Genomic DNA, 95,183 nt, shown 5'->3' with positions numbered 1-95,183 from the left:
CAACTCATCCCAAACCAATAGAAAGGAAACAAACTTACCAGTTGACCTCTCTTCACATAAAAGCCCACCGGCGGGGATGCGCGGGTGGGCTAGTAGAAAAAAAGGAAGTAGCGATGGATTAGCGTCTACGTCGGAGGATGAGGGTGATGGCTCCTAGGCCGATAAGGCTGAGTGAGGAAGGCTCTGGTATGGCAGTGACGATGGCGAGGTTTAGGTTTTGGTTTGCGACGTCATCGATAATTTTGAATTCGAGCCCTCCGGAGAGTGAAGGGAGAGCATTGAAGGTGTAACTGGAGTCGAGGTCTGCACCGGCAAAGCTGAGGCTACCACCTGAGTAATCGAAGAGGGTCCATTCTTGGCCAGCTGTGGCACCGGCAAAGCTTCCAATATCGATGATATTGATTTGGCCGCCGAAGGTCAGCGCTCCACCGACCGCGATGTGGTCACTGAAGGATGGTGTGCTTGGTTGGGTGCCATCGAGTTCAAAGTTGATGAAGGCATTGAGGGCGAGGGTGAGGTCCCCATTGAAGGTGAGGAGTCCTGGGCTATTTCCTGGGTCGAGGGTTGCGCCATCAAGGATAGCTGTGGCACCTGTGATGACTCCAGAGCCACCGAGGGTGGCGCCATTATTCACCGTGATGTCGCTATTGCCCATAGAACCGTTGAGGTAGAGTGAGCCTGCGTTGACGACTGTATTCCCCGTGTAGTAGTTCGTGCCAGTCAGGGTAAGTTTGCCCGCGCCTTCTTTGACGAGTGAGCCATTGCCTGAGATGTCGTTCGCTACAGAAAAGTCGTCGGATCTGTTGAAGCGCAGCGTGGATGCGTTTTGGATATTAATGGCTCCTGAGCCAAGTGAGCCAGAGGTGCCGCCGTTACCGACTTGGAGGGTACCATTTTCGATACGTGTCCCGCCGGTGTGGGTGTTATTGGAGGTGAGGATAAGGGTCGAGCCACTTTGTTTATTGAAGAGTCCGGCACCGCTGATCAGGCCTGTACCTGTGTAGGTGCTGCCTGTGCTACCATTCCAGCTGAGTGTGGCATTGGAGCCAATTTCTAGGTTGGCATCTGAGGTGACACCATTGGTGCTGAAGAAGAAGCTTCCTGAGCCATTGTCTTGGACGGTGATTTTGGAGCCAGAGGCCCCGAGTGCTTCAGCATTATTGAAGCCAATATCTCCATTGCCAGTTCCTGAGAAGTTCCAGATACGAGAGGTGGCGGAATTATCACCTGTGATGAGCATGCGGCCGGTGCCCTTCTTATTAATGGTTCCGAGGCCTGCGAATGTGTTGGCGACGGTGAATGTGTTACTGCGATTGAAGGTGAGTTGCGCTCCAGAGTCGATGGTGACAATGCCAGAACCGAGGGCGCCAGTTGTTCCACCATTACCGACTTGGAGGGTTCCTGTGCCGCCAACAAAGGTATCCTTGTAGTTATGGTTATTGGTGAGAGTGAGGGTGCCGGATCCGAGTTTTTCTAAGTTAATGCTACGTGCTCCATTATTATTTTGGTTGATACGGCCGTGGTACTCGGTGTCTATATCTTGATTGACTGAGATGGTGCGATTTCCGGCGCCTGATCCCCAGTCACTGCGGAAGTTGCCGTATCCGCTGAGTGAAGCGACTGAGAATTTAGGGAGGGTGGTGCCATCTCCCCAAATGTCGTGGAACACGATATCGCCTCGATCTGAGCTCGAAGCCCCCATGTCGAGGTGAAAGCCACCAGAGGTATTGTCGAGAAAGCGGAGCCAAGAGCCGTTGCCGCCGCGGAATCGCAAGGTGCCTGATCCTGTGATTGCTGCATCGATGCCGTTGTAGTTGCTATTACGGTTGATGATGAGTTCTGCACCATCTGCGATGGTGACGTCACCGGTTCCGAGGAGACCAGAGGATCCACCGTTACCAATCTGGAGAATGCCGCCATTGATGGTGGTGGTTCCCGCGTAGGTGTTATTGGCGGTCATGGTGAGGGTGCCGGAATTGCCCTTGATGAGGTTACCGTCTCCTGACATGACGCCTGAGAAAGTTTGGTCGGCGGAAGAGTTGACATGCAGTGTGTCACCGGATCCAACAGAGATAGCACCCGCATAGCTACCTGCACCGAGCGAGCCGGCACCGGCGATTTCAAGTATGCCTTGGTTGATGGTGGTGTTGCCGGTGTAGGTATTGATGCCGGTAAGGCGAGCGACACCTCCTGAGCTGTGATCACGGATGATGCCACCAGAGCCACTGATGATGCCTGAAATTTCGGTTGTGCCGCCAGCTGACCAGAGAGTGAGGTCATTGGCTGCTAGATTCACATTACCAGTGACTGTAAGATTGCGTGAGGAGACCCAACGTTGGGTGTTGGCGAGGGTGATGTCGGCATGGATGGTGAGGGAGCCACCAGCAGAGGAATTGAGAACGATGCCTTGAGCAAGCCCACCGGTATAGTCGTTGTTGCCGGTGAGGGTGAGAGTATTGCCGGCATTGATTGTACTATTGTAATTTTGGGAGCCACCGTTGTTGTCGAGTCGGAGGGCTCCAATGGTGAGGTCTGAGCCGAGGTCTAGGATTCTATCTGCACCTTGGCCGCTGCTTCCGAGCCAGAGAGTGTCAGAGGTTCCAATGGAAGTCGGGTTGGTGGGACCTGCAACGCTAGTCCACCAGCTGGTGGTTTGCGCAATTGGGTCGTTATTATTTGCTTTGTAGAAAGTTGCTGCAGTGGAGTGGGCTATGGGGAGTCCAGCTGCGAGGAGGCTAGCTACGAATGGGGTGTACTTCGATTGCATTGTGTTGGTCTGGTTCGGTTGGGAATGAACGTGATCAACTGGCAATCATAGTGGTGTAGTGGCGGCTGCGTAGTAAGAAATGGTGGTTTGCTTGGAAAACCACTGGTGTGAGGGGGGGGTGAGATAATTATTTGATAATCACAGTAGCTCCGGGGCGGATGATCTTGGGGAGTTTGACAACATCCCAATTAGCCATGCGAATGCATCCTGCGCTCCGGCCTCGGCCGATACGTTCAGGTTTATCGGTACCATGGATGCCGATACCTCTGCGGCTGAGTCCCATCCAGTGGACGCCGACGGGGTTATTGGGGCCAGCGGGGATGGTCAGGCTGGTGGTGCTACGCTGACCAGTCTTTAGGAGCGAGTCATCGAAGCGCCAGGTTGGAAATTCGATGGAGTTGTTCATTTTCCAGGTCCCTCTGCGAATGAACTGGGGTTTGCCTGGGGTGATTGGGTAGGCTGCGACGATTTCGGCGCGGTGTTCATCGTGGATGGTCAGTTGTTGATCTGGTTGTGGGTCGTCTTCGACGATCATCGCTCTGGGAAGGCCGGCAGCGGAATCTGGGACGATTTCGATGCGAGTGGGCGCTTCGACGAGGTCGGAGGTTTGTTCAGAAGCTGGCTCTGTGGTGGGGGGATCGATGGGGGCGAGTGGCTCGTAGATGCGGATTTGGTGTTTGGTGGTATCGATGACTGCCCAGCGTTGGCTGAGGACTGGGTCGGACTTGTAGGTTCTGCCGTGCGCCATATTTTCGATTCTGAATGGTTCGATGTTGGGAACGCGCATGGCGGTACGAACGGTGGCATTGTCGATGAGGGTTTTGCCATTGATGAGTTTAAGAAAGTCGACGGTGGTATGGTAGCGCTCTGCCATGAATTCGGCGATAGAGCGGTATGGCATATCTTTACGAGTTGCTTGGTAACCGCGGTTGTCACCCCAGCGGAAGCCTGTATCGACATACTTGGTAGCGATTTCGGGGACGATGGCGGTGGCGTAGAGGGTGGGAACTGACTGGCGGGCGTCTTCTTTGACTTTGTCCCACTCGCTATCTTTTCGGCCGAACTTAAAATTGTAAGCTTCTATCGCCATTTTTGTGTAGGTGCCCATTTTTCCATCGAGGACACCTGGGCCGAAATTTTGTTGGTCTAGGAAAATTTGGAGGCGTGCGATTTCTTCGCGATCTTTGGGGATTTTGATATCTTGGCCTGAGCCTTCATCGATGGGTTGGGCTTTTGGGGGGCTGGCGTATGGGAGTTGACTGGCTTCAGCGGGGTTGGGAACAGGAGGCACGGGATCTGTGGACAGCGCAGTGGGCTGGGTAGTTTGTGCCAGAAGAGCGAGTGGGCTGAGCCAGATGAAAACGAGCGAACGCATAGGTGTCTGATGATTACGCCGCTACCATTCCACTCTTTCGTGGAAGAATCAAGTTTGAGCCAGTGGAGGTAGGACTTATTCGCTGAGGAAAGGGTCGAGTCTTCCAGCGATGATGCTTGGAACGATCGCGTTTACGATGATGTCGTTACCTTCGTAGTCGGTGGAGATGACTTTAGCTTCCGAGTGGAGGAGAGCTGTGAGGTCACCTCGGCTTTGAGGAATCTTGTAGGTGCGGCGTCGCACTCTATCGCCGAGCATTTCAGAACATTTATGCTGGAGTTCATCGATGCCGATTCCTTGTTTAGCCGATACGAGAATGGTGTTAGGGAAGCGGTCTTGGAGTGATGCGAGGATGCTATCGTCCTCGATGGTGTCTACCTTATTGAGGACAGTGATCATGGGTTTGTCTTCCGCTCCAAGTTCTCCGAGCACGTGCATGGTAGTTTCGAAAAATTCGATGGCGCGTGGGTCACTGGCATCGAGCACGTGGATGAGAAACTGGGCTAGGACAGCTTCTTCGAGGGTGGCCTTGAAGGCTTCGACGAGTCGGTGAGGAAGGTTGCGCACGAATCCAACCGTGTCAGTCAAGAGGAGGGTTTGACCGTCGGGGAGTTCGATAGAACGGGTGGTGGTGTCAAGAGTCGCAAAGAGCATGTCTTTGGCGAGGATGTCAGCACCAGAGAGTTTGTTGAGGAGGGTGGATTTGCCCGCATTGGTGTATCCGACGATGGCGGCGTGGGCTGTGTCATTCTTTTCTCGGTCCTTGCGGCGGGTAGCACGCTGGGTGCGCACGGCTTCGAGTTCACGTTTGGTACGATCGATTCGTTTCCGGGCGAGTCGTCTATCGACTTCGATTTGTTGTTCCCCCATTCCGCGTGCGGCGCCACTTCCGCCGGAGCCGCCGCCCCCTTCGCGGTCGAGGTGCCCCCACATTCGCGCCATGCGTGGGAGGGCGTATTGCATGCGGGCGAGGTCGACTTGGAGGCGTGCTTCTTTGGTTTGAGCGCGTTGGGCAAAGATATCGAGGATGACTTCTTCGCGGTCGATGACGCAGATCTGGCTTAATTCTTCCCATTCACGTTGTTGTGAGGGGGCGAGTTGGTTATCGAAGACGATGCAATCGCATTCATGGGCGCGGGCGTACTCGGCTATTTCTGCGGCTTTTCCGGTACCGCATAGGTACTTTTTATGCATTGACCGGGAGTGGGCGAGATGGAGTTCAGCGATGCCGATACCTAGAGTGGTGACGAGCTCTTCGAGTTCTTCGAGGAGGCTGATATCATCATCTTGGGCGCGGCGGTCGAATGAAATACGCACGAGCAATGCGCGCTCGACCATTTCTGGTTTTTCCCTGACTTCGAACATGTGTCAGGTCATAGAAAGGGGATTTGTCAGTGAGGACAACACTTTTTCGAGCAATCTGGTGTCGGTGTGCAGAACGGGAGCGATCCCCTAGCTTCACGACATCAAAGCGAGGGGATCTGGAGCTTCCTTGAGGTTGAAGCAAAAGTGGGGTTATTCGGCTTGGAAGATAGGAATATCGTTGAGGTCAAATTGCCAGCCGGGGAACTCGCGCAGTGCTTTATAATCTTCGTTTGCAAGATGGCCGAAGACGAGTGGGGGGAGTATGTTACGGCCATCGGAGCCTTTTGTGTATTCTTTTCCTTTCTCTTCGATCATGAGCACGAATCCGACTTTACCGCCTGGGTTTTCACCGATGCCGATATCGAGTTGGATGGTCTCTCCTTCGCGGAGGGTGAACCAATCACCGTAGACGAGGTTGGGGCCAAAGGGGCTCTTGTGTGACGGCTGGTCACGGGAGTTGGCTCCACGTTTTTCGAGTGCGGGTCTGATGTTTGGCCAAGGTGCGATAAGTTTAGCGTTATTGTTGATGGCAGCACCGAGGTAGTCGTCGCCGAAGCCCACGAGGCGAAAGGTCCCGGATTTCGGAGCTTTGACTTTACCGCTGTAGTGGACCATCCAGCCACTGGGTTTGACGATGTCTTGGACATTGAAGAAGGTGGGGGCTGCATTGGCATTTGAGAATGGAATGGCAATGTAGCGCACGAAGAGCTCGTCAGGGGCTTTAAAGTGGTCGCGCAGACCGGAAGCCTTGAAGCGAGAGCTCTGGAATTTTTTAGCAAACTTGATGAAGTCCGCATTGTTGCCAACGGTATAGTCTTTGCGGGTATTACCACGTTTGTCTTGTTTGAAATCGTAGAGGAATCCACCGAGGGTGCCACTGAGCTTCGTGGGGGTGCCGAAGCCAGATGCGGCTCCGCCAGCTCCTGTACCGAAGTCGGTTCCATCGCCGAGACCGAAGTCATCACCAATGCCGAAATCGAGGTTCAATTCAGTGGCTTCCACATCCAGTGTTGGGATCGAGATTGCTGAGGCCATGTTGGCGACGATTGTGGGTGTCATGGCTGAGGTGGGGGAAGTGGGTTTACGCTCCACTTCGGTGCGCGTCTGAGGTTTTTCAATTGGAGGGTCGTCGGTGAGGGAGGTCTTGAAAGGGATCATCTCGAGGTTTGTCTTTTGCTCAATGCTCATCGTGATGATGAAGAGGATGAGGCCCACGAGAAAGGTTCCAAGGATGGCAATCAGGAGGGAGGAGATCGTCGAGTTACGTCTCTGAGCAGCTAAGGCAGCACGAGCATGTGGGGAGGTCATAGCGTGAATACTCATACCCTCATAACTCATGAGCTGGAGATTTTCTTAGATGGAGCTGCTTAAAATGATGAAAAAAGAGCCGCTGTGGCAGCCAATCCACAACGGCTCTTTAATACTATCACTACTCAGAAAGTGAACTTATGGGGGGAAATTTGTCTAGAAGGTCCAGACGATATCAAGGGTGATGCGTGAATCGGTGAGTCCGTCTTCATCATTAGTGAGGGGGATCTCATAGGCGGCACCCACATTGACGCAATCGGTGAATTTATAGCGTGCACCTGCAGCCAGGGTCACTGTGTCTTTGTTGACGCGTCCATCTTTAGAACCAAAGTTGATGAGGTCGAGGCCGTCGAATTCGAGGAGTTGGCCGAGATTTGCTCCTTGACCCTCGCCTTCGCTGAGCACGCGGAACCAATTGAGTTCGAGGAGTGGAACGAATTTTTCGGTGACATGATAGCTCACGTGGCCACTGAGGAAGGCAGTAGTGGATTCTTCACGGCCGTCGAAGGGAAGTCGAGTGCCTAGGGCTCCAGAGAACTGCCAACCATCGTGAAGTTTCAGGGCTGACATGATGAGATTCGCTGCTCCATCTCCATAGCCTTGGTAGACATCGCGGTTACCAGTGGGCACTTCGATGACACCAGATCCGGAGAGGACGAACTCATTGGTAGGGTCGTAGATGAATGCGTATTTGAGGCCAGCTGCGAGGTTGGCAAAGCCAGTGGCTTGGGGAACTGACTTGTCTGGGTTAAAGTCGACATAGCCATCCTTTGTGGCAATCAGTGAGATGCGTTCGTTAAAGGCGTACTCTAACTGAACGGCGAAGATATTTACATCCCCTCCAACAGGAACCTTGGTGCCGGCTGCGGAAATTTGGTCGGGCAGCTTGTGGTACATGTAGATACCGTGGATGTTAGTCTTAGGGAGAGCGTTGCCATGGAAAGTTGGGTTGGAAATAGGTGTGATGGCATTGGCAAAGGCGTCGGGAGTGGCCGCGACAGGAGCCATGGGGGGACCTGCTTGTGCAGTGATAGAAAGGCCAGCTAGAAGGCCTGTAGCAATAAGGTAGTTTTTCATAATGATTGAATCCTGATATTGGTGGAACCGAGGGGTGCTCGGCTGATGTGGTTACGCTAGCTTGTGGCGGGGGATTCTGCTGTGCAGCGATTGCTCCAAAGCTGCGCATATTTTGCCTAACAGATCAAATTGTGAGGTGGGGGAACAAAAAAAGCGCCCGATGTGGGCGCTCGAGAGAGGGGGGGAGGGTTAAAAAATTAGTTTTGGGAGGCAGCCTCTTTTTTCACTTTGCTAGCGGCGATGACGTACTCGGTAACGAGGCGTTCTTCTTCTTCTGAGAGCCCGGCATTCCAAGCCATCCCGGGAACGATCTTGTGCCACTCTTTAGTGGGGATTTCATTTGGGATCCATCGTTCATGGCATTGTGTGCATTGGCGCATGAAGATGGCGTGGCCTTTACCGAGGTCTTCGAGCGGGGTGCCTGTGGATGCGGCCATGGCCTTTGAGGGGGCGAATGGGTCATCATTTTTTGGTTGGGTACAGGCCGCGATGCAGGCGAGGAGGGTGGCAGCGGCAGGTATGATGAGGGTTTTCATGAGTAGATGTTAGTTTGAGAGTTCCGCTTTATATTCGGTGGGTGATTGTCCGGTGTAGCGGTGGAAGCTACGGTTGAACTGTGAGAGTGATTGGAAGCCAGTTTCGTAGGCGATTTCGATAATGCGCACGTTTTTGCTGGTGAGCAACTCTTTGGCCATTTCGATTCGGTGTCGGTTGATATATTCTACGACGGTGAGGCCGGTAGCTTTCTTGAATTGTTTACAGAGGTAGCTATTGGTTACATTGGCATTTTCGGCGAGGGCGTCGAGGCTGATTTTTTCTGAGAGTTTTTCGTGTATATAGCGTTTGGTAATATCGACGATGCCACCGGACTTGGGGTTAGGTTTGATCAGGAGGTTGTTGGCGAGATCCGAGAGTTGGAGGGCGAAGGCGCCGAGCAAGGTGAGTCGGGATTTGTACTCGTCTTTAGTATAGACTTTGGCTTCGTCGAAGAGGTAGACGACATCACGGGCAACGTGTGGTGGCATGGCCTCGGAGACTTTTAGAAAGAAGTCAGGGTCGATTTCTTTATTGTCGGTACGGACTTGTCCTGAGCGGAGGTAGGCGACGATACCGAGTTTGGTGTTTACGGGGATGAGGGTGGTGGTGATATTGGCATCGCAGGTAGCAGTGAATGCTTGTTGGTCGATGCGTTTTGAGAGGTCGAGAGTGTGTTCAGTGCAACGATTTTTACAGACTTCAGTATCGAGCATGAGGGAGCAGAAGTCATTCTTGCAGCGAGAGGATTCATCTTCAGGGGTACTGATGATATCGGGATGAATGAGAGCCAAGGTTTGACCTGTGACTTGTTCGAAGGCTGTTCGGTAGATCGAGAAGAGGTCGGTGGCGAGAAGTTCGGTATAGATGGTATCGGCTTCTTTAGGAATGCTGTTGTGCGTTGTTTTGGTCATCCAGTAGGGGAGGCTGCTTGCTCCGCGTGGGGAAACTAGCATAAGCGGTTGGCCATCGCAACTGTGGAGAGTGAGGGAGCTCATGAGCGATTACGTTGGTAGGGTTGGCTGACAATAGCGATGCTCAGCAGGGAACTAAGTGGCATCACGATCGCAGCGATCAAGGGGGACATGAGACCCAGTACGGCAACGATTAGCACCGTGGCATTGTAGAGGAGGGTGTAGGCAATTAAATTGAGCTTACGTCTCCGTCTTTGGGCGCCGATGCGGATCATTTCTGGGAGGAAAGCCATGGTTTCATCGGTGAAGAGGAAGTCGACATCAGCGGTGAGCATGTTGATGTTGGCAAAGGGGGCGCCGCTGAGTGAGGCCGCTTGGAGAGCGGGGAGGTCATTGACTCCGTCGCCAAGGTAGAGAACTGGCTGTTGCTTTTCTAACAACTCAATTGCTTCGAGTTTATCGTGAGGGAGGAGGTCACCTTGGAACTCTTGGATGCCGAGATGTTTGGCGAGTTCGTGGACGCGTTTTTGGGCATCGCCAGAGAGTATTCTGCAGGGGCTTGTCAAGGTGTTATTAATAGCGGTGATAGCTTGGGTGGCTTCACTACGTGCTGACTCAGAGAAGTAGAAGTCGCGGATTGTGTGTGTGTCAGAGGTAAACGCGCAGTGGAGTGATTCTGCATCATGGCCAGAAGAGTTGCGGCCTAATTGGAAGTTGCGACCATCATCTAGGGTCATGGAGGTACCGCGGCCAGGAGTTTCGACAACTTCGTTAGTGAAGGAGCTATTGGTGGTTCCGATTTGGATGAGTTGTGAGAAAAGGGATCTGCTGAGTGGGTGGAGTGAGCGTCTGGTGAGGGTGAAAAGAATTTCTTTATGTTCAGTGGATAGGGATTCCAGAGGTGTGGTCTCAGTGAGTTGAGGTTTATCGAGTGTGAGGGTGCCTGTTTTGTCGAAAACGACTTTACCAATGCGCGTGAGGTGCTCCCAGAAGCGTGAAGTGAGTGGGAAGATACCAAAGTAATGGGCGTATTTTGAGCTTCTGGTGTCGAGTAGGGGGAGGGCCAAACCGATGCCGCAGGGGCAGGAGACGACATAAATGGAGATGAGAACCTGAAATGACTTTACCCAATCGCCGGTCACTAGCAGCCAAGCGGCTCCTGCGACCAGACCTAAGACGATGATGACCGCGAGGTAGACTTGGATTGCTTTTTGCTGCGCTTGCTTGTTTGTATTGTTAGATTGTCGCGTATCGGTACTGAGGAGTTTTGCGATCGAGTTATCTTCGGTGGTGGAGGTGTTCGTTTGTACGGATATTGGGGTGGCGCTTTGGTTGACTGCACCTGCTGGGATGATGGCAGCGTGCTTAAAGAGTTGGGAACTGGGCTCCCCTGTGAGCCAAGCGAGTGAGAGATCGGCCTTTTCTGCAAGGAGGCTTGATTCGACTGGGACGACTGTACCTGGGGGGACGATGATGACGCTATCTGACGGAATATTTTCAGTATCTAACTGCTCGCCTTCTGGGGTGCGATAAAACTCAGGAATGGTAGTGTCAGTTTGGAATCTCTTATTGGCACGATTGAGTGAGGAGATTTGCAGTTGTTTCCCGAGCAGCATGAGGAAGGTAAAGATCGCCACAAAGTCGAAGTAGAAGAGAGCTTCGTGGCCAGTATACCAACCGATGAGTGAGCCGACATAGGAGAGAATGAGTCCCAGAGAGATGGGGAGATCCATATGGATGCCACCGAGTCGCAGTGCTGTCCATGCACGCTTAAAGAAGTAAGACCCTCCGACGAGCAAGGTGAGGGTGGAGGACGCCACGACAATGATGGTAAGGAGGCTTGAGAGGTCCTCACTGGTTTCCATGCCATTATAGCGTGGGAGGGTGAAGGCCATGGTGTTCATGGCGAGACCACCACAAATTCCGAGTCGCATCACTAGCGAGTCGGTAGTGCCTTTGTGTTTGCCTAATTTTTTGGGAAGGATTTCGTATCCGAGTTTAAAGAGGTCATCGGCGACCTCGGCAAGATCACATTGGTTTATGTCGATAGTGAGGTCGATGGAGCCTTGGGTGTTGTCGGCACAGGTTTCTAGGACTCCCTTGTGTTTTTTTGCTGCGGTTTCCACAAGCCATACACAAGCCATACAGGACATGCCGCTGAGACCAAGCTCTAGGCTTACAATGGATTCTTGGGTGTCTGCGTTGGCACTTTCTTGGAGCCAGCTCCAGTCTTTTTCTTGGAAGGGGCGTTCTCGGAGGGGGGAGAGGGTATCGTTAGACTTAAGCTTGTAAAATAAGTCGAGACCTTCGTCGTGAATGAGGTTGTAGACGCTTTCGCAACCGCGGCAGCAGAATTCCACTGAGGTACTCTTGAGAATAGGGGTGGAGCAATGTTTGCAGGCAGACAAGGTGATAGAAGGATATGAATGATGGTAGAACTCTAGTGGCAACAGCTGGGGAGATCCTTTGTAGTTGCCTCCGCCGGTGTTTCAGCTGCCTCTTGATTCGGGTTTTGTTCTTCAGCAGCCTGAGCGTTGTTCGTGAAGGGTAAGGTGCCTTGGAGTCGGATTGCTAGGATGACGGTTACGGCAACAAGAAAAGTGCTGCGTAGTCGGTTCTTCCATGGCCCTGGGATCCATTTTGTTAGGAGTCGAGTTGAGGACTGTGCCGCCCAGAGCAGGGGGATGGTTCCAAGGCTGAAGCAAAGCGCGATTTTAGCGCCTGTTAGAGTAGATCCTGAGAGTAAAGAAACACCGAATATGAGGTAGAGTGGGGTACAGGGAAGGCAGGGTGAGATGACACCTAAGAGCCCCCCTGCAACACCTGGAGGTTTATTCTGAGCCCAAGCCTTGGCCTTGTAGTATGGGAGGGTGAGAAACTTGAGTTTTGGGACTTGGATGAGATTAGGGAAGGCTGTGACGAGGAGAAATGGAATCATCAGCCACGGTAGGATGACCGCTGGTGAGTCGAAGAAGAAGCTGAGTGGTTGCTTTCCTATGAGACCAGCGAGTCCACCGATAATGGTGTAGGAGACGACTCTGCCGAGGTGGTAGGCTGTAGTTTCTAACAGCGCATGATCTCGACTTTTTGATTTACTGGTAACCGAGCATGCGAGTGGGCCGCACATGCCGACGCAGTGGATACTGGTAGCGAGTCCTGCACTGAGTGCAGCGATGGTACTCATTTCAGTCATTGGTACTGAGAGTGAGGTTATTGTTTAGAGATGGAGATGATGGTAAACCAGGCACAGACGAGGATGATGTGCATGAGAATGACCCAGAACCATAGGCTTTTATAGAATTGGAGTATCTTCATTTGAGATCTTCTTTGTAGAGTCTTGGGTTAGGGCCCAGGAAGCGTGAGGAAAGTTGTTGTTGGGAGTCGTCATCAGCGGTGACGGTGAACTGGATATTGATTGGGCCATTGTAGTCATCGACGGGGGATAGAACCGAGAGGGTGATTGTAGAGCTACCGAGGGGAGAGACGGTCATGGATCTGTCATCGACTACAAGTTTGTTAGTCGCTTTATCATCGAGGGCGATGGTATAAGTCGCTTCTCTGTTGCGTTTATTAGTAATGTTGACGACGAAGGTATTGCGGACTCCTTCTTTGCTTGCGTTATAGGTGGTTTGGCGCATGCGAGTGAGGTCGGCGTAGAAGGGTTTTGCCTTACTGATGAAAGTGGCGGTGAGTGCGCTGAGCCCCATCAGGGTAAAGAGGAGGTAGAGGAGGATACGCGGGCGAATGATTTTACGCTTTCCAGTTTCAATTCCAGCAGTGGAATCGTAGCGGATGAGGCCAGTGGGTCGGTTGACCTTTTTCATGATGTCATTACAGGCATCGATACAGGCGGAGCAAGCGACGCACTCGAGTTGGAGGCCATTGCGGATATCGATACCTGTTGGGCAGACATTGATACAGCGTTTGCAGTCGATACAGTCACCTTTTGGGGTCGTGTCACCTTTGCGCATTTTGCCGCGAGGTTCACCGCGTTTATGGTCGTAGAAGACGGTGACAGTTTGGTCATCGGTGAGGGCTGATTGGAATCTCCCGTAGGGGCAGAGGATGATACAGAATTGTTCACGGAACCAGCCAAAGCAGAAGGTGAAGATGGCCGTAAATGAGAGGATGAAGAGGAACTGGCTAATATTTTCTGTGGGAGCCGAAGTCATTTTTTCCCAGACGCCTGGGATGGAGACAAAGTAGGCGAGAAAGATATGTGCGAGGATGAAGGAGGCTAGGATATAGAGTCCCCATTTGATGGTGCGCTTGAGGGCTTTTGATCCTGACATGGGCGCGGCATCGAGCTTTTTACGTTTTGGGCCGTCACCATCTACGAAGCGTTCGATTCGGCGATAGAGGTGTTCGAGGAAGACGGTGTATGGGCAGAACCAGCCACACCAGACACGGCCGACGAGTGAGGCGAGAACGAAGAGGCTGAAAGCGAGTCCAGAGACGAGGAAGAAGAAAACCCAGAAGTCTTGAGTCAGGAGGGTGAGGCCAAAAAAGTGGAAGCGTCTTTCAGCGAGGTCGATGAAGACGGCTGGGTAGCCATTGATTTGTATCCATGGCAAGAGGATGTAGATAAGGATGAGGACCCATGCCGTGATGCGGCGGCGAATGGTGAAGGACCCTTTGACATCCGCTGGGTGGATATTGAACTTAGACCCATCTTGATTGATGGTGGAGAGGGTGTCTAAGTTCGGTGATTTTTGGTGTTGGTCCACAGTGCCTTATTTACTTGGGGTCTTGTTGGGGAGTGGCTGTGGGTTTGCTGAGCTGAGACGCAAGTTTAGCACGTTCTTGGCAATTCTTGCATGCGGTGCATTTGTCTTTGCAGGGCTCTTTTTTACGGTTGGGATCTGGGTGTTGCATCGATTGATAGGTTACTTTGTTAGGTGTTGCCATGAGGCGCAAGCGTAGGGACGGAGCCCACGCCTCATGGCGCATTGGGAGGAATTATTTTTTGTATTCTTTGAAGTCATCAGGGTTGAGGCTGATGAGGTAGGCTGTGACTTGAGCGACTTGTTCGGCTGAGAGGCCGGATTTCCCCCATGCAACCATCTTGAGGCCATTGTATCCGTTACTGCCTTCAGGTGTGCCTTCATTGATAATTTTGAAGACGTCCATGGGTTTGGCGCCGTAGTGCCATTCTCCGTCATTGAGGGCACGGCCTGTGGTGCCTCCATTTGCGGCGAGGTCAGCACCATGGCAAGCAGCGCACATAGAAGTATAGATACCTTCACCCGCGGAGACGACCGCGGTATCGGTTGCCCAGTCATTGACGAGTGAGCTGTCATCCATGTTATCGAGGAGTGCTTTGAGCGCCTGAGCTCGCTGTTCCTCAATTTTTGCGACTCGCTGGTCCATCACCTGTGTGGATGAGGGAAGTAGGTCGAGTGTGTAGTAGAGGGTGTAGTAGATGAAGAATGCAGCGATTGCCCCCCAGAGGGTGAAGAGCCACCAGTTAGGGAGTTTCTGGTCGTATTCTTGGATACCATCGTATTCGTGTTCGCGCAGGACGATTTCTCCCTTTTCGCGTGCGTAATCGGCACGTTTGATAGCTTCGTTAGAAGTGATAGGATCTTGTTCCATTTTATCCATGGGTCAAATTGGTTGGGGGTTAGTCGTCGAGGTCGATCGCATTTTTAGCGATTTGCTGAGCTTTCTCCTTATCCATTTTCATGGCGTAGACCATGTTGAAGACGAAGAGTCCGAGGGTAATGATGAAGAAGGTAATTTGAGCCAGCTGCTCCGGATTTTCTAAGACGTATTTTTTGATCATCGTGTTATCGGGTTAGCGTTTGGCGGTATCTTTTTTAATTTTACGGTCCGGGTCCTCGAATGGAGCGGGAGCGGGTTCTTTTGGATTTCCATCTTCATCGAGAGGGACTTCCCAAGCTCCGAGTTTTTGCATGTATGCGATGAGGGCGATGATTTCTTTTTCGGCGAGTTTCGCTTCAATTTCTTCGCGGCTCATGTCATTGCCGGCCCATGGGATGGATGGGTTTTTGTCGACGATGGACTTAGAGATTTCGAGTGCTTGCTCGTAGGCATGCTGTTGGATCTCGTCGTCAGACATGATTGGGAATGGCACTTTAAACATGTCTTTTTGGATTTTGATTTTCTTTGGCAGTGCCTTGAAATCAGTTTCTGTTGAGACGAGTGACGAGTAGGAAGGCATATTAGACTTCACTTCGATATCGCGCGGGTTCATGAAATGGCGGTAGTGCCAGAAGTTATCACGGATACCTGAGCGCATGACTTTGGAGCCATCGACGATGTCCCCCCCTTCGCGGGCGAGGTCTGGTCCTGTACGTTTGGAGCCCCACTGGAATGGGTGGTCGTAGAGTGATTCACCGAGGCGCGAGTAGTCGCCGTAACGGACGTAGTCGGTTTCGAGCAAGCGAATCATCTGTGAGTGGCAGTTATAGCAGCCTTCTGCGATGTAGACATCACGGCCTGCGAGTTCGAGAGGTGTGTAGACGACCTGGAGGCGGTCATCGATAATCTCAGCTTTGGCAGTGAGTGTGTTAGGAATTATCTGGACGGCACCACCGATGGCAGCCGTGAAGAAGGTTACGATGGTGAAGGGGAGGTAGTTGGCAGTGATTGTGTCATGCCAGTCAGCCCAAGTTTTCGCATTTCTCTTGAATCGGATGAAGGAGAGGACTCCAAAGAAGACCATGCCGGCGAGGGCAAACCAGTTACCTGGATTGGTCACCCAGAATACGAGGGCGAGGATGAAACCGAGTACGGCAGCGAAGGGGTCTTGTTTGACAACGGTGCCGACGGTGACTCGGTCGACTTCCTTACGGTCGCGTACTACGACTTCGACGGTGGTGTCGATGGCATTGCCTCGCTTACAGGTCATGAAGAGGTTGTAGGCGAGAAGGAAGAAGCCGATGAGGTAGAGGCCTCCACCGAGTGAGCGCATGACGAGCATGAGCTGTGCTTCATCGAGGGTCTGAACGAACTGCTTCACGACGTAGCCATTTTGCGTTTCGTTGAGGGCGAGTGATTGACCGATACCGGCAACCCACATGGAAGCGACATAGAGGAGGATGCCGATGAAGCCGACCCAGAAGTGGGCATTGGCGAGTGATTTTGAGTAGAGTTCGGTTTTCCAGAGGCGTGGGGCGAGCCAGTAGAACATGCCTGCAGCCATGAAACCGTTCCAGCCGAGCGTGCCTGAGTGAACGTGACCGATGGTCCAGTCAGTGTAGTGGGAAAGGGCGTTTACGGACTTGATAGAGAGTAGTGGGCCTTCGAATGTGGCCATACCGTAGAAGGTTACGGCGGCAGCGAAGAACTTAATCACCGGGTCGGTGTGAAGTTTGCTCCATGCACCGCGGAGGGTGAGCAAGCCGTTAAGCATGCCTCCCCATGAGGGAGCCCATAAGATCACTGAGAAGAGCATACCGAGGATTTGTAACCACTCGGGAAGTGCTGTATTCAAGAGGTGGTGAGGGCCCGCCCAGATGTAGATAAAGACGAGTGCCCAGAAGTGGATGATGGAGAGTCGGTAGGAGTAGACGGGGCGGTTCGCTGCTTTTGGCAGGAAGTAATACATGATACCCAGAATGGGGGTCGTCAGGAAGAAGGCGACCGCATTGTGTCCATACCACCATTGAACGAGAGCGTCTTGGACGCCACCAAAGATTGGGTAGGAATGGGTGAGTGAGGTCGGTATTTGGAGGTTATTGACTACATAGAGCATAGTGATCGTGATGATCGTAGCGATGTAGAACCAGAGTGAAACGTAGAGCGACTGTTCGTTACGCTTGATGAGAGTCCAGAAGAAGTTCCATCCAAAGATGAGCCAAGTGACCGCGACCAACAAATCGATTGGCCAGATGAGCTCTGCGTATTCTTTACCTTGAGTGAGGCCGAGTGGGAGGGTGACAGCTGCAGCGACGATAATGAGCTGCCAGAGCCAGAAATGAAGCCATGTGAGCTTATCGGATGCGACGCGACAGCGGCAGAGGCGCTGAGTCGAGTAGTAGATACCAGCGAACATCATATTGCCTACAAAGGCGAAGATGGCGGCATTGGTATGAACTGGACGAAGGCGTCCGAAGGTGATGTATGGGATACCTTCACTTTCGGCTGTACCACCCGAGAAGAATTGGATGATAGGTCCCAGTGCTGCTGAGTCACGGACTGCGCCCCATGAGATGTTAAGTTGGAGTGAGGCGAGAACCCCAGCAGCCATTCCGACAAGCCCCCAAATGATGGCAGCCCAAAGGAAATAGCGAACGCATTTATCGTTGTAGGTAATGGTTGTTTGATTCATAGGGAATCATTTTTTGTTTGGTCTTTGGTAGATGGCTCAAATTCGTCATCCTCTAACAAAGGAAGCAGCGCTGATCGGTCAGTGCTGCTTCCTTTTTTACGCCATGATTCAGCGGCAAAACACACGATGAATATCACAGCTAAGAGGAGTGATATAAAGATGGTGAGATGGAGGACTGGCATGGCGTTGGATGCTCAATTTGAGTTGAGGGAATCTGGCAAAATCAGAAAAGATGCTCTCAGCCGATTTTGTCCAAGATAGAACAATATACGCAAACTCACTTGTTAGGGTCAAGTCAAAGAGTCAGTCGAAAATGTTAGTGTGTTTGTCTTTGTGTCTTACAGTGAGTGAGTCACGTTTGGGGTGGGAGAGGGGGCGAGAGGTGAGGGAGCCAGGGGTGTGCAAATTTTGCACAGTCACAGTGGAGGAGAAGATGGTGTGAGGGGGGCTGAGGTGAGAGTTGGAGAGGCGGGGAGGTAGAAGAGGGGCTTTTTTTAGCATTCTCAAGTGAGGGTTGAATTGGTAGCAGTCGCGTATGCGAATCATTGCAGGTAGTGCTAAGAGAAGAGAGATCCGAGTTCCGAAGGCTTTAGTGAGGCCGACGACGGACCGTGCACGTGAAGCCTTATTTTCCATTTTACAGGCATATGTTGATGGTGCGCGGGTATTGGATTTATTTGCGGGAGCGGGGTCATTGGGGTTGGAGGCATTGAGTCGTGGTGCGCATTCCTGTACTTTTGTGGAGCAGAATAAGGGATGTGTGAAGGTTGTGGGGGAGAATTTGGCAAGCTTGGGCTTAGCTGGTGGCACTGTGGTTCAGAGTGATGCTCTGGCCTATGTAAAGAGGGGGAGGGAAAGTTTTGATCTTATTTTTGCGGACCCTCCTTATTATAAGGTTCCTGGGGATACTGACTTTGCTTCTCAATTGTTAAGCGAAGCGGGGCTGCTCGGGATGTTAGCCGATGATGGCTTGTTAGTTGTAGAGGTAGATTCTCAGCACAAGCCAGAATTGGGAATGGGTTGGAGGCTTGTGGACAAGCGGACTTATGGTGGATGTACGATGTTATTTATCAAGAAAGTAGGGTCTTAGATGAAAGTGAGTGGATTATTTTGGGTGCGATTAGTGTACAATCTGATCTTACCTATTTTATTGGTTATTGGGGTGGGTCCGTGGGTCATTAAGATGTTGAAGCGGGGAGGTTTTGGCACAGGTTTATTAGAGCGCATTGGAATCTATGACGAATCTGTGGATTTTGAGCCGAGTGGGGTGGTGTATATCCATGCTGTGAGTGTGGGTGAGGTTTTGATTGCCTTGAAGTTGATAGCATCGTGGCAGAATATGTATTCGGAGGATTCTATTGTATTAGCGCCGACGACGGCGACTGGGCATGCAGTGGCGGTGGAGCAGGCACCGAGTAATGTTAGGGTGATTTATAGCCCAGTGGATTTACCATGGGTGGTGGGAGGCATGTTGAAGCGTTTTGAGCCGAAGCAATTGGTTTTGATAGAATCGGAGGTTTGGCCAAATTTATTAGCGATGGCACATGAGCGTAGGATACCGATTACGGTTGGCAACGCACGTCTTTCGCCACGGTCTGAGAGGCGTTACCAAAAGGTTCGTGGCTTGGTGGCTCCTATTTTTGGCTTGTTTGATAAGGTTGGGGTTCCCGATGCGGCGGATAGTGAGAGGTGGCAATCTATTGGAGTCTCAAGAAAAGCGATCGAGGTAACAGGGAGTATTAAGTTTGATCAGGCAGGAGCAGTTGCACCGCGTTGTCGGCCTGAGTTTCAGGAGATGCTCGATGCCTTTGGACGTGGTCGCAAGGTGGTTATGGCATTGAGTACTCATGCTGGGGAAGAGGCAATGGTAGCCGAAGCTATGTTAGAAGAAGAGGGGTTATGTGTGATTGTGCCTCGTCATGCTGAACGCCGTGATGAGGTGAGGGGGGATTTGGAGAGGTTAGGTTATGAGGTGATTCTCCGAAGCCAATTTCGGGTTCCGCGTAATCCTGAGAGTGCGTGTTTTGTGATTGATAGCACGGGTGAGTTACGTGATTGGACAGCTCATGCGGATGTGGCTATCATTGGTAAAAGTTTTCTTGGAATCGGGGGACAGAACCCGACTGAAGCGGTGGCGGCAGGTGTACCCGTCATCACGGGGCCTGACATGAGTAATTTTGAACCGTTAGTTTCGATGTTGAGAGAGGTGGGGGGCATTGAGTGTTTAGGGAGCGGGGCTGAGATCGGGGAGGCTGTGCGTCGCGCATTGAGTGGTGCTTGTAGCCAAGGTGTTGCAGCTGCGCAGCAAGTGTTAGAGCTACATCAAGGTGCAACGAGACGTACTGTAGAGGCACTGCGCGTCACCTAGCCGGTAGGAAAATCGGTTTCTTGCTTTTACTATCTCTCGACTAGGAATAGATGAATCGAGTGTGGTTCAGTCTGGTGAAGTTTGCGCTTCGCGATTTTAGAGTTAATCGGAATGAGCTTTCGTCCATTCCGTTTCTATCAATGGTCTTAGAAGAAGCCTAGGGCGTCCATATCGAAGATAATTGTGACGTCTTCAGGTGGTGGGGTAGCCGCTAGAGTGCGTTGGACATGTTGGTGGAGGGCGCGCGCCGAGGTGGATTTCAGCATGAGTTGGTAGCGGAACTGGCCGTGGGCGCGAGTGAGTGGGGAGGGCATCGGTTCTCCGATTTCAATTTGTGGAGGGAGATCTTTTTGGAGACGCTTGTGGAGGTTTTCTAGGGTGAATTCTGCGCGCCGCTCATGGGTGGATCGGGTGCCAAGCAGGGCGCAGTGTGAGAATGGGGGGTAGACGAACTGGTTGCGGAATTGGAGTTCTTGTTCTGCATATCCATCGAAGTCGTGATGGCGGGCGAACTGGATGCTAGGACTGTGAGGGGTGAATGTTTGGACAATGACTTCACCTTCTAACTCGCCGCGGCCGGCTCTGCCAGCAACCTGGGTGAGAAGCTGGAAGGTGCGTTCACCTGCTCTGAAATCGGGGACGTGGAGTCCGAGGTCGGCATTGAGGATCCCCACGAGTGTGACATTGGGGAAGTGCAGGCCTTTCGCGATCATTTGCGTACCAATGATGATGTCAATTTTGTGAGCTTTGAATTTATTTAGGGTATCGCGCAGGGCATTTTTGCGGCGCATGGTATCGGCATCGATACGTGCCATGCGTGCTTGGGGGAAGACTTTCTGGATGACCTCTTCTACTTTTTGGGTTCCGAAGCCTTGGAGGCGGATGGCCTCGTCGCCGCAGCTCGGGCATTTTTTTGGTGGGAGTGCCTGGTAGCCACACATGTGGCAGATGAGCCGTTCTTCAGTGCGGTGGTATGTTAGGGGGATGGCACAATGCTGGCACTCGCACACGTGGCCACAGGGGGGGCATTGGAGTGAGCGGGCGAATCCTCGGCGGTTGAGAAAGAGGATAATTTGTTCCCCTTGTTTGAGTTTTTTTTCCATCGAGACGCGAAGTCGATCGGAGAGGATGGCGACACGGCCTTTTTGTTTTTGGGCTTCGATGCGCATATCGAGGACGCGCATGATGGGCATTGCTTGGGAATCGGCCCTTTGGGTGAGCCGGATGAGTTCATACTTTCCCGATTGGGTATTCTGGAAGGATTCGAGTGAGGGGGTGGCAGAGCCGAGGACGACGGTCGCTTTTTCGAAGTGTGCTCGCAGGACAGCGATATCGCGGCCATGGTAGCGGGGGGCAGTTTCTTGTTTGTAGGTGTTCTCGTGTTCTTCGTCGACAATGATGATGCCGAGGTTGGTGAGTGGGGCGAAGATGGCGGAGCGTGCGCCGATGACGATGCGGGCTTCTCCGTTTCGAATGCGGTGCCATTCATCGAAGCGTTCCCCCTGAGAGAGGTGGGAGTGAAGGACGGCCACTTGGTCTTGGAGAGATGCGAAGCGGGATTTAAAGCGTTGGACTGTTTGGGGGGTGAGTGAAATTTCAGGAATCAGGACGAGGGCGCTTTTGCCTTGGTCCAGAGTATGTTGGACGGCTTGGAGGTAAACCTCAGTTTTGCCGGAGCCAGTGACGCCGTGGAGGAGGATAGGTTTAGGGGTGCCAGATTGGTTAGTCTTAGGTGTGGTGATCTGGTCGAGAGCTTGTTTTTGTTCGGGGTTGAGATTAAGTGGTGTGGTTTCGAGGAATTCTTGGTCTTCGTCTGGGTTGCGGCGGACAGCCTCTTCAATGAGCTGGAGGTGGCCTTTTTTCTCAAGTGATTTGACTGCGGCACTGACGGATCCCCCCCCGAGTTCTTTGAGGCTCATCGTTCCACCATTGGCTTGGAGAAGCTTGAGGATGATGTGTTGTTTGGGAGCGCGTTTTGCCATTTTTTCGAGCTCGTCAGCTTCAGGCATGGCGGTGAGTGAGGCAACTTTCCTAGTTTTCTCACTATGCGCGTCTTGTCTAACTGACTCGGGGAGGAGGGCTCGCATGACTTGCTCGAGAGGTGCGACGTAGTAATTGGCGATCCATTTTCCCAGCTGCATCAGCTTGGGGGTGATGAGTGGCTCTGGGTCAATCAGGGCACTGATTTGGCGTAGAGCGAAGTTCGTTTGTGGTGGAGGGCCAATGTCGATAACGGTGCCCGTAGAATCTCTGCTTCGGAGAGGCACGCGCACACGGCAGCCAGGGAGGATCTGCATAGTCTCGGGGACGAGGTAATCGAACATAAGTTCTGAGGGACCATCGATGAGGACTTTTGCGGATTGTTGCACGTGGGCGAGTGTGGTGTGAAGTTCTTTGGGTGTGAAGTGAGAAAAGGTAAAAATCGTTTACTTAAGTTTTATCGGCTGAATGCTTGTTCGTGCTGGAGCTATTGCTTGTCGATAGACATTCCTCCAGAGTGTTCTGCAGGTTTCTGATAGCATCATTATTGGGAGGGAAGTTAGGAGAGTGGTGTCCTAAATTGGGAGATGAGTACGTTATTAGGAGTATGATGAAGTTGATTGTGAGTTTATGGGCTGCGCTGAGCTGTTTAGGTTTTGCGCAGGGAGGTTATGTTCCTGAGGAGGGATCTGATGAACTCAGAAAGAAACGGGGCAAGAAGGAGATGAAAGTGGACCCCTCCTTACCGATGGTTTTGATATTGGGGGATTCGATCTCTATTGGCTATACCTCTGGGGTGCGCAAATTGCTGAAGGGGAAAGCAAATGTCATTCACAACCCAGGGAACAGCCAAGGAACGACCCACACATTGAAGCATTTGGACGATTGGTTGAAATTGCAGAAATGGGATGTGATTCATTTCAACCTTGGCTTGCACGACCTGAAGCGTGTGAAAGTGGCGGGCAGCTCTCAGAATAGCGATGACCCCAAGGATCCATATCAGGCGGATTTGAAGACTTACACGGAAAATTTAGAGAGGGTAGTGGCAAAGCTGAAAGGGTCTGGGGCTCAGTTAATTTTTGCGACGACGACACCTTTTCCAGCTGGCGTGTCTCCCTACAGAGACCCTGCTGACGCAAAGCGATACAATGAGGCAGCTTTGAAAGTAGTTGGTTCAGAAGGCATAGAGGTGAATGACTTATACGCCTTGATGTTACCGAGGCTGGGGGAAGTTCAGAGAGCAAAGAATGTGCATTTTAAGCCTCAGGGTTCGGCCTTGATGGCAGAGCAGGTGGCGAAGAAAATTTCTGCTCAATTGGCGGAGAAATAGAACTGATTGCTACTGGCGGGGAGAGTTGCTAGAGAGTGGGCATGGAGCGGCTTCATGTCCTTTTTGTTTGTGGGAAAAACCAATGGCGCAGTCCGACTGGAGAGACGATTTACCAGAATGACCAGCGGCTGGCGGTACGATCCGCTGGGGTGAGTGAGAAGGCGCGGCGCTGCGTCCGCAGGGCTGATTTGGAATGGGCTGATTTGGTATTTGTGATGGAGGGGGATCAAGGGGCGAAATTGGTTCAACGGTTTCGTGGGGAGTTGGTTGAGATGCCAGAAATTGTCAACTTGGAGATTCCTGACCTATACACATATATGGACCCAGAGTTGGTCGATTTGATAGAAGGTGGGGTAGAGACTGAGCTTGAGGGTTGGTTGGGATGAAGCGGATGGATGCAAAAGAAAAGCCCTGACTCCGAGGCAATTGCTCAAGAAGTCAGGGCTGGAGAATTAGGAAACAGCAGATGATAGGAATTCTATTTGAGGCTGTCTTGAATTTCTTTAGGGAGAGGCTTCATCGCTGTTTGGGGTACGGTGTTCGTCTCCATCCCTTGCCAGAGTTTGGTCGTTGTCTGGGTGGTTTCTCCACCGGTTTGAAGGAAGAAGCCTTGCTTGACCGGGCCGGCGTCGACATTTTCTGAGGGAGTATTGTCGGCGGTGAAGCGTGCGTTGGTCATGGGTTTCCAAGTTTTACCGTCTGCTGATGCATAGGCATTGAGGTATTGCGCCCTGCGAGAGATTTTCGCTGACTCGTAGTTTCGGCGGAAGTCTTCCACAAATGAGTAGATGCCATTTCCGAGTTGTTTACCTTTTGCGAGGGTTTGGAATTCGGTCATCAACTGCCATTGCTGGCTTTGGTTGTTGAAGAAGTAGCCGGTGTAGCGAGTGGCTGCGTCGTTGATGCGCTGGGACTTGACGAGGAAGCTGACGGATTCACCGACTTTCCAGTCGTAGTTATAGAAGCTTTGTCCGCCGGTGCCTTCGTTGCCGAAGCGGCCGGTGCGAACGCCCTCGCCTTTACGGATGAGTTTGGTGCGTCGGTCTTCTGGCACTGCTTTTGGGTTTTGGCCATGATTGGGTTCCCAGATGGAGAAGATCACGACCTTTTTTCCATTTGGGAGCTCTTGCATACCGAGGTAGCCCATGTGGAAGCCTAGAGCGCAGAAGTAGGTGCCGGGAGCTGATTTATCGACTTTGAGGTCGATGTAGGCATAGCTTGGGTCATTGACAGATTTTTTGTAGCCGAGGTGGACTGAGCGGCACTGGCGTTTTGCAAGTTCAGGTCCACTGATAGCTTGTGCCTGCGAGATAATGCAGAGGCTCAGGATGGCTGTGGTGATTGTTTTGAGCATAGTAAAGGTACTAGCGTCACGCTTCGAATCTTCCATCTAGAATTCTCTGTGGTTTGAATCTGGTACCAACTGGTAGATCAGATGGCGCCGTAGGCGACCATGGCATCGGCGACTTTGACGAAGCCAGCGAGGTTGGCGCCTTTCACGTAGTCGATATCTCCGTGGACTTCTTGGCTATGCGTGAGGCACTTGTGGTGGATGTCTGCCATGATCGTTTTGAGTCGGGTGTCGACTTCTTCACGGGACCAAGCGATGCGCAGGGCATTTTGGCTTTGTTCTAATCCAGAGACTGCCACGCCACCAGCATTGGCTGCTTTTGCGGGGCCGAAAATGACACCTCCATTTTGCAGTGTGAGTACACCCTCTGCGGTGGTTGGCATATTAGCGCCTTCCACAAGTGCATGGATACCATTTTTGACGAGATGTTGGGCGTCTGACTCGTTGATTTCATTTTGGGTAGCGCAGGGGAGAGCGAAGTCAGCTTTGACGGCCCATGGACGTTTCTTGGCGTGAAACTCGCAGCCGAAGGCGTCAGCGTATTCATGGATGCGGCCGCGGCGCACTTCTTTGAGGTCTTTCAGGAATTCGAGTTTTTCTCCGGAGATACCATCTCGGTCGTAGATGAATCCTGAAGAATCGGAGGCGGTCAGAGCTTTACAGCCGAGTTCGTCGAGTTTTTCGATGGCGTAGAGGGCCACGTTTCCGGAGCCAGAGACGAGAGCGGTTTTGTTCTCTAGGCTTTCACCTCGGTGTTGGAGGATTTCTCGGAGAAAGTAGACGGCACCGTGACCAGTAGCTTCTTTACGTCCTGCACTCCCACCGAAGGAGAGGCCCTTCCCGGTCATGACACCGGCGAAGCGGTTATTGAGTCTTTTGTATTGTCCGAAGAGGTAGCCAAGTTCTCTGCCTCCGACTCCGATATCGCCGGCTGGCACGTCAGTGTCTTCACCAATATGGCGTTGGAGTTCGGTCATCATGGCGTGGCAGAAGCGCATGACTTCGGCGTCACTTTTACCTTTTGGGTTGAAGTTTGAGCCTCCTTTAGCGCCGCCCATGGGGAGTCCAGTGAGAGAGTTTTTAAAAGTTTGTTCGAAGCCAAGGAATTTGAGGGTGTCGAGGTCGACGTCTTTATGGAAGCGGAGTCCGCCTTTGTAGGGGCCGATGCTATTGTTGAATTGGACGCGCCAGGCTCGGTTAGCTCTGACATTGCCGGCATCATCCATCCAAGTTACTCGGAAGGTGATAATGCGGTCGGGTTCCGTCATGCGTTCTAAGACGCTGGCATCACGGTATCGTTGGGTTGAGGCTATGAGGGGCATGACACTCTCCACGACTTCATGAACGGCTTGGTGAAAATTTGGCTCTGCTGGGTTGCGGCGCACGAGGCCCTGCATGAAGTTGTCGATGTCACAGAAGGATTTTTTAGTCATGTTAGTAGGAGGTGGAAGTTGTGGAACTTATTCACGAAAAACCAATGAGAGCGCAGAAGCGACAATTTGTATTCTAGCAATGGTATACGAACTCGTCGTTAGAACCAAGGTTAGAATTCCTCGTGAAGAGGGATGGACACTGTGACCGGGGGGCTGAGTTATTTGAGGAAGCTATGGGAGAACATGGCTGCACCGATCACCCATAGGAAGGTGGCGATGACTAAACCGGTAATACCGTAGAAGGAGGAAACGAATCCAGCTAGGATCATGGAGAGTCCGATGAGTCTTCTGATGGGCATGAAGGAGAGGTTAGCATGCCAGATGGGATAGCTCAAGTGAGCTCCGTATTAGCGGCGACATTTGTCAATGAGGTCCTCGAGATATTTTGTAATTTCTAACAACCCAGTAGTGTAGTCGTTAGGTTGCAAGCAATCGAGGTTAGAACGTGCCTCTTGGAGCATTTGGGCTGCAGTATTGAGGGAGTCGTCAACAGCTTCTGCGTATGCTTCTTTACCGACTAGGCCTTCGAAGTCGAGCGGCTCCTTATCTTTAATAGATTTTTGGAGTTGCTTCTTAGTACTGTTAGGTGCGGTTTCGAGGAGATTGAGAAGTGGGAGGGTGAGTTTCCCTTTTTCGAGATCTGTTCTGAGTGTTTTACCGACGGTATCTTCGGATCCTACGAGGTCGAGGCAATCGTCATAGATTTGGAATGCGGTACCGAGTTTGAGGCCGTAGTCGTAGATTTTTTGTTCGGTATCGGAGTTGGCGCCTGAGAGTGAGGCTGAGATACCAGCGGATGCAGCGAAGAGCGCACCCGTTTTCATGGCGATGACCTGAAAGTATTCTTCTTTGGTCAGGCTGAGGTCGAAGCGGCGTTGGGTTTGGATGACTTCACCTTGGCAGACTTCGCGCGAGGCGGTACCGACTTTTCGGCAGATATCGATGCAGCCGAATTCGGTAGCGAGGAGGAGAGCGTGAGAGAAGAGGGCGTCGCCGAGGAGTACGGCCATGCCATTGCCCCATTTTGCATTTGGGGTGGGGGTTTTACGGCGGGTATCGGCCTCATCGATAATATCGTCGTGGACGAGGGTTGCCATGTGGATGAGTTCAAAGATGACGCCAATTTTGAGGTTATCATCTGAGATTTTTCCGAGTGCGCCACCGGCGAGGACAGCGAGAGCTGGGCGGATACGTTTGCCGCTGGTGTTACAGATATAATCGATGTAGGGGGCAACCTCTGGGTCAAAGGCATTGACCTGCTGGGAAATTTGTTTTTCAACCTGCTTAATTTCCTTGCGGACGAGATCGAAAGCGATGCGTCCTTTTGAGTCAGAAAATGGTTTGAGGAGTGCCATGTGGTCTACGTGTATGCGAGTGCTGAGGGCTGGGGGCGAGGATTCTTCACAGTCGGCGGCTAGATGCAACCGTAATCGTGTCGGTTACGAGTGGCCGAAGAAGTATCTTGCGCTTTCGAGGATGCCGTGGGCAGTTTCTGCGATATTGAGTCCTGTGGTTTGGAGGTGGAGGTGCGCAACTTCTTGGTAGATTGCATTACGCTGAGCTAGCATTTTTTCGATGGTTGCACGAGGGTTCTCGGTTTGCAGGAGCGGTCGGTTAGAGTTACGGGAGGTGCGTTCGAGGATGGTGTCAGTATTTGCGTCGAGCCAGACGACGTAGCCGAGTTCACGGAGGAGTGGGCGGTTTTCTGGACGAACGGGGAGGCCACCACCAGTGGCTATGATATGATGGGTGAGGCCGTCGGAGATGAGTTGTTGGACGGTGAGGGTTTCTGATTCTCGGAAGTAATCTTCGCCTTTGAGTGAGAAGATATCGGCGACGGAGAGTTTTTCGTTTTCTTCGATTTTACTATCGGTATCGATGAGTGGGTAGCTGAGGAGTTGGCCGAGTTCTCTGCCGATGGTGGATTTTCCCGAACCCATAAAACCAACTAAGATGATATTCTTAGCGGGAAGAGGTTCTGAGCATTCATGATTCATGGGGCTGAGTGTAGGTGAGAATAAGGGCATGACCAGAACGGAGATGCCAAAATGTGGATGCCTAGGATAGGCGAATCATGTCTTTGATAAATTGTCTCCAGAGGAAGCAAAGTCCTCTGAAGGAATAGCGGAATTTGCCATTTTCACTGAGAGTGATGATCCCGGAGTCGAGGTTATGTTGAATTTGGGTGGCCATATCATTTTCGACTTCTTCATTGAGGGCGTCGGGGTCAGGCATCATGAGGGCATCGAAGTCCGTGCCTTTTTTCTGGATAAATCGTCGGTGGTTATTGAGGGAGTCTTCGAGTGTGCAGTGCCTGCAGGTGAGTTGGTTCCAGGAGACGTGCGGGGCGTTTTTGAGGGTCGGAGAGAAGGGGAAGTTGCTGGTGCGGTAGACCTTACCGTCTTTACAGCGTGATGAGATAGTGAGGTAGGAGAAGGCGATATTGGATTGTTTACAGAGGCAGATGGTGACGACGGCACGTTCCTCTGGGTGCCAGTAGAAGCTGTAATGTTGGGAGGAACCGGCCCAGTCCCAGCTATAGTCTGAGCTATGTTCGAAATCGAGGGCTTCGAGTTCATCGATATTGTGTGCAGCTTCGGGGAAATGCTGGAGTCTTGGGCGGCCCTCTTCATGGAGGTGGTTTTTGAGTGGGAGTCTCAGTTTTCGGACGCGCGAGCCCAGTTCGATCCAGGGGAGTAAGAACCATAGGAAGATGGATGCGATGGAAAGCAGGAGGTTTGCGGTGAGGAAGTAGACGATCACGCCGCTAGCGAGGAGGTAGACAAGGGCTCCGAGTTTGCGGAATAGGCGTTTGCGACAGGAGCGCAAAGCCATGCCGATGAGGATAATGCCGATAACTGTGAGGGATTCTTGCATGTGAGATGTCTAGGTCATCTGGACAAAGAGTTTCGTCCGCTGACCGCAGTTTTGATTATTTCTAGGAATGGTGCCTATCAGGCTATTCGGGTATAGGCATGGGGCATTTATGGGGGGCTGCCGGTATTGTCATTTGTATGGTGGATCTAAATTTTCGCTGTATCGGGAGGAGACAGCGGAAAGGGATATAGAATCGCTCAGGAATACGTCAAGAGCAAGGGAAGGCTAAAAAAACCATTGAGGCGATGGGATTGGGCGTTACTTTGCAGGCATGGCGATTGAAACATATGAATCTTACCGTCCAGAGATCCACCCTTCGGCATTTATCGCGGGTAGTGCTGACGTCATTGGGCGTGTCAGAGTGGGTGAGGAGGCGAGTATTTGGTACAACGCGACATTGCGTGGGGACATCAACGAGATTGTGATTGGGCCGAAGTCCAATGTGCAGGACAATGCGGTGATTCATTTGGCAGACGATTATGGAAGTTACTTGGGAGAGTTAGTGACAGTGGGGCATGGGGCGATCGTCCATGCTGCGACAGTGAAGGATGAGGTTTTGGTAGGCATGGGGGCATGTATCTTGGATGGAGCAGTGATTGGGGAGCGTTCTATCATTGGGGCAAATGCTCTTGTGACAGGGGGCACAGTGATACCACCTGGGTCATTGGTGATGGGCTCACCGGCAAAGGTGGTCAAAACGCTCGATTTGGAAGATCAACGCAATGTGAAGCATTGGGCTGAAAAGTATGTGCTACAGTCACGCAAGTATATGGCTCGTGATGGCCAATAAAGTGAGGGAGATCGATTATGTCAGCAGAAGTAGTGAGAGTGGAGCCTGTGGCCTTGATGCCAACCCAAGCGGGGTGTGCGGTGTTTTTAGGGGATGGTGAAAAGGTGACGGTGTTTTATGTGGACCCATCGATTGGGGCGGCGATCAATATTGCTTTGGCAAATGAGGAAGTGGTGCGTCCGCTGACCCATGATTTATTTAACAGCACATTGCAGGCGCTGGGTGGGCGGATGATGCGTGCATTGATTGTGCGTGTGGAAGATGAGGTTTATTATGCGCGGCTTTTCATTGAAGCTCAGAATGAAATCATGGAGCGCAAAATTGTGGAGATGGATGCTCGGCCGAGTGATTGTATTGCGCTGGCTGTGCGTTGTGGTGCGCCGGTGTATTTCCTAAAAGAGGTATGGGATGGCTTGGAAGATATGCAGCCACTTTTGGAGAAAATGAAACTGGAAGGTGGCTTGTGAGCGATCGATCGTTTTAAAAATAGAGGTAGAAAAAGTTGGGGCTAACAGTTATAGGGTGCAGTGATGAATACAATGATCGCAGCATTTGATACGGCATACTTATTAGCTCAGGGAGCGGATTGGGGTATGAGAGTACTTTTGGCATTAGTGACGCTCTTTGTGGGGTGGAAAGTGGCGGGTTGGCTTGGCATTTTGGTAGGCAAGCAGCTCGACAAGAAGGGGGTGGATGCGACGATTAAGCCATTTATTTGCACCTTGGTAGCGACCTTGGTGAAGGTCGGGGTGGTGGTTTCAGCGATTGAGACGGTAGGAGTGCAGGCGACATCTTTTGCGGCAATCTTTGCAGCAATGGGTTTGGCGATTGGTATGGCACTGAGTGGTACTTTGCAGAATTTTGCTGGCGGGGTGATGTTGTTATTATTCCGTCCATTCAAGGTGGGTGATGTTATCGAGACTCAGGGGTTCACGGGGTGTGTGAAGGAGATTCAGATTTTTCAGACGATTTTGCTGACACCAGATAACAAGATGATTCATCTTCCGAATGGGAAGGTTTCTAACGACTCGCTGGTGAATTACTCAACGATGCCTGAGCGTCGTGTGGATTTCAGTTTTGGTATTGGTTACGGCGACGACATTGACAAAGCGCGCGAGGTGCTGCAATCGGTTCTCGGAGCTCAATCGGCCATTATCACCGATCAAGAAGGGAGAGAACCCTTCATCAAGGTAGGTGAGTTGGCTGATAGCAGTGTCAATTTCACGGTACGTGTATGGGTAAAAGCTGCTGATTTTTGGGATGTCCACTTCACGACAATTGAGGCTGTGAAGAAGGCATTTGATGCAGAGGGTATTTCTATTCCATTCCCGCAGCAAGACGTGCATATGCACCAAGTTCAGTAAACAGAGATCATTTTCAAAAATACAAAGAGCCGTAGTGTGGAAATTCACTACGGCTCTTTTATTATGAGTCTAGGCAGCTTCTGGTTGAAGCGATGGGCTGGCCCGTGGTTAGGGTTTAGTTTGCTGCCAGGCTTTGTAGTTCTGGTAGGCGAAGAGGCCAGCTAGGAGGATGCCGAATGGGGCTCTGAAGTAGACGGCCACAGCGCCGATCGCAATGGCGGTGATGACACTGATGAGGTAGACAGTGCGGGTCTTTTTGGGGCCAAGGATGGATGCGAGCATTTGGCCTCCATCGAGCGGCACGATGGGGAGGCAGTTGAGCAGTCCCCAAAAGATGCTGATAGCCACAAAAATGAGGCAGAAGTGGGTGAGCATGTTGTCGCCCATTTCAACTTGTTTGATGGTGAACCAGAATAGGACAGCTGTAAGGATTTGGAGTGCGGGGCCAGCGGCAGTGACGAGAAAGGCTTGGAGGCGATTGAGTACACCTGCAGGGAACATGGCGTAGCCCCCAAAGCTGGAGAGTACGATTTGAGTTGGAAGGCGGTACTTTTTGATCATCAGTGCATGCCCGAGTTCGTGGATGAGGATTGAGAGGAATCCTGCAAGAACGAAGAGGGCTAGCTCTAACAATGCGTTAGAGCTTTGAACATTGGATCCGATGAGGCCAATAAGTCCGAGAGTGAACCAGAAGCTCATTTCTACTCGGACTGGGATGCCAAAGATTTTGAATTCAACCATGCTTAGGCGTTGGCGAGAAGGTTGTAGGCACAGACAAGCGCTTTGAGGCCAGCCATTTCAATGGAGGGGTCGACTCCGCAGCCCCAGAGGGTGAGGTTAGAGTCGTTAGAGCGTAGCTGGATGTATGCTGCTGAATCTGAGTCTGAGCCACCACGGATGGCGTGCGAGCGATAGTCGGTGAGGGTGAAATTCTTCAGGCCTGCGACTTCGAGGGCATGGACGAACGAATTAATGGGGCCATTACCTGAGCCGGAGATTTTCTGAGTTTCTCCATTGATAGCGATGGTGGCGTGGCACTTGACTTCGCCGGCGCCGAGGTGGTCGAGTTCGTAGTCGAGCAATTCCAGAGGTGACTGGAGGTTGACGAAACAATCGAAGAAGGCGTCACGGATTTCGTTGGCATCGAGTTCTTTACTTTGTGAGTCAGCGAGGTCGTAGATTGTTTTTCCGACTTGTGGGTGCATGGTTTTGGGGAGGTCAAAGCCATGTTCGCGGTCGAGGATGTAGGCGACACCGCCTTTACCAGATTGTGAGTTAATCCGGATAATCGCTTCATAGGATCTACCAATATCCTCAGGGTCGATGGTGAGGTATGGGACGCCCCATGCGAGGTCGGGTTGATCAGCGACTTCTTTTTTGCGTCGGTCGAGTCCTTTCTTGATGGCGTCTTGGTGTGAACCTGAGAAGGCTGTGAAGACGAGTTCTCCGGCGTAGGGGGCGCGTTCGGAGACGGTCATGCGGGTGACGCGCTCGTAGACGGCGCGGATGTCAGCCAGGTTGCTGAAGTCGAGGCCGGTTGGGACTCCGTGAGAGTTCATGTTGAGGGCGACATTAATGATGTCGAGGTTCCCTGTGCGCTCGCCATTACCGAAGAGGGTGCCTTCAACTCGGTCGGCTCCAGCCATGAGGCCAAGTTCGGTGGCAGCCGTGCCGGTGCCACGGTCATTGTGTGTATGGAGTGAGACATCGAGTGCTTCGCGACGGTGGAGGTTGCGGCACATCCACTCGATTTGGTCGGCATGGATATTGGGGGTTGCCCATTGGACCGTATCGGGGAGGTTGATGATCATCTTTTTCTCGGGAGTTGGTTCCCAGACATCGATGACGGCGTTACAGCATTCGACAGCAAAATCGAGTTCGGTATCGGAGAATGACTCTGGAGAATATTGGAGGACGACCTCAGTCTCTGGAATTGTGGGGGTGAGTTGTTTGACGAGTTCGGCGCCGGCGACGGCGATATCGCGGATTTGTTCACGCGATGCATCGCTGAAGGTCACGCGGCGTTGGAGTGGAGAGGTGGAGTTATAGATGTGCACGATGGCACGTTTCGCTCCTTTGATTGCCTCGAAGGACCGACGGATGAGGTGTTCACGGGTTTGAACCAGGATTTGGATCGTGACATCTTCAGGGATGCGGTTTTCTTCGATGAGGCGGCGACAGAAGTTAAACTCAGTGTCCGCTGCTGAGGGAAAGCCGATTTCAATTTGTTTGAAGCCAATGCGGCAGAGGAGGTCGAAGAACTCGAGCTTTTCTTCTACAGTCATTGGTTGGGGGAGTGCTTGGTTACCATCTCTTAGGTCCACTGAGCACCAGATGGGAGCAGAGGTAATCTGCTGGTCAGGCCAGGTGCGGTCAGTCAATTTGACTGGAGGAAAAGGGCGGTATTTGCGGATGTTATCGGATTTCATGGCATCAGCTCAGCTTAGCAGAGCGGTGTTTCGTTTATGGTTTACGCGTATGGTAAAAAGGTCAAATAGAGTTTATTCGGGTTTGCGGAAGCGCGCGCGCTCGACGACTTTGCCCTCGGCTTCCCATTGGATTTGGAAGTCGGTTTTTGGGTAGAAGAAGGCGTCTTCTGGCCAGTCGAGTTGTTCAAATTTTTTAAATTTCTGCATTTGTTCAGCGACCCACTCGAAATATTCTGGGTGGTCGGTTTTGAAGCAAAATTCACCGCCGGGCTTGAGGGCTTTGTAGAGGGCCTGGAGGAAGCCTTGTTGGACGAGGCGGTTTTTGTGGTGGCGGGCCTTTGGCCATGGGTCTGGGCAGAGGAGGTGGAGGCGGTCGATGGAGTTTTCAGGGAAGAGCCATTCGATCACGTATTTGGACTCGAGCCTGAGGACTTTACAATTGCTGAGGCCTTCATTGTGGGCCTTTCTGCAGACTTTTTTGACACGACCAAGGAGTCGTTCGACGCCGAGAAAATTGCGATCAGGGAATTGTTTGGCCATAGCGATGAGGAATGACCCGTCCCCGCAGCCGAGGTCGATCTCGAGTGGTTGGTCATTTTCAAAGAGGCATGTTGGGTCAAGCCGGCTGAAATAATCATCTGGCATGAATTCGCATTCTACTGGCTGGCGTCGCTCAGGTGTCATGCGCGGGAGTCTGCTAAGGGATTATTTAATATGCAAGACTAGTAAAATGGAAATTTCAGTGAGTGTTATGGCTGGAGTTGAGGCGCGATGGGGAGCTGAGGGATTGGCTTTTGTGGGGCAAATTGATGAGGGGGTGAAAAAGATCTTGGCAGTCGAGATCTAAAAGTTAATCTGCTAGATAGATGAAAAATGAACCCCTCCCATTGATCTGTTTAGTGCTCTTGGTTTTGACGTATTGTGCTGCGATTGTATACGGTTAGGTTGATCAGACAGTTGGTGGCTGGTTGTGAGGCTCTTGGTGGGTGAAATGTCTCTTCCTTCTTGGATAGAGTCAAAAATGATGTTAGAAAGTGGATTAATCATGATCCGACATCGTTTATTATCTACGTTATTTTTGAGTGGTTTTTGTATTGCGCCGCCGAGTATGGCTGAGGAAGTGGAGACAGCCAATGAGGTCATCACCATGGGGGAGGTTGAGGCCATTGGGATTGTGGAGGCTCGCTGGCATTATCCTGCACGTATAGATACTGGGGCGACGACGAGTTCGATTCATGCGGAGAAGGTGGAAGCGTTTGAGAGGGATGGTGAGGACTGGGTGCGTTTTGAGTTAGTGAATCCGCAGGAGAAGGGTAAGGCGAAGGTTTTAGAGAAGCGCGTGGTGCGAGTGGCGGAGATTAAGCGGCATGGGGCTGAATCCCAGAAGAGGTATGTGGTCAAGCTGAAGGCTCGGTTTGCAGGGCGTGAGCCAGTGTTAGAGTTTTCCTTGGCGGATCGTTCGGGGTATACCTATCCATTACTGGTTGGGCGCAATTTGTTGCGAGGCGCGGTGGTAGTGGATGTGAGTCAGAAAGAGGTGTTGAAGGTGAAACCCTTTAAGAAGGGAGGGAAGAAGTGAAGGCAGGTGTTCAGTTGAGGGTGGTGATTATCTGTCTGAGTCTTATTGGGGTGGGCTTGGCATTGTTCAAGCACCTGAGTGTGGGTTATCCGTTTTTTCCGAGGGAGAAGTCGGCGGTATGGACGATAGAGGCGAAAATCAATTTTGAGGCGAAGGGTGAGGCGGTGAAGGTTCGATTTGCGGTGCCTGGGGAACAGAGGTTGTATGGGGTGTTGGAGGAAAGCGGGGCTTCGAGCGACTATGGTTTCATCCCAGCAGTACCGCCGGAGGATGGTAATTCTGTGTATCGCACCGTAACTTGGGCAAAAGAGAAGGCTGAGGGGCCGCAGGAGTTATATTACCGGGTCAATATTTTCAGCAGGACAGTAGAAGAAAGGATGCGGGGGGAGTTTGAGGTTGTGGAGTTAGATCCAGCATACACGGATGGTCCGGTAGCAGTAGCGGCTGATGAGGTGATAGCGACTGCGCGGAAGTACTCGGCTGATATGCCCAGTTTTACAAGCAAGTTGAATGAGACATTGGCGAGTGATACGAACCAGAATGTTCAGACATTGATGGCGGGCAAGGGGAGTGATTTAGCAAGAACTCGGGTTTTGTTGAATCTTTTACTCAAGGCGGGATATGAGGCTCATTTGGTGCGCTACATCGAGTTAGGAGAGAGTGCGAGTCGGGTTCCATTGAAGTCAGCGGTGTTTGTGCGTCATGAGGGGGATCGTTTACTCTCTGAAGTAGGAGAGATTCGGCCAGTGGACACGGAGAGAGTCTTGGCGTGGCAGCGTGGAGGGCCTGCATTGGTTGAATTACAGGGGGGGAAGAATGCGAAGGTGTCCTTTTCGGTGATGGAGCAGCAGCTGCCCTCGGAGTTCGTACAGCAACAGTCAGCGATGCGTTCCGACAAGGGCTTAGTAGATTTTTCATTGTTGTCGCTTTCAATCGAACAGCAGAACGCCTACCGGCTGTTACTGATGATTCCCTTTGGAGCATTGGTTGTTGTGGTGATGCGTAACATCATAGGAGTGAAAACCTCAGGGACATTCATGCCGATTTTGTTGGCGATGGCATTTTTGAAAACCGATTTGCTACCTGGAATCTGTCTTTTTGTGGTGGTTGTGAGTTCGGGATTAGTGGTGCGGAGTTACTTATCGAAGTTGGATTTGTTGTTGGTGCCGAGAATTTCGGCAGTGGTTGTGGTGGTGATTGGGATCATGGTGAGTTTTGGGATCTTGGGGTCGAAGTTTGAGGTGGGTTTGGTCCAGTCGGTGACTTTGTTTCCGACAATTATTTTGGCATGGACGGTAGAGCGGTTATCGATTTTATGGGAAGAAGATGGGGCTAGGGAAGTTGCAGTTCAGACTGGGGGTAGCTTGATTGTGGCGTTGATGGCTTATGCCGTTATGGGCAATGGGATGTTGCGGTATCAGGTATTTATTTTTCCTGAGATTTTGTTGGTGGTGCTAGCGGTGATTTTGGCCTTGGGTCAGTATGCTGGGTATCGGGTGTCAGAGTTGATTCGGTTTGCCCCGTTTTTTGACAGGCAGAAGGGAGGTGAGGCGTGAAAAGCTTCTTAGGGGTACAGTGGTGTAGTCCTTCACAGCTGCGTAAGGCTGGGATTGTTGGAATGAACCAGCGCAATGCGCGCTACATTGCACGCTATAACCGCAGGGAGCTTTACCCTAGAGTGGATGATAAGTTAGAAACGAAGTTGTTGGCGAAGGAGTTTGGTCTCAATGTGCCAGAGCTTTACGGGGTGATTGAGAGGCAGTCTCAGGTGAGAGAGTTGCCTGCGATCTTGGAAGGGCATGATCAATTTGTGATCAAGCCTGCTCAGGGCAGTGCGGGCAAGGGGATCATGGTCATTTTAGACCGCGAGGGTGAGACATTCTACAAACCGAGTGGTGAGGTTCAGCAGCATGCTGATATGAGAAGGCATGTGAACAATACCTTGAGTGGTCTTTACAGTCTTGGTGGGAGGAATGACAAGGCGATGGTCGAGTATGCGATTAAATTCAGTGATGCCTTTGAGGGGTTTTCTTATCAGGGGGTGCCCGACATACGGGTGGTGACTTTTCTTGGGTATCCAGTGATGGCGATGATGCGTCTGTCGACCGAGGCATCTGATGGGAAAGCGAACTTACACCAAGGTGCTGTGGGGGTAGGGATTGATTTGGTGACAGGCAGAGCTCGGAGTGCAGTGCAGTTTGGTCGGCCAGTCCAGCGTCATCCAGATACTGGGAGGGATCTTCATGAGTTAGTCGTGCCTGAATGGCAAAGCTTGGTGCATCTTGCTGCTCAGACCTATGAGATGACAGAGTTAGGGTACTTGGGAGCGGACATTGTATTGGATAAGGAATTGGGGCCGATGATATTGGAGCTCAATGCGCGTCCTGGTTTAGCGATTCAGGTGGCCAACAATATTGGTTTGTTGCCGAGGTTACAGCGCGTTGAGGGCTTGAGTCGCCGAGACAGAGTGCTGGCGAGGTCAGAGGAGAGGGTGGCATTTTCTCAGAAGTATTTTAAGTGATCGGTAGTTGCTCTTCTGTTTTGAGCCGTGCTAGCCTTGTCCTCCTATGAACGTGGATCGATGCCTGCAGGCTGCGGAAGGATACCTACAACTTGAGATGCCAGGTGAGGCGATGCATGAATTGGTGCAGTTGCCGAGAGGTGTGCGTGAGAAATTTCATGCGAAGGAATTGGAATTGGCGGCGGAAATGATGCAAAAGCACTGGAATCGGGGGGCTGACTTGGCTAGAGAGCTCTGCCAGCTTAAACCTCACAAGCGTGCGTATTTTTTGCATGCGGCCTTTTGTTTGCACGAAACGGGAGACACTCTCGCGGCGAAAAGTTTTTTGATGAGCGGTCCGAAAAGTCTGATGAAAGATGCGTTATTTCACTATAACATGGCTTGTTATTCGGCGGTATTGGAGGACCCAGTGGAAGCTCAGAGGTACTTGCGTCAAGCATTTGAGTTGGACCCTAGTTTACGAGAGACGGCTAAAACTGATAAAGATCTCGTAAGTATTGCGTGGGTGTGATGTGAGCGGCGAGGGGGAGAATTGTTGGCAAAAGGGGATGGGTGAGTGGTCAGGAAACATCTTTTTTTGCCAAATCCGCATAGAGTGATTGCCAAATGGTTGGTGGCGATGTAAGCAGCGCTGCAAGTATCTCAGCATCCAGTCTTAACAGAGGGTGCATGAGCAACAACTTTCTAATACTGAAAGGACCATTGATATGGCAACAGACCTAAGCAAATACAGAAACATCGGTATCTTCGCGCACGTTGATGCGGGTAAGACGACTACTACGGAGCGTATCCTCTCCCTTACAGGTAAAATCCACAAGATCGGTGAGGTTCACGATGGTGAGTCCACAACTGACTTCATGGAACAGGAAGCTGAGCGCGGCATCACAATTCAGTCTGCTGCTACAACATGTTTCTGGAATGACCACCGTTTCAACATCATCGATACTCCTGGTCACGTTGACTTCACTGTAGAAGTTTACCGTTCTCTTAAGGTTCTTGATGGTGGTGTGGGTGTATTCTGTGCTTCTGGTGGTGTTGAGCCTCAGTCCGAAACTAACTGGCGTTACGCTGATGAGTCTGAAGTTTCTCGTGTTATCTACGTAAACAAGCTCGACCGTGTCGGTGGTGACTTCTACCGCGTGGTTGACCAAGTGAAGAACATTCTCGGTGCTACCCCACTCGTCATGGTTCTTCCTATCGGTATCGAATCTGATTTCATTGGTGTTGTTGACCTTCTTACACGTAAGGCGTGGGTATGGGATGACTCTGGTCAGCCAGAAAACTACGAGATCCAGGACGTGCCAGCTGACATGGTCGACAAGGTAGAAGAATACCGTGAGCAACTTATCGAAACTGCTCTCGAGCAAGACGATGAGCTCATGGAAGCTTACCTTGAAACAATGGAAGAGCCAGCAATGGAAGACATCAAGCGTTGTATTCGTAAGGGAACAATCGCTCTCGACTTCTTCCCGACATACTGTGGTTCATCCTTCAAGAACAAGGGTGTTCAGCTCGTTCTCGACGCTGTTGTTGACTACCTTCCTAACCCAACAGAAGTAGACCCACAGCCAGAAGTTGACCCAGAAGGTAACGAAACTGGTGTTTTCGCTGAAGTGAAGACTGATGCTCCTCTTCGAGCTCTTGCATTCAAGATCATGGATGACAAGTTCGGTGCACTTACATTCACACGTATTTACTCAGGTGTTCTTAACAAGGGTGACGTGGTTCTTAACAGCTTCACAGGTAAGACTGAGCGTGTTGGCCGTATCGTAGAAATGCACGCTGATGAGCGTACAGAGCTCGATTCTGCGCAAGCAGGTGACATCATCGCTCTCGTAGGTCTCAAGAACACACAGACAGGTCACACACTTTGTGATCAGAAGTCCCCAGCGACTCTCGAACCAATGGTATTCCCTGAGCCAGTTATCTCCATCGCAGTTGCTCCTAAGGACAAGGCGAACGCAGAGAAGCTCGGTGTTGCGATCGGTAAAATGGTTGCAGAAGATCCATCATTCTACGTTGAGTCTGATGAAGAGACTGGTGAGACAATTCTTAAGGGCATGGGTGAGCTTCACCTCGACATTAAGGTAGACATCCTCAAGCGTACCCACGGTGTTGAAGTGTCTGTAGGTGCTCCACAGGTTGCTTACCGTGAGTCCATCACTAAGACTATCTCTGATTCCTACACTCACAAGAAGCAGTCCGGTGGTTCTGGTCAGTTTGGTAAGATCGACTACACTATCGAGCCAGGTGAAGCAGGTACAGGCTTCCTCTTCGAGTCCACCGTTGTTGGTGGTAACGTTCCTAAGGAATACTGGCCAGCTGTTGAGAAGGGCTTCAAGCTTTCCATGGACCAAGGTGTTCTTGCAGGATACCCAATGGAAGACGTGAAAGTTACTCTTACTGACGGTGGCTTCCACGCAGTTGACTCCTCTGCAGTAGCATTCGAAATCGCAGCTAAGGCAGCGTACCGTGCATCCATTCCTAAGGCTGGTCCACAGATCCTTGAGCCAATCATGAAGCTCGACGTCTTCACTCCAGAAGAAAAAGTGGGTGACGTGATCGGTGACCTTAACCGTCGTCGTGGCATGATTCAGTCCCAGGAAACAACACCATCTGGTGTGATCCGCATTAAGGCTGAGGCTGCACTTTCTGAAATGTTCGGTTACATCGGTGACCTTCGTACAATGACATCTGGTCGTGGTCAGTTCTCCATGGAGTTCTCCCACTACGCACCATGTCCGAAGAACATCTCTGAGAAGGTGATTGCAGAAGCTGCTGAGCGCAACGCGAAGTAAGCTTTCTTGAACTCTTTGTTTAAGCGGCCTGTAAGCAATGCTTACAGGCCGCTTTTTTGTGGAGTAAGGGGGGATTATGGGTAAAGAATGCCGTCGAAAAAACCGCGCAATGGTTCCTTCTTGCTTTTCCCGTTTCTGACAGTTCTCAGGTAGTGGCCATGGTTAAAGTGGACAACCTCGTAGTGGTACGTTTTGCTGTGTTCACTGTAGATCCAATATTGGGCTTTTCCGTGTCTACGGTTGTTTACGTAGTTTTCTTGGCTGGCTTTTCGGCCATTGGAGTGCCAAGTTTCTTTGAGGCCTTGGAGTTGCCCAGTTTGGTAGTGGCTCATGGAAGCTTTTCGTCCATTTGGGTTCCATGTTTTAGCGATTCCGTGTTTCTTGTTGTGTTGGTACCTGGTTTCACTGACTATGTTGTTCTCTGAAAATTCGATTGCTCGTGTTTTCTGACCTCTAAAGTAATTAACTTCTGATTTTTTTGTGTTCCCGTGGTTCCAGCTAGTGACTGTGCCGTGGAGTTTGTTATCTGCGTAGTAGCCAGTCTGAATTCTTTTCTGATCGAACCATCTGGTAAATTTGCCATGACGTTTTCCGTTGGAATAGGTGATCTCGTAAGTTTTTTGCCCTTCACTATTCCAATGTGAAAAGAGGCCATGTTTTTTCCCTTTTAAGAATGAACCTGAGCGCTTGATTTGACCATTTGGGTGGAATTCTATGGATTTATCGGTCTTGTTTTTATCTATTGATTTTTCGGGAGTCTTTTTTGTGGTCTGTGGTTTGTGTTGTCGGTCTTTGATTATGCCTATTGGATGGCCTCGTAGGTATTGGGTTTGGGTTATAATGTTGCCGTCTTTGTCGAAGCTTGTGTGTACGCCATGTTTTTTATTTTTCTTTAGGAAGTATTTTTCGCGGAGTTGCCCCGATGGATAGTGGAGGAGGACTTCTTGAATAGAGTTTTTGGCTCGATCTGTATTGATTGGGGGCTCTTCAGCCCAGAGGGTGGAGAGTATGCCTGTAATTATGAGGGAAAGGCCGAGTGGTGTTTTCATAAGCAATGAATGTGTACTTGAATTGATTCTAGCTTGGTTGGGGGGGCTTTTAGGTTTTGAAAATGGCGATGAAAGGATCGACTGAATCGATGATCAAATCAGGGGAATCGATTATGAGCTACAAGGGTAGGGCTGTTAGTACTATGTGCATCAGCGACAGCTGACCGTGTGTGTGATAGGTATGCGACGGCCTTCTATTGTTCGAAATGGGAGGCCGTCACTTTTTTCTGTGTGGAAGAGGGGGCGCTTTTATGAGGAATTGAGCAGGAGGGGGGGTGATTGGAGGTGGGTAGAAGAAAAAAGTTAAAATCCGCGCTTTCCGCTTGCTGATCTGGGGATTGTGATGTAAAGCCCCCGTCCGCCTTCTTATTTGCAGAGCAAGTAGGAGGGATTCCGGTAGCGCTTAAGCTAAGCATTCAGAACTAAAAAGCTGACCCGCAAATTATGAAACCAACAATGCAAACATACTATCAGGAGAAGGTAGTGCCAGCTCTCACTAAAGAGCTTGAGTGCACTAACCCTCACCAGGTGCCTCGTTTGGAGAAGATCGTTGTGACCACTCACTGTGGTGGAGCCAATGACCGCAAGCAGGCTGTAGAAGACGCCGTCGAAGAGATCTCTAAGATCACTGGCCAAAAGCCAAGTGTTTCTTACGCTCGTAAGTCCGTCGCTAACTTTAAGGTCCGTGCTGGTGAAGCAGTAGGTGCCCGTGTCACTCTTCGTGGTGCACACATGTGGGAATTCCTCGATCGCTTCATCCACATCACTGCGCCAAACATCCGTGACTTCCGTGGTATTTCACCGAAGAGTTTTGACGGTCAAGGCAACTACGCAGTAGGTATCGCAGATCAATCTATTTTCCCAGAAGTTGAGCTTGATCAGATCAAGCGTCAGATCGGTTTCGACCTTATTTTCGTAACGACTGCGACAACTGACGATGCAGGACGTGCACTTCTTCGTGCACTCGGTATGCCGTTCCGCGAGAACGCCAAGAAAGAAGAGGCTACTGCCTAATTCAATTAACTCATTATTTATAGATAGGAAAATATCATGGCAGTTCTTAGCGACCCAATTTCCGATTTCCTTACTCGCCTGAAGAATGCTTCAGCAGCAGGTAACGAAACATTCACAGCACCTTACAGCAAGATGAAGGAAGCGATTGCAGGCATCCTTGCTGATGAAGGTTACGTCTGGAAGTATGAAGTATCAGGTGAAGGTGTAGAAAAGACCCTCACTGTTACAGTAAAATACACACCAGAAGGTAAGGCAGTACTCACCAACGTGAAGCGCGTTTCCAAGCCAGGTCTTCGTCAGTACGTCGGAGCAGGTGAAGTACCACGCGTTCTCAATGGTCTTGGCATTTCTATCCTTTCAACGTCTAAAGGATTGTTGACTGGAGCAGCTGCGAAGAAGCAAAACGTAGGTGGCGAGCATCTCGCTAACATTTGGTAACCCTAACTTAAGGAGATAATACAATGTCACGAGTAGGACTTAAACCAATCACGCTTCCTGAGAAGGTCACTGTTACTGAGGCAAATGGTCTCGTTGCAGTTGAAGGCCCGAAGGGTAAGCTTGACTTCCAACTTCCACAAGGCATCGGCTTTGAGCAGGAAGAAGGAACAGTAACAATCACACGTGCGAACGAGAGCCGTCAGCTTCGCGCACTTCACGGGACAGCACGTTCCCTCGTTAACAACATGATCATCGGTGTGTCTGCTGGATACACTAAGGATCTTGAAATCATTGGTGTTGGTTTCCGTGCTAAGGTTGCAGGCAAGGCCCTCGACCTCAGCATCGGTAAGTCACACCCAGTACTTCACCCAATTCCGGAAGGTCTCACAGTCACAGTGACTGAGAACACGAAGGTTAAGGTTGAAGGTATCGATAAGCAGGAAGTAGGACAGTTTGCCGCTGAGGTACGCGCCTACTATAAGCCAGAGCCATACAAGGGTAAGGGTATTCGCTACGTTGGTGAATACGTACGTCGTAAGGCTGGTAAGAGCGTTGGTAAGTAATCATTGACGCACATTATTAACACAAACTGAATTCACAAAATGAGCAAACTCAATCGTAAATCAGTACGCCAGCGCATTCACAACCGTATCCGTAAGAAGGTATCCGGCACTGCTGAGCGTCCACGTCTTGCAGTCAACTACTCTAACCAGCACATCTACGTGCAGGTGATTGATGACGTAGCAGGTAACACACTCACAGCAGCATCATCACTCGACAAGTCAGTGGAGAATGCAGCTTCTAATGTTGCAACAGCAGCACAGGTCGGTACTCTCATCGCAGAGCGCGCTAAGGAAAAGAACATTGAATCCGTGGTTTTCGACCGCGGTGGTCACCTTTTCCACGGTAAAGTCAAAGCACTTGCTGAAGCAGCACGTGAAGCTGGTCTTAAATTCTAATCATCCACGAAACCATGTCTGAAAATAAAGAAAACGCAGAAGCAAAACCTGCAGAAGCCAAAGCTGACGCAGCTGCTGCAACTACTGAAGCTCCTAAGCAAGAGCGCGGTGGCCGTGGTGGTCGTGGTGGCAAAGGTGGTCGCCGTGAGCGTCCACAGCGCCAGGCTCCAGCTAAACCAACTACAGAAGACGGTGTTGAGCTCGTAGAGAAAGTCGTATTCATCAACCGCTGTGCTAAGGTGGTTAAAGGTGGTCGTCGTTTCTCATTCTCCGCACTGATGGTCTCCGGCACCCTCGAAGGTCGTGTTGGTGTAGGTTTCGGTAAGGCGAACGAGGTAACTGACTGTATCCGCAAGGCATCTGAAGATGCGAAGCGCGACATCAAGCGTTACGCAATCGTAGATGGTACTATCCCGCATGAAACATACGCTGAATTTGGCGGTGGTAAGGTACTTCTCAAGCCGGCATGTCCAGGTACTGGTGTGATTGCTGGTGGTGGTGTACGTGCAGTCTGCGAAGCAGTCGGTATCCACAACGTTCTCGGTAAGTCACTCGGTTCCAACAACCACGCAAACGTAGTGAAAGCTACAGTAGCAGCACTTGCACAGCTTCGTACTCGCGAAGACGTACTCGGCTCACGTGGTAAGCTCAAAGCTGAGTCTCTCTAAGTTAATCAGATGGGGTCGCTGGAAAACAGACGGCTCCATTCTCAACCATTAGAAATTTAAGATAATGAATCTTCACAATCTCAAAACTAACCCAGGATCTAAGCACCGCATCAAGCGTCTTGGTAAGGGTGAAAGCTCTGGCCTTGGTAAGACAGCAGGTAAGGGTCACAAGGGTCAGAAGGCTCGCTCAGGATCAGGCGTACGCGTCGGTTTCGAAGGTGGTCAGATGCCTATCCACCGTCGTCTTCCTAAGCGTGGTTTCAACAACGTTCGCTTTGCAGACAAAGTGGTAGTTGTGAACACAGCGCACCTTCAGAAGTTCTTCGAAGAAGGTGACACAGTGAACGAAGAAACACTTCGTGCTAAGGGACTTGTTAAGGGTGCTTTTGATCAGATCAAGGTGCTCGGTAACGGTGAACTCAGCAAGAAACTCACAGTTTCAGTTGACGCACTTAGCGCCTCCGCCAAGGAGAAAATCGAGAAAGCTGGCGGCTCCGTAGCTTAATGCTCTCTCGCTAAACTAGGTGCTTGAGCATCTAATTTACACTTTTAGTGAGGAAGCGCTTGCGCGCTTCCTCACTTCTTTATACAAGCCGCCGCACAATCTAACTAAATTATGATTTCCGCATTTGCGAATACATGGAAAGTAGCCGAGCTACGTGAACGCATCATCTACGTCTTGGTGATGATCGTTATTGTCCGTTTGGGTGTTCACATATCACTACCAGGCATTGACGCTGGGGTGATTGACCAACACATGAAGAACATCGCTGAGAAGGGTGGCGAAGGTGGTGGAATGCTTGAAACCATGGCTACGATCTTTTCGGGCGGTGGTTTGCAGAAGCTAGGACTTTTTGCTTTGGGGATTATGCCCTACATTTCGGCGTCGATTTTGATGCAGCTGATGACAGCGGTGATGCCGAAGCTTGCGAAGCTTTCGCGTGAGGATGGAGGTCGTCAGAAGATCAACCAGTACACGCGTTTTATTACAATTTTGATAGCCTTGGTGCAGGGGGGATTACTTGCGAATCAAATTTCCAGCAACCCAGGGTCTTTACCATTTTTCACGGGTATTGAAGAAGTGGGCAAGGTGGTACCGAATCCAGGGATTGCATTCATCATCATCTTCACACTGTCAGTAGTAACTGGGACACTTCTCTTGATGTGGATTGGTGACCAAATGACTGAGAAGGGGATTGGTAATGGAACCTCGATCATCATTACGGTGAACATCATTTCCGCGTTGCCAGCGTCCTTGGCTTTGCTTTGGAAGTCACTTATCAGCAATGGCACACCAGCAGGTGCAGCCTTTGTTGTTTTCCTCTTTGCTTTCTTGATCTTCGTGATTGCAGCTACCATTGCGATTACGCAGGCACAGCGCCGCATAGCAATTCAGTATGCTAAACGTGTGGTTGGTCGTAAGCAATACGGTGGACAGACTCAGTATTTGCCGTTGAAGCTGAACTACGCGAACGTGATGCCCATTATTTTTGCGACAGCCATTTTAGGGATTCCTACAGTGATTGTGAGCCAGCTTTTCCCGACTGCGAGCTGGGGAATGACTTTGAATGAGATTCTTGGAGGTAACAGCCCGTGGTTCTACGTGATCGCAGGTGTGATGATCTTCTTCTTCTCTTACTTCTGGGTAGCCACGATGTTCCAGCCTTCAGAGATTGCTGAGAACCTCAAGCGCAGTGGTGGGTATATCCCGGGCATTCGTCCAGGTGAGCCAACTGCGAAGTTCCTCGATTTCACGATGACTCGTCTTACTTTTGCGGGGGCAGTCTTCTTGACGATCATTTTTGCTCTTCCATTTGTGGTTTCTCAGATGCCAAGGCTCTTTGGTGAGGACCCATTGAACCAGATGATTACGGGATTCTTTGGTGGTACTTCATTGCTCATTATGGTGGGTGTGATTCTCGACATCATGCGTCAAGTAGAGACTCAGCTTCTCCAGCGCAACTACGACGGATTCCTTCGTCAGGGTAAGCTCAAAGGAGCTGTTGATCGCCGCAATAAGCAACTCGCAGCTAAGAGCAGCAACAACATGCTTTACCTCTTGGTGATTGTTGCTCTGATCTTCATCCTTGGTATCGTTGCTCTTTCGATGAAAGGCTAGAGGATAGAAAAGACACTTTTATAATGGCCGCTGTGTTGAGACACTAGCGGCCATTTTTTTCCAGGGGCACAGAGAGGGTCGTTGATGTGGAGGCTGTGCTCATAACCATTTAAATTGAAATGCACCGAATTGTATTAATTGGACCACCAGCGAGTGGTAAGGGGACACAATGTAAGAGGATTGAGAGCTTATTGGGCGTACCGACATTAGGCACGGGAAATCTATTGCGTCGCGAAGTGGAATCGGGCTCCGATTTGGGGCAGGAGGTTGACGGTTATTTGAGCAAAGGTGCTTATGTGCCAGATGGTTTGATTATGCGACTGGTGCAGTCATGGATGGCTGAGCACGGGGAGGCTGGTTGGTTGCTGGATGGATTTCCCCGTACTTTGGCTCAAGCTCAGGCTCTAGAAAGCGACTCAGGCTTTCAAGCGCCGAGTTTAGCGATAGCATTGGACGTGCCTCAGGCTGTTTTAGAGGGGCGGATCAACAATCGTCGTGAGTGTTCTGAGTGTGGGGCCACCTTTTCAGTGGTGAATGGAACTATGGACATTTGTCCGGATTGTGGAGGGGCATTGGTATCTCGCGCAGATGACGATTTGGAGAATTTTCGTGCACGATATGCAAATTACCGTGATCTGACTCAACCCTTGTTTGACTACTATGCCGCGCAAGGTAAGTTGCTGGTCGTAGATGGGACTGCAAGTCCGGATGATGTCTACTCAGTCATTGAAAATCATCTGACTCAGGAGGTCAGCTAGCGAGACTGGTGTCCCATTTAACTAATTTCCTATAGAAAGAATCGATCCATGGCCAAACGCAAACCAAACAAGAACAAGATCCCAATCAAGTCACCAGAAGACATCAAACAGATGCGTGTGGCATGTGAGACTGCGAGCGAGATCCTCCAAGCTACGGCAAAATTTATAGAAGCCGGGAAGACGACAAAGGAAGTTGATCTCTATGCGGCTGAGTTGATCAAGGAGAGGGATTGTATCTCAGCGTTTCTTGGCTATCGCGGATTTCCCGGGAATATTTGTATTTCTCCCAATGAGGAGGTGGTTCATGGGATTGGCTCAGATCGTGTCATTCAAGATGGAGATGTGATCAGTATTGATATCGGCGTGGTAAAGAATGGGTGGATTGGTGACAATGCTACGACGGTGCCAGTAGGTGCTATTTCTGATGAAACAAAGCGTTTGCTCGCTGTGACTGAACAATCGCTTTACGAAGCCTTGTCTTTTGCCAGAGACGGGGTGCCATTGGCTGATCTCTGTGGAGCTGTGGCCGAGTATGTGAAACCCTTCAAGCTTGGAGTGGTGAAAGAGTTTGTTGGGCATGGTGTTGGGAAAGAACTACATGAGGAACCTCAGGTTCCGAACTACCGACCACTTGGTCGCACGCCTCGACTTAAAGAGGGGATGGTTTTGGCGGTTGAGCCGATGATTAATGCTGGGACACCACGTGTGAAGATTTTAGATGATGGCTGGACAGTGATCACAGGCGATAAGAAATACTCTGCTCATTTTGAGCACACCGTGTGTGTGGGCAAAGATGGCCCAGATATTTTGACAGCACGCCCGCGTGAAGCCACGGAAGAAATTTTAGGCATTACGCTCTAATGGGGCATTGTGTTCTGGGCTATTTCCTCAGGGTGGAGAGGTTTCTTTCCGCTGGAGCAAGAAATGCTCGGAACCTAACTTCAGAGATCAATGATTGAATCTCTGGCGCGAACCGCTTAGTAGTCTTTTTAGTGAATTTATCTCAGGGCATCTCATTTTGGCATTCTTCGAAGGTAACGGGGTGTGTTGTCTTGGCTCTGATGCTTTCAACGCAGCTACAGGCTGATCGTTCAGAAGCCCTCCGCGAACTTGAGTCTCAATTTGCAAAAAGACGGAGTGCGAGTCAGTCTAAGCAACCCAAGCCCGCGCCAGAAGCGGAGGAGCTTGAAAAACCAAAGGTTGTTGCGAAGCCCAAGGTTGTTGAGAAACCCAAGGTGGTTGAGAAACCCAAGGTGGTTGAAAAGCCAAAGGTAGTTGAGAAGCCAAAGGTAGTTGAGAAACCCAAGGTAGTTGAGAAGCCCAAGGTAGTTGAAAAGCCAAAGGTAGTTGAAAAGCCAAAGGTAGTTGAAAAGCCAAAGGTAGTTGAAAAGCCAAAGGTTGTTGAAAAGCCAAAGGTTGTTGAGAAGCCCAAATCGGGTAATGCGATGGAGGCTTCGGGGCTGGGAGTGCGTCAGCCCAAGGCTCAGAGCAGAACTGTACGGCAAAGTGTGAGTGCCAGCCAGCGAGCGGGATCGTTGGTGGCTGTGCAAAGTGAGTCGGCAGTGGATGCCATTTCCGAGTTGGACGCGCCGATGAAGCGTTCGGCCGATTTAGCAGCCATTGAGACACGTCCGAATGCTCGGACGATGACGCTTTCAATTCCTGGGTTACGTGGTCAGATTCTCGACCGCTATGGTAATCCCTTAGCTCAGAATAAAGTCGTTTGGTACCCAGCTCTGCAGTACCAGCAATTTGAAAATGCAGACAAGGCGTTTGTGGTAGCTTGGGCACGTGAGCGGATTACGAAAGCCAATGAGATCTTTGGTATCGAGTGGAAGGTGAGTGATGATGAGCTTTGGGAGCACTATCGTCACAGGCGTTGGTTGGCCATGCCCTTCACACACGTTGTGGATGCCGAACGCAAGGCATTGTTAGAGCCTCAGTTGATTGATGGTTTGATTCTTCACCCGCTTTACCAAAGGTATTACCCGCAGGGGGAGCTCGCTGCGCACCTCATTGGTTATGTCGGCTCCAAGGGGAAGTTAGAGAAGGGGCCTATTAACTATGGAGATCCAATCTTTGAATTTACTGAGGGGAGGGCTGGCTTTGAAAAGCTTTATGACAAGGAACTTACAGGGATTCCTGGACTGAGAAAGTTGCAATATGATTCTTCAGGAGCAGAGGTTCTAAGGGAAGAAAAGCGTGCTCCGCAGCAGGGGGGGACAGTGGTAACGACCATTGACCTCGAATGGCAGAAGAGAGCCGAAGAAGTGTTAGCGCAGCATGCCCATAAAGGGGCTTTAGTGATCATTGATGTGCGTACTGGCGAGTTGGTAGCCATGGCCTCGCGACCTTCCTATGACCTCAATACCTTCGTGCCATTCATAACCTCCAAGGATTATACGGCGCTCAGAGAAGACCCAGATGCTCCATTATTTGCACGATCGTACCAAGGTGAGTATCCTCCCGCCTCTACTTTCAAGGCAGTAGTGGCTCTTTCGGCTCTTCAGCACGGTGTGTTAGATCGTTATACCCAGATCAATACTCCGGCATTCATTCAGTTAGGGAAGCACCAGATGTGGAACTGGTCGAAGAAGCCGGAAGGTTTGATGAATATAGTCAAAGGGCTTTATCGCTCTAACAACCCATTTTTTATTCAGGTTGGCATAGCCACGCGGCCACAGAATATTGTGCAGACCGCGGAGCAATTAGGCTATGGAAAGAAGACTGGCTTACCACTTGTTGGTGAGAAGAAGGGACTTTTACCGAGTGATGCGTATATGCGGAAGCATCACAAGCGTCGCATGACCGATGGTGATACGGCGAATATGTCTATTGGTCAGGGTGTGGTGTTAGCGACACCGCTTCAAGTAGCTCAGGGTATGGCGGCGATAGCGAATGGAGGGAAGTTACCGAAGCTTCAATTGGTTCGTCAGGTTCAGGATGCGAATGGTCGTATCATCAAGTACAATCGCGATGAGCCAAGGCAGTTACTCAATATGAGTGCGACTGACGTGGCATTGGTGCAGGAGGGATTGATGAAGGTTGTGAATGATCCTGCAGGTACGGGTAAACGTGCCTATCTGGACTACACAATTGTCTGTGGTAAGACTGGTACTGCCCAGTGGGGGCCAAAAGAAAAGGAACAACGCTTGGGGTGGTTTACGGGTTTCTTCCCCTTAAACAATCCGAAGTACGCTTTTGCAATGGTCTACGAGGGGCGTCCCGGCGAGAAAGTTAGTGGGGGTAGTAAGGCTGCTCCAATGGTGAAGAGTTTCTTCCAGCCGATTAAAGATGAGGTCATGTTTCGGGTGAACCCACCCGTAAGGGCATTGGTCGTAGAAGAAGAGGAGCCAGAGACGCTCCCAGACGATTTGGGGGTTCCGGGACGTGCAATGGTGATTGATGAGGCACAAGATTTACCTGATGCACCGCCAGCTCCTCGGGCAGTCCTCGTTGAGGAAGATGAAGCCCTCGTTCCTGATGATACACCACGGGCTGTGCCAGTCGAAGATGAGGTCGATGTGCCAGATCTTAGGCCTCTACCAGAGGGTATTATTGAACGCCCTGCACCCGAGCCCGAAGACGGGGGGGAAGCGCCGCCTCGCAGAGCGCTCATCATTGAGGAAGAATAAATTCTACTGCGCCTTTTGTAAGGCTTGATAGAGTGGGCAGCGCTTTAGGTCGATGGGTGCGTGATCTCGGTATTTGTCTAAGAGAGCACGCGAACGTTTCGCTAACATTCTACGAACTTCACGGCGTTTACCTTTTTCTCTGGGGATGACCATATCGTCATAGGCTGTTGTTTGGTGCCGCATCCAAGCGATGACGGCGGATTCCGCGCGTTGTTCAATGGGGATACGCTGGGTACGAGCCACGGTGCCGCTGCCAACGGGGACTGCGTGTTCAGCGACTCGTTTTGCTAATTGATCTTCAAATGCGTCGTATGCATATGAGAAATTAAGGAAGTGTTGGACTGCAGCTGTAAATTCAAGCACGTAGCGTTCTTGTTCTTTAGCTCGGCGCGCACGACCAGCATCTAACTTCTTTTGGTAAGCAGGGTCTTCTCGCTCAGCAAGCAGTGCATTGCGCAAGGCTTCGATCCGTGTTGCTGGCGCCCAGATTCCTTTGGAGAAGAGTTTCCTACCCTTAGGTTCTTTCACAGTCCAGCTGGGGCCGTCTTTTTTGATACGCCGGGATAAGGCCGCATCACCTGGTTTGAGCAAGGCCCAGCCAAGTGGGATCTTGAGTTCCTTGCCTTCGAGGCTGAGGACGTATCCAGCTTTTTTCGATGGACGAACTTCTAAACTCTGATCAGCCATGCACAGAGGTGTAGCCGGGAGAGTGGCTGATGGAAGTGGAAAGTGCGGAAATTCTATTGTCTACGGCGCAAGGTGAGCATAGCGGTAGCCGTGAAAGCATTGGATAGAAGTTTTAACAATAGATAGATTCAGGTAGGAGGTCTGATTTGGCCACACATAGTAAACTCATACAAAGCACTCTATGCTCAGGGCTATCACTAGGATAGCAGGAGATCAGAGTATGGGGGGAGGCTAGATTTGTTAGATAAGGTGGCTCAGTTGGGCTTGGTTTTTTTTGAGTAATTCGGCGTGGCCAACACAGTCTCGGATTAGGGTGAAATCCTGAAACTCGAAACCTGGTGCGACGCTGCATCCTACGAGTGCCGAGTCACCGATGGGTTCAGCTGCTTGCCAATGATGGGCAGGTACAACGTGGCAGAATTGGTTAGCAGCTTCGGAGAGCTCGATGACTTCAACTTCATCACTTTCTCCGTCCCATTGATAGAGTCGGATGCCTTCTCCTTTATAGAGGTTCCAGACTTCTTCACTGCTGACTTTATGGAAGCAGCTCTTCTCAGGTTTTTCTAACAGAAAATATATATGTGTTAGAGCTGATCGAGTACCTAAGTTTTTGGCATCGACTTTATGGATGGAGCGGAAGACTTCTCGGTAATTGCCGCCTTCGGGGTGCGGTTCGAGGTTTGTTGGCTGCATGGGGTTAGGAGCTAGCGTCTTCTTTACGTTGTTGTTCCTCTTTGTGTCCTTGTAGAATAGGAAATCCTTTACCAGTGGACTTTTTGATAGAGTCGTTAGTGACGACGAGGTTTGTACCAGGGGTGAGCATGCCTTGGAGGAGGTGTTGGAAGCGTGGGTCGATTTTAAACCATTCATCGAGTGTTTCGGTATGGTGGGCTTTATGGCCACTTACTTGAGTCCAGGCTGAGGTGGTTTGATTATTTTTGGCATCGACTTTCCATCCGCTGAAGATGAAGGCAGTGGTACCTTTGACATGGTTTCCGAAGAGTTTTGTAGAAACTGGGCATTCACCAATGGTGATTCCATTTCTGATAAGGTAGAGTTTTTTATCGGCCTTACTGTAAAGCAGGGATACTGGGCCAGAGGGGGAGAGTTCTGGCTGCCAGATAAAGTTGGAGCTTGAGCCGTCAGCAAATTGAACTTTGTGGCCATTGGAGACATGGATATCTGGGGCATCATTGGTCACAATGACGGTGGTTCCTTTGTGAGTGACTCCGAAGAGTTTTTTCGAAAAGTCGTATGGGAGGTGGATACAGCCATGGGAAGACGGGTGGCCTGGGAGAGCTCCTGCGTGGAGTGCGACTCCACCCCATGTGAGGCGCTCAGAGTAGGGCATGGGCGCATTCCCATACGTGCGGGAGCGGTGGTCAGCATCTTTATTAAGGATATGGAAGACGCCGGTGGGGGTTTCGTGCCCCTTGAAGCCGGTACTGACTTCGGAGCTACCGATCTTAATGCCATTACGGTAGACTGCTGCAGTTTGAGTTTTGAGGCTCACGGTGATAAGCACTGGGCCGTCTTTTGAGAGCTCTGGCTGCCAGATGAAGGAATCTGGGTTGTGTTGCCGATCTTCTGCTGAGAGAGGCTGCATGAGTCCTAAGACAGCACAGGCGAGAGAGAGAGGTTTTTTCATGTGATCTTAAAGTAGGGAGTTCTGGAGTGTTGGCAAGTTCTGATCACCAACAAAAATGGCGGAGAGCTTGGAAGTTCTCCGCCATTTGGGTGAAAAGTGAGTTTAATCTACAATACGCGATGCGAGGAGTTCACGTTGGTAGATGAGTTCTTTAGGGATAGAGTGGTGGAGTTTCAGGAAGAGTTCTCCTTGGCTAAGGATTTCTTGCTCCCACTCTTCTGGGTTGATTGCCATGACTTCAGCGAAGTCTTCTTGGCTGAATTGCTCGAGTTGTTCGAGGTCCATTTCGGCGAGTTTGGGGACCCATCCGATGGCTGTTTCATGCCCGAGGGCTCGTCCTTTACAGCGGTTTACGATCCACTCGAGGACGCGCATATTTTCCCCAAATCCAGGCCAGAGGAATTTTCCATCTTGGTCTAGGCGGAACCAATTGACGTGGAACATTTTTGGTAGGCGTTCGATTTTCTTACCCATTTTAAGCCAATGGCGGAAGTAGTTGCCCATGTTATAGCCACAGAAGGGGAGCATCGCCATGGGATCGCGTCGGACTTGCCCAATGGCTCCGGCAGCGGCGGCAGTAGTTTCTGAACCCATTGTTGCACCAATGTAGACACCATGAGACCAATTGAAGCTTTGGTAGACGAGAGGCATGGTGGTTTTACGCCGTCCGCCAAAGATGATTGCAGAGATGGGGACACCTTCAGGATTCTGCCAATCGGGGTCAATTGTCGGGCATTGGTTTGCTGGAGCTGTGAAGCGGGCATTCGGGTGTGCTGCTTTGACGCCATTCTCACCGTCTTTGGGAGTCCAGTCATTACCTTGCCAATCAATGGCGTGTGCAGGAGGAGGGCCGTCCATTCCTTCCCACCAGACGTCGCCGTCATCGGTGAGTGCGACGTTGGTGAAGATGCAGTTTTCTTTCATCGACTCCATAGCATTTGGATTCGACTCGTAGGATGTCCCCGGAGCAACACCGAAGTAGCCAGTCTCAGGGTTGATTGCATGCAGGCTGCCATCTTCGTGTGGCCAGAGCCAAGCAATGTCATCTCCAACAATTGTCGTCTTCCAACCTTCTTTGCGATACTTTTCAGGGGGGACGAGCATGGAGAGGTTGGTTTTTCCGCATGCGGAAGGGAAAGCTCCAGTGACGTAAGTTTTTTCACCCGTGGGGGACTCAAGGCCCAGAATGAGCATGTGCTCTGCCATCCAGTCGTGCTCGCGAGCAATATTAGAGGCGATCCGAAGCGCGAGACATTTCTTGCCGAGGAGGGCATTGCCACCGTAGCCAGAGCCATAAGAGGCTATTTCACGTGAGCGGACAAAATGGACGATGTATTTTTCATCGTTACAGGGCCAAGGTACATCTGCTTGTCCTTCTTCTAGGGGAGCGCCGACTGAGTGGAGACAAGGAATGAAGAAGCCAGGTTTTGTCCGGCGGGATTCAATTTCACCGAATGCCTCTTTCTCAAGGCGCTCGAGGACGTGTGAACCCATCTGGGTCATGATACGCATATTCAACACAGCGTATGCGGAGTCTGTAACCTGCACACCAATTTTGGCGAGTGGGGAGTCTAATGGCCCCATACAGAAAGGCACGACATACATGGTGCGGCCTTTCATCGATCCTTTGAAAACTTGGAGGATTTCTTTTTTCATGGCAGCGTCCTCACACCAATTATTGGTTGGGCCGGCTTGGTCTTTGCGCTTAGTCGAAATGAATGTGCGTTCTTCGACGCGAGCGACATCAGATGGGGCTGATCGTGCTAGAAAGCTGTTGGGGCGTTTTTCTGGGTTTAGGCGGATGAGGGTGCCTTTTTCGACGAGTTCGTTAGTGAGTTGATTCCATTCATCTTGTGAGCCATCGCACCAATGCACTGCTTTTGGCTCGCAGAGATCGATCATCTTGTTGACCCATTTAGTTAGGGCTTTATGGCGTGTGGGGTGATCTGTAGTCATCACCTATCAAGAAAACAGGGATCTGGTTAGATAGCAATCTAAACTCATGACTGTGCCATTTTATTTGGTATCAGGATCAAATGGGCACAAGGGTGGCTGGAGCACGCGCTTTGCAAGGGGCTCGTAGTGAGTGGGTGGGGGATTCTAACTCTGTTTTTTTAGAGCATTGAGGCGGCATCTTGTTTGCCGTCGTTCTGTAACTTTTCAAGGATCTTTCGGACGAAGATACGTTGATAGGTTGCATTATCAAATTCCTCGGAGCTTCTTTTACCCCCCATTTTGTATGCTTGTTCCATTGCTTCTGGATGGGCGTAGTCTACTAATTCTGCGACGTATTCTTCGCCAAGGGCTGGTCCAAGCTCCTGTTGTAATTGTTCTGTGGCGTCCGCTTTGATTTCATTACTGACCTTCGACTTATTGTAGAATTTCAGACCTACAACGATTGCAATGACGACAAGAATAGGGAGTATCTTTTTCATGAGGACACATAGCTCATAGTTTCTCTGTTAGGCTGTCAAGCTTCAAGCAAGGTCTTCGATCATCTGGAGGGGGGAAGTGCCTCCACATCGGTGTTACTGTCCATCGCTCAAGAACTCTTGAGCTTATTTGTTTAGATCGTTCACCCTTCTGAGCACGCCTCTACATCTTTGGCAGGGCGATTCCAAGGCATCTTGGCAAGTACGACACCTAGACCACAAAAGCCAGTAGTGCCAGCCAGCAAGAGACCGCAGGCTGTAGCAATCAGCACCCAGATCCAAAGAGGGCTGACTGTAGCACACATTACGGCGGCTATTAAATTGATTGAGCCGACGGTGATATGGACCTGGCGGATCAGGGGTAAGCCCTTGGGTACCCCGCGTACCACTGGATGTCCGGCTTTTTCCCAAGCTTGTAGTGAACCATCGAGCGCAAAGAGCTCGATGCCCGATTTTTTTAGGGCTGAGGCGGCTTTCTTGCAACGCGCTCCTGTGAGGCAGGTGAGGACTACTTTCTTACCTTGAGCCTTAAAGCGTATTTCTCCTGCATTCAATCCATCAAGCGGGTGCATGTGTGCTTGTTCAATGTGTGCTTCTTCAAACTCATTTGGCGTACGCACATCGGTCAGATAATACGCACTTGGGTTTTCGAGGTATTCTTTGATGGTGATGGTTGTCATCGTTCAAATCTTAGGTTAAGTTTAACTATATCGCGATATAGGAATGTGCAAAAGAAAAGATCAAACGGTAGTTCAGCAATGAGAGAGGAGCAGCTGGAGGACGTGGCGAAATTATTTAAGACGCTTTCTGAGCCGGTTCGTCTGCGTATTTTATCATGTTTGATGGAAGGCAGTAAGACGGTTGGCGAAATAGTGGAGTTGACAGCATTGAAGCAGGGAAATGTCTCGAAGCACTTAAAGATATTGAGTGATGCCGATTTATTGAGCCGTCAGAAGGAGGGGAATTATGTATATTACCGTATTGCGCAGCCCTTGCTATTCGATCTATGCGGCTTAGTGTGTCAGCAGTTAGAGGAGACTGCGCAGGGGAAGCTCGATCGACTCAAAGCTTAGTAGGAGGGGATATCGGTCGGCATCGGTATCGCACATCTAGAAATGGCTAGCATTAAGTGCTGAACCAATTTGAGGGGGGGAAGCATGCCCGCTTGTATGTCGATGGGAGCATGCTAGATCTAACGAGTTGTTCGTGATCTCGTGGATAGTGTGTGAGTTGTTGCAGTGTTTTAGCGAAGAACTGAGACTGTAGTAGGCGGAGGCTCAGATTGCCGCTCGTAGAGTGGGTGCTCTGAGTAGTTAGATTTTTCTCCAATGAGCGAGTCTATTTTGGAGGTCATTTTCTACTTGGAAGTGGCGTGAGCTGATGGCCGTGTGGAGTCGTCTCTCCCAGAGTGAATGCTCTTTGTTAGGTTGGCTATGTGCGAAGCGTGGGATATCTTCAAGTTGGATGCTACGTTCTGCGGGCATGAAGGGATCGGTGCCGTGCTTATCGACGCTATTGACGAGGCTGTGTGTGAGGGCGAGGGCGCCGAAGAGTTGGCAGAGTGTGAGTTGGCGGAAGTCCTCGCGTGCGCGTTCGTAGGCGGCTTCACCTTGGTTTTCTGGGAGGAAATCTAGGTTTCGAAAGCTATCTCCGACATAGGCCACAGCTTGTTTGAGAGTGGCATTCGTATGATCTGAAGAGATGAGGTTGGTGAGGTTGTTGCGCACTCGGGTGACTTCTTGGGTGAGGGGGAGTGTTGCGTAGGTGCGGAAGAGTCTTCTGTAGAGATTGCGTCCGAGGTCCGAGAGTTTTAGCTCCATGACATCTTTAGGAAGTGATGTGGGGGAGACGGCATGGAGGGCGCCAAGATGCTCGAGAATGGGTTGCATGATGTTCTCGTAGCCAGGAAAAGTGACCCCAGAAGCATTGATACGTGCTCCTTGAGCTCGTTGATTGTAGGCGCTGACAGCTTTAGCGATCGGGTCGACTCCGTGTGCACCGGAAGGCTTGAGTGCGTACATGAGAGTGAGCTGGTCGAAGTTTGCAAAGGAGAGTGCTTTGGGGCCGAGGGTTTGAATGAGTTTCCAAGCTGCTGAGCGAGCTTCTTGCATGTCGCTCACTGGTTTGTCTTTGGCTGCTTGTAGTGAGGGGTGTGTTTTAGCTCTGGTGATACCGAGTGGGTTGTGCTTTTCAAAGAAGCTAATGACCGCTTCTGAGGGAGAGAAGTTAGAGCTGGGGGTATCGTAGGACTTAAACTCACCATAGTGACCAAGTATGAGTTTTGTGAAGCGGGGGTCGGCGCCAGTGTTGCCATTCGAAGTGAGGTAGCGATCTTCTAACAATTCGCTATATGGGTTATTTCCAAAAGCTAAATTTGCAATAGCTTGTTTACAGCAAATATCAGCGGTTGGAGTGACGAGGAGTGGGTAAGCAGCATCTGCGCAGACGCGCTTTAGCTCGGTAATAAAGAGTGTGATGATATCTTGGAATTTGAGAGCGCGATTTTCGGCTTTGATCTGATTTGTTTTACCGACTGCGAACTTGGTTGTGTGTTTTGGGGGGCGCTTAGAGAGCTGTTGGTACTTGGCGACGATGGTCGGCATTTGAGTTTTTAGGTCACGGATGACAAATGGCATCGCACCTCCAGGCACACCGGCGGCACAGAGTTGTTCTTTGAGGGCTAGGGGAATATCGAAGTCTTTGCGTTGTGGGTTTTTCCAGATCCTCTCACTGGTTGAAGTTAGAGAATGATAGGCGTCTTGGTTATCGATGAGCTGTGGATTGATCGAGCTGAGTGAATGATGTGAGGAACCGCCGGCTAGTGGGCCTTCGACAGTTTCAATCGAATGGATACCGAGGTCTATAGCTTTGCGGATAGCCTCGAGGGAGCTGGTGTCATTGGTCGAGTGAATGTGGAGCTCGATGGGGATATTGAGGGGGGTGAGGTAGGATTGGAGGGCTGGGAGGAGGGTGGCCATGCGCTGAGCGGTCATTTGGCCAGACATGTCTTTGATGGCGATGTGTGTGAAGCCCTTAGCTACGAGCTTTTGTGCGTAGCTGACAAAGTAGGCATCTGTGTAGCGGTCGGGGGCTTGTGGGTAGTTTCCAAAGCAAATGGCACCTTGTAGGATGACGTGTTTGAGTGCCTTAACCGATTCAGGCAAGTCGAGGTTATCGATATCATTGAGCGCGTCGAAGAATCGAATTTTGGTGATACCGCTTTTGATGAATTCAAGTAATGTGGCTTCGACGACATCTTTATCATAGTGGCGGAATCCAAGTGCGTTAGCGCCACGGAAAAGCATTTGAAGGTCGAGTTCAGCGACTGAGTTATGATGTGTGATCGCATTATGCAGGGCGTCACTGATGACAAATGGGTTATAGCCATTACTGATAGCGGTTTGAAAACTTTGGCCCCCAGCAACCTCGGCGGAATTGAAGCCCGCCGTAGAGGTCGCCTTGAGGATAGTGGCCATTTCAGCGGTGTTGAGTACCCAATCTCCAACAGCGAGTGTTGATTGTTGTCCGTCTCTGAGGCTGAGGTTTGTTTTGAGTAGGGGCGTATCCATAGCGATCAATGAAAGGCTGTTAGCTTAGCGGTTCAATGTCTGAAAGCAACTGTGGAGTGTGTACATGGCGAATGAATCAGAGGGGGTATAGTTGCTAGGCTGATCGGGGGGCTCCAAGTTTTAGGAGTGATGGCAATGCGTGAATATTGTGTAAAGTGTGATGAAAATCCTGTATGGGCAGCATTTGATTTATGCGTTTCTCGACCTTGTAGATCTCAGCATAGCGAAGAACTAAGTGGGGGGACTCTAGAAGCCTAGGTAGTCTAACAACTTTTTGTTAAGTTGGCGGTTGGAGCCTTTGAATGGGAAGCAATGGATGTGGATAGCGGGGTTGAAATTCATTTCAATGATTGCATAGTTGTCGTCATTTGCGGGCTCAGAGATATTGGGGATGATCATATCGAGTCCAGTGATGGCGACATTGAGGGCTTTGGCGGCATCTGAGGCGATTTGTTTATAGCTGGGGTGGATATCATCCGTGAAGTCGAGGCTATCGCCGCCTGTGCTGATGTTCGAATTTTCTCTTAGGTAGATAATTTCCTGATTTTTTGGGGTGTAATTGAAGTCGAGTCCTTGGGTTTCGAGGAAGAGCTTTTCGGCGTCTCCGAGCTGAATTTTCTCGAGTGGTGTGACGTAGCCTTTGCCTCGGAGAGGGTCTTGGTTTTTGATTCGTACGAGTTCTGAGATAGAATGTGAGCCGTCACCCATGACATTGGCAGGGACCCGATGGAGGACGCCTTCCACTTTATTATCGATGAGGAAGAAGCGAAACTCTCGACCTGCGATGAATGGTTCAACTAGGACTGAGCTGTCTTCAGCGAAAGCCATTTTGAGAGCAGTTAGGTAGTGGTTTTCGTCAGAATTTTGTTTAAGGATAGTGATGCCGAGGCCGAAGTTGGTGGATTTAGGTTTTACGACGATAGCTTGCGATTTATAGCGATTAAAATCTGCGAGGGCATGTTTTAAGTCAGTGTAATGGCCGCCGACTGGAACAGTAAGGTTCGAGCGTTGGAGCACCTTCTTTGTTACGAGTTTGTTCTCCATCATCAAGATGGTGGCATAATTGTCCTTTGAGGTTTTTGTTGCCTGTTGGATGTATTCAGTATGCTTATTTTTCGTGAGTGCGACGAAATTCTCTGAGCGGTCTAACAACTCAAATGAGATGCCACGCAGGACGGCTTCACGGAGGATGAGTTGAGTAGAGAGTTCGAGGTCTTCCAGGCCGGAGAAGCGGAAGTTTTGGTGAAGGGAATTTACTTGGAAGTTTTTTGCTTGTTGGAGGTTGTAGGGGATGAAGCCCTGATTTTGTATTCCTTTTCTCGTAATTTCGAGTGGTGCGTTCTCTGGGTTATCGAGGCATGACTCAAAGAATTTGATAGATCTGTTGTAGTTGTTAGGTGCGTCATCTGGGACGAGATTAGCAATTTCTTGGAGGAATTTTCTGACTGCACCTTTGGGGGAGTGAGGGAATGGTGATCCATTAGCATCGAGGATCTTTGAATCGTAGCCACAACAGGCACAGTGGTATTGGTTTTGCGATGCGATGCGTTGTTGGGCAGCGTCGAAGGGAGCTGGTTCTTCTTTTGCAAGAGACCAGAGCATGAATAGGTGAAGGAGGTGGAGGCTCTCGGGGCGGATGCCGGATTTGGTGGTTGGGTCGAGGTCTAACAACCGAACTTCAAGGTGAGTGATTTCACCGGTTTGGAGGTTTGTTTTGAGTCTAATCGGGCTATAGAGTTCTTTCTCGTGGATGAGTTTGCCAGCATCGACGAGGTCACGGACAGATCGATGGAATTGGGGCCAAGATGCATAATTTAGGGTAAATTCTTCGTTATTTCTGTAGCCGCAAATGCTGGCGCGGACGGATACAGATTTTGTTCCGCAGCATGTCTGAGGGACGACTTCTGGGAGGTCTGGGCAGATGGTGCTGTAGCTGTTGTCAGCGGCAGGTGTGTTTCCTAACAACGCTATCATGATCCAGCGGTAACGCATCATGTTGCGCATGGCAGTCATGTAGACATGCGATTTAAATTCAGTTTGAGTGAGCTGAGAATGGTTCGATTCACGCTGGAGGTTTTCGAGGAGGGACTCTGAGAAGCTGAGGTTGACGTGGACGCCTGAGATCATTTGTTTTTTCCGCCCGTAGGTTTGGGCGAGGAAGCGTCTATATTCGGCGAGAGCTCGATGTTCTGAGTCAAATTGAGCGAGTGGGATTTGGGAGCCATCTTCGGGCAAGGCTGGCGGCATACTTTGCGGCCAGAGCAGCTCGTTGTCTAAGTTTTCGGTGACGACATCATGAATGGTTTCCATGAAACCCAGCGCCTCATGGATTGAGTCCATAGGTGGAGTTATCATTTCTAACTGGCTTTCGGAGAAGTCAACAGTAACGAAGGGGTGGGCGAGTTTGTCGCCAAAGATGTGGGGGTGTGGAGTTTGTGCGAGTTTGCCTTCGAGATCGACTCTGACGTGTTCTTTTTCTAGGCCAAATTTCCCTTCAAGAAGCCAGGTTTGGCTGGAAGGAGCGAGGAGCGCTTCACCAATCTGCATGGTAGGATAGTGCACCTCATTGAGGATTTATCCAATGGAAATTTTGGGAGTTAGGGTTAGCTGACTTTGCGGTTCCAGCGGGTGACGACAGCGGTAGCGGCGAGCAGGCTGAGGATGGAGACGGCAGCGAGCACTGACTTACACCAGAAGGTGGAGCTGAGTTTTTTGCCGAACCAGAATTTCCATTCAGCGAGGAAGAGTGAGCGATCTTGTTCGGCACGCATATCAACGCGGTTGATTTCAGCCCGGCGCACGAGCAATTCGGTACGCGTGTTTTGGAAAAACGACTGGACGGGTTCAGACTCGTCTTCATCACCGAGGTAGATGTTCAGATTTTCTAGTTCATCCATTGTGCCATTGAGGGCGACATTGGCAATCCGGTGTGAGAGGAGAGCGGCGCCATCTTGGTCGATTGCTTCAGCAGCATAGAGTCGGGTGAGGCCAGCTGTGAGGATTTTGATGCGCGCGGCTTCTTCGTCGGTTAGGAAATTTTCTTCTTTTGTATCATCTTGGGGGATGACTTTCTTTTTGAGTACTTCGATGCGTTCTTGGATGCGGCGTCTTTCTTTTTCGAAGGGGTTTTCTGTCGCTTGGGCGAGGATGATGCCTTCAAAGGAATAGCGCAGGGGCATGAACATAGCGGGTACGGGCTCGGCACCATTTTCACGGGCTTCATCGCCGCCGACGAAGAGTCCACGGTTCATTTCTCCGAATGGGACGAGAGCACCGGCAAGGAGAAGCTGGGGGACGAGCAGGAGGGGGATGGATGAGAGTGCCGCTCTTTCGCTTTTGACAATGGTTGAAATCAGCATGGCCATGGCAGTGCCAGTGATGGCCGTTGTGCTCATCCAGAGCCAGTGGGTGAACCACATTTCTTTAATCTCAAGGAAGTAGTGGCCGATGCTGACGTAGATAGCGCATTGGATGAGGGCTAATAGAGTGAGGGTCGTGCATTTGGCGGCGATGTAGAGGCCCGTTCCATAGCGGGTGTTTCTCTCACGGCGTAGCACTGGCAAGTCGCGCAGGATCTCGGTGGCACTATTTGTTAGGCCGAGGAACATGGCGACAGTGACCGAGAGGAAGAGGTAAGTGACGATGTGAAGGCCTGAGGAAAACTCGTATTTCCCCTCAGCGGAAGCCCGCAGTGTGAGAGCGATGAGAAAGGCGAGCAAGGGGGCCTCGAGGATAGTACAGTAGAAGGTACCTCGGTTTCTGAATTTGGCGAGAATCGAGCGTTTGAGGTGGGTACGGAAGAGTCTCCAATAGTCTTGGGGGCGACGCGGTCGCGGGACTGGCACCGGCATGTTATCGTCGGCGCGGGGCATGTCGCCGAGTTGCGTTTGCACTTGGCTATCGGACTCGGTGACTTTTTGGATGAGGCGATGGCTTTCGAGGCGTTCTTGCCAGAATGAGGGGGGGAAGCGTCTGGCGAAAGATGAGGATTCATTGGCGCCGACAGTGCCGTGGAGGGGTGTTTCGAGGACGTCAAAGACGAAGTCGGCCCCATTGACGTGACTATTTTTGCCATCCCCTCGGTTGAGTGTCTGGATGTTAAACTCGACACTAGCTTCCTCGAAGTAGCGGCCCATGTCATCGGGAGTGCCAAAGTATGCGACTTTTCCTTCTTTATCGAGGAGGAGGACTTTGTCGAAGAGTGAAAGAACTGAGGCTCCGGGGCGGTGGAGGGACGCGATGACAATTTTATCTCGGGCGAGGGCACGCAGAGACTCGGCGACGTGTTCTGAGTCCTTTGAAGAGAGTCCAGAAATGGGTTCATCAAAGAGGAAAATTTCAGCGGCGGAGCCGAGATCGAGCCCGAGGTTGAGGCGTCCGCGCTCACCACCTGAGATAGTTTTATCGCCGGCTGAGCCGACCTTGCGGTCGGCGAGTGGTTCGAGTGCGAGTTCCGCGAGGATACTATCTACGCGCCGGGAATGTTCGGGGCTCGCGAGGTGTGGGCGCCTGACAGTACATGCGTGCATGAGGTGCTCGCGCACGGTGAGGTGTGGGTTAAGCGCCTCCTCCTGGGGCATGAAGGTGATGAAGGGGGCGAGGCGGGCACGGTGTTGGTAGAGGGAGATGCCATTGAAGCGGATGTGGCCACGGTCTGGCTTGAGTTGGCCGGCGAGGGTTGCCAGCAGGGTGGACTTACCACAGCCAGATGGCCCCATAATGCAGAGCATTTCTCCTCGCATAATTTTGAAGTCGATGCTGTCGAGGGCGGTGGCATGGCGGGTGAAGCGATGAGTGACACCATCGACATGGAGTTCTTGAATGACGGTACGCTCTTCATCAATCAAGCCCTCAGAAAAGCGGCAGCGTACGGCTTGGCTGGCACTGAGGCGGATGACAGCTCCATCCATGAGTGTGGCACCGGACTTCACTGCTTGATTATTCATCAGCAAGGTACGTTCGGACTCGATGATCTCGAGTTCGCCCACGGAAGTGGCAGGATCGTAGGATATCTTGAGCGTGATTTTGCCTGCGAGATTGGGGGAGATGAGGAGGTCCCCTTTACCGATGACGGAGGGGTCATTGGAGACAAGGCAGGTTTGTTTTTCTCTACTGAGGCGGAAGCGGCCACCAGCTTCGAGTGCTTGGTTGCGGATGCTTTCGAGGTCGACCTCTGAGCCGTTGCTGAGGGTGAGAGCGTCGTGGAAGTGGCGCTTGGTGGTTTTGTCTACCTCTAGGGTTGCGCCATTGGAGGTGATTTGCGTCGGGCGGATAGCCGTGATTTCAGCATGTGTCCCAAAGTCGATGCGGACGGTGGAGAGGCGTGTTCTACTACGTTCTGCCATGAGGCCATTGACCGACTCGTGGACGAAGAGAGCGCGCGGTTGGTGGGTGCGCTTGTAGTTTAAGAAGAAGTTGAGGTCGTTGTAGGAAATTGTCCAGCTGGGTAGCATGATGCGTTGGTGGGAGCGCATACGGATGATGCCACCGGGGACGACACTCGAGCCACTGAGCCAGAGGGCTTGGCCCCCGGTGTTTCTGATGATGATGACTTCGCCTGATTGGTAGACCCGGAAGGCATAATTCTCAGTGGATTCAGGAAGGCAGACGTCGGCATTATCGGTGGATGAGAAGATGAGGCGGGTGAAGGGGAGTTTTTTTGTCCCTGAGTATCCTTCTTCGAGTTCTTTTAGGATGAGTTCACCGAGCCCATTGCCGTCGAGTCGTTGGAAGAAGTCGAGGAAGGCAGCGCGGCCACGTTTTCTGCGGGAGGAAGCATCGATGAGCAAATAGAGCTGGAGTCCGAGGGAGACGATGCCTTCATATTCGAGTTGGACGGCGAGCTTGTTGGCGAGCGTGGTGGTGCTTTGTGGGGTGCGAAGGGCTTTTTGGAGGCGACGGGCAAGCCAATGGTGGTCGGCTTCAGGGAAGGCGTGGCGCAGGAGGTCGAGGGCGACTTCGGCTTCGGTGGTGTCGACGCGTTCATCGAGGGAGACGAAGGCGGCAAAGACTTCCACGAGTGAGGCAACGAGGGGGATACCCTGTGGGGCCTTGTGTGTCCAAGCCTTAAACAGAGAGGAGGACTTGAAAAGTCGGGCTTTTCCTTTATTATCTCTTGCTTGCGAGGACAGTTTCACTGGAAACCATGGTGCACGCATATCTAACCGATGGCAAGCCGACAGAAAAAAGGATTTATTTTTCTGAAAGCCGTACTACCTTTCGCGCAAGCATTTAGAGGGGCTCTGAAGCAAGAGGGGCCCCAGACCAGATAGACTTACTATGTCAGACCAACGACCACCTGAGAAAACACCCCAGTCCAGAGGACCACAAAACGGTCAGCCTCAACAGGCTAAGGGACCGAACTGGAGAGTGATGATCCTTTTTGCACTCGCCATTGGCGTATTGATTTTAGCGTACCAGAGCACTACCGAGAAGAATGGTAAGAAGATTGATTTTGCGCAGTTCCGCACCGCCTTGGAGAGTGAGAAAGTGCTGATTGACCCATACGAGCTCGACAGTGTGAAAGCGGTGACGGATCCCGCGGAGAAAAACAAAGTACTTAAGGATCTCAAACTGAGCCCCGAGAGCCGTCTGAAATTTGTCACGAAGGAGACGACGACTTCAGGTCAGGTGAAAGGGTTTATAGATACTGCTGAGTACCGCAACAAAGACGCGAGTCCGCAGATGGAGAGCTTCCGCGTGGCGATTGACACGAGTTTGGACCAGCGCGAGGTCGACCGCCTGAGACGTGAGCAGAATGTGCCATTGATCGTGGTTGAAGACATATCGACGGCTGCAGATTCTCAAAACATCACACTCAAGGAACTCCGCAAGTGGATTGCTTTGGGCGAGGTTGAATTAGCGGGTGAACGGTCACTAAAGCTCTACAAGACAGCTAATAGCAATGATGCGGTATTGGAGGGTGTGAGAAAGGTATGGCCATTGAAAGCTGACGTGACACCTACTTTTGTCCCATTTTCCGTGGAAGTGAATTTGTTCGCCATCTCTGAGGCGGAGCGCAATTTACTTGAGTCGGCCCGCACGACTCCTGAGAGCAACACGATGGGCTTTGTGCTGGTGCAAATTTTACCGATCTTATTGATCGTGGGATTATTGTTCTTCTTGTTCCGATTCCAGATGAAGAATGCTGGCAAGGGCGCGATGAACTTTGGCAAGTCGAAGGCAAAGTTGCTTTCTATGGACAAGGGCAGAGTGACTTTCAAAGATGTGGCAGGTATTCACGAGGCCAAGGAAGAGCTGTACGAGATTGTTGACTTCCTTAAGGCTCCTAAGAAATTTGAGAAGTTGGGTGCTAATATTCCTAAGGGTGTATTGATGGTGGGCCCTCCGGGAACTGGTAAGACGCTTTTGGCTCGTGCGATCGCGGGAGAAGCGGATGTGCCATTTTTCTCTATTTCTGGGTCTGACTTTGTTGAGATGTTTGTGGGTGTGGGGGCGAGCCGCGTGCGCGACATGTTTGAGCAAGGGAAGAAGAACTCACCTTGTATTGTTTTCATCGATGAGATTGATGCAGTAGGCCGTCACCGTGGTCACGGCATGGGCGGTGGTCACGACGAGCGCGAGCAAACCCTCAATGCTTTATTGGTTGAGATGGATGGTTTCGACGCACGTTCAGGTGTGATCATTGTGGCTGCCACGAACCGCCCTGATGTACTCGATCCGGCCTTATTGCGTCCTGGACGTTTTGACCGTCAGGTGCGTGTGTCACTCCCAGACGTGGTTGGGCGTGAGCAAATTCTCAAGGTGCATGCCAAGAAGATTAAGATCTCTGGTGATGTGGATCTCAGCGTGGTTGCACGAGGTACACCTGGTTTCTCCGGAGCTGAGCTAGCTAACTTGATCAACGAAGCTGCACTACTGGCTGCTCGTTTAGGCAAGGTGGAAGTGACGATTGCAGAGATGGAAGAAGCGCGCGACAAGGTTCGATGGGGGCGTGAGCGTCGTTCTTTGGCACTCTCAGACAAGGAGAAAGAGAATACGGCCTACCACGAAGCTGGCCACGCTATTTTGAACATCCTCTGTGAGCACACGGATGCCTTACACAAGGTGACTATTATTCCACGTGGTCCGTCCTTAGGTATGGCGATGTTCTTGCCGAAGGAGGATAAGTTTAGTTACCGCAGAGCGGAATTGATCGACCAACTTTGTGTGGCGATGGGTGGACGCGTGGCTGAGGAACTCGTCTTCGGGAACCCGACGAATGGGGCAATGGGAGACATTCGCCAAGCGACAAACATTGCACGTAAGATGGTCTGCGAGTGGGGGATGAGTGAGGAACTCGGCATGGTCGAGTACGGCAGTGATAGCAACACCGAGATGTTTGTACCCAATGAGGGCAAGAGCTATTCTGAAGAGACCGCTCGAAAGATTGATTTTGAGATCAAGACCTTCATTGATGATGCCTACCAGCGTGCTGTTGATATGTTGACTGAGCATCGCGAGTCACTGGACCTCATTGCAAAAGCTTTGCTTGAATTTGAGACCTTGGACGGCGAACAGATCACTGACCTCTTGTTGAAGGGGGAAATGACGAATCCACCGAGTGCGCCGACACCACCCGAACCGCCATTGGCTCCCTCAATTGATGAGCCTAAGAAAAAGGAAGTCGAAGACTCAAAAGAGGACGACGACCCGCTTGCTGGCGAAGTGGTAGGAGCCCCAGCTTAACTGAGATAGTAGCCGCAAATTTTAACGAGTGACTTGGGAGACTGAGTCACTCGTTTTTTGTGCAGATATGGGAGTGATCTGTATCAAAAACTGTCATTCGAGCATTCTAGCAGTGCGTGGCTCATGGGGATGTGTAGGCTCCGCTGATGGGGAATTTACTCGAGCACAAGAAGGGGAGGTTAGCGGCATTTTTTGCGTTATATGTGAGCGAGGGATTGCCCCAAGGCTTCACAGGTGTGGCTCTTGCGTTAGAATTTAAGAGGATGGGGATGGAGGCTGCGGCTTTGGGTACCTTTGCAGCAACGATCATGTTACCTTGGTCCTGGAAGTTTTTGATGGGACCCTTTGTCGATAACTTACACTTTCGTCGCTTTGGTGCACGCAAGCAATGGATTGTCGGGAGCCAGATAGGAATGTTGCTGAGTTTGTTGCTTGCGATGGCTTACTTCCCAAAAATGGAGGGTGGGACGATAGTGGGGCTTGGTCTCTTTACTGTCTTATTGATCGTTCACAATGTTTTTGCAGCGACGCAGGATGTGGCGATTGATGGGCTAGCTTGTACGACTTTGGAGGAACATGAGCGTGGTTTGGCGAATGGCTTGATGTTTGCAGGGGCTCAACTGGGGGCCGCGATTGGTGGGTCAGGAGTTTTATTTTTGAAGGAATCCTTAGGTTTCAGCATGGCGAGCATGATGGTGCCCGTTCTTTTGTTAGGGGTATTATTGATGGTGGTTTTCTGGATTTGTGAAAAGAAGTTGAATGCTGAGGAGGGGGAAATGGCGGAACTTAGGGGGTGGAAATATACGGTGGCTGAAGTTGGTGGGTACCTCAAAGAGGTCGGGAAGACGTTCTTTTTGAGCAAGCAAGGGTTCTTAGGGCTTTGCTTAGCTTTATTACCTGTTGGGGGGATGGCATTGAGCTTAGTGGTATCGACAATACTGACTCCGACACTGGGGATGAAAGACGATGAAATTGCTCTGATGGGCTTGGTTGCCTCCATTGTATTTATTGTGTTTTGTATGACGGGGGGCTACTTGTCAGACAAAATTGGGCGTAAGAAGGCGTTGGCAATTTTTGGTCTGGGGACATTATTGCCGACATTGTGGATGGGGTGGCGATTACAGAGCGAGGGGTGGATTTATCCTACTGCGGGCAATGGGGATGGAACGTGGCCTAGGCACGATGGTTTGATTCGAGCTTGGTGGATGGCGAGTATTGTCTATTCCTGTTTTCAAGGGCTGATGTACGGTGTACGTACCGCCTTTTTTATGGATATTGTGAATCCAAAGATTAGTGCGACTCATTTTACCGCCTGCATGGCCTTGATCAATGTGGTCACGATGTATTGTTATTGGTGGCAAGGGCAGGCAATGACAGCAACAGGCAAAGGTGGCTGGGGGTTCACTTACTTTCAAGTGTTTCTGCTAGATGCTGCGCTGGGGGCATTCTTTGTCTTTCTGTTGCCATTTCTCAAGATTCGTCAGTCCTCAGAATGATGTTTTCAAACTGGGAACAGGGGGAGAAGTTCTCTATGAGACATATACTAACCAAGTCCTATGCTTGCAATTCCGCCTATTGAAAACCGTGTGCTACAAACTGCGAATGCTTTAAAGCAGAGCATTCTATCAGGGCAATTTAGCGGGAGTTTACCAGGAGAACGTTCTTTGGCATCGATGCTTTCGGTAAGTCGGAAAACAATGCGTAAGGCGATTGATTTACTGGAGCAGGAGGGGTGGACAAATGAGTCTGTCGCTATCAAACAAACTGGGGATGAGAAAGTACGTCTATTACTCAACTCCGGAGCAACGAATACTGGTGGCGCGAGCTTTGATGATATCATCGTCAATGACTTTGTGGCAGTTCCTGAGCCGAGCACCACGGCCTTGTTGGGGCTTGGTGGTTTGGCTCTGATTCTACGTCGCCGCAAGTAAAGTTCTATTTTCACCCGCATGAAGGTGGGTAGAAAAGTCTGTCACGGCTGGTCACACTGTGGAGTGTGGCCAGTTTTTTGTATTTTGAGAGGTCGTGAGGGGTGGTCTGTGTCGAAGCTGGAAGGAGAATACTCTTGAAAGATAGTTAGGAGGTGTTTATAGCATGGTTCTAATAGTTGTTAGCCTCTTGTTCTAACAATATCACCACATGCACCCTAACTATTTATGAACGCGTCTGACTCTGATAAGAACTTTATCAAGAATTCGATTGATGTAGCGGCCAAGATATTTCTGATCGGTTTGCTTTTAGTCTTATCTTACAACATCATTAAGCCATTTGTACTGCCTGTGGTTTGGGCGATCATCATAGCGGTGGCCTTTGGTCCTTTTATTGACAAGGTCACTAAGTGGCTTGGGGGGAGACGGAAGATGGCATGCGTAGGGTTTAGTTTAGTAGCAGTGGCGGTGTTAGTGGTTCCGGTTTGGTTATTGGCGAGTTCGTCACTGGAGGTGGTGCAGTATGTTGCGGAGGACTTAAAGGACAACAAGGTTGACTTTATTCAGGAGGCGCCAGAGAAGGTGGAGGAAATACCTGTGGTGGGTAAGAAGGTAAGTGAGATTTGGAATATGGCGGCGACTGATTTGAAGGGGGCTATTGTGGCGACCGCTCCGCTAGCTCAGGATGCGGCGACAAAGTTGGTAGCGAGCATTGGTAGTGGTTTAGGTGGGATTGTTCAGTTTGTGATATCTTTCATCATTGCTGGGGTTTTGATGATTAATCCGGCGAAGGGCTTTGCCATCACCAGTAAGGTTGCGCGTAGTTTCGATGCGAACCGAGGTGAGGAATTCACGAAGCTCACTGTTGCAACGATCAGAGGTGTGATGACTGGCGTGATAGGTGTGGCAGTGATTCAAGCTGTGTTAGGGACGATAGGAATGGTGGTAATGGGGATACCAGCGGCGGGAGTCTGGGGTGTGTTAATTTTGATTTGTGCGATTGTTCAATTACCGCCAATTATCATTTTGGGACCGATTGCTGCATATGGGTTTGCGGCTTATGACACGACGCCAGCGATCATTTTCTTGATTTGGGCATTTTTAGTCTCTGCAAGTGATGGGGTATTGAAGCCAGTGTTGATGGCGCGTGGAGTTGACACACCAATGTTGGTGATTTTGTTGGGAGCGATTGGGGGGATGATGATGTCAGGTATTGTTGGGCTCTTTGTTGGAGCGGTGGTACTTTCTATCACCTATGCAATCTTCATGGCATGGGTCAACGAGAAGGCTGGTGATACTCCTGAGCAAGCGTCAGGAGATGAGGAACTCCAAGAGGAAGCATCATAAAGGATGAGAAAGTCATTAGTACAAGGAATCTGGTTGAGCAGCGGTGTGGCAGCCACTTTGCCATTAGGTATGGTGAGTTGCATGGTGGGGCCGGAGTATGTGGAACCGGTTGCTCCAATCCAACAGAGCTGGGACCTGAAGGATCCGAGTCTAGTACGTGGTTCCAAGTCTAAGGTGGATCTTGAGTGGTGGAAGCAATTCAATGATGTGCAGCTCAATCAATTAGTTGAGAGCGCGTATTCTGAGAATTTGACCTTACGCACTGCGGCGCTACGGATACTAGAGTCGCGTGCCATATTAGGCATTGCGCACGGCAACCTCTATCCTCAGGGGCAGGCCTTGAGTGGTGATGTGTTGGCTCTTCGCGCGCCGGGAGGAGCTGGTCAGGATCTCGTATCTACTTCCTTTGGGTTTGATGCAGCATGGGAGTTAGATTTTTGGGGGAAGTTTCGGAAGTCGATCGATTCCGCTGACGCATCTTTGTTGGCTGATGTGGCAGACTTTGATGACATTTTGACATCATTAACGGCGGAGGTTGCGACGACTTATGTTAATGTGAGGACGATTGAGGAACGCATTGAGCTTGCTCGAAAGAATGCTGAGTTACAGGAAGAGTCGTTAAAGATTGTAGAATTGCAGTTTGAGGCGGGTACGGTCACTGAGCTGGATGTTTTACAGGCTAAGACCTTGTTGACGAATACGCAGTCACAGATACCGAGGTTTCAAGCGACCCTCTACAAGCTGCACAATGCTCTGAGTGTATTGTTAGCGAAGGATGCGGATTCGATCCGTCAGATGTTGAGGGGCGGGAAGGGGATTCCTCAGGCGCCAATTAAGGTGGCAGTGGGAGTGCCTGCTGAGCTGTTGAGAAGGCGGCCAGATATTCGGAGAGCTGAGATGCTAGCAGTGGCGCAGAGTGCTCAGATTGGCATCGCTAAGGCTGACCTTTACCCAAGCTTTACGCTTGTAGGTTTTCTAGGGACGAGTGCTACTGACTTAGCTGGCGCTTCGCTAGGAGATGCATTTGATAGCGACAATGTTGGGTATACCTTTGGTCCTACTTTCAGGTGGAATATTCTCAATTACGGAAGGATTAAGAACAGTGTGAGGGTGCAGGATGCGCGATTTGAGCAGACGATTACTGCGTATCAAAATACGGTTCTCAATGCGGCGAGAGAGGTTGAGGATGGGATGACTGGATTTGTTCATACCAAGAAGGAAGCTGAGTTTTTGAGATTGGGTGTCGAGAGTTCTAAGCGCTCTACAGAGATTTCTATGATTCAATATAAGGATGGTCTCACTGACTATCAGAGGGTGTTGGACTCGATTCGGTCGCTGACTCAGCGCCAAGACCAGTACGCATCAGTGAAGGGGACGATAGCTACGGATTTCATAGCGATGTACAAGGCGCTTGGTGGTGGTTGGGAGATGCGCGACCGCGAGGATGCGCTTCCACCTGAGATTAGAGAGAAGATGAAGCAGCGGACTGACTGGGGGAGGTTTCTCGACCTTCCTGAGCCGATTCAAGTGAGTGAAGCGACAAGTAAGGGGTAATTATGAGTAAGAGACTATCGAGTGGTTTTTCTAGGTTGTTAGTAATATTGTTAATCTACATCATAGTAAGCCCCTTCATTCCGGCGAACTCGATAGCGAGCACAGTGATGCACGTCTGGCTCTCAGTGGTTTTATTTTTTGCAGCGCGCACAGCGGGAGATGGGACGAGGAAGCCATTTGCTTTAGTTGTGTTAGGGCCTGCGTTGATTCTATACTGGTTAGGAATCTACGATGTGATTCAATACAGTCGTGAGAGCGCACTCATATTATTTGTAGGGTTTTATGCGTTGATTCTCTATTCGTTTGTGAAGCAACTTTGGAATGCGAAGAAGGTAACGGGCCAGGTGATAGCAGGGAGTTTGTGTACCTATCTTATCATTGGGCTTTTGTGGGGGGCTGCGTATAACTTGATCTATGCTCTTGATGGTGGGGCATACAGTGGGGCGCTGCTAGAGAAGGATGGGTTGCCCCAGATTCATATCTTCAACTATTTCAGTTTAGTGACACTAACCTCGTTAGGTTATGGTGACATTACGCCCCAAAGTCTAGGAGCAGCTTCACTATGTCAAATGGAAGCAATTATTGGCCAATTTTACACTGCGGTGTTAGTGGCTTGGTTAGTAGGGATGTATGGTAAGCCCCTACGCCAGAAAGTAGAAGCAGAGAACCAGAAGTAAGCTATGTCGAACGATAAAACGGATTTGCCCGCACCAGAAGAGGCTAAGGAGCAAAAAGAGGAAAAGAAGAAGCGTGATCCAATCAAGTTTTGGACGCGCGTGACTTTGATAGCTGTTGTGGTGCTTTTCTTTGCACACATTCTTAGTGACAAGTATGTGCCTTACACTGCGAATGCTCGAGTGGAGGCATATGTGGTGCCAGTGGCAGCTGAAGTATCAGGACGTGTTTCACGGGTCTACGTAACTAACAACGAGCTGGTGAAGGAGGGGGATAAGTTAATCGAGATTGATTCGGAGAAGTATGAGCTAGCGGTGAAGCAGGCTGAGGTCGACCTCCAGCAGGCGAGCCAGGTTTCGGATGCTGACACGGCGAGCGTTTCGACAGCGCAAGCAAAGGTGGCGGAAGCAGAAGCGAACTTGGAGAATGCTCGGGTCAAGGGTGAGAGGATCATCAAGCTTTCTCAGCAGGGAGCGGCCTCTATGTCGCGGGCTGATGATGCGCGTTCACGGATTACGGCAAGCGAAGCGAAACTTGCGAGTGCCAAATCTGAGTTAGAGAAGGCAAAGAGTAACTTAGGGAAGACAGGGCAGGACAACGTGAAGATTCAGGCTGCTTTGACGAACCTTGAGCGGGCACGTTTAGATTTGGCTAGGGCAACGATTGTGGCACCATCTGATGGAATCATCACGAACCTTTCGATCGATGTGGGACACTATGCTAACCCGGGAGCCCCTGTGATGACGTTCATTTCTATCAAGGATGTGTGGATTCAGGCGGACATGCGTGAGAATAGTTTGGGGAATATTGAGACTGGAGACCGTGTTGAAATTGTTTTAGATGCGGCACCTGGGCAAGTTTTTGGCGGGACTATTCGGAGTGTTGGTTGGGGAGTCTCTGACAATACGAACAACCAAATCGGCGGCCTAACGACTGTGAAGACGACACAGGGTTGGTTGCGAGAAGCTCAGCATTTCCCAGTGATCATTGATTTTGATGAGGGAGCAGGCAAGGGGTACAAGCGTGCTGGTGGGCAGGCTAACGTGATTGTCTACACGGGAGATAATTTTTTATTCAACGGAGTTGGGAAGCTCTGGATTCGGGTGATTAGCTTCTTTTCACATGTTTACTAGTCGGGGGTAGTTCGATGACTCTTCCTGTTGTTAGGGCGCTACGATTGAGTATAGGGGTGACGTGTGCCATCGCCCTGAGCTATGGTGTTAATTGGCCCCTCTCCTATTTGGCGCCTTTATTTGTGGCGATGTTTCTATCGATGCCGCTTCCGTGGATTGGTTGGAAGAACGCCTTTGCGATTGTGCGCAGGTTATTCATTGGTCTGCTGTTAGGATTAGTGGTGGCTGAGTATTTCATACGGATGCCACTGGTTTGTGTGCCGCTCTACGCATTGATCTTTTTTTATATTTTTTACAATGATGCGAAGGCGCCGCCATTGGCGACGATTTTCATGACGATGGGTGTGACGATGGTTCCGATATTGGGATTACAGGCAATTATGGCGTCGCATTTGGTGGTAGGGTATTTGTTAATCAACATGTTGACTGGTTTATTTTTCATGTGGTTGTTCCACATGTTGATGCCGAACTCGATGGCTAAGGTTGACCCGAATGCGCCGAAGCCTCAACGGCCACCGGCTAAACCGATTCCGAGTAGGGAGGAGCGGGCTCGTTTGGCGCTGGTTTCCACGATTGTGGCGACGAGTGCTGTGTTGCTTTTTTACAGTTTAAATCTCGTCCAATATTCTTTGGCGATGATTTACATCTGCATGATGGCTGGGGCACCGACGACAAATGCGAGTGTCAAGGTGATGACTGCGAATACGAAGGCGTGTTTGATTGGGGGGATTGCTATAGTGATTGCATACAACTTGCTTGTGGCTGTGCCAAAGTATTGGTTCTTGATAGTATTATGTTTTGCGATTGGCTTGATATTTAGTCGTCAGATCATGGCTGGAAAGCCGTCGTCGGCAGCCTGGTCGTCTGGGTTTACGACTTTCCTCGTTTTGTTAGGGAGCTCGACCTCAGGCGATTCGAGTGCGAGTTCAAATTTTTATCTTCGGATTGCGCAGGTATTGTTTGCGGGACTCTTTTGTATATTGGCGATTGTGGTGATCGAGCACATGATTCAGAAGCGGAAGTCAGGCAAGCGATGGTGGCAATTGAGTCGGCTGAGCTGAGTTTACGAGCGAAAAAATCGCGACGCGCTGATGCGTGCCGCGATATTGGAAATGGCTGATTGGAGGTGGCTCTTAGGTGCCTTTATCTCTCTCTTTTTTAAATGATGAAGTGACTTATTGGTAGTCTTTGCCTTCCCAGGAATCGAAGACAGAGTTTTGCCAGCTTTCGAGTTCTTTGAGGAGCAACTGGGTTTGTTTTGGATCTTTCTGTGAGAGGTCGTTTTGCTCCATAGGGTCCTTGGACAGGTTATAGAGTTCCACTTTTTCTTTTCCACCTCGGACGATGCGGTGCAATTTCCATGGCCATTTGGTCCAAGCGGCGTGGCCGTTGAAATTGGAGCGGTCACGCTTAGGGAATTGTTCGATATTCTTTTTGAGGCGCTCTGGGAATGGCGTTGGTTTGCCGGCCTGTTTGGCTTCCATGAGGGCCTTGATGATGCGGTCACTCCAGGTTGGTTGTCCGCCTGTGTAGCCGTGCCAGAATCCCATAGCTGGGCGTTCTTTTTGGCTGCCAGCGATGATGGGGGCGAGATCAACCCCATCGAGTGGTGGTTGATTCGTGACTGTCGCATTGGCAATTTTAAGGATGGTGGGGTAGATATCTGAGGTGTTGGATGGTGTGGATATGGTTTGAGGCTTGAGGGTGCCAGGCCATTCGATCAACGAGGGGACGCGGAGGCCACCTTCATAGATGCTCCCTTTTTTAGCGCGTCCACCAGAAGATTCTTTGACGAGGCCGCCATTGTCTGAGCAATACCAGACGATGGTGTTGTCAGCGATGTTCATATCTCGTAGTGCTTTTCTGAGGCGACCTACTTGTTGGTCGAGCAAGGTGATTTCAAGGAAGTAGCCACGAAAGTGTTGTTTGATGCCGTGCATACTTTCGATGTCATTGTAGAGAGTGTCGGCTCCCGGGAAATCGACAGGCACTTCCTCATGTGGGTCGTGCGGGGCTGGGAACCAAGTCACCGCGAACATAGGTTTGTCACCAGCTTTGTGTTTTTCTAAGAAGTCTATGGTGGCATCCATGGTGAGGACTGAGCCTTGCCCCTTGAGTTGGATGTAGCCACCCTTTTTTGCAAAGTAGGGGTCTTGGTCGAAGAAGTTGAGACCTGTGAGCCATTCATCGAAGCCGACTTGTCCGGGTGAGGTCGGGCTCTCTGGTTGGACGGAGCCGATGTGCCACTTACCGAAGTGTCCAGTGACATAGCCGGAAGCTTGGAGTGCCTCGGCGATAGTAGTTTCATTCGGGCGCATATAGTGGCCGTGGTTTGGGACGTTTGTGCGCATGGGGTGGCGTCCGGTCATGACGCTGGCGCGAGTTGGTGAGCAGACTGGGGCGGCGGCGTAGAATTGGTCTAAGACGACACTTTGCTTTGCCATGGCATCCAATTCAGGAGTTTTGACAAAGGGGTGGTCTGTGTAGCCGCAATCACCGTAGCCTTGGTCGTCGGCCATCACCAAGATGATATTAGGGCGTTGGTCCTCGGCTTGAGCCGTTAGGGCTGTCGCGGCAGCAATGCTGCACATGGTAGCTGTGATTAGTTTCATATATTTTGTTATCAACTATGTCAGTGAAATGAGGAGACTTGATCGAGTGATTTTTTAGAAATATCGGGGACTTCGCAGCCTTGCTCTGGGTAGCCGCAGACCAGGAGAAGAAAGGGTTTCTCGTGTTTGGGGCGTTCGAAGATTTCGTTGAGGAAGTTCATTGGGCTAGGCGTGTGCGTGAGGGTGGCAATGCCTGCGTTATGGAGTGCTGCGATGAGAAAGCCGGTGGCTATGCCGACGGATTCCTTTGGGTAATAGGTTTTGGTTTCCTTGCCTTCGTGGTCGGTGTCGCGTGATTTTTGGAAGATTGCGATGAGGGCGGGAGCTTTTTCGAGGAATGGTTTGTGGGCATCGGTGCCGAGGTGGGCGAGTGTGTCGAGCCATTCTTGAGGGGCTCGGCCGCCGTAGAATTCCCGCTCTTCGGCTTCGGCTGCCTCGCGAATTTGTTTTTTGATAGCGTGTGACTGGGCGACGGCGAAATGCCAGGGCTGGAGGTTTGCGCCATTGGGGGCGGTGCCAGCAGCGAGGATGCAATTTTCGATGACGCCCTCGGGGATGGGAGTTTCAGCAAAGTCGCGTACGGTGCGGCGTTTAGCGAGGTGTTGGTAGAAATCTCGCGCGAACTGCTGGCTTTCGATTTCAGTATGGTAATGGAAATTAAGGAGCATGGTTAGTTGGGTTGGATGAATTCGACGAGGTCCTTACGCATTTTTTCGATGTCCTTTTGGTTGAGGTAGAACATGTGTCCTGCATCATACCAAGCGACGGAGATGTTATTGCGTTGTGCTTTTGGGAGCATGAGGTGGTCGATACTATAGAGGATACCATATGCAGGGGTGGCGAGGTCCGTGTAACCACATTGGACAAGCACGCGGAGTTTGGGGTTGTGCTTGAGTGCTGACTCGAGCGAGCTGCTGAGGTTGACGTAGGAGTTTTCAGCTCCCCATTTCCACGGGTGTACTTTGCCGGTGAGGATTTCGTAGACGCGTGGGTCTTTCCAGCCGAGGTCTCTGGTGAGGTAGTCGAGCATGGCTGTGGAGATGGGGCCGTGGACAACGGAGTAGGATGGGTCGTAGTTGGGGTATGGCGAGCTGGAGTCAATGGCGTCCCAGCTCACTCTGCTGTCGAAGCGGCCAACGACTTTGCCTTCTTTACGGAGTAATTCTTTGCGGAATTTAGCTGGGTAGATGCGCAGGTGGTTCTCCAGGATCCACTCTGGTGAGAGACTGGTGAGGGAGGAAAGCTTCTTGGCGAGGGCTTGCTTTTTGTCGTCACTGAGTGTGTGACCTTTATGGAGGGCGGTGATGTATTCGCCGGAAGCAAATTCGAGGGATGCTTTTACGAGGGCATCTCGGTCGCCAGTAAGCTTGCCATGGTGGTGCGCCGTGGCGGTGAGTGAGGGGAGGAAAAGTGCATAGGAAAGGTCATTTCCAGAGCTTGGGCTCAGGGTGCGGTAGTCGAGGAGGCCTGAGAGCAGGATGACGCCATTGAGTTGCATGCCATAGCGTTGTTGGACTTTGGCTGAGAGGCCTGCGGCTCTGAGGGCACCGTAACTTTCCCCTAGGATGTACTTTGGCGATGACCAGCGTTTGTTGTCGGTAACCCAGCGGCGGATGAAGTCAGCCATTGAGTCGAGATCTCCATTTACTCCATGATATTGCTTCGCTTTATCCTTACTTTCAGCGCGTGAGAGCCCCGTAGCGACTGGGTCAACAAATACGAGATCGGTTACGTCTAGGATGGACTGTGGGTTTTCGATAGCTGTAACGGGGGGGGTGAGAGCCTCTGTCCCATCTTCGGACGTGGGGATGATTCTTGGTCCAAGGGCACCCATGTGGAGCCAGACTGCTGAGGAGCCTGGGCCGCCGTTGAAGGCGAAGAGAACTGGACGTGTGTTGATATCCTTTACCCCTTTTTTTATGTAACTCACATGGAACACGTTGGCCTGGACTTCGCCTTTGTCATTCTCGAGAGCGAGTTCGCCGGTGGTGACTGTGTAGTCGATTGACTCACCTGCGATCGTTACAGAGGCCTCTTTGCTGACAGGTTCTTTGGATTTACTTTTTGGGCTGTCTTTCTTTTTTTCATCTGCGATGGCAGTGCAGCTCAGAGTGAGTGCTAACAGCAGTGTGAGGCGTGAAGTCCATTTCATATGGCACTAAACAAGCAGAGATTGTTAATTCTGTCATCTATTCTTCAGAGTGGGCGTTTTGTTACTGTGCTTTCTTGTTTGAGAATAAAGGGGGCGGTATTCGGGAGTGTGCTTTGATCTGAGCCCTACGTGTTAAGCATAGTCGGTGGGGAAGGAGGCAAGCTCAAGGCGGTGTGGACAAATTGCATCACCGCCCGTTTTAGATAGGGTGATATGGAGTCAGTTGGTATGCAGCAAAGGGATTTGGGAGGCTGAGGCATCTTTTGTATCTGGCTTTGTTGTCTTCCAATGCGAGGATGTTTATCCACTCCATGCAATCCGTCTTGCCAGATGCAAAATCTACTCTCAGCGGGTGGCAAACCATTTTGCCCACACCGCCTAGGCAAATGGATGGGGCTGTGGTATGGGTGGGTATGCGAAGTTACTTGCTCATGTGCATGGCGGTGTTGGGGATGGTATTTCCGTCATGTGCGACGGAGAAGAATCTGACTGCGGCTATTGCGCTTGGTTTAATGGGCGAGGATGGTGGTGATCGTCTATTTTATTACCCGACGAAGGATGCGCCTTTTACTCCGAAGAAGTACGGCTATGCCTATGAGGATGTGACTTTCCCTTCCAATGGAGGCGTCCAGCTTCACGGATGGTGGATTCCAGCAAAGGAGGCCAAGGCGACTGTTGTGTATGCGCATGGGAATGCGGGATCGGTAGCGCATCATTTTGTCTTTGTGTACTGGTTGATTGATGCCGGTTATAATGTCTTGCTCTATGATTACCGTGGTTACGGGAAATCAGGTGGGAAGGTGGCGAAGGATGGGATTGTTATGGATGCGGCCGCAGCGTTGAAGTATGCGAGCGCGCGAGAGGGGGCAGGAGACATTATTGCTTTTGGGCACAGTTTGGGTGGGGCCAAAACGCTCGCAGCACTCAAGGAAGTCGCGCCTGAGCGGCTCAAGGCGGTTGTGGTTGATTCCACCTTTTCCTCATACCAAGACATGGCAGAGCGGGTTGCGGGGGCAAAAGCTCGCAAGGTTGTCTCAGCCAGTCATGATCCAGTGGATTGTGTGAGAGGCTTGCCGGCGGGGGTGCCAATATTGATCGTGCATGGCACCGCCGATGAAACGATTCCTTTTGAGCAGGCTCAGAAACTTCATGCTGCCGCCAAGAAGCCAAAAGAGTTGATGGCAGTAGAAGGGGGGAACCACGTCAATTGTTTCTTCATCAAGGAGGGGCGTTATCGGGAAAAGTTGCTTGGCTGGATGTCTGATGTCTTGAGAGATTAGAAAATTGAAAATTCTGCACTTTTTCTGTAGACAGGGGGAGGGAGTTGGGGTAAATCCCTGCCCGCCCGAGAGAAACTCTTTCAGGCGCACAAAAAGTTAAGTGGCACGGTAGCTCAGTGGTAGAGCAGAGGACTCATAAGCCTTTGGTCGGGTGTTCAAATCACCTCCGTGCTACCAACTTTTTTAACAAAGTTGGTCTTTTTGAGGTAAAGCTCGCAGAAATGCGGGCCTTTTTTTTGTTCTAAATTTGCTGCGAGTGTCTTTATGAGCCAAAAATAGGGCCTTTAGGAGCGGGTGATTTACTTTCCTTTATTGATTCCTGAGGCTTGGGGCTGCGGGTGGGCGGATTCCATGATGGTGAGTGGGTTTGCTGGGTTTGGGAGGTGTGGAAAATTCCGTAAAATAGGGCTTGCCAGATCGTGTTTGATGCATAAAGTGCCCGCCCCACGAAGTGTCTCAACTCGGCAACGAGAGAGGCGCTCAACATCGAGAAATCAACAAACTATCGGGTGCAGCTCCGGAAAATATGGCTCTACGAGAGAATCTCGTCGTCCTTCCGTCGCGCCCTATAATTAACCAAATAGGAATCTATGCCGACAATTAATCAGCTCGTTCGTAAAGGACGTAAAACACCAGTAGAGCAGTCAAAGTCACGTGCTCTCAACGCCTGCCCACAGCGTCGCGGTGTCTGCCTTCAGGTCATGACACGTACGCCAAAGAAGCCAAACTCCGCTCTTCGTAAAGTTGCGAAGGTGCGTCTTACCAATGGTAAGGAAGTGATGGCATACATCGGTGGTGAAGGTCACAACCTCCAGGAGCACAGCATCGTGCTTGTTCGTGGTGGTCGAGTAAAGGATTTGCCAGGTGTGCGTTACCACATCGTTCGTGGTGCTCTTGATACCCTTGGTGTCACAGATCGTAAGCAGTCCCGTTCTAAGTACGGTGCTAAGAAGCCTAAGAAGTAATTCGCAAATCAAATTTAACTAGGAAATTTTATTATGGCACGCCGTAGAAAAGTTCACGCAAAGAAAGATCGTCGCGACGCACGTTACGACAGCCAACTTGTTGGCACACTCATCGCAAAAGTGATGAAGGACGGTAAGCGTTCCATCGCTGAGCGTATCGTTTACAATGCAATTGACGCAGCAAACGATGGTGTTGACACCATTGATCCACTTGAGGTCATCACTCGCGCAATTGAAAATGCAAAGCCACGCGTAGAGGTTAAGTCTCGCCGCGTAGGTGGTGCAACCTACCAGGTACCTCTTGAAGTTGCTCCTGAGCGTTCTGAGTCCCTCGCAATGCGCTGGCTCGTTACCTTCGCTCGCAACAAGAAGGGTGTACCAATGCACAAGGCTCTCGCAAATGAGATCAAAGACGCAGCAAACAACACAGGTGCTGCAGTGCGTAAGCGTGACGACATGCACAAGATGGCTCAGGCCAACCGTGCGTTCGCTCACTTCCGCTTCTAATTGAAGCACACTTAGTAGAAGAAATTATCCATCATGTCCTCGGATCCCAATTCAGCCAATCGCCCTTACCCGTTGCAGCGCACGCGCAACATCGGGATTGCGGCGCATATTGATGCGGGGAAGACGACATTGACGGAGCGAATTCTCTTCTACACAGGCATGATTCACAAGATCGGTGAGGTGCACGATGGTGCTGCCACTACCGATCACATGGAGCAAGAGCGCGAACGTGGGATTACAATCACCTCCGCGGCTGTGACTTGTGAGTGGGTTCAAAAGCCCAACGAGGGTATCACCAAGCTTTTCGAAGATGAGAAGCAGCGTGTGAATATCATCGATACTCCAGGTCACGTTGACTTCACCGCCGAGGTGGAGCGCTCTCTCCGTGTCCTCGATGGCGCAGTCGTTGTGTTTTGCGGAGTCGCAGGCGTTCAGCCACAGACTGAGACAGTCTGGCGACAAGCCAATAAATACAACGTTCCGCGTATCGTATTTGTGAACAAAATGGACCGCACTGGTGCCGATTTCAACCACGTCCTTAATGATGTGCGTGAGAAGTTAGGTGCAACTGCCGCGGCCGTACTCATCCCAATTGGTGCCGAAGATCAACTTCGTGGCCAAATCGACGTGGTTAACCAGAAAGCTGTCATCTATTCGGATGACGATAAGTATGGCTCCACATTCACTGTCGAGGAACTCGATGGTGAATTAAAACTAGAGGCTGAAGCTGCACGTGAAGAGCTTCTCGAGGTGGTAGCTGACCTCGATGACGAGATTGCTGAGAAATTCCTCATGGAGGAAGAGATCACCAATGCGGACCTCAAGTCTGCGATTCGACGCCTCACGATCGCCAACCAGTTTATTCCTGTGTCTGGTGGATCTGCCTTTAAGAATAAAGGTGTACAATTCCTTGTAGATGCTGTGATCGACTACCTACCGAGCCCGGTCGACATTGAAGCAGCCCAGGGACAAAAAGCTGATGACGAGGACGCAGTCGTCCTCGCACCTGCTGACGATAATGAAAAGTTCTGCTCACTAGCTTTCAAGCTTTGGGCAGACAAATTCGTTGGTAAGCTTGTCTTTTTCCGTGTCTATTCAGGCACAGTCTCGAAAGGAGACATGGTCTACAACCCGCGTACCCGCAAGCAAGAGCGTGTTTCGCGCCTGATTCAGATGCAGGCGGATAAGCACATTGAGATTGAAACCTGTTACGCAGGAGACATCGCTGCATTTGTGGGCATTAAGAATGTGACCACTGGTGACACACTCTGCACCAAAAAGTTCGACATTCTGCTCGAACCACCAACATTCCCTGAGCCAGTCATCGCGATGGCAGTCGAGCCAAGAACGAAGGCGGATCAGGACAAGATGGCAAACGGCCTCGCGCGCCTTCAAGAAGAGGATCCTACCTTTGTAGTAAAAACCGACCAAGACACCGGGCAGTGTATTATTGCCGGTATGGGTGAGCTGCACCTCGAGGTGATTGTGGATCGTTTGAAGCGTGAATTCAAGGTGGAGGCTAATACTGGTAAGCCGCAAATTGCCTACCGTGAAACAATTTCCAGTGCTGCCGACGGTCTCGGTGTACTTAAGAAGCAAACTGGCGGTTCAGGCCAGTATGCGAAAGTCAATCTTGCAGTGCGCCCGAACGAGCGTGGCAAAGGGCTCACCATCGAGAATAAAGTGGTGGGTGGTGCTATTCCAAAAGAATTTATCAATGCAGTCTTCAAGGGAATCGAAGATTCCACAACCAACGGAGTGATAGCAGGTTATCCTGTGGTTGACATTCACGTTGAAATCGTAGATGGAGACGCCCACGACGTTGATTCCAACGAGAATGCTTTCCGCATGGCGACGATATTCGCGATGCGTGATGCGCTTGAAAAAGGGAGTTCGCTCCTCTTGGAACCCGTTATGGATGTTGAGGTTACTACGCCGGATGAATATCAGGGAGATATTCTCGGTGACCTCAACCGCCGCCGCGGACAGATCGCTGGCATGGAAAGTAAGGGGGCAGCCTGCACGCTTAAAGCGACAGTGCCACTTGCTGAAATGTTTGGCTATATGACCGCACTCAGAACAGTCTCTTCTGGCCGAGCTTCATTCACAATGGAGCCGGCCAGTTTTGAACCCGTCCCACAAGCGATCGTCGATCAGAAGTTCGGCGAAAGCATGTAGAAACAACAATAAATAAGGTAAAAACAACACATCTTCATTATGTCTAATCAGAAGATCAGAATCCGTCTCCGTGCGTATGACCATCGTGCTATCGATCGTTCCGCACAAGAGATCGTTGAGACAGCTAAGCGCACAGGCGCAAAAGTCGCTGGTCCGATTCCTCTGCCGACCCACGTTGAAAAGTTCAGCGTAAACCGTTCCGTTAACCAGAACAAGAAGTCCGCAGACCAGTTCGAGATCCGCACACACAAGCGCTTGCTTGATATCGTAGATCCAACAGCCCGCACCGTGGATGAGCTCAAGAAGCTCAACCTCCCAGCTGGTGTTGACATCACAATCCGCATCTGAGCCCTAACCCATAGAAACTAATATTACTATGTCACTCGGACTTTTAGGTAAAAAAGTAGGCATGACACGCGTGTTCGACAAGGACGCAGGTATCATGATCCCAGTCACAGTTGTAGACGTGAATGGCAATGAGTTCCTTCAGGTCAAGACCAGCGAAACTGACGGTTACTCCGCAGTTCAGGTTGGTTTCGACGATCAAAAGGAAAACCGCCTCAACGCTCCTACAAAAGGTCACTTCAAGAAGCACAACGGAACAGCTAAGAAGCTTGTTAAAGAATTCCGTTTTGAAAGCGACGAGCAACTTCCAAATACTGAAGAAGCACACCCAGGTGCCGCTCTCTTCGAAGACGGTCAAGTTGTTGACGTTATCGGCACCACAAAAGCAAAAGGCTTCCAGGGTGTTGTTAAGCGTTACAACTTTGCAGGTCAGCCAGACTCACACGGTCACATGATGCACCGCCGCCCAGGTGGTATTGGTGCTGGTACATGGCCAGGTCGCGTATGGAAGAACAAGAAGATGCCAGGTCGTCACGGTCAGTACCGTCGCACCGTTCAGAACCTCAAGGTAGTGCAAGTCCGCGCAGAAGACGGCGTTGTACTTATCTCTGGCGCAGTTCCAGGTCACAAGGGTTCTTACGTTGTTGTCCGCCCAGGTGTGAAAGCGAATAAGAAGTAATCTTAACCATTAGAAAGAATCACTGAAATGTCAGCTAAAACACTTACAGCAGCAGACGCAACATCTGCAAACATCAATCTTGTTGAAGGTCACAAAGGGACTCAAGCAGTTCACGACCTCATTACAGCCTACCGCGCAAACCGTCGTTCTGGTTCTGCTAACACAAAGACTCGTTCTGAAGTAGCAGGTACTGGTAAGAAGATGTACAAGCAAAAGGGAACAGGCAACGCTCGTCACGGCGATCGTGGTGCTCCTATCTTTGTTGGTGGTGGTGTTGTATTCGGCCCTAAGCCACGCGACTACTCTAAGAAGGTCACTAAGAGCGTCCGTAAGCTTGCGCTTCGCCGCGTTCTCACTTCTAAGATCGAAGCTGGTGAAGTTCTCACTGTTCCAGCATTCGAAGTTGCTGCGCCAAAGACTAAGGACTTCGTATCTGCAGTCAGCGCAATCACAGATGCCAAGAAGGTACTCGTTATCGGTGCTGAGTTCACAGACAACACCTTCCTTGCAGGCCGCAACGTAAAGAACGTTCAGCTCATCACAGCAGCTGAAGCTAACATCGAGCAAATCCTTCACGCTAACGCAGTCGTGATTACTGAAGGAGCACTCGAAACAATCGCCAAGCGTACTGCTTAATCCCGAACCGAATAGAATACGATGAAAGATATCTACCAAGTAATCGACACTGTTCGCCTGAGCGAAAAAGCCACACTCCTTGCTGAGTTGAACAACGAATATGTGTTCAAGGTTGATCGCCGTGCAAACAAGCTCGAAATCAAGCGCGCAGTAGAACAACTCTTCGGTAAGAAGGTTGAGTCTGTCCGCACCTGTAACTACTCAGGAAAATTGAAACGCCAACGTCGTGGTGATGCAGGTCGCACTGCTCACTGGAAGAAGGCAATCGTTCGCCTTAAGGAGGGCGATACACTCGATCTCATCTAAGCAAGGAGACCGAGCATTTATTAACGCTGCAAAAACGAAATCATTCGAAAGGAATAGCGAATCATGCCTTTAAAAACATTCAGACCATTTACCCCGTCGAACCGCTACAAGGTTCTTCCAGGGTTCGATGAAATCACAAAAACAACACCAGAAAAGTCGCTTACTCAGCCACTTAAAAGAACTGGTGGTCGTAACAACCGCGGTCGTATCACATGCCGTCACATTGGTGGCGGTCACAAGCGTAAGTACCGTCTCGTTGACTTCAAGCGTCGTAAGTTCGACGTAGAAGCGACAGTCGTTGCTATCGAATACGATCCGAACCGTACCTGCCGCATTGCTCTTATCGAGTACACAGACGGTCAGAAGAGCTACATCCTCGCACCAGTAGGCCTTCAGGTCGGTGCTAAGGTATCTTCAGGACTTAACGTGGCTCCTAAGCCAGGCAACGCAACGATTCTCAAGAACGTACCTCTTGGTACCAGCATCCACAACATCGAGCTCGTACCGGGCGCAGGTGGTAAGGTTGCACGTTCTGCAGGTCAGGAAGCGATCCTCTCCAACCGTGAAGAAGGATACGCGCTTATCAAGATGCCATCCGGCGAAATTCGTAAGTTCAATGACCAGTGCCTTTGCACAATCGGTCAGGTCGGTAACCGCGACCACATGAACGAAGTTTCCGGTAAGGCAGGTCGTTCACGCTGGCAGGGCAAGCGCCCAACCGTGCGTGGTATGTGTATGAACCCAGTTGATCACCCGAACGGTGGTGGTGAGGGTAAGTCAAAGTCCGGTGGTGGTCGTCAGCACCTCAAGTCACCTTGGGGTCACGTTAAAGGTCAGAAGACTCGTAAGAAGATCAAGCACAGTGACAAGTTCATCGTATCTCGTCGCACCAAGTAATTGACCAAGCACTGAATCATCTAACTATTTAACATTATGCCAAGATCACTTAAAAAAGGACCATTCGTGGACCAAAAGCTTCTTGATAAGATCGATGCTGCTATCGAAAGCGGCAACAAAAAGCCGATCAAGACATGGAGCCGTCGTTCAATGATCACACCTGATTTTGTTGGCCACAACTTCGCAGTTCACAACGGCAAGACATTCGTTGCTGTTTATGTAACTGAGAACATGGTAGGTCACAAACTCGGTGAATTCGCACCGACACGTATCTTCAAAGCACACGGAGGTATTGGTAAGAAGTAATTCTTAGATCGTCTGATTTCGTTTATGCGCGCTTCTCTACTGCTACCAGCTACATTAGGAGCTTATGCTCTAAGTACTGGGGTAGGTAGCGCGCAACAAAACGAAAGCCAAGATGCTCGCCTCTCAAGACTGGAAGCGAAAGTCGCCAGTCTTCAACAACAGAACCAGACGCTCTCCAAGGCTCTTGCGCATGCCTCACAGCAAGAACAAGAAGCTTCCAAAGAGCTAGAGACAATCCGCTTACAGCTTGAAGCGCTCGGCGCCTACCCACTCGGGACTGACGACGAACGACTCATGCAAGCGGTGGCCAACCGCAAGGTGCTCGAGGATCGCCTCAGTTCGCTGGAAACAGCGGCACTGAAGCTCACCGATCAGGTGCGTGAATACCTCAAAACCGCCTTTGCTGCTGACGCCGAAGCACGACTAAATGTAGAATCTGCAATCAGAGGACTTGACGTCGAGCTCGGAATAAGGCACAAGCCGCGTCCCCAAGTAGATTTTGGCTCCCTTCAGGAAGCGAAAGTCATCAGTATAGACGGCCAATCTGGCTTACTCGTACTGAATGCAGGGGAAAAGCAGCAAGTGCGCATCGGCATGACATTCCGTATCCTACGCGGTAACGGCCAAATAGCCGAAGCTATCATTGCTCGGGTCCGACCAGATATCTCTGGGGCCCTAGTAGTGACACTCGAAGACACCAACAACGCGGTTCGCCTCGGCGACATCGCATCAATCAAGACGATTAAATAATCAGGAATCAATCATCCAACGGAACAAATCCATGGAAGTAAAATCAACATACAAATACGCTCGCGTCTCCGCTAAGAAAGCACGTGACGTGGCCCGCGAAATCCAGGGTCTTCCTGTGTCCTCCGCACTTGACGCACTGACCTTCACACCAAAGAAATCAGCTGCACTCATTGCTAAGACACTCAAGTCCGCAATCGCTAACGCAGAAAACAACTTCGAACTCGACGCTGACGAGCTCTTCGTAAAAGAGGCAGTCATCGGTGAAGGTCCTACCTTCAAGCGATTCAAGCCACGTGCTCGTGGATCTGCAGGCGGTATCCGCAAGCGCACTAGCCATATCTTCATCACCCTTGCTCCAAAAGCAGAGGCATAAACAACCACTAAAGAACTAATAATATGGGACAGAAAGTAAATCCTATCGCATTCCGCCTCGCAGTCTCTAAGGACTGGCGTTCTAAGTGGTATGCCAAGGGCCAAGATTACTCCAACAAGCTCCACGAAGATCTTAAGATCCGTAAATACATCAAGGGTCGTCTTCAGTTTGCTGCTCTTTCACGCGTCACAATTGAGCGTGCATGGAACAGCGTTCGCGTCACACTTCACACATCACGTCCAGGTCTTGTGATTGGTCGTAAGGGTGCAGAGATCGAAAAGATGACTACAGATATCTCCAAGATCTGTGGTGGCTGCCAAGTTAAGATCGACATCATTGAGATCCGCAAGCCTGAGCTTGATGCTCAGCTTGTAGCAGAAAACATCGCTGTTCAGCTTGAGCGTCGTATCGCATTCCGTCGCGCTATGAAACGCTCCATCCAGACAGCAATGGAATTCGGTGCCGAAGGTATCCGTATTCGCTGCGCAGGTCGTCTTGGTGGTGCTGACATCGCACGTGCTGAATGGTACCGCGAAGGTAAAGTGCCACTTCAAACACTCCGTGTGCCAATCGACTACGGCTTCGCAGAAGCTTCCACAGTCTACGGAATTATCGGTGTGAAAGTATGGATCAACAAGAAGGAAGAAAAGCTCACAGCAGGTGGCAACAACCGCAATGACCGTGGTGGTCGTGGTCGTCGTCCAGGTGGTGAACGTCGCGAGCGTCGTCAGGGCTAATCTTTATTAACTTATAACATATAGGAATTAAGAATTATGCCTTTAATGCCAAAACGCACAAAGTTCCGCAAATCACAGCGTGGTAATCGCGGTGGTAATGCACAGCGCGGAACTGACGTAAGCTTCGGTGACTTCGGTCTCCAGTCACTTGGTCGCTCATGGATGAGCAACCGTCAGATTGAAGCTTGTCGTATCTCCATCAACCGCTACCTCAAGCGTAAGGGTAAGGTCTACATCCGCGTCTTCCCTCACAAGTCCGTAACAGGCCGTCCACCAGAAACTCGTATGGGTAAAGGTAAAGGTGCTGTTGACCGTTGGGTTGCAGTAATCAAGCCAGGTACTATGATCTTTGAGATCGCAGGTGTGCCAGAAGCAGACGCGAAGGAAGCACTTCGTCTCGCTTCAAACAAGCTTGGTTTCCGCACTCGTTTCGTAGAGCGTAACAAGCTTGCGTAATCCTCAGAATACTAACCGGAAAATAGAATAACCACTATTATGGCTACTAAAATTAGCGAAATCCGCGAACTTACTGCTGAGGAGTTGAGCGCTCGTCTCCGCGAACTCAAGCAGGAAGCTCTTACTCTCCGTCTCCAGCAGGCTACAGGCCAGCTTGAGAACACCGCACGCCTCAAGGCAATCCGCCGCGAAGTCGCACGTGTGAACACCGTTCTCACAGAACTTCGTAACAAGTAACACCAAACAAAGGATAAATAAACATGAGCGAAACAAACACAAAGAAGCCAGGTTTGCGCAAGTCCCGCGTTGGCGTTGTTGTCTCCACTCAGATGAACAAGACTATCGTAGTTGAATACGTAGCTCGCGTTCCTCACCCACGCTTCAAGAAAATCGTTAAGCGCACGAAGAAATTCTACGCACACGACGAAGAAGGCAAGGCAGCAGTTGGCGACAAGGTGCGTATCACCGAAACTAAGCCTATTTCTAAGCTTAAGTGCTGGGAACTTACAGAAGTTCTTTCACACTAATCAAACTTCAGGATTCGGCGTCCCAATCGGGGCGCCGATCTCCATCTCTGTAACATCTAACTGACTATAAATTTATGATTCAAATGGAATCCTCCGTAGCGATCGCCGACAACACAGGCGCTCGTTCCGCAAAAATGATTGGTGTCCTCGGAACTCGTTCCAAGGCTGCTAACGTCGGTGACATCATCACTGCACACGTTCGTGAAGCAATTCCAACAGCTTCAATCAAGAAGGGTACAGTAGTGAAAGCAGTTGTTGTTCGTACCGCAGCTCCGATTCGTCGTAAGGACGGTTCAGTGCTTCGTTTTGACAGCAATGCAATCGTCATCATTGATAAGGACAACAACCCGAAAGGTACACGTATCTTCGGCCCAGTTGCTCGTGAACTTCGTGAGAAGCAGTTCATGAAGATCGTCTCCCTCGCACCAGAGGTACTCTAACTTTAACTGACTGAACTATCATGGCACACGTAAAGAAGGGTGACAAAGTACAAGTTATCGCAGGCAGTCACAAAGGTGCTACTGGCACAGTGACATCTGTTAACGAAGCTAAGCAACGAGTCATCGTTGAAGGCGTCCGTAAGATCAAGAAGGCTCTCAAGCGTTCTGAAGCAAACCCAGAAGGTGGTATTGTTGAGATCGACGGACCGATTCACATCTCCAATGTTAAGAAGGTAGACTAAACTACTTTCCTAGTAATTTTCAAAAGCGGCTTTCCTGATGGGGAGCCGCTTTTTTTATGGCTCAGTGGGAGGTTTAGCGGGCGCAGGTTCTGAAGCCGACAAAGACATCTCGGCGAAACGGGTGGTAGGCTTGGCGGTAGGTATTGCGGATGATGTGAGATGAACTGGCACATGAGCCACCTTTGACGACTTTGTGGTCACCGAACTGGAGGGTGGACATGTATGGGTACATGTCTTTGCTGAAGCCGTCGTACGGTAGGAATTGGCTATCAGTCCATTCCCAGGCGGTTCCGAGCATTTGGATGCAGCCACAGTCGCTAGCGCTAGAACTGAGTGCTGTGGCATCGTGATTACCCATGTGGCATGCATCCATACTTACGCGATTGTGTTGCATCGTATTGCCCCAGGGATAGAGCTTAGCATCGTGGCCACGGGCTGCGGTTTCCCATTCGAACTCTGTTGGAAGCCTGCGATCGGCCCAGCGGCAGAATGCTTCTGCCTCCCAGAAGCTGACATGAAGGATGGGGTGGTTCAGAGGAATGGGAATCCATTGGTCAAAGCGCCTGAGCCACCATGTGCCTTTGCGTTTTTGCCAAAACTCGGGGTGGGTGTGTCCGTCTTGGAGCCAATGCTTGCCACCGAAGCTCCAGAGGCTTTGATTTTGGTAGCTGCCATCTTCTAGGAAGGCGAGGAATTCGCCGCAAGTGACGAGAGATTTTGAAATTTTGAAGCTTTCTATCTGCAAATGAAAGCCAGGTTTTTCGTTGTCAAAGCAGAAATGTTGGGCTGAGCTAGGGTCATGGGTGTCCAACAATGAAATGCCTATTTGGTAGCTGCCACTGGGAACTTCAGCATCTCCCTTTGTAAAGTGGGTGTCTGGAGAAAGGCTATCATCCGATGTGAAGGTTGGCTTTGGGTAAGCAAGAGTTTGGCGTGTCCATATGAGCGACTCAATGTGCATGTGGTGGTGGGCGATACCGTATTCTAGGAGGTAGAGCCATTCGTCAGTGAGCGGATGCGTTCTGATCTGTGTTTCGAGTTCAGCAATGACCTTGTTATAATAGGCACGGGTGTTAGGGAGGTCTGGTACGACATTCTCTTTCCAGCGTTCTTCGTGGTGGAGTTCAAAGGAATCCCAGACGTCATCAAAGCCCGGCATGAATGGGTCGAGGTTTACGAGGGGGCGCAGTAAGAAGTATTCGTAGAAGAAGGCTACGTGACCCAGCTCCCATATGGGTGGGTTGATACCTCGGTGGTAGGGTACGGCGAGTTGCGCATCACTGAGGTCATCAATTAAGGCTCTGAGTCGAGTGTCAGCATGGTGGAGTTCTGAGAGAAAATGTACTCTGCGATCCATACTGTAGCCTAACAAAGATGCGATACTGGCTCAAGGTTTGGTGGAGTAAATTTGAGTGAGTAGTCTAAAGGTGGGGGATCCATGCTTGCGTGTATGCTTTAGCTTTGCTGTGTTCAGTCATGGAATCGAAGGAAGAGAACTACGCAATGGTGTTCAAAAAGCTAGAAGCTATTTTGGACGGAGTGCGAGATGAAATTGCATGTTTGGCGACGGTGGCTTGTGAAGTGTTTCATGCGTTTGAGGGATTTCACTGGGTGGGTTTTTATCGAGTGACGGAGCCTGGGGTATTGATGGTAGGACCGTACCAAGGCGGGCATGGGTGTTTGCGAATTCCATTTGAGCGAGGTGTGTGTGGGGCTGCAGCGAGGAGTGGCGAGGTTCAAATCGTGGATGACGTCAATGCTGTGCAGGACCACATTGCTTGTTCTAGCAGTACTCGATCAGAGATTGTGCTCCCTGTAGTTGATGACAAGGGAGAGGTCGTGGCTGTCTTTGACATTGATTCTGATTACCCAGCAAATTTTGACGCTGTCGACCACTATTGGTTGGGCAAGGTTTGCACATTGCTTTCTGCGACCTGTTACAGAGCAGAAGCTAATAGTGAATAGTAGCGGTCGATCTCACTTGCTGGCTTCAGGTTTTCTGGCTAATGTTAGACATGTCTAATTCAGATTCTCCAGTTGTAGGGGCATTACGCCAGGTGGTAGCAGACAGCTATGCTTTGATGGGGCAGACGCATTTATGCCATTGGAATGTTCGCGGACCCGAGTTCTTTGCTCTGCATACAGCATTCGAAGAGCAATACACAGAATTGTTCACCGCGGTGGACGAGATTGCGGAACGTGTGAGAGCGCTGGGAGCACTGGCGCCAGGTGGTTTAGGAAATTTGGCGAAGGCTTCCTCTATCAGTGAACTTGCAGAGGATTCCAATGCAGTGGATATGGTTGCTCACCTAGCGAAGGCAAACGAGTTGGTGGTGGCATCGCTTAGCAAAGCGCGCGACTTAGCGGGTGACGCGGGTGACGCGGGTGACTCTGAATCGGAAGACTTATGTATCGCGCGGATTCAGGTCCATCAGAAGACGATCTGGATGTTGAAGAGCTTTTTAGGACACTAGGCTGTGCGAGATCAGGGCGAGATCAGGGCTTGATCAGGTCGGCGGCGTCATTCCTTACTTTTTTGGATTGGCGCTGTAATTCTTGTTTGAGCCCTTTACTGCTTTTTTTGATATCGTCTGCGACTTCGCCACCGATTTGCTCGACGGCATCTGCTGATTCTTGGATTAACTCTTTTCCGGCTTCACGAGCGGGCTTGGTGGATTCAGCGACTTGACGTTCCGCTTTGTCACAGGAGGCGAGGCTGAGTGCGAGTGTGATGATAGCGCAGTATTTCATGGGTAGGTGACTTCGGTGAGGGTGAGTCCAGCGGCGGGTGCGCAGTAGGGTGAGCGTCCGTGAGGAAGGTCAGAGGGTTGGTCTAACAGAGCTAGGTGGTCATCTAAGCGTAGGCGGCCTTGGGCGACATGTACTGCAGCGCCTGTGAGGAGCCTAACCATTTTATATAGAAAGCCATCACCAGTGTAACGGAGCAGGTAGCCATCCGTGGTACTTTGGAGTGAAGCCTCGGTAAGGGTGCGCAGGTAGCTGGTGGTTTCTGATTCATTGCCGCGCAGCGCTCCGAATGCTTGGAAATCATGGGTGCCAAGATAGTGGTCGAGTGCTTTTTGTAGGAAGTCAGGGTCTAACTGACGTGGCAGGTGCCAGGCTCTTCCTGCGAGCATCGGGTGAAGGACTGGGCAGGTGGCGAGGAAGTAGGTGTAAGTTTTTGCTTCAGCCGAAAAACGGGAGTGAAAGTCGTCAGCTACCTCTTGGCAGTCGGTGACACGTATGGTGGCGGGTAGTTTTGTATTGAGAGCTGGCACCCAATTGTAGGGGTTCATGTCCATGTGAGCTGGGGCATCGAAATGGGCGACTTGCGCATCGGCGTGGACACCAGTGTCAGTACGGCCTGAACCTTGGATTTTGATTGTTTCTTTGGCCACGTTTGAGAGCGCGTCTTGGACGAGGTCTTGGACTGTAGTGGCGTTGGGTTGGGTGGCCCAACCTGAGTAGGGGCGCCCATCGTAGGCTATGGTTAATTTGAGTCGCATGGATGTGAGAAGGACTGTGGCAGTGCGTGGAGGGGAGGTGAAGTGCATAATGGTCGAATCTGTGATTGCACTCATTGCCAGTATTCTGATATTTGTCTCGAAATGGTCTAGGATCTGCTGATCAAGATGACCACTGGTTTCGATACCAGATGTTGACCAAGCTCTGGTCTGATGTGTTTGTCGCTTTACACGCAGTAGCAGAGGTCCAGTCGACAGAACTGCCACACGGATATAGAATGATTTCAGATACAGAAGCTAGCGCCATTGTACGCTTGTTAGGAAACACAGCCGCCCTAGAAGGGGGGCATAGTGAGAAGAAACGCTTTTTGATGAATGGGCTCTGCGAGCTCATTGGGGCTGATGCATGGGTTTGGTCATTGGGTACATGGCAAGAAGAGGGGGCGCCTCCCGTCTACGTTGGGATTATGCACCAAGGCTTTGATGAAGAACGCTACGCGAAATTGTTGAAGGTTTTTGAGCATCCACACAACAAGGCGATTGTGGCTCCGTGGGTGGATGAAGTTGCTGTGGA

Annotated in this window: 93 protein-coding genes and 1 tRNA gene (1 of these 94 only partly in view); 53 read left to right on the top strand and 41 right to left on the bottom strand. The window is 50.8% G+C overall.

The genetic code is table 11. The features are described from left to right. Nucleotides 1-118: 118 nt before the first annotated feature. The 15 genes from ACFSW8_RS02630 to ACFSW8_RS02560 all read right to left on the bottom strand — a co-directional run bounded on the left by ACFSW8_RS02630 (nucleotide 119) and on the right by ACFSW8_RS02560 (nucleotide 17,818). Nucleotides 119-2,767 (bottom strand): beta strand repeat-containing protein, encoded by a 2,649-nt coding sequence (locus ACFSW8_RS02630; protein WP_377177357.1) that lies wholly within the window; start codon nucleotides 2,765-2,767, stop codon nucleotides 119-121. Nucleotides 2,768-2,894: 127 nt separating this feature from the next. Next, the gene (locus tag ACFSW8_RS02625; protein ID WP_377089125.1) at nucleotides 2,895-4,142 is read right to left on the bottom strand and encodes a L,D-transpeptidase; all 1,248 of its coding nucleotides are present in this window, start codon (nucleotides 4,140-4,142) and stop codon (nucleotides 2,895-2,897) included. Between the two features lie 75 nt (nucleotides 4,143-4,217). Next, nucleotides 4,218-5,507 carry a GTPase HflX gene (gene hflX, locus ACFSW8_RS02620; protein WP_377089126.1) on the bottom strand — a complete coding sequence of 430 codons (1,290 nt, stop codon included), beginning with the start codon at nucleotides 5,505-5,507 and terminating at the stop codon, nucleotides 4,218-4,220. A gap of 150 nt (nucleotides 5,508-5,657) precedes the next feature. Next, nucleotides 5,658-6,830, bottom strand: a complete 1,173-nt coding sequence (locus ACFSW8_RS02615; protein WP_377089128.1) for a hypothetical protein — start codon at nucleotides 6,828-6,830, stop codon at nucleotides 5,658-5,660. 141 nt (nucleotides 6,831-6,971) lie between these two features. Continuing rightward, nucleotides 6,972-7,892 (bottom strand): transporter, encoded by a 921-nt coding sequence (locus ACFSW8_RS02610; RefSeq protein WP_377177355.1) that lies wholly within the window; start codon nucleotides 7,890-7,892, stop codon nucleotides 6,972-6,974. A gap of 197 nt (nucleotides 7,893-8,089) precedes the next feature. Next, nucleotides 8,090-8,428, bottom strand: coding sequence for a c-type cytochrome (locus ACFSW8_RS02605; protein ID WP_377089131.1), 339 nt, complete (start codon nucleotides 8,426-8,428; stop codon nucleotides 8,090-8,092). Nucleotides 8,429-8,437: 9 nt separating this feature from the next. Beyond that, a complete protein-coding gene (locus ACFSW8_RS02600) occupies nucleotides 8,438-9,382 on the bottom strand; it encodes a helix-turn-helix domain-containing protein (RefSeq protein WP_377177353.1) in 945 nt (314 codons plus the stop codon). 38 nt (nucleotides 9,383-9,420) lie between these two features. After that, nucleotides 9,421-11,748: a heavy metal translocating P-type ATPase gene (locus ACFSW8_RS02595; RefSeq protein ID WP_377177351.1), complete on the bottom strand. Its 2,328-nt coding sequence runs from the start codon at nucleotides 11,746-11,748 to the stop codon at nucleotides 9,421-9,423. A gap of 32 nt (nucleotides 11,749-11,780) precedes the next feature. Next, nucleotides 11,781-12,533, bottom strand: a complete 753-nt coding sequence (locus ACFSW8_RS02590) for a sulfite exporter TauE/SafE family protein (RefSeq protein WP_377089134.1) — start codon at nucleotides 12,531-12,533, stop codon at nucleotides 11,781-11,783. Nucleotides 12,534-12,651: 118 nt separating this feature from the next. After that, entirely contained in the window at nucleotides 12,652-14,067 is a 1,416-nt protein-coding gene (ccoG, locus tag ACFSW8_RS02585) for a cytochrome c oxidase accessory protein CcoG (protein WP_377089135.1), read from the bottom strand. A gap of 10 nt (nucleotides 14,068-14,077) precedes the next feature. Further along, a complete protein-coding gene (locus ACFSW8_RS02580) occupies nucleotides 14,078-14,248 on the bottom strand; it encodes a hypothetical protein (RefSeq protein ID WP_377177349.1) in 171 nt (56 codons plus the stop codon). Between the two features lie 51 nt (nucleotides 14,249-14,299). Next, complete coding sequence (locus ACFSW8_RS02575) at nucleotides 14,300-14,944, bottom strand: cbb3-type cytochrome c oxidase N-terminal domain-containing protein (protein ID WP_377177347.1); 645 nt, start codon at nucleotides 14,942-14,944, stop codon at nucleotides 14,300-14,302. A gap of 19 nt (nucleotides 14,945-14,963) precedes the next feature. Further along, on the bottom strand, nucleotides 14,964-15,125 hold the full coding sequence (locus tag ACFSW8_RS02570) for a hypothetical protein (protein WP_377089138.1): 162 nt from the start codon (nucleotides 15,123-15,125) through the stop codon (nucleotides 14,964-14,966). A 12-nt stretch (nucleotides 15,126-15,137) separates the two neighbouring features. Then, nucleotides 15,138-17,636, bottom strand: coding sequence for a cytochrome-c oxidase, cbb3-type subunit I (gene ccoN, locus ACFSW8_RS02565; protein ID WP_377089139.1), 2,499 nt, complete (start codon nucleotides 17,634-17,636; stop codon nucleotides 15,138-15,140). Then, entirely contained in the window at nucleotides 17,633-17,818 is a 186-nt protein-coding gene (locus ACFSW8_RS02560; RefSeq protein ID WP_377089140.1) for a hypothetical protein, read from the bottom strand. The genes ccoN and ACFSW8_RS02560 overlap by 4 nt, the downstream gene beginning before the upstream one ends. Nucleotides 17,819-18,171: 353 nt before the next feature. Between ACFSW8_RS02560 and rsmD the strand changes: the two genes are divergently transcribed. Both rsmD and ACFSW8_RS02550 read left to right on the top strand, forming a co-directional pair. Then, nucleotides 18,172-18,726, top strand: coding sequence for a 16S rRNA (guanine(966)-N(2))-methyltransferase RsmD (gene rsmD / locus ACFSW8_RS02555; RefSeq protein WP_377089142.1), 555 nt, complete (start codon nucleotides 18,172-18,174; stop codon nucleotides 18,724-18,726). Next, nucleotides 18,727-20,004, top strand: coding sequence for a 3-deoxy-D-manno-octulosonic acid transferase (locus ACFSW8_RS02550; RefSeq protein WP_377177345.1), 1,278 nt, complete (start codon nucleotides 18,727-18,729; stop codon nucleotides 20,002-20,004). It begins immediately after the preceding gene. Nucleotides 20,005-20,150: 146 nt separating this feature from the next. Here the strand turns inward: ACFSW8_RS02550 and priA are convergent, their stop codons facing one another. Next, nucleotides 20,151-22,373, bottom strand: a complete 2,223-nt coding sequence (gene priA / locus ACFSW8_RS02545) for a replication restart helicase PriA (protein ID WP_377089144.1) — start codon at nucleotides 22,371-22,373, stop codon at nucleotides 20,151-20,153. A gap of 218 nt (nucleotides 22,374-22,591) precedes the next feature. Here priA and ACFSW8_RS02540 point away from each other — a divergent pair, with 218 nt between their 5' ends. Both ACFSW8_RS02540 and ACFSW8_RS02535 read left to right on the top strand, forming a co-directional pair. Then, nucleotides 22,592-23,314 carry an SGNH/GDSL hydrolase family protein gene (locus ACFSW8_RS02540; protein WP_377177343.1) on the top strand — a complete coding sequence of 241 codons (723 nt, stop codon included), beginning with the start codon at nucleotides 22,592-22,594 and terminating at the stop codon, nucleotides 23,312-23,314. Between the two features lie 41 nt (nucleotides 23,315-23,355). Further along, a complete protein-coding gene (locus ACFSW8_RS02535) occupies nucleotides 23,356-23,700 on the top strand; it encodes a low molecular weight protein tyrosine phosphatase family protein (protein WP_377089147.1) in 345 nt (114 codons plus the stop codon). Between the two features lie 92 nt (nucleotides 23,701-23,792). On the opposite strand, the gene ACFSW8_RS02530 is transcribed toward ACFSW8_RS02535, so the two are convergent. The 6 genes from ACFSW8_RS02530 to ACFSW8_RS02505 form a co-directional block, all read right to left on the bottom strand. Further along, nucleotides 23,793-24,668 (bottom strand): DUF3472 domain-containing protein, encoded by an 876-nt coding sequence (locus tag ACFSW8_RS02530; protein WP_377177341.1) that lies wholly within the window; start codon nucleotides 24,666-24,668, stop codon nucleotides 23,793-23,795. A gap of 77 nt (nucleotides 24,669-24,745) precedes the next feature. Beyond that, on the bottom strand, nucleotides 24,746-26,098 hold the full coding sequence (gene gdhA, locus ACFSW8_RS02525) for an NADP-specific glutamate dehydrogenase (RefSeq protein ID WP_377089149.1): 1,353 nt from the start codon (nucleotides 26,096-26,098) through the stop codon (nucleotides 24,746-24,748). Nucleotides 26,099-26,256: 158 nt separating this feature from the next. Then, the gene (locus ACFSW8_RS02520; RefSeq protein ID WP_377177339.1) at nucleotides 26,257-26,397 is read right to left on the bottom strand and encodes a hypothetical protein; all 141 of its coding nucleotides are present in this window, start codon (nucleotides 26,395-26,397) and stop codon (nucleotides 26,257-26,259) included. Nucleotides 26,398-26,445: 48 nt separating this feature from the next. Continuing rightward, complete coding sequence (locus ACFSW8_RS02515; RefSeq protein WP_377177337.1) at nucleotides 26,446-27,453, bottom strand: polyprenyl synthetase family protein; 1,008 nt, start codon at nucleotides 27,451-27,453, stop codon at nucleotides 26,446-26,448. Between the two features lie 84 nt (nucleotides 27,454-27,537). Beyond that, nucleotides 27,538-28,095, bottom strand: coding sequence for a shikimate kinase (locus ACFSW8_RS02510; RefSeq protein ID WP_377177335.1), 558 nt, complete (start codon nucleotides 28,093-28,095; stop codon nucleotides 27,538-27,540). A gap of 61 nt (nucleotides 28,096-28,156) precedes the next feature. Next, on the bottom strand, nucleotides 28,157-28,975 hold the full coding sequence (locus tag ACFSW8_RS02505; protein WP_377089154.1) for a hypothetical protein: 819 nt from the start codon (nucleotides 28,973-28,975) through the stop codon (nucleotides 28,157-28,159). A gap of 271 nt (nucleotides 28,976-29,246) precedes the next feature. On the opposite strand from ACFSW8_RS02505, the gene ACFSW8_RS02500 reads away from it, so the two are divergent. From ACFSW8_RS02500 to ACFSW8_RS02490, 3 genes are all read left to right on the top strand, one after another. Further along, on the top strand, nucleotides 29,247-29,765 hold the full coding sequence (locus tag ACFSW8_RS02500; RefSeq protein WP_377089155.1) for a gamma carbonic anhydrase family protein: 519 nt from the start codon (nucleotides 29,247-29,249) through the stop codon (nucleotides 29,763-29,765). Nucleotides 29,766-29,782: 17 nt separating this feature from the next. Next, nucleotides 29,783-30,232, top strand: coding sequence for a bifunctional nuclease family protein (locus ACFSW8_RS02495; protein ID WP_377089156.1), 450 nt, complete (start codon nucleotides 29,783-29,785; stop codon nucleotides 30,230-30,232). A gap of 63 nt (nucleotides 30,233-30,295) precedes the next feature. After that, entirely contained in the window at nucleotides 30,296-31,129 is an 834-nt protein-coding gene (locus ACFSW8_RS02490) for a mechanosensitive ion channel family protein (protein ID WP_377089157.1), read from the top strand. 108 nt (nucleotides 31,130-31,237) lie between these two features. On the opposite strand, the gene ACFSW8_RS02485 is transcribed toward ACFSW8_RS02490, so the two are convergent. The 3 genes from ACFSW8_RS02485 to trmB form a co-directional block, all read right to left on the bottom strand. Continuing rightward, nucleotides 31,238-31,870, bottom strand: coding sequence for a metalloprotease (locus ACFSW8_RS02485; protein WP_377089159.1), 633 nt, complete (start codon nucleotides 31,868-31,870; stop codon nucleotides 31,238-31,240). 2 nt (nucleotides 31,871-31,872) lie between these two features. Beyond that, complete coding sequence (gene leuA / locus ACFSW8_RS02480; RefSeq protein ID WP_377089160.1) at nucleotides 31,873-33,558, bottom strand: 2-isopropylmalate synthase; 1,686 nt, start codon at nucleotides 33,556-33,558, stop codon at nucleotides 31,873-31,875. A gap of 72 nt (nucleotides 33,559-33,630) precedes the next feature. Beyond that, nucleotides 33,631-34,242, bottom strand: coding sequence for a tRNA (guanosine(46)-N7)-methyltransferase TrmB (trmB, locus tag ACFSW8_RS02475; RefSeq protein ID WP_377177333.1), 612 nt, complete (start codon nucleotides 34,240-34,242; stop codon nucleotides 33,631-33,633). Nucleotides 34,243-34,603: 361 nt separating this feature from the next. Here trmB and ACFSW8_RS02470 point away from each other — a divergent pair, with 361 nt between their 5' ends. From ACFSW8_RS02470 to fusA (ACFSW8_RS02450), 5 genes are all read left to right on the top strand, one after another. Next, a complete protein-coding gene (locus ACFSW8_RS02470) occupies nucleotides 34,604-35,137 on the top strand; it encodes an ATP-dependent zinc protease family protein (RefSeq protein ID WP_377089164.1) in 534 nt (177 codons plus the stop codon). Further along, entirely contained in the window at nucleotides 35,134-36,693 is a 1,560-nt protein-coding gene (locus ACFSW8_RS02465) for an inactive transglutaminase family protein (protein ID WP_377089165.1), read from the top strand. Before ACFSW8_RS02470 ends, ACFSW8_RS02465 begins: the two co-directional genes overlap by 4 nt. Beyond that, nucleotides 36,690-37,658, top strand: a complete 969-nt coding sequence (locus ACFSW8_RS02460) for an alpha-L-glutamate ligase-like protein (protein ID WP_377089166.1) — start codon at nucleotides 36,690-36,692, stop codon at nucleotides 37,656-37,658. Before ACFSW8_RS02465 ends, ACFSW8_RS02460 begins: the two co-directional genes overlap by 4 nt. 46 nt (nucleotides 37,659-37,704) lie before the next feature. Beyond that, complete coding sequence (locus tag ACFSW8_RS02455; protein WP_377089167.1) at nucleotides 37,705-38,169, top strand: TPR end-of-group domain-containing protein; 465 nt, start codon at nucleotides 37,705-37,707, stop codon at nucleotides 38,167-38,169. A 196-nt stretch (nucleotides 38,170-38,365) separates the two neighbouring features. Further along, on the top strand, nucleotides 38,366-40,456 hold the full coding sequence (gene fusA / locus ACFSW8_RS02450) for an elongation factor G (protein ID WP_377089168.1): 2,091 nt from the start codon (nucleotides 38,366-38,368) through the stop codon (nucleotides 40,454-40,456). A gap of 74 nt (nucleotides 40,457-40,530) precedes the next feature. Here the strand turns inward: fusA (ACFSW8_RS02450) and ACFSW8_RS02445 are convergent, their stop codons facing one another. After that, nucleotides 40,531-41,505, bottom strand: a complete 975-nt coding sequence (locus ACFSW8_RS02445; RefSeq protein WP_377089169.1) for a toxin-antitoxin system YwqK family antitoxin — start codon at nucleotides 41,503-41,505, stop codon at nucleotides 40,531-40,533. Nucleotides 41,506-41,949: 444 nt separating this feature from the next. Between ACFSW8_RS02445 and rplE the strand changes: the two genes are divergently transcribed. The 10 genes from rplE to ACFSW8_RS02395 all read left to right on the top strand — a co-directional run bounded on the left by rplE (nucleotide 41,950) and on the right by ACFSW8_RS02395 (nucleotide 51,096). Further along, a complete protein-coding gene (rplE, locus tag ACFSW8_RS02440; RefSeq protein WP_377089171.1) occupies nucleotides 41,950-42,519 on the top strand; it encodes a 50S ribosomal protein L5 in 570 nt (189 codons plus the stop codon). A gap of 36 nt (nucleotides 42,520-42,555) precedes the next feature. After that, nucleotides 42,556-42,957: a 30S ribosomal protein S8 gene (gene rpsH, locus ACFSW8_RS02435; protein WP_377089172.1), complete on the top strand. Its 402-nt coding sequence runs from the start codon at nucleotides 42,556-42,558 to the stop codon at nucleotides 42,955-42,957. A 23-nt stretch (nucleotides 42,958-42,980) separates the two neighbouring features. After that, nucleotides 42,981-43,520, top strand: a complete 540-nt coding sequence (gene rplF / locus ACFSW8_RS02430) for a 50S ribosomal protein L6 (RefSeq protein ID WP_377089173.1) — start codon at nucleotides 42,981-42,983, stop codon at nucleotides 43,518-43,520. Nucleotides 43,521-43,559: 39 nt separating this feature from the next. Continuing rightward, a complete protein-coding gene (gene rplR, locus ACFSW8_RS02425; protein ID WP_377089174.1) occupies nucleotides 43,560-43,916 on the top strand; it encodes a 50S ribosomal protein L18 in 357 nt (118 codons plus the stop codon). 14 nt (nucleotides 43,917-43,930) lie between these two features. Continuing rightward, complete coding sequence (gene rpsE / locus ACFSW8_RS02420; protein WP_377089175.1) at nucleotides 43,931-44,584, top strand: 30S ribosomal protein S5; 654 nt, start codon at nucleotides 43,931-43,933, stop codon at nucleotides 44,582-44,584. A gap of 64 nt (nucleotides 44,585-44,648) precedes the next feature. Then, nucleotides 44,649-45,089: a 50S ribosomal protein L15 gene (gene rplO / locus ACFSW8_RS02415; RefSeq protein ID WP_377089176.1), complete on the top strand. Its 441-nt coding sequence runs from the start codon at nucleotides 44,649-44,651 to the stop codon at nucleotides 45,087-45,089. Nucleotides 45,090-45,200: 111 nt separating this feature from the next. Further along, complete coding sequence (secY, locus tag ACFSW8_RS02410; protein WP_377089177.1) at nucleotides 45,201-46,703, top strand: preprotein translocase subunit SecY; 1,503 nt, start codon at nucleotides 45,201-45,203, stop codon at nucleotides 46,701-46,703. A gap of 119 nt (nucleotides 46,704-46,822) precedes the next feature. Continuing rightward, complete coding sequence (locus ACFSW8_RS02405) at nucleotides 46,823-47,461, top strand: adenylate kinase family protein (RefSeq protein WP_377089179.1); 639 nt, start codon at nucleotides 46,823-46,825, stop codon at nucleotides 47,459-47,461. Nucleotides 47,462-47,509: 48 nt separating this feature from the next. Then, entirely contained in the window at nucleotides 47,510-48,322 is an 813-nt protein-coding gene (gene map, locus ACFSW8_RS02400) for a type I methionyl aminopeptidase (protein ID WP_377089180.1), read from the top strand. 200 nt (nucleotides 48,323-48,522) lie between these two features. After that, complete coding sequence (locus ACFSW8_RS02395) at nucleotides 48,523-51,096, top strand: penicillin-binding transpeptidase domain-containing protein (RefSeq protein ID WP_377089182.1); 2,574 nt, start codon at nucleotides 48,523-48,525, stop codon at nucleotides 51,094-51,096. A 3-nt stretch (nucleotides 51,097-51,099) separates the two neighbouring features. Here the strand turns inward: ACFSW8_RS02395 and ACFSW8_RS02390 are convergent, their stop codons facing one another. The 6 genes from ACFSW8_RS02390 to ACFSW8_RS02365 all read right to left on the bottom strand — a co-directional run bounded on the left by ACFSW8_RS02390 (nucleotide 51,100) and on the right by ACFSW8_RS02365 (nucleotide 56,543). Then, nucleotides 51,100-51,783, bottom strand: coding sequence for a DUF2293 domain-containing protein (locus tag ACFSW8_RS02390; protein ID WP_377089183.1), 684 nt, complete (start codon nucleotides 51,781-51,783; stop codon nucleotides 51,100-51,102). A 240-nt stretch (nucleotides 51,784-52,023) separates the two neighbouring features. Then, the gene (locus ACFSW8_RS02385; RefSeq protein WP_377089184.1) at nucleotides 52,024-52,476 is read right to left on the bottom strand and encodes a cupin domain-containing protein; all 453 of its coding nucleotides are present in this window, start codon (nucleotides 52,474-52,476) and stop codon (nucleotides 52,024-52,026) included. Nucleotides 52,477-52,480: 4 nt separating this feature from the next. Beyond that, on the bottom strand, nucleotides 52,481-53,431 hold the full coding sequence (locus tag ACFSW8_RS02380) for a L,D-transpeptidase family protein (RefSeq protein WP_377089185.1): 951 nt from the start codon (nucleotides 53,429-53,431) through the stop codon (nucleotides 52,481-52,483). 102 nt (nucleotides 53,432-53,533) lie between these two features. Continuing rightward, nucleotides 53,534-55,387: a phosphoenolpyruvate carboxykinase (GTP) gene (locus ACFSW8_RS02375; RefSeq protein ID WP_377089186.1), complete on the bottom strand. Its 1,854-nt coding sequence runs from the start codon at nucleotides 55,385-55,387 to the stop codon at nucleotides 53,534-53,536. Nucleotides 55,388-55,545: 158 nt separating this feature from the next. Continuing rightward, nucleotides 55,546-55,866 (bottom strand): hypothetical protein, encoded by a 321-nt coding sequence (locus tag ACFSW8_RS02370; protein WP_377089187.1) that lies wholly within the window; start codon nucleotides 55,864-55,866, stop codon nucleotides 55,546-55,548. Nucleotides 55,867-56,006: 140 nt separating this feature from the next. Next, on the bottom strand, nucleotides 56,007-56,543 hold the full coding sequence (locus tag ACFSW8_RS02365) for a rhodanese-like domain-containing protein (protein WP_377089188.1): 537 nt from the start codon (nucleotides 56,541-56,543) through the stop codon (nucleotides 56,007-56,009). A 78-nt stretch (nucleotides 56,544-56,621) separates the two neighbouring features. Here ACFSW8_RS02365 and ACFSW8_RS02360 point away from each other — a divergent pair, with 78 nt between their 5' ends. Next, on the top strand, nucleotides 56,622-56,936 hold the full coding sequence (locus ACFSW8_RS02360) for an ArsR/SmtB family transcription factor (RefSeq protein WP_377177331.1): 315 nt from the start codon (nucleotides 56,622-56,624) through the stop codon (nucleotides 56,934-56,936). 240 nt (nucleotides 56,937-57,176) lie between these two features. Here the strand turns inward: ACFSW8_RS02360 and ACFSW8_RS02355 are convergent, their stop codons facing one another. From ACFSW8_RS02355 to ACFSW8_RS02345, 3 genes are all read right to left on the bottom strand, one after another. Next, the gene (locus ACFSW8_RS02355) at nucleotides 57,177-59,432 is read right to left on the bottom strand and encodes a hypothetical protein (RefSeq protein ID WP_377089191.1); all 2,256 of its coding nucleotides are present in this window, start codon (nucleotides 59,430-59,432) and stop codon (nucleotides 57,177-57,179) included. A gap of 246 nt (nucleotides 59,433-59,678) precedes the next feature. Continuing rightward, nucleotides 59,679-61,979 carry a bifunctional glutamate--cysteine ligase GshA/glutathione synthetase GshB gene (gene gshAB / locus ACFSW8_RS02350; RefSeq protein ID WP_377089192.1) on the bottom strand — a complete coding sequence of 767 codons (2,301 nt, stop codon included), beginning with the start codon at nucleotides 61,977-61,979 and terminating at the stop codon, nucleotides 59,679-59,681. A gap of 56 nt (nucleotides 61,980-62,035) precedes the next feature. Then, complete coding sequence (locus tag ACFSW8_RS02345; RefSeq protein ID WP_377177329.1) at nucleotides 62,036-65,590, bottom strand: ATP-binding cassette domain-containing protein; 3,555 nt, start codon at nucleotides 65,588-65,590, stop codon at nucleotides 62,036-62,038. Nucleotides 65,591-65,804: 214 nt separating this feature from the next. Between ACFSW8_RS02345 and ftsH the strand changes: the two genes are divergently transcribed. The 8 genes from ftsH (at nucleotide 65,805) to ACFSW8_RS02305 (ending at nucleotide 75,818) form a co-directional block, all read left to right on the top strand. Continuing rightward, nucleotides 65,805-68,120, top strand: a complete 2,316-nt coding sequence (ftsH, locus tag ACFSW8_RS02340; RefSeq protein ID WP_377177327.1) for an ATP-dependent zinc metalloprotease FtsH — start codon at nucleotides 65,805-65,807, stop codon at nucleotides 68,118-68,120. Between the two features lie 146 nt (nucleotides 68,121-68,266). After that, the gene (locus ACFSW8_RS02335; RefSeq protein ID WP_377089195.1) at nucleotides 68,267-69,616 is read left to right on the top strand and encodes an MFS transporter; all 1,350 of its coding nucleotides are present in this window, start codon (nucleotides 68,267-68,269) and stop codon (nucleotides 69,614-69,616) included. A gap of 60 nt (nucleotides 69,617-69,676) precedes the next feature. Further along, nucleotides 69,677-70,051 carry a GntR family transcriptional regulator gene (locus tag ACFSW8_RS02330; RefSeq protein WP_377089196.1) on the top strand — a complete coding sequence of 125 codons (375 nt, stop codon included), beginning with the start codon at nucleotides 69,677-69,679 and terminating at the stop codon, nucleotides 70,049-70,051. Nucleotides 70,052-70,276: 225 nt separating this feature from the next. Continuing rightward, nucleotides 70,277-71,395, top strand: a complete 1,119-nt coding sequence (locus ACFSW8_RS02325; RefSeq protein WP_377089197.1) for an AI-2E family transporter — start codon at nucleotides 70,277-70,279, stop codon at nucleotides 71,393-71,395. A 3-nt stretch (nucleotides 71,396-71,398) separates the two neighbouring features. Beyond that, a complete protein-coding gene (locus tag ACFSW8_RS02320; RefSeq protein ID WP_377089198.1) occupies nucleotides 71,399-72,949 on the top strand; it encodes an efflux transporter outer membrane subunit in 1,551 nt (516 codons plus the stop codon). A gap of 2 nt (nucleotides 72,950-72,951) precedes the next feature. After that, a complete protein-coding gene (locus tag ACFSW8_RS02315) occupies nucleotides 72,952-73,626 on the top strand; it encodes an ion channel (RefSeq protein WP_377089199.1) in 675 nt (224 codons plus the stop codon). 3 nt (nucleotides 73,627-73,629) lie between these two features. Then, the gene (locus tag ACFSW8_RS02310; RefSeq protein WP_377089200.1) at nucleotides 73,630-74,757 is read left to right on the top strand and encodes an HlyD family secretion protein; all 1,128 of its coding nucleotides are present in this window, start codon (nucleotides 73,630-73,632) and stop codon (nucleotides 74,755-74,757) included. A gap of 14 nt (nucleotides 74,758-74,771) precedes the next feature. Continuing rightward, on the top strand, nucleotides 74,772-75,818 hold the full coding sequence (locus ACFSW8_RS02305) for a DUF2955 domain-containing protein (protein WP_377089201.1): 1,047 nt from the start codon (nucleotides 74,772-74,774) through the stop codon (nucleotides 75,816-75,818). A 114-nt stretch (nucleotides 75,819-75,932) separates the two neighbouring features. On the opposite strand, the gene ACFSW8_RS02300 is transcribed toward ACFSW8_RS02305, so the two are convergent. The 3 genes from ACFSW8_RS02300 to ACFSW8_RS02290 are packed head-to-tail and all read right to left on the bottom strand — an operon-like array spanning nucleotide 75,933 to nucleotide 79,521. After that, nucleotides 75,933-77,369 carry a sulfatase-like hydrolase/transferase gene (locus ACFSW8_RS02300; protein ID WP_377089202.1) on the bottom strand — a complete coding sequence of 479 codons (1,437 nt, stop codon included), beginning with the start codon at nucleotides 77,367-77,369 and terminating at the stop codon, nucleotides 75,933-75,935. Nucleotides 77,370-77,389: 20 nt separating this feature from the next. Beyond that, a complete protein-coding gene (locus ACFSW8_RS02295) occupies nucleotides 77,390-78,037 on the bottom strand; it encodes a nitroreductase family protein (RefSeq protein WP_377089203.1) in 648 nt (215 codons plus the stop codon). A gap of 2 nt (nucleotides 78,038-78,039) precedes the next feature. Next, nucleotides 78,040-79,521, bottom strand: coding sequence for a S10 family peptidase (locus ACFSW8_RS02290; protein ID WP_377089204.1), 1,482 nt, complete (start codon nucleotides 79,519-79,521; stop codon nucleotides 78,040-78,042). 311 nt (nucleotides 79,522-79,832) lie between these two features. Between ACFSW8_RS02290 and ACFSW8_RS02285 the strand changes: the two genes are divergently transcribed. From ACFSW8_RS02285 to rplX, 19 genes are all read left to right on the top strand, one after another. Then, nucleotides 79,833-80,801 (top strand): alpha/beta hydrolase, encoded by a 969-nt coding sequence (locus ACFSW8_RS02285; protein WP_377177325.1) that lies wholly within the window; start codon nucleotides 79,833-79,835, stop codon nucleotides 80,799-80,801. A gap of 102 nt (nucleotides 80,802-80,903) precedes the next feature. Further along, nucleotides 80,904-80,978, top strand: a tRNA-Met gene (locus ACFSW8_RS02280). 413 nt (nucleotides 80,979-81,391) lie between these two features. Continuing rightward, nucleotides 81,392-81,766, top strand: coding sequence for a 30S ribosomal protein S12 (gene rpsL / locus ACFSW8_RS02275; RefSeq protein WP_377089210.1), 375 nt, complete (start codon nucleotides 81,392-81,394; stop codon nucleotides 81,764-81,766). A 33-nt stretch (nucleotides 81,767-81,799) separates the two neighbouring features. After that, nucleotides 81,800-82,273 carry a 30S ribosomal protein S7 gene (gene rpsG / locus ACFSW8_RS02270; protein ID WP_377089211.1) on the top strand — a complete coding sequence of 158 codons (474 nt, stop codon included), beginning with the start codon at nucleotides 81,800-81,802 and terminating at the stop codon, nucleotides 82,271-82,273. Between the two features lie 33 nt (nucleotides 82,274-82,306). Continuing rightward, nucleotides 82,307-84,451 carry an elongation factor G gene (gene fusA, locus ACFSW8_RS02265; RefSeq protein WP_377089212.1) on the top strand — a complete coding sequence of 715 codons (2,145 nt, stop codon included), beginning with the start codon at nucleotides 82,307-82,309 and terminating at the stop codon, nucleotides 84,449-84,451. 39 nt (nucleotides 84,452-84,490) lie between these two features. Beyond that, on the top strand, nucleotides 84,491-84,799 hold the full coding sequence (gene rpsJ / locus ACFSW8_RS02260) for a 30S ribosomal protein S10 (protein WP_377089213.1): 309 nt from the start codon (nucleotides 84,491-84,493) through the stop codon (nucleotides 84,797-84,799). A 28-nt stretch (nucleotides 84,800-84,827) separates the two neighbouring features. After that, nucleotides 84,828-85,475, top strand: a complete 648-nt coding sequence (rplC, locus tag ACFSW8_RS02255) for a 50S ribosomal protein L3 (protein ID WP_377089214.1) — start codon at nucleotides 84,828-84,830, stop codon at nucleotides 85,473-85,475. A 27-nt stretch (nucleotides 85,476-85,502) separates the two neighbouring features. Then, nucleotides 85,503-86,111: a 50S ribosomal protein L4 gene (gene rplD / locus ACFSW8_RS02250; RefSeq protein WP_377089215.1), complete on the top strand. Its 609-nt coding sequence runs from the start codon at nucleotides 85,503-85,505 to the stop codon at nucleotides 86,109-86,111. Nucleotides 86,112-86,132: 21 nt separating this feature from the next. Continuing rightward, complete coding sequence (gene rplW, locus ACFSW8_RS02245; RefSeq protein WP_377089216.1) at nucleotides 86,133-86,417, top strand: 50S ribosomal protein L23; 285 nt, start codon at nucleotides 86,133-86,135, stop codon at nucleotides 86,415-86,417. 63 nt (nucleotides 86,418-86,480) lie between these two features. After that, on the top strand, nucleotides 86,481-87,314 hold the full coding sequence (gene rplB, locus ACFSW8_RS02240; RefSeq protein ID WP_377089217.1) for a 50S ribosomal protein L2: 834 nt from the start codon (nucleotides 86,481-86,483) through the stop codon (nucleotides 87,312-87,314). Nucleotides 87,315-87,350: 36 nt separating this feature from the next. After that, entirely contained in the window at nucleotides 87,351-87,620 is a 270-nt protein-coding gene (gene rpsS / locus ACFSW8_RS02235) for a 30S ribosomal protein S19 (protein ID WP_377089218.1), read from the top strand. A 24-nt stretch (nucleotides 87,621-87,644) separates the two neighbouring features. After that, entirely contained in the window at nucleotides 87,645-88,370 is a 726-nt protein-coding gene (locus ACFSW8_RS02230; RefSeq protein ID WP_377089219.1) for a hypothetical protein, read from the top strand. Between the two features lie 31 nt (nucleotides 88,371-88,401). Further along, on the top strand, nucleotides 88,402-88,743 hold the full coding sequence (gene rplV / locus ACFSW8_RS02225; protein ID WP_377089220.1) for a 50S ribosomal protein L22: 342 nt from the start codon (nucleotides 88,402-88,404) through the stop codon (nucleotides 88,741-88,743). A 23-nt stretch (nucleotides 88,744-88,766) separates the two neighbouring features. Then, nucleotides 88,767-89,480, top strand: a complete 714-nt coding sequence (gene rpsC, locus ACFSW8_RS02220; protein WP_377089221.1) for a 30S ribosomal protein S3 — start codon at nucleotides 88,767-88,769, stop codon at nucleotides 89,478-89,480. A 36-nt stretch (nucleotides 89,481-89,516) separates the two neighbouring features. Then, nucleotides 89,517-89,936: a 50S ribosomal protein L16 gene (gene rplP, locus ACFSW8_RS02215; RefSeq protein ID WP_377089222.1), complete on the top strand. Its 420-nt coding sequence runs from the start codon at nucleotides 89,517-89,519 to the stop codon at nucleotides 89,934-89,936. Nucleotides 89,937-89,975: 39 nt separating this feature from the next. After that, complete coding sequence (gene rpmC / locus ACFSW8_RS02210) at nucleotides 89,976-90,173, top strand: 50S ribosomal protein L29 (protein WP_377089223.1); 198 nt, start codon at nucleotides 89,976-89,978, stop codon at nucleotides 90,171-90,173. 23 nt (nucleotides 90,174-90,196) lie between these two features. Further along, nucleotides 90,197-90,463: a 30S ribosomal protein S17 gene (rpsQ, locus tag ACFSW8_RS02205; RefSeq protein WP_377089224.1), complete on the top strand. Its 267-nt coding sequence runs from the start codon at nucleotides 90,197-90,199 to the stop codon at nucleotides 90,461-90,463. A gap of 74 nt (nucleotides 90,464-90,537) precedes the next feature. Further along, nucleotides 90,538-90,903 carry a 50S ribosomal protein L14 gene (rplN, locus tag ACFSW8_RS02200; protein WP_377089225.1) on the top strand — a complete coding sequence of 122 codons (366 nt, stop codon included), beginning with the start codon at nucleotides 90,538-90,540 and terminating at the stop codon, nucleotides 90,901-90,903. A gap of 20 nt (nucleotides 90,904-90,923) precedes the next feature. Then, nucleotides 90,924-91,145 carry a 50S ribosomal protein L24 gene (rplX, locus tag ACFSW8_RS02195; protein ID WP_377089226.1) on the top strand — a complete coding sequence of 74 codons (222 nt, stop codon included), beginning with the start codon at nucleotides 90,924-90,926 and terminating at the stop codon, nucleotides 91,143-91,145. A 73-nt stretch (nucleotides 91,146-91,218) separates the two neighbouring features. Here rplX and ACFSW8_RS02190 read toward each other — a convergent pair whose 3' ends face one another. Next, nucleotides 91,219-92,502 (bottom strand): SUMF1/EgtB/PvdO family nonheme iron enzyme, encoded by a 1,284-nt coding sequence (locus tag ACFSW8_RS02190; protein ID WP_377089227.1) that lies wholly within the window; start codon nucleotides 92,500-92,502, stop codon nucleotides 91,219-91,221. Nucleotides 92,503-92,621: 119 nt separating this feature from the next. On the opposite strand from ACFSW8_RS02190, the gene ACFSW8_RS02185 reads away from it, so the two are divergent. Then, nucleotides 92,622-93,110, top strand: coding sequence for a GAF domain-containing protein (locus ACFSW8_RS02185; RefSeq protein WP_377177323.1), 489 nt, complete (start codon nucleotides 92,622-92,624; stop codon nucleotides 93,108-93,110). 50 nt (nucleotides 93,111-93,160) lie between these two features. After that, the gene (locus ACFSW8_RS02180; RefSeq protein ID WP_377089228.1) at nucleotides 93,161-93,619 is read left to right on the top strand and encodes a Dps family protein; all 459 of its coding nucleotides are present in this window, start codon (nucleotides 93,161-93,163) and stop codon (nucleotides 93,617-93,619) included. Between the two features lie 22 nt (nucleotides 93,620-93,641). Here ACFSW8_RS02180 and ACFSW8_RS02175 read toward each other — a convergent pair whose 3' ends face one another. Both ACFSW8_RS02175 and truA read right to left on the bottom strand, forming a co-directional pair. Then, nucleotides 93,642-93,896 (bottom strand): hypothetical protein, encoded by a 255-nt coding sequence (locus tag ACFSW8_RS02175; protein ID WP_377089229.1) that lies wholly within the window; start codon nucleotides 93,894-93,896, stop codon nucleotides 93,642-93,644. Beyond that, nucleotides 93,893-94,726 carry a tRNA pseudouridine(38-40) synthase TruA gene (truA, locus tag ACFSW8_RS02170; RefSeq protein ID WP_377089230.1) on the bottom strand — a complete coding sequence of 278 codons (834 nt, stop codon included), beginning with the start codon at nucleotides 94,724-94,726 and terminating at the stop codon, nucleotides 93,893-93,895. Before truA ends, ACFSW8_RS02175 begins: the two co-directional genes overlap by 4 nt. A 161-nt stretch (nucleotides 94,727-94,887) precedes the next feature. Between truA and ACFSW8_RS02165 the strand changes: the two genes are divergently transcribed. Then, nucleotides 94,888-95,183, top strand: the 5' end (the start) of a protein-coding gene (locus tag ACFSW8_RS02165; protein ID WP_377177321.1) for a helix-turn-helix transcriptional regulator. Its footprint extends 469 nt past the window's final position; the window shows 296 of its 765 coding nt (coding positions 1-296); its start codon is at nucleotides 94,888-94,890; the stop codon falls past the right edge of the window.

The organism is Rubritalea tangerina, assembly GCF_042683245.1.
Taxonomy (GTDB): domain Bacteria; phylum Verrucomicrobiota; class Verrucomicrobiia; order Verrucomicrobiales; family Akkermansiaceae; genus Rubritalea; species Rubritalea tangerina.
The sequence above is the reverse complement of the archived record's forward strand: the minus strand, read 5'-3'. Positions and strand labels throughout refer to the sequence as shown.

Bases quoted from the DNA above. Each gene is read 5' to 3' on its own strand.
- rplE (WP_377089171.1), top strand. From the start codon at position 41,950: ATGAAACCAACAATGCAAACATACTATCAGGAGAAGGTAGTGCCAGCT.
- ACFSW8_RS02290 (WP_377089204.1), bottom strand. From the start codon at position 79,521: ATGAAATGGACTTCACGCCTCACACTGCTGTTAGCACTCACTCTGAGC.
- map (WP_377089180.1), top strand. From the start codon at position 47,510: ATGGCCAAACGCAAACCAAACAAGAACAAGATCCCAATCAAGTCACCA.
- ACFSW8_RS02230 (WP_377089219.1), top strand. From the start codon at position 87,645: ATGCGCGCTTCTCTACTGCTACCAGCTACATTAGGAGCTTATGCTCTA.
- rplX (WP_377089226.1), top strand. From the start codon at position 90,924: ATGGCACACGTAAAGAAGGGTGACAAAGTACAAGTTATCGCAGGCAGT.
- ACFSW8_RS02550 (WP_377177345.1), top strand. From the start codon at position 18,727: ATGAAAGTGAGTGGATTATTTTGGGTGCGATTAGTGTACAATCTGATC.
- ACFSW8_RS02500 (WP_377089155.1), top strand. From the start codon at position 29,247: ATGGCGATTGAAACATATGAATCTTACCGTCCAGAGATCCACCCTTCG.
- ACFSW8_RS02580 (WP_377177349.1), bottom strand. From the start codon at position 14,248: ATGGCAACACCTAACAAAGTAACCTATCAATCGATGCAACACCCAGAT.
- ACFSW8_RS02335 (WP_377089195.1), top strand. From the start codon at position 68,267: ATGGGGAATTTACTCGAGCACAAGAAGGGGAGGTTAGCGGCATTTTTT.
- hflX (WP_377089126.1), bottom strand. From the start codon at position 5,507: ATGTTCGAAGTCAGGGAAAAACCAGAAATGGTCGAGCGCGCATTGCTC.
- rpsH (WP_377089172.1), top strand. From the start codon at position 42,556: ATGGCAGTTCTTAGCGACCCAATTTCCGATTTCCTTACTCGCCTGAAG.
- ACFSW8_RS02405 (WP_377089179.1), top strand. From the start codon at position 46,823: ATGCACCGAATTGTATTAATTGGACCACCAGCGAGTGGTAAGGGGACA.
- ACFSW8_RS02305 (WP_377089201.1), top strand. From the start codon at position 74,772: ATGACTCTTCCTGTTGTTAGGGCGCTACGATTGAGTATAGGGGTGACG.
- ftsH (WP_377177327.1), top strand. From the start codon at position 65,805: ATGATCCTTTTTGCACTCGCCATTGGCGTATTGATTTTAGCGTACCAG.
- ACFSW8_RS02325 (WP_377089197.1), top strand. From the start codon at position 70,277: ATGAACGCGTCTGACTCTGATAAGAACTTTATCAAGAATTCGATTGAT.
- gshAB (WP_377089192.1), bottom strand. From the start codon at position 61,979: ATGCAGATTGGTGAAGCGCTCCTCGCTCCTTCCAGCCAAACCTGGCTT.
- rpsL (WP_377089210.1), top strand. From the start codon at position 81,392: ATGCCGACAATTAATCAGCTCGTTCGTAAAGGACGTAAAACACCAGTA.
- fusA (WP_377089212.1), top strand. From the start codon at position 82,307: ATGTCCTCGGATCCCAATTCAGCCAATCGCCCTTACCCGTTGCAGCGC.
- rpmC (WP_377089223.1), top strand. From the start codon at position 89,976: ATGGCTACTAAAATTAGCGAAATCCGCGAACTTACTGCTGAGGAGTTG.
- fusA (WP_377089168.1), top strand. From the start codon at position 38,366: ATGGCAACAGACCTAAGCAAATACAGAAACATCGGTATCTTCGCGCAC.
- rsmD (WP_377089142.1), top strand. From the start codon at position 18,172: ATGCGAATCATTGCAGGTAGTGCTAAGAGAAGAGAGATCCGAGTTCCG.
- ACFSW8_RS02535 (WP_377089147.1), top strand. From the start codon at position 23,356: ATGGAGCGGCTTCATGTCCTTTTTGTTTGTGGGAAAAACCAATGGCGC.
- ACFSW8_RS02495 (WP_377089156.1), top strand. From the start codon at position 29,783: ATGTCAGCAGAAGTAGTGAGAGTGGAGCCTGTGGCCTTGATGCCAACC.
- rplO (WP_377089176.1), top strand. From the start codon at position 44,649: ATGAATCTTCACAATCTCAAAACTAACCCAGGATCTAAGCACCGCATC.
- rpsG (WP_377089211.1), top strand. From the start codon at position 81,800: ATGGCACGCCGTAGAAAAGTTCACGCAAAGAAAGATCGTCGCGACGCA.
- leuA (WP_377089160.1), bottom strand. From the start codon at position 33,558: ATGAAATCCGATAACATCCGCAAATACCGCCCTTTTCCTCCAGTCAAA.
- ACFSW8_RS02570 (WP_377089138.1), bottom strand. From the start codon at position 15,125: ATGATCAAAAAATACGTCTTAGAAAATCCGGAGCAGCTGGCTCAAATT.
- ACFSW8_RS02285 (WP_377177325.1), top strand. From the start codon at position 79,833: ATGCAATCCGTCTTGCCAGATGCAAAATCTACTCTCAGCGGGTGGCAA.
- ACFSW8_RS02190 (WP_377089227.1), bottom strand. From the start codon at position 92,502: ATGGATCGCAGAGTACATTTTCTCTCAGAACTCCACCATGCTGACACT.
- rpsJ (WP_377089213.1), top strand. From the start codon at position 84,491: ATGTCTAATCAGAAGATCAGAATCCGTCTCCGTGCGTATGACCATCGT.
- ACFSW8_RS02630 (WP_377177357.1), bottom strand. From the start codon at position 2,767: ATGCAATCGAAGTACACCCCATTCGTAGCTAGCCTCCTCGCAGCTGGA.
- ACFSW8_RS02315 (WP_377089199.1), top strand. From the start codon at position 72,952: ATGAGTAAGAGACTATCGAGTGGTTTTTCTAGGTTGTTAGTAATATTG.
- ACFSW8_RS02505 (WP_377089154.1), bottom strand. From the start codon at position 28,975: ATGCAAGAATCCCTCACAGTTATCGGCATTATCCTCATCGGCATGGCT.
- ACFSW8_RS02575 (WP_377177347.1), bottom strand. From the start codon at position 14,944: ATGGATAAAATGGAACAAGATCCTATCACTTCTAACGAAGCTATCAAA.
- gdhA (WP_377089149.1), bottom strand. From the start codon at position 26,098: ATGACTAAAAAATCCTTCTGTGACATCGACAACTTCATGCAGGGCCTC.
- ACFSW8_RS02470 (WP_377089164.1), top strand. From the start codon at position 34,604: ATGATCCGACATCGTTTATTATCTACGTTATTTTTGAGTGGTTTTTGT.
- ACFSW8_RS02330 (WP_377089196.1), top strand. From the start codon at position 69,677: ATGCTTGCAATTCCGCCTATTGAAAACCGTGTGCTACAAACTGCGAAT.
- ACFSW8_RS02510 (WP_377177335.1), bottom strand. From the start codon at position 28,095: ATGAATCATGAATGCTCAGAACCTCTTCCCGCTAAGAATATCATCTTA.
- rplF (WP_377089173.1), top strand. From the start codon at position 42,981: ATGTCACGAGTAGGACTTAAACCAATCACGCTTCCTGAGAAGGTCACT.
- ACFSW8_RS02530 (WP_377177341.1), bottom strand. From the start codon at position 24,668: ATGCTCAAAACAATCACCACAGCCATCCTGAGCCTCTGCATTATCTCG.
- ACFSW8_RS02560 (WP_377089140.1), bottom strand. From the start codon at position 17,818: ATGCCAGTCCTCCATCTCACCATCTTTATATCACTCCTCTTAGCTGTG.
- ACFSW8_RS02295 (WP_377089203.1), bottom strand. From the start codon at position 78,037: ATGCTCCTTAATTTCCATTACCATACTGAAATCGAAAGCCAGCAGTTC.
- ACFSW8_RS02445 (WP_377089169.1), bottom strand. From the start codon at position 41,505: ATGAAAACACCACTCGGCCTTTCCCTCATAATTACAGGCATACTCTCC.
- ACFSW8_RS02615 (WP_377089128.1), bottom strand. From the start codon at position 6,830: ATGAGTATTCACGCTATGACCTCCCCACATGCTCGTGCTGCCTTAGCT.
- rpsS (WP_377089218.1), top strand. From the start codon at position 87,351: ATGCCAAGATCACTTAAAAAAGGACCATTCGTGGACCAAAAGCTTCTT.
- ACFSW8_RS02490 (WP_377089157.1), top strand. From the start codon at position 30,296: ATGAATACAATGATCGCAGCATTTGATACGGCATACTTATTAGCTCAG.
- ACFSW8_RS02605 (WP_377089131.1), bottom strand. From the start codon at position 8,428: ATGAAAACCCTCATCATACCTGCCGCTGCCACCCTCCTCGCCTGCATC.
- rplN (WP_377089225.1), top strand. From the start codon at position 90,538: ATGATTCAAATGGAATCCTCCGTAGCGATCGCCGACAACACAGGCGCT.
- ACFSW8_RS02320 (WP_377089198.1), top strand. From the start codon at position 71,399: ATGAGAAAGTCATTAGTACAAGGAATCTGGTTGAGCAGCGGTGTGGCA.
- ACFSW8_RS02365 (WP_377089188.1), bottom strand. From the start codon at position 56,543: ATGACAACCATCACCATCAAAGAATACCTCGAAAACCCAAGTGCGTAT.
- rplR (WP_377089174.1), top strand. From the start codon at position 43,560: ATGAGCAAACTCAATCGTAAATCAGTACGCCAGCGCATTCACAACCGT.
- ACFSW8_RS02300 (WP_377089202.1), bottom strand. From the start codon at position 77,369: ATGAAACTAATCACAGCTACCATGTGCAGCATTGCTGCCGCGACAGCC.
- trmB (WP_377177333.1), bottom strand. From the start codon at position 34,242: ATGACACCTGAGCGACGCCAGCCAGTAGAATGCGAATTCATGCCAGAT.
- rplV (WP_377089220.1), top strand. From the start codon at position 88,402: ATGGAAGTAAAATCAACATACAAATACGCTCGCGTCTCCGCTAAGAAA.
- ACFSW8_RS02180 (WP_377089228.1), top strand. From the start codon at position 93,161: ATGTCTAATTCAGATTCTCCAGTTGTAGGGGCATTACGCCAGGTGGTA.
- ACFSW8_RS02185 (WP_377177323.1), top strand. From the start codon at position 92,622: ATGGAATCGAAGGAAGAGAACTACGCAATGGTGTTCAAAAAGCTAGAA.
- ACFSW8_RS02600 (WP_377177353.1), bottom strand. From the start codon at position 9,382: ATGCTAGTTTCCCCACGCGGAGCAAGCAGCCTCCCCTACTGGATGACC.
- ACFSW8_RS02370 (WP_377089187.1), bottom strand. From the start codon at position 55,866: ATGAAAAAGATACTCCCTATTCTTGTCGTCATTGCAATCGTTGTAGGT.
- rpsQ (WP_377089224.1), top strand. From the start codon at position 90,197: ATGAGCGAAACAAACACAAAGAAGCCAGGTTTGCGCAAGTCCCGCGTT.
- truA (WP_377089230.1), bottom strand. From the start codon at position 94,726: ATGAGTGCAATCACAGATTCGACCATTATGCACTTCACCTCCCCTCCA.
- ACFSW8_RS02175 (WP_377089229.1), bottom strand. From the start codon at position 93,896: ATGAAATACTGCGCTATCATCACACTCGCACTCAGCCTCGCCTCCTGT.
- ACFSW8_RS02610 (WP_377177355.1), bottom strand. From the start codon at position 7,892: ATGAAAAACTACCTTATTGCTACAGGCCTTCTAGCTGGCCTTTCTATC.
- rplW (WP_377089216.1), top strand. From the start codon at position 86,133: ATGAAAGATATCTACCAAGTAATCGACACTGTTCGCCTGAGCGAAAAA.
- rplD (WP_377089215.1), top strand. From the start codon at position 85,503: ATGTCAGCTAAAACACTTACAGCAGCAGACGCAACATCTGCAAACATC.
- ACFSW8_RS02515 (WP_377177337.1), bottom strand. From the start codon at position 27,453: ATGGCACTCCTCAAACCATTTTCTGACTCAAAAGGACGCATCGCTTTC.
- ACFSW8_RS02345 (WP_377177329.1), bottom strand. From the start codon at position 65,590: ATGCGTGCACCATGGTTTCCAGTGAAACTGTCCTCGCAAGCAAGAGAT.
- ACFSW8_RS02385 (WP_377089184.1), bottom strand. From the start codon at position 52,476: ATGCAGCCAACAAACCTCGAACCGCACCCCGAAGGCGGCAATTACCGA.
- ACFSW8_RS02355 (WP_377089191.1), bottom strand. From the start codon at position 59,432: ATGGATACGCCCCTACTCAAAACAAACCTCAGCCTCAGAGACGGACAA.
- rpsE (WP_377089175.1), top strand. From the start codon at position 43,931: ATGTCTGAAAATAAAGAAAACGCAGAAGCAAAACCTGCAGAAGCCAAA.
- secY (WP_377089177.1), top strand. From the start codon at position 45,201: ATGATTTCCGCATTTGCGAATACATGGAAAGTAGCCGAGCTACGTGAA.
- ACFSW8_RS02625 (WP_377089125.1), bottom strand. From the start codon at position 4,142: ATGCGTTCGCTCGTTTTCATCTGGCTCAGCCCACTCGCTCTTCTGGCA.
- ACFSW8_RS02520 (WP_377177339.1), bottom strand. From the start codon at position 26,397: ATGCCCATCAGAAGACTCATCGGACTCTCCATGATCCTAGCTGGATTC.
- rplP (WP_377089222.1), top strand. From the start codon at position 89,517: ATGCCTTTAATGCCAAAACGCACAAAGTTCCGCAAATCACAGCGTGGT.
- ACFSW8_RS02390 (WP_377089183.1), bottom strand. From the start codon at position 51,783: ATGGCTGATCAGAGTTTAGAAGTTCGTCCATCGAAAAAAGCTGGATAC.
- ACFSW8_RS02455 (WP_377089167.1), top strand. From the start codon at position 37,705: ATGAACGTGGATCGATGCCTGCAGGCTGCGGAAGGATACCTACAACTT.
- ccoN (WP_377089139.1), bottom strand. From the start codon at position 17,636: ATGAATCAAACAACCATTACCTACAACGATAAATGCGTTCGCTATTTC.
- rplB (WP_377089217.1), top strand. From the start codon at position 86,481: ATGCCTTTAAAAACATTCAGACCATTTACCCCGTCGAACCGCTACAAG.
- rpsC (WP_377089221.1), top strand. From the start codon at position 88,767: ATGGGACAGAAAGTAAATCCTATCGCATTCCGCCTCGCAGTCTCTAAG.
- ACFSW8_RS02485 (WP_377089159.1), bottom strand. From the start codon at position 31,870: ATGGTTGAATTCAAAATCTTTGGCATCCCAGTCCGAGTAGAAATGAGC.
- ACFSW8_RS02360 (WP_377177331.1), top strand. From the start codon at position 56,622: ATGAGAGAGGAGCAGCTGGAGGACGTGGCGAAATTATTTAAGACGCTT.
- rplC (WP_377089214.1), top strand. From the start codon at position 84,828: ATGTCACTCGGACTTTTAGGTAAAAAAGTAGGCATGACACGCGTGTTC.
- ACFSW8_RS02395 (WP_377089182.1), top strand. From the start codon at position 48,523: ATGCTTTCAACGCAGCTACAGGCTGATCGTTCAGAAGCCCTCCGCGAA.
- ACFSW8_RS02310 (WP_377089200.1), top strand. From the start codon at position 73,630: ATGTCGAACGATAAAACGGATTTGCCCGCACCAGAAGAGGCTAAGGAG.
- ACFSW8_RS02540 (WP_377177343.1), top strand. From the start codon at position 22,592: ATGATGAAGTTGATTGTGAGTTTATGGGCTGCGCTGAGCTGTTTAGGT.
- ACFSW8_RS02590 (WP_377089134.1), bottom strand. From the start codon at position 12,533: ATGACTGAAATGAGTACCATCGCTGCACTCAGTGCAGGACTCGCTACC.
- ACFSW8_RS02375 (WP_377089186.1), bottom strand. From the start codon at position 55,387: ATGACTACAGATCACCCCACACGCCATAAAGCCCTAACTAAATGGGTC.
- ACFSW8_RS02380 (WP_377089185.1), bottom strand. From the start codon at position 53,431: ATGAAAAAACCTCTCTCTCTCGCCTGTGCTGTCTTAGGACTCATGCAG.